General features: G+C 42.7%; 91 protein-coding genes and 2 tRNA genes (2 of these 93 only partly in view). 44 read left to right on the top strand and 49 right to left on the bottom strand.

Features of this window, described 5'->3' with window-relative positions; all coding sequences use genetic code 11:
- A protein-coding gene (locus ACFS6H_RS19095) for a S9 family peptidase (RefSeq protein WP_386102910.1) crosses the window boundary here: on the top strand, positions 1 to 624 show its 3' portion. Its footprint begins 1,653 nt before the window's first position; only the last 624 of its 2,277 coding nucleotides appear in the window; the start codon falls outside the window, past its left edge; its stop codon occupies positions 622 to 624.
- A gap of 289 nt (positions 625 to 913) precedes the next feature.
- The gene (locus tag ACFS6H_RS19090) at positions 914 to 4,522 is read left to right on the top strand and encodes a family 43 glycosylhydrolase (RefSeq protein ID WP_386102907.1); all 3,609 of its coding nucleotides are present in this window, start codon (positions 914 to 916) and stop codon (positions 4,520 to 4,522) included.
- Between the two features lie 122 nt (positions 4,523 to 4,644).
- Here ACFS6H_RS19090 and ACFS6H_RS19085 read toward each other — a convergent pair whose 3' ends face one another.
- Positions 4,645 to 5,646, bottom strand: coding sequence for a cytochrome d ubiquinol oxidase subunit II (locus ACFS6H_RS19085; protein ID WP_386102904.1), 1,002 nt, complete (start codon positions 5,644 to 5,646; stop codon positions 4,645 to 4,647).
- Positions 5,643 to 6,986, bottom strand: a complete 1,344-nt coding sequence (locus tag ACFS6H_RS19080; protein WP_386102901.1) for a cytochrome ubiquinol oxidase subunit I — start codon at positions 6,984 to 6,986, stop codon at positions 5,643 to 5,645. The genes ACFS6H_RS19085 and ACFS6H_RS19080 overlap by 4 nt, the downstream gene beginning before the upstream one ends.
- Positions 6,987 to 7,182: 196 nt before the next feature.
- Between ACFS6H_RS19080 and ACFS6H_RS19075 the strand changes: the two genes are divergently transcribed.
- Positions 7,183 to 7,779 carry a TrmH family RNA methyltransferase gene (locus ACFS6H_RS19075; protein WP_386102898.1) on the top strand — a complete coding sequence of 199 codons (597 nt, stop codon included), beginning with the start codon at positions 7,183 to 7,185 and terminating at the stop codon, positions 7,777 to 7,779.
- A 124-nt stretch (positions 7,780 to 7,903) separates the two neighbouring features.
- Positions 7,904 to 8,389: a TlpA family protein disulfide reductase gene (locus ACFS6H_RS19070; protein WP_386102895.1), complete on the top strand. Its 486-nt coding sequence runs from the start codon at positions 7,904 to 7,906 to the stop codon at positions 8,387 to 8,389.
- A gap of 66 nt (positions 8,390 to 8,455) precedes the next feature.
- On the opposite strand, the gene ACFS6H_RS19065 is transcribed toward ACFS6H_RS19070, so the two are convergent.
- The 10 genes from ACFS6H_RS19065 to miaB all read right to left on the bottom strand — a co-directional run bounded on the left by ACFS6H_RS19065 (position 8,456) and on the right by miaB (position 18,015).
- Positions 8,456 to 8,650, bottom strand: coding sequence for a hypothetical protein (locus tag ACFS6H_RS19065; RefSeq protein WP_386102892.1), 195 nt, complete (start codon positions 8,648 to 8,650; stop codon positions 8,456 to 8,458).
- A 176-nt stretch (positions 8,651 to 8,826) separates the two neighbouring features.
- Positions 8,827 to 9,912 (bottom strand): serine hydrolase domain-containing protein, encoded by a 1,086-nt coding sequence (locus ACFS6H_RS19060; RefSeq protein WP_386102889.1) that lies wholly within the window; start codon positions 9,910 to 9,912, stop codon positions 8,827 to 8,829.
- 172 nt (positions 9,913 to 10,084) lie between these two features.
- The gene (locus ACFS6H_RS19055) at positions 10,085 to 10,696 is read right to left on the bottom strand and encodes a thioredoxin family protein (protein WP_386102886.1); all 612 of its coding nucleotides are present in this window, start codon (positions 10,694 to 10,696) and stop codon (positions 10,085 to 10,087) included.
- A gap of 183 nt (positions 10,697 to 10,879) precedes the next feature.
- Positions 10,880 to 11,872: a YihY/virulence factor BrkB family protein gene (locus ACFS6H_RS19050; RefSeq protein WP_386102883.1), complete on the bottom strand. Its 993-nt coding sequence runs from the start codon at positions 11,870 to 11,872 to the stop codon at positions 10,880 to 10,882.
- 21 nt (positions 11,873 to 11,893) lie between these two features.
- Positions 11,894 to 12,934 (bottom strand): endolytic transglycosylase MltG, encoded by a 1,041-nt coding sequence (gene mltG, locus ACFS6H_RS19045; protein WP_386102880.1) that lies wholly within the window; start codon positions 12,932 to 12,934, stop codon positions 11,894 to 11,896.
- A gap of 101 nt (positions 12,935 to 13,035) precedes the next feature.
- The gene (gene secG / locus ACFS6H_RS19040) at positions 13,036 to 13,398 is read right to left on the bottom strand and encodes a preprotein translocase subunit SecG (protein ID WP_386102877.1); all 363 of its coding nucleotides are present in this window, start codon (positions 13,396 to 13,398) and stop codon (positions 13,036 to 13,038) included.
- A gap of 1 nt (position 13,399) precedes the next feature.
- Positions 13,400 to 14,338 carry a hypothetical protein gene (locus ACFS6H_RS19035; RefSeq protein ID WP_386102874.1) on the bottom strand — a complete coding sequence of 313 codons (939 nt, stop codon included), beginning with the start codon at positions 14,336 to 14,338 and terminating at the stop codon, positions 13,400 to 13,402.
- A gap of 158 nt (positions 14,339 to 14,496) precedes the next feature.
- Positions 14,497 to 15,027: an LPS assembly lipoprotein LptE gene (gene lptE / locus ACFS6H_RS19030; protein ID WP_386102871.1), complete on the bottom strand. Its 531-nt coding sequence runs from the start codon at positions 15,025 to 15,027 to the stop codon at positions 14,497 to 14,499.
- A 197-nt stretch (positions 15,028 to 15,224) separates the two neighbouring features.
- Positions 15,225 to 16,481 carry a sigma-54 interaction domain-containing protein gene (locus ACFS6H_RS19025; RefSeq protein WP_386102868.1) on the bottom strand — a complete coding sequence of 419 codons (1,257 nt, stop codon included), beginning with the start codon at positions 16,479 to 16,481 and terminating at the stop codon, positions 15,225 to 15,227.
- Positions 16,482 to 16,584: 103 nt separating this feature from the next.
- Positions 16,585 to 18,015, bottom strand: coding sequence for a tRNA (N6-isopentenyl adenosine(37)-C2)-methylthiotransferase MiaB (miaB, locus tag ACFS6H_RS19020; RefSeq protein ID WP_386102865.1), 1,431 nt, complete (start codon positions 18,013 to 18,015; stop codon positions 16,585 to 16,587).
- Between the two features lie 212 nt (positions 18,016 to 18,227).
- Here miaB and ACFS6H_RS19015 point away from each other — a divergent pair, with 212 nt between their 5' ends.
- Complete coding sequence (locus tag ACFS6H_RS19015) at positions 18,228 to 20,642, top strand: TonB-dependent receptor domain-containing protein (RefSeq protein ID WP_386102862.1); 2,415 nt, start codon at positions 18,228 to 18,230, stop codon at positions 20,640 to 20,642.
- Positions 20,643 to 20,962: 320 nt separating this feature from the next.
- Here ACFS6H_RS19015 and ACFS6H_RS19010 read toward each other — a convergent pair whose 3' ends face one another.
- The 5 genes from ACFS6H_RS19010 to ACFS6H_RS18990 form a co-directional block, all read right to left on the bottom strand.
- Positions 20,963 to 22,141: a glycosyltransferase family 2 protein gene (locus tag ACFS6H_RS19010; RefSeq protein WP_386102859.1), complete on the bottom strand. Its 1,179-nt coding sequence runs from the start codon at positions 22,139 to 22,141 to the stop codon at positions 20,963 to 20,965.
- 138 nt (positions 22,142 to 22,279) lie between these two features.
- Complete coding sequence (locus tag ACFS6H_RS19005) at positions 22,280 to 22,627, bottom strand: VOC family protein (protein WP_386102856.1); 348 nt, start codon at positions 22,625 to 22,627, stop codon at positions 22,280 to 22,282.
- 186 nt (positions 22,628 to 22,813) lie between these two features.
- A complete protein-coding gene (gene plsX / locus ACFS6H_RS19000; protein WP_386102853.1) occupies positions 22,814 to 23,755 on the bottom strand; it encodes a phosphate acyltransferase PlsX in 942 nt (313 codons plus the stop codon).
- 103 nt (positions 23,756 to 23,858) lie between these two features.
- Complete coding sequence (gene rpmF / locus ACFS6H_RS18995; RefSeq protein WP_386102850.1) at positions 23,859 to 24,053, bottom strand: 50S ribosomal protein L32; 195 nt, start codon at positions 24,051 to 24,053, stop codon at positions 23,859 to 23,861.
- A gap of 33 nt (positions 24,054 to 24,086) precedes the next feature.
- On the bottom strand, positions 24,087 to 24,644 hold the full coding sequence (locus ACFS6H_RS18990; protein WP_386102847.1) for a YceD family protein: 558 nt from the start codon (positions 24,642 to 24,644) through the stop codon (positions 24,087 to 24,089).
- Positions 24,645 to 24,933: 289 nt separating this feature from the next.
- On the opposite strand from ACFS6H_RS18990, the gene ACFS6H_RS18985 reads away from it, so the two are divergent.
- A complete protein-coding gene (locus tag ACFS6H_RS18985) occupies positions 24,934 to 26,046 on the top strand; it encodes a DUF3810 domain-containing protein (protein ID WP_386102845.1) in 1,113 nt (370 codons plus the stop codon).
- Between the two features lie 21 nt (positions 26,047 to 26,067).
- Here ACFS6H_RS18985 and ACFS6H_RS18980 read toward each other — a convergent pair whose 3' ends face one another.
- Entirely contained in the window at positions 26,068 to 28,026 is a 1,959-nt protein-coding gene (locus ACFS6H_RS18980) for a tetratricopeptide repeat protein (RefSeq protein ID WP_386102842.1), read from the bottom strand.
- A gap of 55 nt (positions 28,027 to 28,081) precedes the next feature.
- On the bottom strand, positions 28,082 to 28,801 hold the full coding sequence (locus ACFS6H_RS18975; protein WP_386102839.1) for a LytR/AlgR family response regulator transcription factor: 720 nt from the start codon (positions 28,799 to 28,801) through the stop codon (positions 28,082 to 28,084).
- A 207-nt stretch (positions 28,802 to 29,008) separates the two neighbouring features.
- Here ACFS6H_RS18975 and ACFS6H_RS18970 point away from each other — a divergent pair, with 207 nt between their 5' ends.
- A complete protein-coding gene (locus ACFS6H_RS18970; RefSeq protein ID WP_386102836.1) occupies positions 29,009 to 29,491 on the top strand; it encodes an SMI1/KNR4 family protein in 483 nt (160 codons plus the stop codon).
- Here ACFS6H_RS18970 and ACFS6H_RS18965 read toward each other — a convergent pair.
- Positions 29,488 to 30,000 carry a hypothetical protein gene (locus tag ACFS6H_RS18965; RefSeq protein ID WP_386102833.1) on the bottom strand — a complete coding sequence of 171 codons (513 nt, stop codon included), beginning with the start codon at positions 29,998 to 30,000 and terminating at the stop codon, positions 29,488 to 29,490. The two genes, ACFS6H_RS18970 and ACFS6H_RS18965, sit on opposite strands and share 4 nt — an antisense overlap.
- A gap of 37 nt (positions 30,001 to 30,037) precedes the next feature.
- Positions 30,038 to 30,574 (bottom strand): dCTP deaminase, encoded by a 537-nt coding sequence (gene dcd, locus ACFS6H_RS18960; protein ID WP_386102830.1) that lies wholly within the window; start codon positions 30,572 to 30,574, stop codon positions 30,038 to 30,040.
- A gap of 238 nt (positions 30,575 to 30,812) precedes the next feature.
- Between dcd and ACFS6H_RS18955 the strand changes: the two genes are divergently transcribed.
- From ACFS6H_RS18955 to ACFS6H_RS18910, 10 genes are all read left to right on the top strand, one after another.
- Positions 30,813 to 31,421 carry a 4'-phosphopantetheinyl transferase family protein gene (locus ACFS6H_RS18955; RefSeq protein ID WP_386102827.1) on the top strand — a complete coding sequence of 203 codons (609 nt, stop codon included), beginning with the start codon at positions 30,813 to 30,815 and terminating at the stop codon, positions 31,419 to 31,421.
- 256 nt (positions 31,422 to 31,677) lie between these two features.
- Positions 31,678 to 32,409, top strand: a complete 732-nt coding sequence (locus tag ACFS6H_RS18950) for a phosphoadenylyl-sulfate reductase (RefSeq protein ID WP_386102824.1) — start codon at positions 31,678 to 31,680, stop codon at positions 32,407 to 32,409.
- The gene (cysD, locus tag ACFS6H_RS18945; RefSeq protein WP_386103591.1) at positions 32,406 to 33,362 is read left to right on the top strand and encodes a sulfate adenylyltransferase subunit CysD; all 957 of its coding nucleotides are present in this window, start codon (positions 32,406 to 32,408) and stop codon (positions 33,360 to 33,362) included. Before ACFS6H_RS18950 ends, cysD begins: the two co-directional genes overlap by 4 nt.
- Positions 33,363 to 33,487: 125 nt before the next feature.
- On the top strand, positions 33,488 to 34,729 hold the full coding sequence (locus tag ACFS6H_RS18940; protein WP_386102821.1) for a sulfate adenylyltransferase subunit 1: 1,242 nt from the start codon (positions 33,488 to 33,490) through the stop codon (positions 34,727 to 34,729).
- Between the two features lie 38 nt (positions 34,730 to 34,767).
- The gene (cobA, locus tag ACFS6H_RS18935) at positions 34,768 to 35,586 is read left to right on the top strand and encodes a uroporphyrinogen-III C-methyltransferase (RefSeq protein WP_386102818.1); all 819 of its coding nucleotides are present in this window, start codon (positions 34,768 to 34,770) and stop codon (positions 35,584 to 35,586) included.
- A 10-nt stretch (positions 35,587 to 35,596) separates the two neighbouring features.
- Positions 35,597 to 37,294 (top strand): diflavin oxidoreductase, encoded by a 1,698-nt coding sequence (locus ACFS6H_RS18930; protein WP_386102815.1) that lies wholly within the window; start codon positions 35,597 to 35,599, stop codon positions 37,292 to 37,294.
- Between the two features lie 186 nt (positions 37,295 to 37,480).
- Entirely contained in the window at positions 37,481 to 39,157 is a 1,677-nt protein-coding gene (locus ACFS6H_RS18925) for an NADPH-dependent assimilatory sulfite reductase hemoprotein subunit (RefSeq protein WP_386102812.1), read from the top strand.
- A gap of 58 nt (positions 39,158 to 39,215) precedes the next feature.
- Positions 39,216 to 40,724 (top strand): TSUP family transporter, encoded by a 1,509-nt coding sequence (locus ACFS6H_RS18920; RefSeq protein WP_386102809.1) that lies wholly within the window; start codon positions 39,216 to 39,218, stop codon positions 40,722 to 40,724.
- Between the two features lie 288 nt (positions 40,725 to 41,012).
- Entirely contained in the window at positions 41,013 to 43,583 is a 2,571-nt protein-coding gene (locus tag ACFS6H_RS18915) for a TonB-dependent receptor (RefSeq protein WP_386102806.1), read from the top strand.
- 39 nt (positions 43,584 to 43,622) lie between these two features.
- Positions 43,623 to 43,693, top strand: a tRNA-Cys gene (locus ACFS6H_RS18910).
- Positions 43,694 to 44,013: 320 nt separating this feature from the next.
- Here ACFS6H_RS18910 and ACFS6H_RS18905 read toward each other — a convergent pair.
- A complete protein-coding gene (locus ACFS6H_RS18905) occupies positions 44,014 to 45,255 on the bottom strand; it encodes a peroxiredoxin family protein (protein WP_386102804.1) in 1,242 nt (413 codons plus the stop codon).
- Positions 45,256 to 45,409: 154 nt separating this feature from the next.
- Between ACFS6H_RS18905 and ACFS6H_RS18900 the strand changes: the two genes are divergently transcribed.
- Positions 45,410 to 46,315 (top strand): aldo/keto reductase, encoded by a 906-nt coding sequence (locus ACFS6H_RS18900; RefSeq protein WP_386102801.1) that lies wholly within the window; start codon positions 45,410 to 45,412, stop codon positions 46,313 to 46,315.
- 41 nt (positions 46,316 to 46,356) lie between these two features.
- On the opposite strand, the gene ACFS6H_RS18895 is transcribed toward ACFS6H_RS18900, so the two are convergent.
- Positions 46,357 to 47,577, bottom strand: coding sequence for a DUF2130 domain-containing protein (locus ACFS6H_RS18895; protein ID WP_386102798.1), 1,221 nt, complete (start codon positions 47,575 to 47,577; stop codon positions 46,357 to 46,359).
- Between the two features lie 209 nt (positions 47,578 to 47,786).
- Between ACFS6H_RS18895 and ACFS6H_RS18890 the strand changes: the two genes are divergently transcribed.
- Positions 47,787 to 48,137, top strand: coding sequence for a hypothetical protein (locus tag ACFS6H_RS18890; RefSeq protein WP_386102795.1), 351 nt, complete (start codon positions 47,787 to 47,789; stop codon positions 48,135 to 48,137).
- A 106-nt stretch (positions 48,138 to 48,243) separates the two neighbouring features.
- On the opposite strand, the gene ACFS6H_RS18885 is transcribed toward ACFS6H_RS18890, so the two are convergent.
- From ACFS6H_RS18885 to ACFS6H_RS18875, 3 genes are all read right to left on the bottom strand, one after another.
- Positions 48,244 to 49,185 (bottom strand): glycosyltransferase family 2 protein, encoded by a 942-nt coding sequence (locus tag ACFS6H_RS18885; RefSeq protein ID WP_386102792.1) that lies wholly within the window; start codon positions 49,183 to 49,185, stop codon positions 48,244 to 48,246.
- Positions 49,186 to 49,188: 3 nt separating this feature from the next.
- Positions 49,189 to 49,683 carry a DUF4199 family protein gene (locus ACFS6H_RS18880; protein WP_386102790.1) on the bottom strand — a complete coding sequence of 165 codons (495 nt, stop codon included), beginning with the start codon at positions 49,681 to 49,683 and terminating at the stop codon, positions 49,189 to 49,191.
- Positions 49,684 to 49,753: 70 nt separating this feature from the next.
- The gene (locus ACFS6H_RS18875) at positions 49,754 to 51,022 is read right to left on the bottom strand and encodes a dihydroorotase (protein WP_386102787.1); all 1,269 of its coding nucleotides are present in this window, start codon (positions 51,020 to 51,022) and stop codon (positions 49,754 to 49,756) included.
- A 177-nt stretch (positions 51,023 to 51,199) separates the two neighbouring features.
- On the opposite strand from ACFS6H_RS18875, the gene ACFS6H_RS18870 reads away from it, so the two are divergent.
- The 3 genes from ACFS6H_RS18870 to ACFS6H_RS18860 all read left to right on the top strand — a co-directional run bounded on the left by ACFS6H_RS18870 (position 51,200) and on the right by ACFS6H_RS18860 (position 56,823).
- The gene (locus ACFS6H_RS18870; RefSeq protein ID WP_386102784.1) at positions 51,200 to 54,403 is read left to right on the top strand and encodes a S41 family peptidase; all 3,204 of its coding nucleotides are present in this window, start codon (positions 51,200 to 51,202) and stop codon (positions 54,401 to 54,403) included.
- A gap of 298 nt (positions 54,404 to 54,701) precedes the next feature.
- Complete coding sequence (locus ACFS6H_RS18865) at positions 54,702 to 55,943, top strand: cation:proton antiporter (protein WP_386102781.1); 1,242 nt, start codon at positions 54,702 to 54,704, stop codon at positions 55,941 to 55,943.
- A 442-nt stretch (positions 55,944 to 56,385) separates the two neighbouring features.
- Positions 56,386 to 56,823, top strand: coding sequence for a RidA family protein (locus tag ACFS6H_RS18860; RefSeq protein WP_386102779.1), 438 nt, complete (start codon positions 56,386 to 56,388; stop codon positions 56,821 to 56,823).
- A 73-nt stretch (positions 56,824 to 56,896) separates the two neighbouring features.
- Here the strand turns inward: ACFS6H_RS18860 and ACFS6H_RS18855 are convergent, their stop codons facing one another.
- Positions 56,897 to 57,622: a helix-turn-helix domain-containing protein gene (locus ACFS6H_RS18855; protein ID WP_386102776.1), complete on the bottom strand. Its 726-nt coding sequence runs from the start codon at positions 57,620 to 57,622 to the stop codon at positions 56,897 to 56,899.
- Positions 57,623 to 57,991: 369 nt separating this feature from the next.
- A complete protein-coding gene (locus ACFS6H_RS18850; RefSeq protein WP_386102773.1) occupies positions 57,992 to 58,807 on the bottom strand; it encodes an oxidoreductase in 816 nt (271 codons plus the stop codon).
- Positions 58,808 to 59,708: 901 nt separating this feature from the next.
- On the opposite strand from ACFS6H_RS18850, the gene ACFS6H_RS18845 reads away from it, so the two are divergent.
- The 4 genes from ACFS6H_RS18845 to ACFS6H_RS18830 all read left to right on the top strand — a co-directional run bounded on the left by ACFS6H_RS18845 (position 59,709) and on the right by ACFS6H_RS18830 (position 61,861).
- Entirely contained in the window at positions 59,709 to 60,191 is a 483-nt protein-coding gene (locus ACFS6H_RS18845) for a toll/interleukin-1 receptor domain-containing protein (RefSeq protein ID WP_386102770.1), read from the top strand.
- Positions 60,192 to 60,377: 186 nt separating this feature from the next.
- Positions 60,378 to 60,758 (top strand): hypothetical protein, encoded by a 381-nt coding sequence (locus ACFS6H_RS18840; protein WP_386102767.1) that lies wholly within the window; start codon positions 60,378 to 60,380, stop codon positions 60,756 to 60,758.
- A complete protein-coding gene (locus tag ACFS6H_RS18835) occupies positions 60,692 to 61,210 on the top strand; it encodes a hypothetical protein (protein ID WP_386102765.1) in 519 nt (172 codons plus the stop codon). The genes ACFS6H_RS18840 and ACFS6H_RS18835 overlap by 67 nt, the downstream gene beginning before the upstream one ends.
- Positions 61,211 to 61,222: 12 nt before the next feature.
- Entirely contained in the window at positions 61,223 to 61,861 is a 639-nt protein-coding gene (locus ACFS6H_RS18830; protein WP_386102762.1) for a hypothetical protein, read from the top strand.
- A 171-nt stretch (positions 61,862 to 62,032) separates the two neighbouring features.
- Here the strand turns inward: ACFS6H_RS18830 and ACFS6H_RS18825 are convergent, their stop codons facing one another.
- The 4 genes from ACFS6H_RS18825 to ACFS6H_RS18810 all read right to left on the bottom strand — a co-directional run bounded on the left by ACFS6H_RS18825 (position 62,033) and on the right by ACFS6H_RS18810 (position 65,030).
- Positions 62,033 to 63,049 (bottom strand): hypothetical protein, encoded by a 1,017-nt coding sequence (locus ACFS6H_RS18825; protein ID WP_386102759.1) that lies wholly within the window; start codon positions 63,047 to 63,049, stop codon positions 62,033 to 62,035.
- 131 nt (positions 63,050 to 63,180) lie between these two features.
- Entirely contained in the window at positions 63,181 to 64,167 is a 987-nt protein-coding gene (locus tag ACFS6H_RS18820) for a hypothetical protein (protein ID WP_386102756.1), read from the bottom strand.
- 22 nt (positions 64,168 to 64,189) lie between these two features.
- On the bottom strand, positions 64,190 to 64,666 hold the full coding sequence (locus ACFS6H_RS18815) for a hypothetical protein (RefSeq protein ID WP_386102753.1): 477 nt from the start codon (positions 64,664 to 64,666) through the stop codon (positions 64,190 to 64,192).
- Positions 64,667 to 64,956: 290 nt separating this feature from the next.
- Positions 64,957 to 65,030 (bottom strand) — tRNA-Pro (locus tag ACFS6H_RS18810).
- 228 nt (positions 65,031 to 65,258) lie between these two features.
- Here ACFS6H_RS18810 and ACFS6H_RS18805 point away from each other — a divergent pair.
- A complete protein-coding gene (locus ACFS6H_RS18805) occupies positions 65,259 to 66,131 on the top strand; it encodes an alpha/beta hydrolase fold domain-containing protein (protein ID WP_386102750.1) in 873 nt (290 codons plus the stop codon).
- Positions 66,132 to 66,343: 212 nt separating this feature from the next.
- Here the strand turns inward: ACFS6H_RS18805 and ACFS6H_RS18800 are convergent, their stop codons facing one another.
- The 5 genes from ACFS6H_RS18800 to ACFS6H_RS18780 all read right to left on the bottom strand — a co-directional run bounded on the left by ACFS6H_RS18800 (position 66,344) and on the right by ACFS6H_RS18780 (position 74,438).
- Positions 66,344 to 68,065: a ribonucleoside-diphosphate reductase subunit alpha gene (locus ACFS6H_RS18800; RefSeq protein WP_386102747.1), complete on the bottom strand. Its 1,722-nt coding sequence runs from the start codon at positions 68,063 to 68,065 to the stop codon at positions 66,344 to 66,346.
- A 51-nt stretch (positions 68,066 to 68,116) separates the two neighbouring features.
- Positions 68,117 to 69,091 carry a ribonucleotide-diphosphate reductase subunit beta gene (locus tag ACFS6H_RS18795; protein ID WP_386102744.1) on the bottom strand — a complete coding sequence of 325 codons (975 nt, stop codon included), beginning with the start codon at positions 69,089 to 69,091 and terminating at the stop codon, positions 68,117 to 68,119.
- A 424-nt stretch (positions 69,092 to 69,515) separates the two neighbouring features.
- Positions 69,516 to 71,585: a TonB-dependent receptor gene (locus tag ACFS6H_RS18790; protein ID WP_386102741.1), complete on the bottom strand. Its 2,070-nt coding sequence runs from the start codon at positions 71,583 to 71,585 to the stop codon at positions 69,516 to 69,518.
- An 80-nt stretch (positions 71,586 to 71,665) separates the two neighbouring features.
- Complete coding sequence (locus ACFS6H_RS18785) at positions 71,666 to 73,441, bottom strand: S41 family peptidase (protein ID WP_386102738.1); 1,776 nt, start codon at positions 73,439 to 73,441, stop codon at positions 71,666 to 71,668.
- Between the two features lie 163 nt (positions 73,442 to 73,604).
- Entirely contained in the window at positions 73,605 to 74,438 is an 834-nt protein-coding gene (locus ACFS6H_RS18780; RefSeq protein ID WP_386102735.1) for a helix-turn-helix domain-containing protein, read from the bottom strand.
- A gap of 320 nt (positions 74,439 to 74,758) precedes the next feature.
- Between ACFS6H_RS18780 and ACFS6H_RS18775 the strand changes: the two genes are divergently transcribed.
- From ACFS6H_RS18775 to ACFS6H_RS18760, 4 genes are all read left to right on the top strand, one after another.
- A complete protein-coding gene (locus ACFS6H_RS18775; RefSeq protein WP_386102732.1) occupies positions 74,759 to 74,923 on the top strand; it encodes a DUF1328 domain-containing protein in 165 nt (54 codons plus the stop codon).
- Positions 74,924 to 75,114: 191 nt separating this feature from the next.
- Positions 75,115 to 76,041 (top strand): aspartate carbamoyltransferase catalytic subunit, encoded by a 927-nt coding sequence (locus ACFS6H_RS18770; RefSeq protein WP_386102729.1) that lies wholly within the window; start codon positions 75,115 to 75,117, stop codon positions 76,039 to 76,041.
- A 200-nt stretch (positions 76,042 to 76,241) separates the two neighbouring features.
- Positions 76,242 to 76,721 carry a pantetheine-phosphate adenylyltransferase gene (gene coaD / locus ACFS6H_RS18765; RefSeq protein ID WP_386102727.1) on the top strand — a complete coding sequence of 160 codons (480 nt, stop codon included), beginning with the start codon at positions 76,242 to 76,244 and terminating at the stop codon, positions 76,719 to 76,721.
- A gap of 3 nt (positions 76,722 to 76,724) precedes the next feature.
- Positions 76,725 to 77,162: a hotdog fold thioesterase gene (locus ACFS6H_RS18760; RefSeq protein WP_386102724.1), complete on the top strand. Its 438-nt coding sequence runs from the start codon at positions 76,725 to 76,727 to the stop codon at positions 77,160 to 77,162.
- Positions 77,163 to 77,414: 252 nt separating this feature from the next.
- Here the strand turns inward: ACFS6H_RS18760 and ACFS6H_RS18755 are convergent, their stop codons facing one another.
- The gene (locus ACFS6H_RS18755) at positions 77,415 to 77,885 is read right to left on the bottom strand and encodes a hypothetical protein (RefSeq protein ID WP_386102721.1); all 471 of its coding nucleotides are present in this window, start codon (positions 77,883 to 77,885) and stop codon (positions 77,415 to 77,417) included.
- A 628-nt stretch (positions 77,886 to 78,513) separates the two neighbouring features.
- On the opposite strand from ACFS6H_RS18755, the gene ACFS6H_RS18750 reads away from it, so the two are divergent.
- Together ACFS6H_RS18750 and ACFS6H_RS18745 are read left to right on the top strand one after the other, a co-directional pair.
- Complete coding sequence (locus ACFS6H_RS18750; protein WP_386102718.1) at positions 78,514 to 82,077, top strand: PKD domain-containing protein; 3,564 nt, start codon at positions 78,514 to 78,516, stop codon at positions 82,075 to 82,077.
- 84 nt (positions 82,078 to 82,161) lie between these two features.
- Positions 82,162 to 83,220, top strand: coding sequence for a PorP/SprF family type IX secretion system membrane protein (locus ACFS6H_RS18745; protein ID WP_386102715.1), 1,059 nt, complete (start codon positions 82,162 to 82,164; stop codon positions 83,218 to 83,220).
- An 8-nt stretch (positions 83,221 to 83,228) separates the two neighbouring features.
- Here ACFS6H_RS18745 and ACFS6H_RS18740 read toward each other — a convergent pair whose 3' ends face one another.
- The 4 genes from ACFS6H_RS18740 to ACFS6H_RS18725 form a co-directional block, all read right to left on the bottom strand.
- Positions 83,229 to 84,056, bottom strand: coding sequence for a universal stress protein (locus tag ACFS6H_RS18740; protein ID WP_386102713.1), 828 nt, complete (start codon positions 84,054 to 84,056; stop codon positions 83,229 to 83,231).
- A gap of 331 nt (positions 84,057 to 84,387) precedes the next feature.
- Positions 84,388 to 87,069 carry a TonB-dependent receptor domain-containing protein gene (locus tag ACFS6H_RS18735; protein WP_386102710.1) on the bottom strand — a complete coding sequence of 894 codons (2,682 nt, stop codon included), beginning with the start codon at positions 87,067 to 87,069 and terminating at the stop codon, positions 84,388 to 84,390.
- A 371-nt stretch (positions 87,070 to 87,440) separates the two neighbouring features.
- Positions 87,441 to 88,850 carry an ATP-binding protein gene (locus ACFS6H_RS18730; RefSeq protein ID WP_386102707.1) on the bottom strand — a complete coding sequence of 470 codons (1,410 nt, stop codon included), beginning with the start codon at positions 88,848 to 88,850 and terminating at the stop codon, positions 87,441 to 87,443.
- A 137-nt stretch (positions 88,851 to 88,987) separates the two neighbouring features.
- On the bottom strand, positions 88,988 to 90,124 hold the full coding sequence (locus ACFS6H_RS18725) for a tetratricopeptide repeat protein (protein ID WP_386102704.1): 1,137 nt from the start codon (positions 90,122 to 90,124) through the stop codon (positions 88,988 to 88,990).
- 318 nt (positions 90,125 to 90,442) lie between these two features.
- Between ACFS6H_RS18725 and rimO the strand changes: the two genes are divergently transcribed.
- Entirely contained in the window at positions 90,443 to 91,750 is a 1,308-nt protein-coding gene (rimO, locus tag ACFS6H_RS18720; protein WP_386102701.1) for a 30S ribosomal protein S12 methylthiotransferase RimO, read from the top strand.
- Positions 91,751 to 91,822: 72 nt separating this feature from the next.
- Here the strand turns inward: rimO and ACFS6H_RS18715 are convergent, their stop codons facing one another.
- The 4 genes from ACFS6H_RS18715 to ACFS6H_RS18700 form a co-directional block, all read right to left on the bottom strand.
- Positions 91,823 to 92,866: a bestrophin family protein gene (locus tag ACFS6H_RS18715; RefSeq protein WP_386102698.1), complete on the bottom strand. Its 1,044-nt coding sequence runs from the start codon at positions 92,864 to 92,866 to the stop codon at positions 91,823 to 91,825.
- A gap of 64 nt (positions 92,867 to 92,930) precedes the next feature.
- Positions 92,931 to 93,452, bottom strand: coding sequence for a hypothetical protein (locus ACFS6H_RS18710; RefSeq protein WP_386102695.1), 522 nt, complete (start codon positions 93,450 to 93,452; stop codon positions 92,931 to 92,933).
- A gap of 107 nt (positions 93,453 to 93,559) precedes the next feature.
- Positions 93,560 to 94,948 carry a sensor histidine kinase gene (locus ACFS6H_RS18705; protein ID WP_386102692.1) on the bottom strand — a complete coding sequence of 463 codons (1,389 nt, stop codon included), beginning with the start codon at positions 94,946 to 94,948 and terminating at the stop codon, positions 93,560 to 93,562.
- A gap of 12 nt (positions 94,949 to 94,960) precedes the next feature.
- Positions 94,961 to 95,635, bottom strand: a complete 675-nt coding sequence (locus ACFS6H_RS18700) for a response regulator transcription factor (RefSeq protein ID WP_386102689.1) — start codon at positions 95,633 to 95,635, stop codon at positions 94,961 to 94,963.
- 167 nt (positions 95,636 to 95,802) lie between these two features.
- Between ACFS6H_RS18700 and ACFS6H_RS18695 the strand changes: the two genes are divergently transcribed.
- The gene (locus ACFS6H_RS18695; protein ID WP_386102686.1) at positions 95,803 to 96,858 is read left to right on the top strand and encodes a glycosyltransferase family 9 protein; all 1,056 of its coding nucleotides are present in this window, start codon (positions 95,803 to 95,805) and stop codon (positions 96,856 to 96,858) included.
- Positions 96,859 to 96,887: 29 nt separating this feature from the next.
- On the opposite strand, the gene ACFS6H_RS18690 is transcribed toward ACFS6H_RS18695, so the two are convergent.
- On the bottom strand, positions 96,888 to 97,745 hold the full coding sequence (locus ACFS6H_RS18690; protein WP_386102683.1) for an alpha/beta hydrolase: 858 nt from the start codon (positions 97,743 to 97,745) through the stop codon (positions 96,888 to 96,890).
- Between the two features lie 107 nt (positions 97,746 to 97,852).
- Positions 97,853 to 98,767 carry a DUF2279 domain-containing protein gene (locus ACFS6H_RS18685; RefSeq protein ID WP_386102680.1) on the bottom strand — a complete coding sequence of 305 codons (915 nt, stop codon included), beginning with the start codon at positions 98,765 to 98,767 and terminating at the stop codon, positions 97,853 to 97,855.
- A 221-nt stretch (positions 98,768 to 98,988) separates the two neighbouring features.
- On the opposite strand from ACFS6H_RS18685, the gene ACFS6H_RS18680 reads away from it, so the two are divergent.
- The 9 genes from ACFS6H_RS18680 (at position 98,989) to ACFS6H_RS18640 (ending at position 113,813) form a co-directional block, all read left to right on the top strand.
- On the top strand, positions 98,989 to 100,710 hold the full coding sequence (locus ACFS6H_RS18680; RefSeq protein ID WP_386102677.1) for a phospho-sugar mutase: 1,722 nt from the start codon (positions 98,989 to 98,991) through the stop codon (positions 100,708 to 100,710).
- A gap of 234 nt (positions 100,711 to 100,944) precedes the next feature.
- Entirely contained in the window at positions 100,945 to 101,541 is a 597-nt protein-coding gene (locus ACFS6H_RS18675) for an RNA polymerase sigma factor (RefSeq protein WP_386102674.1), read from the top strand.
- A gap of 65 nt (positions 101,542 to 101,606) precedes the next feature.
- Complete coding sequence (locus tag ACFS6H_RS18670; protein WP_386102671.1) at positions 101,607 to 102,686, top strand: FecR family protein; 1,080 nt, start codon at positions 101,607 to 101,609, stop codon at positions 102,684 to 102,686.
- 149 nt (positions 102,687 to 102,835) lie between these two features.
- Positions 102,836 to 106,273: a SusC/RagA family TonB-linked outer membrane protein gene (locus ACFS6H_RS18665; RefSeq protein WP_386102668.1), complete on the top strand. Its 3,438-nt coding sequence runs from the start codon at positions 102,836 to 102,838 to the stop codon at positions 106,271 to 106,273.
- A 40-nt stretch (positions 106,274 to 106,313) separates the two neighbouring features.
- Positions 106,314 to 107,930, top strand: a complete 1,617-nt coding sequence (locus ACFS6H_RS18660) for a SusD/RagB family nutrient-binding outer membrane lipoprotein (RefSeq protein ID WP_386102665.1) — start codon at positions 106,314 to 106,316, stop codon at positions 107,928 to 107,930.
- 53 nt (positions 107,931 to 107,983) lie between these two features.
- Positions 107,984 to 109,036 carry a hypothetical protein gene (locus ACFS6H_RS18655; RefSeq protein WP_386102662.1) on the top strand — a complete coding sequence of 351 codons (1,053 nt, stop codon included), beginning with the start codon at positions 107,984 to 107,986 and terminating at the stop codon, positions 109,034 to 109,036.
- Positions 109,037 to 109,090: 54 nt separating this feature from the next.
- On the top strand, positions 109,091 to 112,036 hold the full coding sequence (locus tag ACFS6H_RS18650; protein ID WP_386102660.1) for a T9SS type B sorting domain-containing protein: 2,946 nt from the start codon (positions 109,091 to 109,093) through the stop codon (positions 112,034 to 112,036).
- Positions 112,037 to 112,076: 40 nt separating this feature from the next.
- A complete protein-coding gene (locus tag ACFS6H_RS18645; protein ID WP_386102657.1) occupies positions 112,077 to 112,976 on the top strand; it encodes a PorP/SprF family type IX secretion system membrane protein in 900 nt (299 codons plus the stop codon).
- Positions 112,977 to 113,207: 231 nt separating this feature from the next.
- On the top strand, positions 113,208 to 113,813 hold the full coding sequence (locus ACFS6H_RS18640; RefSeq protein ID WP_386102654.1) for an RNA polymerase sigma factor: 606 nt from the start codon (positions 113,208 to 113,210) through the stop codon (positions 113,811 to 113,813).
- A 117-nt stretch (positions 113,814 to 113,930) separates the two neighbouring features.
- On the opposite strand, the gene ACFS6H_RS18635 is transcribed toward ACFS6H_RS18640, so the two are convergent.
- Positions 113,931 to 115,343: the 3' portion of a sodium-translocating pyrophosphatase gene (locus tag ACFS6H_RS18635; protein ID WP_386102651.1), read on the bottom strand. It continues 855 nt past the right edge of the window; only the last 1,413 of its 2,268 coding nucleotides appear in the window; the start codon falls outside the window, past its right edge; it ends in the stop codon at positions 113,931 to 113,933.

The following is a 115,343-nucleotide window of genomic DNA, read 5'->3' as shown; positions in this document are numbered from 1 at the left end:
GGATTGAATACGGTAGCAGAGTTGGGCTTTATTGTGGTACAAATAGACGGCATGGGTACATCCAACCGTTCCAAAGCCTTTCACGATGTTGCCTGGAAAAATTTAAAAGATGCGGGTTTTCCTGACCGGATATTATGGATGAAGGAAGCCGCCAAAAAATATCCCTATATGGATATCAGCCGGGTGGGCATATTCGGTACATCTGCTGGTGGACAAAATGCGGCCGGGGCTGTATTATTTCATCCCGAGTTTTATAAGGTAGCGGTGGCTGCCTGTGGTTGTCATGATAACCGCATGGATAAAATGTGGTGGAATGAACAGTGGATGGGTTACCCGATCGGTGAACATTATGCCGAATGCTCCAATATTGTGAATGCCCATAAACTGGAAGGTAAATTAATGCTGATCGTTGGTGAGATGGATGATAATGTGGATCCTTCCTCTACCTATCAGTTTGTAAATGCCCTGATCAAGGCAAAAAAGGATCATGAATTTATTATGGTACCCGGCATGGGCCATTCCAATGGCGGTCCTTATGGTATACGTAAAACCCATGATTTCTTTGTAAAACATTTACTGGGAGTAAACCCGCCGGTATGGGAAGGGCAGAAGGAAGTGTTTTAATGTGCTGATGAGCTAATGTGTTTATTTGCTAATAAAGGCGCTACTTCGTGTCTCACGAACCGCAAATGCACTTCGGTGTCATGGTTCGTGTCACACGAACCAGCAAATATTATTCTTGAATTTTTAATAGATGGGTTGTACTTTAAAACGTTTTTCTTTTTTGCGTTTTTGTTCTGACAATGTCTTTTGCCCAGGCAAAGGACATTGTTCTTTTATTACCTGATAAAAAACAGGTGGATATGGCCATTATCATTCTTTATTCATCCCGGTTTCTAAAAGCAGAATATTCATGCGTAGTGTAATACTTTTTTGTTGTGGCATATGCTCGTTAATAACAAGTGCACAAACTTTACCGGATCATCAGCAACCAGGCAAAGGCAATCCTGTTATACCCGGTTATTTTGCCGATCCTACGATCAAACAGATTGGTGATACCTACTACCTGTATGCTACTACGGATGGTAATGGCGGCGGACTGGGGCCTTCGCAGGTATGGACCTCCAAAGATTTTGTGAACTGGAAAATACAACCCATGAACTGGCCCAATACACACTGGTACTGGGCGCCTGATATGACCAAAGGTTATGATGGCCGTTACTATTTATATTACAGCCAGCCGGTAGAACTATATGGAGCGGTAGCCAATTCTCCGGTGGGGCCCTGGACACCATTATTGCCAGGAGGCAAGGCCATGGTGCCCAATTATATGATACCCGGTGTAATTACACTGGATGGACAAACATTCACCGATGATGACGGGAAGATATACATGTACTGGGGTACCTGGGGTATTTATCCCGACCATGGCTGTGCAGTGGGTTTGCTGAATAAAGACATGACCACTTTTGAAAAGACAGCACTTATTCCCAATACGGTTGCAAAGGATTTTTTTGAAGCACCCTATATGTTCAAGCGTAAAGGGGTTTATTATATGATGTATTCTTCGGGGCATTGCGAGGACCATACCTACCGCGTACAATATGTAAAAAGTACCAAAGGGCCGATGGGGCCGTTTGAATATCCCAAACATAATCCCATACTGGTAACCAATGATGATGGTACCATACATGGGCCCGGCCATCATAGTATTTTACAGAAAGGGGAGGATTATTATATCGTGTACCACCGGCATAATAACCCGCATTCAGGTGGTGGCTTTCACCGGCAGGTTGCTATTGATAAAATTGAATTTGATGCCAATGGCGACATAAAAAATATCGTACCTACGCATGAAGGTGCCGGATGGCTGGGTACCAATACCATTCCGCAAAAAGACATAGCTTTTGGTAAGCCCGTCATTGCTTCTTCTTATTACAATGATGATTTCAGGCCTTCCTTTGCCGTGGATAACAACAATGGTACTTTATGGCGTGCGGCTGATAACGGCAAAGCCGCATGGCTGCAGATTGATTTAGGAAATACTATGCCGGTTCAAACCATTCATACCCAGTTTGAATATCCTACTTACTATTACCAGTACAAAATTGAATATTCAGTTGATAGTATAAACTGGAGCTTATTTGCAGACAGATCTGCTAACCTGCAGTGGGGCAGTCCTTTTATTGATAAAGGAAAGGCTACCGCCAGGTATATACGCCTGCATATTAACCATACACAATTAGCCGGGCTTGCACCTGCTGTATGGAATATAAAAGTGTTCAGTGAAGCGAATGTGGGCGGTGAGGAAATATTATCGGAGCCACAAAAAGCAACAGCGCCGGTTATGCCACAAGGCCTGTTGGTAGATATTAATGCCAATGAGCCGGACAATGAGACAGCGGTTACCAAACTGGTGAATAAGGGGAAACTGCAGGGGGCATTTAATTTGCAGCAGGGTAAAGCCTATACAGGCATGATCGACGGGAAACAGGGTATATGGGTGAACGGTGCAACAACTTTTTTATCTGATTTTAAAGTGCCGGCTTCTTTATCCGGTAACAGCAGCTTTACGGTGGCCGCCTGGTTGTATAACCCTGATATCAGTCGCTATGAACCTTTTTTAAGCTGGTCGCAGGGCAACCAGGACCTGACAAGGGCCGTGTTTGGATATGGGGCTGACAAAGGCCAGGGAGCTATAGCACATGGCGCATGGCCTGATGTAGCGTATAAAAACCTCCCGGCTGCCGGGCAATGGCAACAGATCACTTATACATTTGATGGTTATTGGGAAAGAATATATGTAAATGGAAAAGAAGTGCAGGCCGCGCAAAAAATGTTATTTGTAAAAGCCGGAGAATATTTTTCATTAGGTGGCTTGGTACAGGCGGGCCAATTCTTCAGCGGCGCGCTGCACCGGCTGCAGGTATATGACCAATCACTAACGGCAGTTGAAGTACAAAATTTATTCCAGCAGCCAACTGCCAATAACATTGCAGTAGATTACCACACGGCATCCTTACCTTATGGCAATTTAACACAATGGAAAAACAATGGTTTTACAGCCGGTGAAATTATCTTAAAAGGTGATCACCAGGTAAAGGAGCATCATTCCAGGCTGGCATTGGTGAGTGCAGCCATACCTGAAATTATTAGCACTACAGCAGGCCGGCAATTACAAAACTATGATGCACTTACCATAGAAATGGAGCTTAGCCCTATCAGTAAAAAATCGGCCTGGTTAAAATTACTACCGAAGGATGCTGTACCGGGTAAATGGTACCATTTAACAGCGGTACAGGATAAAACACATACCCGTTTTTTTGTAAACGGAGAGTTTCAACTGGTAACAGGTGAAACCATTGCAGCAAAATTCAATGAACTATTCTCCAAAGAAAAATTAACGGAAGTTGCCGTCATAAATATTGGCCTGGGTACGCCGCAGCGCTATAGTTTCAATACCAAAAATAAAGCTACTGACAATACGGTGGCGATTACCCGGCTAACAGTGTATAATGAAACCTTATCCCCGGCAACTATAAAGCAGCATTACCAGAACCGGGTACAAACAACCAATGAGGCATTAACGCGTAGTAAGGCTGTTTTTGATGTGAAGCCTGTAAACGTGAATGGTAATACCGTTTTTATGCGTGCGGCAATGCCTGCTGTACCTGTTGAAGGACTTAGTTATTTATTTATGGAGCCCAACAGTAACTGGCAAAGTGGCTGGCAAAGCCAACCCTATGTTTTCTTTGAGCAGGAAGGGCATAGTGTTAACGCCTTTACGGTAATGACCAAAGACCGTTATGGCAATATCAGCCAGGCCTCTTTACCGGTGGCCGTTTCAGCTCATGGGTTAAAAATAAAACCAACCAGTTTTACAACAGCTCAGCCAGCAGATTGGTCGAAGTCGTTTACCAGCAATGATTTTTGGAGTGGTTTGATACATGCTCCTGCAGATAGTATTTTGTTAAAAGCTTACGCCGGTAATGACTCCGTGTTTTTAGGCTCTGCAGCCAGTAAATGGGACGGATCAGCACCTATCGGTCCGTTTATATACAAAGAGGTAAAAGGGGATTTTTTATTACAGGCAGAGATCGCTGACCTTAGTGGCTTACAAGATAAAAAAGCCAGTGCCAATGAAGTGGGCTTGATGGTACGTTCCTCAACAGGTAAGGGCAGGAGAACGGAACAGTTATTACAAAATACTGTTCTCACCGGCTGGAATATCGGGAATATCAGTACCGATCTGAAACAGGGACAACGTTTACAGGAGAATAGGGGTAATGGCTGGAGCTTTCACCGTTATTTACAAATACTGAAACAAGGCGATTATTTTTATATGCGCAGCAGCGCCGATGGAAAAACATGGTCTGATATGCCCGGCTCACCGTTTTTAAGAAAAGATATGGCAGCGCAGGAAAGCCTGCAGGTGGGCCTGTTCCAGGCCAGTAATAATAATTTAAATGGGTATGGCTATGGTGTGTTCAAAAATATACAACTCATACAACTGTCCCGGTAATATTCTTTAAAAGCGGGGCGTTGCATGATGTTGCCCGATGAACGGAACGATGAAAGGATTGCGACGCAACAGGTGATGCCATGAAAAACAGCAGATGGTATTAAAACTATCAGTTGTTCCCGTTAATCCTTTTTCTTGAACGAATACATTAAATAAAACAAGGCGGGTAATATAAATACACTGCCTATAAGTAAGGCCCAGCCCAGGCTGTCCATGGTTTTTTCGCTACCGGTATGCTCGGTCAACGATAAATACCCCCCGTCTTTAAACAACACAATATTGGGATAGTGCTGGTAAGTAACAGCTACCAGTATCATGACGATCTGGAAGGCTGCCAGCACCCGTAAACGGTTCGGTTTATTTTTATTAAAGGAGAAGAATAACCATACAAGCGACACGGAAGCCAGCAGGATGGCTACCTGGCCAATGGTTCCGCTGAATATCCATTGCATTAAAGGAATGCCTTCTATTACCGCAGTGATAAATACCAATACACCAGCCAGCACTACCGCAATGATGGTGTGTTTTGCCTTACGGGTAAGATAACTGATCTCCTGCTGTTCCCTGGTTTCGCCAATAACATAAATAGCAGCCAGGTAAGCACAGATAGTTACGGTGAAAACACCTACAGCTATACAAAAAGGATTGAGCCAGCTGAAAATATAAGTGGATACAAAATCAGTTCCGCTGCGGTCAATACTGCCGGCAACCGTGCTGCCTGCAATAATGCCGAGGAATAAAGGGGTGATCAGGCTGCTCCATAAAAATATCTTCGTGTACAATTTTTCCCAGTCGTCCTGTACGGCATCGTAATGACGGAAAGTAAAAGCCGTGCCACGGGCAATAATGCCCAGTAGCATTACCACTAAAGGTATATGCAGGCTTACCGATATGGAGGAGTATATTTCTGGAAAGCCCACAAATAGAATTACAATGGCAATGATCAGCCACATATGATTGGCTTCCCATATAGGCCCGATGGCATTGTACATGATACGTTTTACCTTACGTTCATTCTCCTTGCCGGAAAACAATTCAATAATACCGGCGCCAAAATCAGCCCCGCCCAGTAACAGGTACAAACAAATAGAAGCCCATAAAAAGCCGATTACTACCAGTGTCATGCTTTTTTCTTTTTAGGTTGATAAGAAGGGTCGGTTACATCGTACAGGCGTCCCACCATCTTCATCTGGCGGTGCAGTAAAAAAATCACAATGGCTGATAAGGAAACGAAGACGGCGGTAAAGATGTAAAACGAAACAGCGATGCCCGGCATTGGGGTTACGGCATCTTTGGTACGCATGATATTATAAATGATCCAGGGTTGCCGGCCTACTTCGGTCACGGTCCAGCCGGCTTCCAGCGCTATATAACCAAGCGGTATGGACCATACAAATAATTTGAGCAGCCAGGTTTTGGTTAACCAGCTTTTCTTTTTAATTAAAGCCAGCATATATAAGGCTGATACCAGGAACAGGATCATACCCAGGCCTATCATTACCTGGAAGGCGTAATGCGTGATAGTTACGGGTGGCCTGTCGGCTTCAGGTATATCATTCAGGCCGGTAACAGGCTTGCTGGCATCGCCATGTGCCAGGAAACTTAACAGTCCGGGGATTTTAATGCCATACTTAACGGTCTGGTTCTTTTCATCGGGTATGCCCCCGATAACAAAAGGTGCATAGGCTTCGGTGTGGTAATGCGCTTCCATGGCCGCTAATTTAGCCGGTTGTCTTTTGGCTACATCCTTGGCAGAAAAATCGCCGCTTAAAGGTTGCAGTAAGGCGGCAATGGTGGCGCATAGTGCAGCTATCTTAAAAGCTTTGGTGTGAAACTCAATATTTTTTTTACGTAATATCATTACCGAATGCACACCGGCTACGGCAAAACCTGTGGCGGTAAAGGCGGCAATGATCATATGAATGGACTGTGATAACCATGCATCATTGAACATGGCTTTAATGGGGTCGATATTGGAATAAACACCATCGGCATAATCAAAGCCGGCAGGACTGTTCATCCACGCATTGGCAGCTACTACCAGTATGCCCGATGCCAGGCCGCTGATGCCTACAATAAGGCCGGTGAGCCAGTGAAACCATTTATTGAACTTGTCCCAGCCATATAAAAAATAACCCAGGGCAATGGCTTCAATAAAAAATGCCGTTCCTTCTAACGAAAACGGCATTCCAAAAATAGGTCCGGCATGCTGCATGAAACGCGGCCATAAAAGCCCGAGCTCAAACGACAGCATGGTGCCCGAAACAGCGCCGGTAGCAAACAAAATAGCCACCCCCTTGCTCCAGGCCCTGGTAAGGCCCTTGTATAATTCATTGCCGGTTTTTAAATACTTATAGTGGGCTATGGCCATAAAAAAAGGCATTACCATGCCTACACAAGCAAAAATGATATGAAACCCTAAAGACATGGCCATCTGCGAGCGGGCTGCTAAAAAATCGTCCATGGTTGGTTGGTTAGAGGTTTATAACAGGTGTAACACTATCACCGTTATATAACAATGTTCATGCTGCAAAGTTTGCGAATTATTACCAATAAACAGGGTATTTATTAAAATATATATGGTGTTTTTCATGGGCCGGTTTCACTGGCTATTGCAGGGTGTATAAGGCATAATAAACAAGTTTAGTAACTTTGTATTTATGACGCCTGAAAGAACAGCTGCCTTGTCTAAAGCATTAGCCAAAAGGCAACAGGATATTACCATTGTTTTAGAAAATGTTTTTGATCCGCATAATATATCTGCCGTAATGCGCACCTGTGACGCCGTGGGCATACAGGAAATTTTTATCCTCAATTCTAAAATTCCCCGGCATAAAAAATGGGGCTTTAAAAGTTCATCCGGTGCCAAAAAGTGGTTAACGGTTCATGAATTTGAACAATTTGAATCCTGTATGGAGACGTTACGAAAACGGTATGACCGGATTTTAACAACCCACTTAAGCGATGATGCCGTAAATTTATACCAGGTAGATTTTACCCAAAGTATTGCATTGGTATTTGGTAACGAACATGGTGGTGTATCACAGGAGATGGTAGCAGCGGCCGATGGCAATTTTATTATTCCGCAGGTGGGTATTATTAAATCGCTGAACATTAGTGTGGCCTGTGCGGTTACCTTATATGAAGCGTACAGGCAAAAAACACTGGCGGGTCATTATGACCGCAATAATATACCGGAAGCCCAACAGCAGGCGTTAATGCAGCAATGGGCTTTGGCCAACCGGCAGGAGAAATAAGGTATAGCCGGCTACAGTGCCCTGATCGGGCTGTAGTTGCGACGCTCCGTTCAACAGTATATCGCTTTTCAACAAAACTGAAGGAATGATCTTTATCTTGTAAGGAAGCTGTAAATATAAAAGCATGAAATTATTATTATCTATAGCCATTATATTTTCCTGCATAGCTGGAAAGGCGCAGTCGCCGATCGCAAAAATAAAGATCACCGACCTGGAAAAAACAATAGCAGAAACTAAAACACCCCTGGTGATTAATTTCTGGGCTACCTTCTGTATTCCCTGTATTGAGGAACTGCCTTATTTCCTGGAAGCAGCCAATACATACAAGAAAGACAGTTTAACCCTCTTGCTTGTTTCACTTGACCTGGAAGATGAATATCCTGCAGGCATACAAAAATTCATAGGCAAACATAAGATACAGGTACCCGTTGCCTGGCTGGATGAAACCAACGCCGATTATTTCTTACCAAAAATTGATAAGAACTGGGAAGGGGCTATTCCCGCTACCTTATTCATCAATAATGCTACCGGTTATCGCAGCTTTCATGGTGACCAGCTATCCAGGGAAAAACTGATCAGTACTATTCAGCAAATGCTGCAAAAGAAATAACAGGCAATAGTTAACTACTATTACAGCTATTTTTAAGCTTATCCTAAGCTGACGACCGATAGTATATTATTGATCTATCTCGTCCATGGCTTTTCTGTACTGCTGCAGGAAATAAATAAAACACAAAATGGAACTAAAACAAACCAGGGAAAGAATAATAGCCAGGGTGCTGTTGGTTTTTAATGACCAGGCAAACCCATAACCATTAGCTATTAATGCAATAATTACCAGGCCGGTACTCAGGAATTTGTTGGTAAACATACGCGTAGTTTTTGGTGAATGTTTTGGTTTACGGTAACAGGCAGTAAGCCGTTTACAGTGTATGATGCAGGCCCTCCATAAATCCATAAAACGATTATCAACTTTTTTTTAAGTTGATATGCCCTTGAGCCGGTGGGAGTAAATAATATACCGGGGTTATCGTACCCGTCCGGAAATCAATAACCGATCACCTGTTTCAGGTGTCCCCATAATTCATTATCAAAACTGGAAACAGCCAGCTGTACATTGCCGGCGCTCTCACCCATACGAATAACAACTATGTTTTGTGAGGGGACAACGTATATTTTCTGATCGTTCTTACCCAGGGCGGCATACATATCCACCGGTGCATTGGGAAATAACATACCGGGAAATTTAGCCTGCAGGGAGGGGAGCATATAGCTGGACTTACCATTAAGCCAGGTGAGATAACCATAGGAAGGATTTAAGTTTTGTGAACTGTTGATCTGGGCTTCCAGGTAAGCGGCATCGGATAGTATGGCGGCCTGATCCCATTTGCCTTTGGCCAGTAACAGTAAGCCATAGCGGGCCATGCTTCGTGGTGTACTCCAGTACACATTATTATAACCATCTTTTATCCATAAACCGTTCATGCCTGTCCTGTCACGGATCTTTTGCTGGAAATACTGGTTAAAACTTTGGCCTGTGGCATTCTCAATCACTTTATCCAAAAGGGTATAGGGTGCATTATGGTAACTCCACCTGCTGCCCGCATCCGCTTTGTACACCAGGCACTCGGGGCTGGTGCAATAATTATCCGTTACCCCATCATCCAGGCCCGTGGTCATGGTTAACTGGTGGCGTATGGTAATAAGGTCTTCTTTGGCCGGTGAGGCATGGGTCCATCCGGTGCCCAGGTATTTGGATGTTTTATCACCAATACTTAATTTGCCTTCAGCCTGGGCAATGCCCACCAGCATGGCTGTAACCGTTTTGCCCGCCGAAGCCCAATACCAGTTACTGCCGGCACTAAAAGTGTCATAATATTTTTCCAGGACTATTTTCCCGTCTTTTAATACAATAAAAGCTTTTGTATGTTTTTGCTCCAGGTAATCGTATAAGGTATTGATGGCGGCCTGGTTCCACTGCAAAGAAGCGGGGGTGGTAGTTTCCCAGGTATCTCCTGTGAGGGGTGGAAAATAAAGAGCTGCGGAAGCTGGGGTATCCGTTCCGGGTTTATTCTTTTGACAGGAGATAAGCATAACGGACACCAGCAGGATTACAAATACACTTGGTTTCATGCAGCAGGATTTTAAATTGGACGAGCAAAGCTCCGGTAAGTTTAAACCGCTAACGTTTCTTTTACCGGATATATTGCAGCGGCCGGTAACTACCCAAAAAATTAAGGTGTAAGATAAGATCCTTACTGACCTTAAACCTTACACCTTAAGCCATTAAACCTTTAACGGGCAATTATTTTACTCTCTTAATACCGCAACCAACCGATTTGGAGGTTTTAACAGATACTTCTTTACCGGCAACAGCCTCGTCAATAGCTACCTGTAAATGCTTCCGCGAAACATCCTTCGGACTGGAGGGGCTGTCGTCAAAAGCACCATGGTACACCAGTTTGCTGTCTTTATTAAACAGGAAGATCTCCGGTGTTTTGGTAGCACCAAAAGCATCGGCTAATGTTGAGTTTTTATCTACTGCATAATTCCATTTATACCCCTGGTCGGCAGCATATTTTTTCATGGCATCGTAGGAGTCCGCATCATTTCTTTGTGCTTCATTGGAGTTAACGATCACTACACCGATATTGTTTTTTTCCGCATAGGCACACATTTCATTGTTACGTTCCTGGTTTTTTATCACATACGGACAGGTATTACAACTGAAAATAACCAGTAAGCCATTTTTCTTCTTGCTGCCGGCAAGGGTTACTTCCTTACCCGATACATCGGTTAATTTGGTATTGGCTTCCGGTAAACTGGAGCCAATGGCCAGGGGTTCAATAGTGTAATGGGTAAATGCCATAGCACTAAAGGCTGCAATGGCCAAAAGAGGGACAAATAGTTTTTTCATGATCAAAGTTTTTACCGGTTTAAGAATATCCTGTTTGACGTCATTGCCAGCCGGAACATGTTCAGAAGAAAGGGATTTATATGTCCGCAACTTTCCGGCAACAATGGCTGTAACAGGTATTTATTTGATTATGAGAACAAGCTAAACCATGTTATGGTCAGGCTTTACATAAAATTAATACAATTATGCGGGTATTTCCTTACCGCTGGCGGTGGCGGCAGCCCGTTCGTCCGCAATTTTTTTAAGGGCATTAATGCTTACATTCAGCTCAAAACCTATCATTAATACCAGCGAGTTAAAGAAGATCAGCAACATAATGATCAAAATAGCACTGATAGAACCGTATAACTCATTGTAATTGCTGAAATTGGTTACCCACCACGAAAAGGCCAGGGTAAACAGGATCATTAAAAAAGCAGCAAGAATTGAGCCCGGATTAATAAAACGCCATTTTTTATGCACCGCAGGGGCATTGCGGTAGATATAAGAGATGCTGGTGAAGAATAAAATAATGATCAGCACCCAGCGTACCATGTTCAGTACACTACGCACATTGGCATTTTGTATCCCCAGCCATTTTAATACGGTACCCTGCAGTACCAGCAATACAATACATAGAATAATAAAGAAAAACAACACCAGGGTTATTTTTAAAGCATCCCTTCTTTTCTGCAGGCCCTTTCTTTTTCTAAACCCAACATAATTTTTATCAAAGGAGCGCATAATGCCGATCATGGCATTGGAGGAGAAGAATAAGGATAATAAAAAACCAATGGACAATAAGCCGCTGCGGGGTTTGTTAATAAAGTCTTTTAAAAAAGAGATGATGGCCCCGTTATTCTCATCACCGGGTATAATGCTGCGTATAAGGTTATATAATTCAAACTCAAACTGCCGGTTAATGGGGAAGAAGGGTACGAGGGTAAATAAAAAGATCAGGGAAGGAGGAATGGCCATTACAAAATTGAAAGAGACAGCCGCGGCCCGTTCACTCATACCCACCGTTTTTACCTGTTTGAAAAAGAATTCTATTACATCAAACAAGGGAATGCCCTGGAAGCCCGGTGGTTTCCATTTTTTACTGCCACGTATAACAAACTTCACCGGTGGCGAGGTGAGCAGCCACCGTTTAAAAAAAAGAAAGAAGTTTGCTATTTGTGTAAAAAATGATTTCAATGTAAATGACTGCTGTTTAAATTATTGGGCGGCGGTTGAATCTGCTGCAGCCTGTTTGGCTTTAGTCCTGCGGGTTAATTCATCCTGGAAAAGTTTGGCATATTTTAAATGATCGGTATAGTTGGTGGTAAATATATGCGAGCCTTTAAAGTCGCTGTTGGCCACGAAGTAAATATATTCCGTTTCGGGAGCATTTAATACGGCGTCAATACTCTCCAGCGAAGGGGTACAGATAGGCCCCGGTGGTAAACCCTTGTTCTGATAAGTATTGTAAGGTGAAACGGCTTTTAAATGGCCGTGTAAGATCCTGCGTAAACCAAAGTCTTTTAAAGCAAACTTTACCGTAGGATCGGCCTGTAATAACATGTTTTTACGGTAGCGGTTAATATATACGCTGGCAATATTGGGTTTCTCCGCATTGTCGCGGGTTTCTTCTTCCACTATAGATGCCAGGGTAACGATCTGTAAGGGTGTAAAACCTTTTGCACTGGCCTTGGCTTTACGGTCATCGTTCCAGTAGGTTTCATACGCTTTATAAAACTGGTCAAAAATAGTACGGGGTCCTGCGGTCCAGTTAATATCGTAAGTATAGGGCATTACCATGGCCATATAGGTATTACTATCCAGGCCATAGGGCTGTAAGGAGTCGGCAACAAAATGTATAACGGCCAGGGAATCGATCTCAAAATGTTTATTGATACGACTGGCCAGGTTTTCTGTTGTTCTTAGTTTGGTGATCACAAAACTAACGGGGGTCTGGCGGCCGTTCTTTAATAAGCGTACAAGGTTCACTATACTGGTGCCGGAAGGTATTTTATAACGGCCCGGTTTTACCTGTTCATAGCCGGCCATATTGCTTACGGTACTGAACAGGCCGGTACCGTTCAATACCTGTTGCGCAACCAGTTCTTTTTTAACATCGGCCAGGGTGGAGCCCGATTTTACATAGAAAAAGCCATCGGCAGTTGCTTTAGTGGCCGGTCCGAAAAATAAAAAGCCGGTAACTGCCGCTACAACCAATAAAGCCAGCCCGATAATAATGATCACTCTTTTTATGCGCATAGTATAATTTAAAATGTTAGCGTATAACAAAATAAATAAAAAACCCTGTCTATCGACAGGGCTTTTTAAAATATTCTCAACTATTTAATAGTTTATCTTATTTATTTACTGTTGGGGCTATCAGGCGTAGTCGTCAAAGGAACGCTGTTAGCAGGGTTTGGTGTAGCAGGCGTTTGAGCCGGGGCTGTTGGTGCACCACCTACATCATTTAAACGGTTGCTTCCTTTTGTTCCGCTGGAAGTATTGATGAATAAAGAGGCAGTCAAACATAAAACGCCAATTACGCCTGCAAAGATCCAGGTACCTTTTTCCAGTACATCGGTAGTTTGTTTAACACCCATGAACTGGTTGCTGAAGCCGCCGATATTGCTGGCTAAACCACCACCTTTAGGGTTTTGTACTAATACAATCAGGCTCAGCACGATCGAGGCAATAATCACTAAAATTAAAAACAGGGTGGTCATATTAATTACTTTTCTTTAAATTTTCTATTCGGCTGGCAAAGTAAGTACTTTTAGCGGGATCAAGCAAACTTAATTTCTGGTATACTTCTATGGCTTTTGCGGTATCGCCTTGTTTGATCCATACTTCGGCCATGGTTTCTGTAATCACCTTATCATCTTTCAGGGAAAGGCCTGCCATTTCCGCTACTTTTTGATCGGCTTTGGCATCATTTGCTTTATCTGGCTGATTATCAGGAGACTTTTTGATTATTTTTAACCAGTCTGTAAAACTTTTCAGCTGCAGGTCAAATTTGTTCAGGGGTTTATCCTGCTCTTTAAATTTAATACCCAGGGAGGCAAAATAGTCCACGGTATGCAGGTGAACCGGGGTAAGGTTCAGTTCCGCCGTTTTGGGATCAATAGCTTCAATTTTCAGGCCCGGTATCACTATTTCATGGCCGTCATCCACTATTTCGTCATCGGGTAGGGGCTCTTCCTCTTCTCCCGGAAATGCCGGGTCGGGTAGAGTTATTGCGGGGCTGCCTGTAGTAACCGGTGCAGGAACTTCTGTCTGTGGGGTTTCGGCACTTATTGCTTCAGGAGCAGTTGCTTCCGTAAGGGGTTCGGTTTCGGTTTCCGGCCCGGGCACTTCTGTTACCGGTTCAGCGGTAATAACAGCAGCAGGGCTACCGGCAACCACCGGTTGTGTAATGTTTGCTTCACCGCCACCATTCAGTAAATAATCCAGCTGTATGGCATTGGGAAAATGCAGCAGTGTTCTGTTATAAACCGTAGTATCTTTTAATCCCGTATGGTTATCCTTTGCAGCCAGTAAAAAGTGCAAGGGGGAAAAGTAGGGGTATTGTGCTGCCAGTGACTGCAGTTGTTCCTGCGACAACTCATCCAATGTATGAACATTTGAAAACAACAGGTCCGTTACTTTATTGGCAATTACAGTCATTGGCGCAAGTTAAGTGTTTACTGTTTGTTAGCGATATCTTGTTTAATTTTTTGTACCGGAGGCTGTCTATTGCGTATTCTGGTTGCTTATCTCCATAGTACCGGGGTTGGCTTTTATCTTCCTGCATTGACTAATTGTCAAATTCTCTAATTGTCCTCCTACCAGTTTGAGAAGATACGGTTAAACATATCGTCGGTCAGGTCCTTGGTCATTTCTTCCGCACGGTTTTGTTCCACCTGCTGGATGGTTTGGGTGGCAGGGAAATCGTAGGTACGGGTTACGGTATAATCCTTACTCTGCTGTTTGGTATTATCGTACACGGTGATCTTTATGCCAATGGTCAACCGGCTTTGTGAGGCCTGTACGGTGCGTCCGCCGGTGCCGGCGCCTACACCCGCCGTGCTAAAGCTATAATCGGTAATCTCGGCCGAAAACTCCCAGTCCGCTTCGCCGCTGGTGACCAACCGGAGTTTTGTCTGCGAGATCATTTTCTGCCTTAACCTGTCGGTTAACCGCGGGCTTAATTGTGTGTTGACATAACCGGCCCTGTTCTCAATAGGGGCAATACTGATGCTTTTTACCTCGGGGGGTATACTTACATCCACAAACTTATATGCTTTACAACCCCACAAACCTACCATCAGGGTAAGGCTGAAGAGTAATAGTTTGTATGTTTTTTTTATGGTCACTTTTTTTAAATTAAAAAGTAAAAATTAAAAAGTAAAAAACTTCAGCCGTTCATTGCTCACCTGTTCATAGTATACATTCCAAATGCTGAATATGGTTACTGCAGCACAAGTGTGCGACGCAACAGGCGATGATAGCAGTACGGTTGCCGGCGCAACAAATACAGCAAACCCCAATCCTAAATCAAAAATCTGTATTCCTAATCCTCTATATCATACTCCTTCAGCTTCCGATACAAGGTCCTTTCACTGATGCCCAGGTCCAGTGCCGCATCCTTACGTTTGCTTTTATGTTTCTTGAGGGCTTTGATGATCAGCTCTTTCTCCTTGTCCACAATATTCAGGCTTTCCTCAACTTCCTCGTGTTCATAAATATCATTGTTATCCACGAACATGGGCTTGTTCGAAGGCTGCAGTACCGGCTGTACATTCATCTGCTGCGGCAATACCGATAAGTTGTCCTGGCTTTTCAGCTCCTTCAATTCGTTGATAAACCCGGGGTTTTGCGATACCACCGCAGGGTTTTGTAACACGTCCAGGAACATCCGTTTCAGTTCGGTCACATCCTTCTTCATGTCAAAGAAAAGTTTGTACAATATCTCTCTTTCGTTTGAAAAATCCTGTGAGCCGCCACTGCCGCTTGCCGGTTGCGCCAGCATGGGTAAACGGTTGCTGGAATAAGGCTGCAGGTAATGGTTCAGTTCTTTGGCTGTTATTAATTTATCCTTTGATAAAACCGAGATCTGCTCTGCAATATTCTTCAATTCACGCACATTACCGGGCCATGGATAGTTAATTAACACGTTTTTAGCGTCGTCATCCAGTTGTACAGAGGCGGTTTTATATTTATCAGCAAAGTCGGCGGTAAACTTGCGGAATAGTAAATGAATATCCTCGGGGCGGTCGTGCAGGGCCGGCACCCGGATAGGCACCGTGCTTAAACGGTAGTAAAGGTCTTCCCGGAATTTACCTTTCTCTACCAGTTGCAACAGGTCTTTATTGGTGGCAGCAATAACCCTTACATCGGTCTTCTGTACTTTGGAGGAACCTACACGGATATACTCGCCGGCTTCCAGCACCCTTAATAAACGGGCCTGGGTGCCGAGTGGCATTTCACCGATCTCATCTAAGAAAATAGTGCCACCGTTTACGGTTTCAAAATAACCTTTGCGGGAATCCGATGCACCGGTAAAAGCACCTTTTTCGTGACCGAATAACTCGGAATCAATAGTGCCTTCAGGAATGGCGCCGCAGTTAACGGCAATGAAGGAATTATGTTTACGGGCGGATAAAGCATGAATGATCAGGGAAAAAGATTCCTTACCCACACCGCTTTCACCGTTTATAAGAACGGTCAGATCGGTAGGCGCTACCTGTGCCGCAACCTGCAGTGCATAGTTGAGCGAAGGCGCATTGCCTATGATGCCAAACCTGTTTTTTATACTTTGAATGTCCATATTATTTTTAATTAGCTGATGTGCTAATATGCTGATGTGCTAATTGCCTGACGGTCATTTATCGTTTATCATTGGCTAATTAGCCTATTAGCAAATTGGCATATTAGTCCACGATTTCTCCAAACAGCGTACCCTGGGTACAATCCGTTGCCCTTACATTTACATAGGAGCCGGGAGCCAGGTCGTAATTGCCTTTGGGAAACACGAATACCTTGTATTGCGAACTGCGGCCCATCCATTGCTGATCGCTTTTTTTACTTTCGCTTTCAATCAATACCTGGAACACTTTGCCAATATCTCTTTTATTACTTTCCAGTGATAAACGGTTCTGGGTCTCTATTACTTCGGCCAGCCTTCTCTTTTTCACCTCTTCGGGTACATCATCAGCATAACGGCGCTGGGCCAGTGTGCCGGGACGCTCGGAGTAAAAGAACATATAAGAGTAATCGTACTGCGCATATTTCATAATGCTGATGGTATCCTGGTGGTCCTGCTCATCTTCCGTACAGAAGCCGGTAATGATATCGGCACTGATGCTGCAATCGGGCATGATCTGTTTGATCCTGTCCACCTTGGCCATATACCATTCGCGGGTATAGGTACGGTTCATCATTTGTAAAATACGGGTACTGCCGCTTTGTACCGGCAGGTGAATGTATTTACAGATATTATCGTATTTAGCCATGGTGTGCAATACCTCATCCGTTATATCCTTGGGGTGAGAAGTGGAAAAACGTATACGCAGCAGGGGCGATATCTGTGCGATAGATTCCAGCAACATGGCAAAAGTTACAGCGGTTGACTGTTCATTACCATTAGCTGAAGTATAATAATAACTGTCTACGTTCTGGCCTAACAGGGTTACTTCCCGGTAGCCTTGTTCAAACAGGTCTTTACATTCGTTGATAATACTGGCGGCTTCACGGCTGCGTTCGCGGCCACGGGTAAAAGGCACCACACAGAAGGAGCACATATTGTTACAGCCACGCATGATGCTGACAAAAGCACTGATGCCATTGCTGTTCAGCCTGACGGGGGAAATATCAGCATAGGTTTCTTCCCGGCTTAATAAAACGTTGATGGCTTTCTGACCGGTTTCGGCTTCTTCCACCAGGCCGGGCAGGGTACGGTAAGCATCGGGGCCTACTACTATATCCACCAGTTTTTCTTCCTCTAAAAATTTAGATTTTAACCTTTCGGCCATACAGCCCAGTACACCTACCAGGGTGCCGGGGCGGGCACGTTTCAGTTTTTTAAACTCCGTGAGTCTTTTTCTTACTGTCAATTCGGCTTTTTCGCGGATGGAGCAGGTGTTCAGGAAGATCAGGTCGGCCTCCTCCACATTACGGGTAGCACCAAAGCCTTCTTTATTTAAAATGGAAGCCACCACTTCACTATCTGCGAAGTTCATGGCACAACCATAACTCTCAATGTAAAAACGCTTTTTATATGAGTTGGGATCTAATTCAAAGGGCGCATATGCTTCCCCCTGCCTGTTCTCATCATGTACCTTGTTTGTAGCTAAATCCAACATCTTGTCAAAAAAATTAAATAAGACGGCAAAGATAAATAAAAGAACTGAGTTTTGCTGACAGTATGACAGGTGGTTTCAACTTTATTTTTATTAGTCCCCAACTGACCTGCACTTAAAAAAAAGGTCGTCGGCACTTATTTTAAATTTTATGACCGGTGGATGGCGTTTCAGTTAAATTTTTAATTTTGATGATGTTCAAGCCGCTGATAATCATGTTTTTTGTCCTGATTACCACCAATATAGGGGCTCAAAATACTAACCGGGATAAGGTACTCGGCCTGGTAATAGGAAATATTATTGACAGTACCACCGGCAAAGCAGTGGAAGGTGCTAATGTACAAATGCGCTCCCTGGGTGCAACAAAGGCCATTTTATCTACCGTGGCCGGTAAGGGTGGCGCTTTTGAGATCAATAAAATTCCCTTTGGTTATTATTCCATCAGTTTTTCTTTCAGTGGTTACGGAACTATTTTGTTTGACAGTGTTCATATCCGGGAGGATCGTTTTGATTTTAACCTGGGTGATATTAAAATGTATCCTTCGCTGAGTGAAATGGCCGAAGTGGTGATCTATAATGAAAAGCCTTTGATCGAATCCAAAGACGGCGCTATTATTTACAATGTAGGCGAGTCGGCTTTAAGCAGCGGCTCCAGTACTTCCGAACTATTAAAGAACATGCCTCTTGTATCTACCGATGCGGATGGTAAGATATTACTGAAAGGAAAGGAACCTAAGATACTGATAGATGAAAAACCTACGGAACTAACATCACAACAACTGGCCGATCTGCTGGAATCCATGCCCGGTCACCTGATTGAAAAGATAGAACTCATGACCAACCCGCCTGCCGAGTATGCCAATGAAGAGGGCGGGGTGATCAATATTGTTACCAAGAAAGGAAGGGTTGGACTGACGGGCCGTATTAACCTGGTTGCTGGTACCCGGGGTGAAGCCTCCTTAACCGGTAATGTATCCTACCGCACCCAAAAACTGGTCATGAATATAACGGCCGGTACCGGTGCCGGGCGGGTTGTAGGTGACGGTCACTCTACCCGGCAGAATTTTTATGCAGACTCTTCCAATGCTTTATTAACGGCCAATGAATATAATAACAAGAACCTGCGTCCTAACCTGCGGGTGAATATGGATTATGAGTTCAATAAAAGGAATATCCTGAGTTTTACCGGTTTGTTAAATGCTAATCTCTACGATAACCTGGGTGAAACTTCCTACAAAAACATCAACCGTTTTGATGAGTTATACCGTTACAGTACCCGCAGTAATGCTACTGATGGGGGTACGGTCACCGAATCGGCCTCTGTAAGTTATACCCATAAGGGCAGGGATAGCCGGGAGTTGTTACGCATCATCTCTGCGCTTAATTTTGGCCAGTATGATAATACCCGTACATTTTTCCAGCAGTTTTTACAGCCAAATGGTGCACCAACGGGAACGGACAGTACGCAATACCAGAAAACGGATAACCGTAATACCTCCTGGGATATACGGCTTACCTATAACAAACCTTTAAACAAAGCCATTATACTGAATACAGGCGCCACTACTTTAAACAGTTATTTCCACAATACACTTACTACTACGGTACTGCAAAAATCAACCGGGGAACTGATCAACAGGCCGGATATGAGTAATGATTTTAAATTTAACCAGTCCGTACATAGCTTAAGGGCCGGCGTAACCGTTAGCCTGCCGCAACGCTGGCGTATTGTCGCCGGTATGCAGGCCGATTATACCGGCATACAGTTCAATTTTATCGATCATATCAATAACAGCAGCAATCACTACTGGAGTTATTTGCCTAATATACTGGTACGCAAAGAATGGAAAGCTCAGGGATTGAATTCCTCGGTGAGTTACCGTAAAACGGTACGCCGGCCGGGTATTAACCAGTTAAACCCGAGTATTGATTATAGTGATCCGTATAATCTGCGGTTTGGTAATATAGAACTACTGCCACAGCTAGCTGATAATTTTGACTGGACATTCGGCCTGTATAAGGGCAAGTATTATGTAAACTTTTCTGCGGGTTATAACTATGTAAAAGATATTATCCAGTCCATCCGGACATTGATACCCGGCGATAAAACACAGATCACCTATAATAATATCACGGATAGAGAAGAGTATGAAGCTACCATTTTTGGTGGTTATACTTTCTCCCGCAAGCTGCGTATGAATGCCAGTATGGGTTATACCTATAACCAGTATAGTAAGTATGACCGGGAAGTGAACCGTTACCGTAACGGCAGTACCTATTATGCCAGTGTGAACTATAATTACATGTTAAGCGACCGTATTACTTTTGAAGGGAATGTGCGGTATAATTCCATTGCCGATGCGCAGGGCCGTTCCCGCAGCAGTATCAAACAAAATATTGGTGTACAGTCAAAATGGATGAACAAGCAACTGACGGTGGGTTTATTACTGATAGATATATTCTCGCAGCAGCAGTTTAACCGTACAACATACGGGGCTAACTATACTTTACACAGTGTAACGGCTTCGCAAACCCGTAATATCCGTTTATCCGTGGCCTATAATTTATTGAAGAATAAGAAAAAAGTATCTGCACAGCAGCAGAAGGCGATATTAAAGACTTTGCAGTAGAGGAGTAAGTATCACGGATTAACACAGAGGTTTTCACGGAATGGACACAGTGGTGTAATATCTTATTACAGCGTTTATTGAATAAGTTTGTATAACAAGTAGTTTGGAAAACAGTATTTAAAACTCCGTGCAACGCTGTGTATTAACTCCATTAACTCTGTGGCTATATCCTTAAACCGTAATCCATAGATCAGAACCACCGAGTGACACAGAGGGTTTTCACAGAGTAACACAGAGAAGTGCAACGACTTACTACAACATTATTTAGTGGTTATATCTGTAAACCATGAACTATTAACCATGATCTATGAACTATTACCTCACTTCGCCCTTGCCGCTTTTTCCCATAACACAGTCTGCCGCCCTTTTACAAAGCGTACAAAACCCAGGTACAGGCAAACATTAATAAAGAGGAAATAGTAAGGTACATACAAGAGTTTTGATTTGATATTTCTTTTGTGCAGTACCCAGCCGCCTGCTGCCGCTGCATAGAACAATACCTGCAATAACAGTATCAGCTGGTAAATAAAACCCTGTTCATAAATAACCAATACAATATTCAGCAGCAGGATAACCGGTAATAAAAACGGGCAGATAGCCCAGCGTAATACCCGGTGCGATACATATTGAAAGGATAAACGCGGGTATTTAAAAAAGTTAAGCAGGGGTAATAACATCAGCATGGACTGGAAGCCACCGGCGCCGATACGCACTTTTCTTTTCTGTTCATCTTCAAGAGAGGCGGAAGGTGTTTCCGATGCAAAGGCATCCGCAGCATATTTTACCGTATAACCTTTCTGGCAGACTCTTAAAGAAATAACAAAATCATCCAGCAGGGTAGTAGCGCCGGGGTTTTCGTACAGGTCGGTTTTAACGGAAAATAATTCACCTGCCGCACCTACTACGGTATAAAAATCAGAGTCCATCTGTTTCAGGAAAGACTCATATTTCCAATACAATCCTTCACCAGCCCCGGCAGTGCCATCCTGTGTAGTAGCGATCACTTTCTTTTCACCGGCCACACCGCCTACTTTGGGGTCCTGGTAATGGCGGACAATATTAATGAGACTGTCTTTATTCAACAAAGTATTGGCATCGGAGAAAACAACATAGGGAGTGTTGACAAAACCCATGGCCCGGTGCATGGCGGCTACCTTGCCCCTGCGTTCATCACTATGTAAGAGGGTGATACGGGGGTATTGTTTAATAATATCCGGTGTTGCGTCGTTAGAGCCATCGGTGATAAATAATAACTGTAACTGATCTTCGGGATAGTTTAACTGTAAGCTGTTGGCAATCTTCTGTTCAATAAAATCAGCTTCATTATAGGCGGCAATGATCAGGGTTACCGGCGGATGAAAGTCATTAGCCGGCAGCTTTTTTTTACCACTCACCGCATTTTTAATTTTTACCAGTATCCAGATAACGATACCATAGCCGATATAACTATAGAAGATGATGAACAGGGAAATAAAGAATAAGAGTTTAAGGGCCAACATGGGGTAAAAGTAATCAGGAAAGTTTAAAAAGAGAAATGTGGAGGGGATTTAGGATTTAAGATTTTTGATTTGAAAGGGAAGTATTTAGTATACAGTATATGGTATATAGACTTTAAAATGCTTTACCTGATTTTTACACTATTTTTTGTAGAGTTCAATTTTTCTATCGTCCGGGTCGGTAATGATGGCCATAAAACCAAAATCGGTTTGCGTGGGTTCCAGTATAAAGGGAACATGATGTTGTTTTAATGTATCAATGGTGGTATCAAAATTATCAATAGTAAAGCCCAGCCGGAGATTTTTATCTGCCTCTGTTTGATTTTTGGCCAGCGGGTATATTTCCAGGATCGTTGTTCCTATTTGCGTGGTATAATGGTAGGGACTATTACCATGCTTGTGGTAATCAAAAGTTAAATCCAGGAGTTTGTAGAATGCAGCTGTTTTTTCGGGCGAACCTGTGCGTAATACCAGTAAGCGGATGTCCATTTGGTAAAGTTAAAGAAAGTGGTATAGCGTATTAAGTATATTGTACCGGGTATACAGCCTATTGATAAAAATTTACTCAATATCTACATACTATTATCTCCATACTAATATCTCCATACTAATATCTCCATACTAATATCTAAATACTCTTATCTGAATCCTCACATCTGAATGCTGAATACCCAACTACCCCTTCAACGCTTCACCCATCTGCTGCAATACATCGGTCCGGATCATTTTTTCGGCTACCATGATCATGTTTTTAAAAGCCATAGCGCCGGAAATGCCGTGCCCGATGATAACGGGTTTGGCTACACCTAAAACGGGAGTGCCGCCGTATATTTCAAAATTGAAACGGCTGTAATAAGGGTCTTTGGCGGCATTTTGCGGGTTGATATCGTAGAGTGATTCGGCCATTTTCAGGATGACATTGCCGGTGAAGCCTTCGCATACGATCACATCGGCCTTATCAATCAATATATCACGGCCTTCGATATTACCAATGAAGTTTATTTTATTGTTTTCCTTTAATAAAGGATAGGTTGCCTGGGCCAGCAGGTTGCCCTTGCCCTCTTCTTCACCCACGTTTAATAAACCTACACGCGGGCTGTTGATGCCTAATATCTGCTGGGCATAAATACTGCCCATGGTAGCAAACTGGTTCAGTTGTTCAGGTTTGCAATCGGCATTCAGGCCTACATCCAGCAATAAGCCGGTAGCGCCGTTTGTTTTGGGAATAATACTGGAGATGGTGGGGCGGATAACACCTTCCAGTGTTTTGATGCTGAATAAAGCGCCTACCAGCATAGCCCCGGTATTGCCGGCACTGATAAAAGCATCTATTTTACCGCTTGCCAGTAAATGAAAACCAATGGCAATGGAGGATTGCTGTTTTTCTTTTAATGCTTTGGTGGGGTGTTCGTGCATGTCGATAACCTGCTGGGCATGTACCACTTTTACAGGTGTACCGGTTAACTGGTGTTCGGTAAGCAAAGGGTTTACCTGCTCCTCGTTGCCAATAAGCAGGAGGGTAGCGGGCGATTGTACGGCGTTGAAATAATCTTTAATTCCTTTAACTGCTTCCAGGGGGGCATAGTCGCCACCCATCATGTCAATACCAATTACCATAACGAAGGGTTGTTTCCAAAAATTAAAAATTCCAAACCCAATAGCAAACCGTTAATAGCGGTGCTATAGATTTGGAATCAAAATTGAGTAAAAAAAACAGAAGTTAAGCTTTTGCCGGAGCTTTTTCGCTAACAACTTTTCCTTTATAGAATAATTTACCTTCACTTACGTGTGCACGGTGACGAACATGGATCTCGCCGGTAGTGCTATCGGTAGTTAAAGTAGCTGAAGTAGCTTTATAATGTGTTCTGCGTTTTGCGCTTCTTTGCTGACTGTGTCTGCGTTTGGGATTTGGCATGTCTATGCTATTATATCAGTTATCAAATATTATTTAATTGTTACCTAAATTTTTGAACTTTTCAAGGTCCTTCCAGATAGGGTTTGTTTTGTCTTCTTCTTCCTCCTGCTCGGGTTCTAAGTTGTCTAACATTTTCAGCACTTCGGGGTTACAGGTAGTGGCGCCGTTATCAAACTGGCCGCATACTTTTTGCATGGGTAAGCTCAGGTTAATGAACTCGTATATCCAGTTGGCCACATCCAGGTGACTTTCGTTACGGCCAATGTAGTAAACATCGGGGTCACCTTCCTGGTCGTTCATCATTTCGGGCTCTTCTACCAGTTTAACAATAATATTAAACTCGTCCCACAGATCAACTACCAGCGGGTTACCGCAACGGTCACAGTAACTTTCCAGTTTACCGCCCACTTCAAATTTAAGTTGCATGAAGCTGTTCTTTTTGTCCAGCGTCAACTTAATATTTGCATGGCAGTTCTTGAAATCCTGCTGCTGAAATGTCTCAAAGAACTTATCAGTTATCTCGTAGTCAAACTCGTGTGTACCTGGTTTTAAACCAACAAATGCTATTTCAAAGTCTCTGCTATACCCCATGAGCCAACTTTTAAGAGTGGGCAAAGGTAATACTTTTCAGCTAAAAAATACTGTTCCATCTTATATTATTTTTAAAAGACCTGCCTGGCCCCTAAAAAATAGTATAAGTATTGGGTTTTCAATAAATTATCGCTGGTCTGTACTACACCAATACCAATGCAAAGGTAGGTATAAATTGTTTTATACCCTGTTCCGGAAAACCGGCAGGAATTTTTTTAACTAAACCCCGTTTTGCCAAAACCCTTAACAATCTTAACTTTCCCGTTTCAACCACCTATAATTTACGGGTTTGCAACAGTTTATTTCAAGATTATTTAAAAGGCTTTTAAAAAGCTGGAGTTGGATATTATTGATCGTGGGCGCTATTGTGGTTAAATGGGTATCCCTGTACCCCGATTGGATCGAGCGCAATTATACCTATGGCGTTTACCCGGTTATTGCCAAGCTGCAGCGGTTTTTATTGGGCTGGATACCTTTCAGTATCGGTGATATTTTTTACCTCTTTTTAATCCTGGTGCTGGTATTCAGGGTGGTCAAGTTTTTCAGGTTGTTGTTACAGCGTAAACTCAACCGGGTGTATTTTGCCGCAGCCTTGCAACAGTTTATCTTTTTAATATTGTTTGTATATGTGTTCTTCAATGTATTGTGGGGATTAAATTATAACAGGGTAGGTATTGCACAACAGTTGGAATTAAAGGTGCAGAAATATTCTACCGAAGACCTGGACACGCTGGTGAACCTCTTGCATGATCATTTAAATTACCAGGCCGGTTTTATTAACGAACAAAGCCGCGATTCTTTTCACCGTAAATCAGCTTTGTTTTCAGGAGCTGCTCAGGCTTTTGCCAGTGCCACGCCACAATTTACTTTCCTGAAGTATTCTCCCAAATCGGTAAAACCATCCCTGTATAGCTATATCGGGAACTACCTGGGTTTTCAGGGTTACTATAATCCGTTTTCCGGTGAGGCACAGGTAAACACTTATACTCCGGCCTCTTTGCATCCCTTTGTAGCTACGCATGAAATAGCGCATCAGCTGGGTTATGCCAAAGAGAATGAAGCCAACTTTGTAGGCTTCCTGGCCTGCAGAACCCATCCTTCACCGGTATTTAAATATTCTGTTTACTTCGATATGTATAATTATGCCAGCCGTGAACTGGCCCGGAGGGATACCGCCTTATATCGTCACTACCAGCAAGATCTTCATCCACAGGTAATAACCGATATTGAGGAGTACCGCAGCTACCTGCGCAAATACCGTAACCCGCTGGAAACAGTTATGACCTGGGGGTACGGACATTTCCTGAAAGCCAATAACCAGCCTTCCGGCTTTGAAACCTATAGCGAAGTTGTGGCCTGGCTCATTGCCTATTATAAAAAATATGGTAAGGAGGTAATATAAACTGGTAAGGAAAAGCCCGATTTACACTTCCAGCATAAACACAGTTCCTTTACCGGCTTCACTGTTTACACTGATGGTACAGTCAATTGATTTTGCCAGGTCGCGGATAATGTGCAGGCCAAAACCCGTTTTATGGTTGTTATAACTGTCATTGCTGAAAAGTACCTGTTGTTGTGCGGCCGTCATGCCCGGACCATTATCGCTAATGGATAAAATGGTTTTATTATCCTTTATCTCCACCTGCCACACCACCATGGGGCTGGTACTATGCGCTGCTGCTTTCACCGCATTGGCAGTGAGGTTATACATAATGGTCTGCATATAATTAATATCCGTATACAGGCTGGTGTCTTTCCCATCTACAAAATGAAATGTTACATCTTTATTCTGGAAATAACTATCCAGGTAGTGAAACAGGCTGCTTACCATTACCTGTTGTTTATATGGTTTAAAATTTTCCATCTGGCCCTTGCTCCATATTAACAGGGCTTCCATATTGTTCAATAAGGCAGCGGCAGTTTGCTGAATATTTTTTTTGTATGCCTGGCTGGTAGCGGCGTCCATTTCTTCCGGTGCTTCATCCTGTAATTGTAAATAGCTGATGAGGCTGGCCACCGGGCTACGGAGGTCGTGACTCAGTATGGCGAAAAACTTTGCTTTTAATTTATTGGCTTCGTTTAATTCGTTATTTAACTGTAACAGGGTATCGTTATTTCTTTTACGGTTACGGCTCTGGTAAAATAATAATGTCCCTATTATTACCAGGGCTACTATACCTACGATAAGCCCGATGCGTTCAGTCCGTTTTTTATTTATTTCCAGTTTGTTGATGAGTAACTGTTTATCCTTAAGTTCCAATGCCCGCTGGCTTTCAATACCGGCTAATTTGTTTTTACTTTCCTGCGAAAAAAGCGAGTCCTGCAGCTTTACAGATTTTTTGTAATATTCCAGCGAACCTTGATAGTCCTTTGTATCGGCCAGTATATCGGCATAAAATTTATAAAATTGTACCAGCAGGTCACCCATGTTCATTTGTTCACAATCGGTAATAGCCTCCCGTAATAATATTTTAGATTGTTGCAGTAATGTGGCTCGGGGTAGTTTTAAACTATCGGGTAATGCCTGGTAAAGGCTGTCGCTTTTATAAAGCTGGTAATAAATCACTCCCCGGTTACCGGTATTATTAACGGTATAGGTATTTTCTATTTCCAGTTTTTTCCAGATAGCATCCGCTTGTTGTATATAGTGTAATTGCTTGGCAGGATCATCACTGGAGCACTCAACTAACTGGCCATAAATTTTAGCCTTTCCCATTTCGCTATTGCTGGAATCGTAATAAGCCAGGGATTTTAAATAATAATCAGTGGCTTCTTTTCTTTTTTGTTCTTTCACATAAGTATAACCAATGGTTTCCAGTATAGGGCCAGGGTAATAAATATCATCTAGTTCCTCGCATACTTTTAAAGATTCAAAAGCATACTTTCTTGCTTTTTCAAAATCATTTTGTTGTGCAAAGATCACTGAAACATAATATTTACCTGGTGCAACCAGGCTTTTGTCTTTTTTTTCTTCCGCCAGCTTAATGCCTTTAAAGTAGTGTTCCGAGGCCTTAACAAAATCGCTTTTATGTTGCAGCAAGGTACCCATGTTATAGTTTATCATCACTTCACCCAGGTAATCACCTTTTTTTTTGCTGATAACAAGGGCCCGTTCATACAAGGGCAAAGCCTCATCCAGTTTACCCGTTTCTAAAAATAAAGTGGCCTTATAACGGGAAGACGTTGCAATGCCCTGTTCCCATTTTATCTTTTCGGAAAGGGCCAAAGCCTGGTTAACATATTCCAATGACTTTTTCGTATCAAAAGTCATGTACTGGTACATTAATTCGTTCAGCAGGTTTATATGATTACTGTCTTCTTTTTGCGTAGGTAACAGGCGCAGCAGCGAATCCAGTACGGCATTATTATTTTGTGCGGTCATTTTATGACAGCAAAGTAGGAACAGGCATATTGTTATCAGTAATCGCATGATCGGATCAGTGGTGTAATAAAGATTCTACAGCAGTTTTATAACTGCGTCCTACCGGTAAGGTGATCTCGTTAACATACACTTCTGTAGAAGTTATTTTATGGATATAATGTTTTTGTACAGCATAACTGCGGTGGATACGTACAAAGGTTTTAAATGCGGCTTCCTGTAGCAGGTTTCCCAGCAGGTTTAATACACAATATTTTTTGGCGGGGGTAACGATGCGGGTATAATCCCTTAACGCTTCCAGGTATAAAATATCCTGCAGTTGTAATTTTATATGTTCGTGACCATCTTTAATAAAAACCGCATCCTGTCCCAGGCTACACTCAAACAAAGCAGCTTTGTGTTTTATATCCAGGTATTGCTGTAACCTTTCCATCGTCATGTCAAAACGGGCTTTGTTGATGGGTTTTACCAAAAAATCAAGTGCAGCCAGCTCAAAGCTTTCCAAAGCATAATCGGGGTAGGAGGTAATATAGATACAGGCTTGTTGATTACCGAGTTTACGACGTAGTTCCAGTCCGGTCATATCTTCCATATCTATATCCAGGAAAAGTATATCAGGTTTTTGCTCCTCAATAGCGGTATAGGCTTCCAGGGGATTATCGTACACCCCTTTTATCTCGATAAAGGGGTATTTTTTCACCATTACCTGTGTATGCAGGCGGTCCACATCATTGTCGTCCACAATAATAGCCGTGTAAGTATGTGTTGCTTCGTTCATCAGTACCGGATAATTTAAAAGCAGGTCATTGCCCTCATTAAAACTACAAAAACAGTTCCATTTGCCGAACTTAATTAAAGGATGATCATTTTTGTTAAATGTGGTGGTGTTTTGTTTAACTATGGCGGCTTTTTGCCGATCATGGCTGAAGTTATAACTTTAGAGCGAATTGATCAGGTTTAATAACACTACACCCCGGTCTGTAACATGAAAAAGATTATTTTAAATGGCACTGATACAACGGTACGTCTCGAAAGACAAGCCGGTGTATGGCCTTCGCAGCAACAGATCCTGGATTTTGAAACGGCATTAGGTTACCCGTTGCCTGCCGATTACAAAGAATTCCTGCTCACCTATAACGGTGGTGTCTGCGAACTTAAAAATATCATAAAGCCCGTAAGCGGTTATCTCTGCGACCTGTTCGGGCTATTCGATCAAAGTGCCGACCCCGGCATCATGCCATTGAAACTTCCGGCCTGCGATGAATTAACGGAACTGTGGGGGCAGCTTCCCTCCAATTTATTGCCTGTTGGCGCAGTGGATAGCGGGGATATGATCGCTATGCGGTTTTACCCGGCAGGGGTAGAAATAGTTATCGTTGATCATGAAGATGACCAGCTTAACTCCCTTGTGGTTGCAGATAGTTTTACCGCATTTTTAGCGGGTACGGTAAGAGAAAACGAACCTTAATCTTTTAGCGATGCGGCGATCTTTACAAAATCATTCTTTAGTGCCGTTTTATTATCGGCAATGGTCCAGGTTAGTATTTTGTAATAATGTGTTTTGGTTTCTACTGCCGTTACCAGCATATAAAACTTACCGTCTTCGTCCGACCAGGTAAGCTCGGCCTGGGCATGTTTATTATTGTTGGCAGTAAATTCAACCGGTGTGCTTTCTTTCCTGTCGGCTACCTCCGTATTATAGCCTTTTAAAAAATCGGCCAAAAACTCCTTTACACTGGCAAAACTGATCTCTGCTTCTTTTAAATGTTCCTTATCATCATCAATCACTATACAAAATGCCACTTTCTCCTCGTCCATGTACTGCAGTGAGGCCACATCATTCAGCGAATAGGTCTTTTTCAGGTAACCGGGCACATCAAGGGTATAACAATGGCCACCTTTACGGGTAACAAATGGCTGGGCCTGTGCCGCATGCACGAACGTTATGAAACACAGTAAGGCGATGAATGATCTCATAAATAGTAGTTGGTTGATGATAGCAGGGTATACTTATTTAAAACTTATTCTTCCACATCATACTTTCAATGGGCCTGTCCGGCTGGCCGCTGTATTTGGCATTGGCTTTCTGGTTATAGGCCACTTCAATGGTTCCTTCTACCGGGAAATAAATTAACTGGCCTACCGGCATGCCCTTGTACACTTTTACCGGTTGTTTCACCGATATCTCCAGGGTCCAGTGCCCGCAAAACCCCACATCGCCCTTACCGGCGGTAGCATGAATATCAATACCCAGGCGGCCTGTGGATGATTTGCCTTCCAAAAAGGGCACATGGGCATGTGTTTCCGTATACTCCAGTGTTACACCCAGGTAAAAAATATGCGGGTATAATACAAAACCATCGTCCGGAATTTCAAAATACTCTATCTCGTTATGTTTTTTGGCATCCAGTATATGTTCCTTATAAGTGGCCAGCCATTTACCCAGGTGTACATCGTACGAATTACTACCCAGGCAATTACGGTCATAAGGCTTCAGCACAATCGTTTCTTTGGCTATCTCCTCTAAAATGCGGGTATCTGATAAGATCATTTTTTTAAATTTTTGTTGGTCAGCTGCCGTTTTTCATGGCATCGTCCCTTGCGTCGCACACTTCAACTGCAGGAATATTGCCCGGCATTTATGCTTTCCCTATCCGGTACACTATTTTTCTTTACTTTGGCAAATAAACACAAATTTTAAGTATTTATAAAAAACAGGTGTTGAATGGAGCTTTTCGGTATAAAATGCCCCTGTTTAAATGTTTACTTTTACATCCTTAATTTACCCGATGCCTATCTTTTTTCAGCAGCAAATAAACGAATTTACCAGGCTTGGTGTCTGGAAAATTGAAGAAACAGAGGAATTTTTCCAGAGTAACGTGCCCCAGCACCGGGATGTAACCCACCCGCATAAACGCCTGCAACACCTGGCAGGGCGGTATTTACTGCAATACCTTTTCCCGGGCTTCCCTTACGAAATGGTACAGATAGCCGATACCAAAAGACCTTTTTTACCTAACGAAGAATACCATTTTTCTATCTCCCACTGCGGCGATTATGCCGCGGCCATCGTCAGCAGCCGGCAAAGGGTGGGGGTTGATGTGGAGCTGCCCACTGAAAAAGTGGCTGCTATCAAAGAAAAATTCTTATCACCTGCCGAACTGGCCCGGCTGCACGACCCCAACGACCTGTACTGGCTTACCGTATGCTGGAGCGGCAAAGAGGCCGTTTTTAAATGGTATGGTGAGGGCAAGGTCGATTTTAAACAGCATATTCAATTCAGGCAACTGAATGAAGCGGATAATACCATTGACTGCTTTTTTGAAAAAAATACTACAACACTTCAGATCAACTTTCACCAGATCGATAAACTGGTACTCTCCTGGGTGGTGAACTGATCATTTTTTATTACAGGTAGTGGTTTAACAAACGATTGTTATCGTTTTTTATATAATTAATCTATAAAACAAGTAGACTAATAAATTTAAATCCTATATTTGTCCCAGTATAACAACTGACATGTAAATGGATCAAGCTTTTTTGTATAATAAAATGGGTGTGTGGCAGCGAATGTGTATGCCTGAATTTTTGTGTTGCTGCTGATACCTGCAGTAACGGGAACAAAATTTATTGGCTAACACACTTTGCAACATAATGAGCGAGCAACAATCCATAAACATTACATCATTCATCAATTTTTCAGCACAACATGATATAGCTGAAACCCTGGCGTACCTGGCATCCTTATACCCGGATGATATTGTTTTTTCTACCAGTTTCAGTTACGAGGACCAGGTAATTACTGACTACATAGCAAAAGCAGCTCCCGGTATTCAACTCTTTACCCTGGATACAGGCCGCCTGTTCCCGGAAACCTATTCAACCTGGAGCGCCACTTTGGATAAATACCAGCTGCCCGTCACTACCTACTATCCCGACGATATTGCCTTAAAAGAGTACGTTACCAATAATGGTCCCAATGCGTTTTATGCATCACCGGAGTTGCGTAAACAATGTTGTCATATACGTAAGGTAGTGCCTTTACAAAAAGCGCTGGCGGGCAAAAAGATCTGGATCACGGGCCTGCGTGCGGAGCACTCGCCTAACCGCCAGTCATTACAACCATTTGAGTGGGACGATGTAAATAATATCATCAAATACCATCCTTTACTACAATGGTCAACAGATGAGGTAACGGCACATATCCATCAGCATAATATTCCCTACAATGTATTACATACCCGTGGTTTTGTGAGCATTGGTTGCGCACCCTGTACAAGGGCTGTTAAACCAGGTGAGGATTTCAGGGCAGGCCGCTGGTGGTGGGAGGATAACAGTAAAAAAGAATGTGGGCTGCATAGCACCACAACAGCCGTTAAGGCATAAATATTTTAGTAGCACAGGTACTAACCTGTAAAAAGCGTGAAGGAATGAGTAAGTATAATGTAGATTATTTAGAACAGCTGGAGGCCGAGAGCATTCATATTTTCAGGGAAGTGGCGGCCCAGTTTGAGCGTCCGGCTTTATTGTTCAGTGGTGGTAAGGATTCTATAACATTGGTTCACCTGGCAAAAAAAGCATTTGCCCCGGGCAAAATACCTTTTCCGCTGGTACATATTGATACCGGCCATAACTTTCCCGAAGCACTGGCTTACCGCGATAACCTGGCTAAAGAACAGGATGCTACCTTAATTGTAAGACAGGTGGCCGATACTATTAAACAACGTAGCCTTACCGAACCCAAGGGCAAGTTTGCCAGCCGTAACTGGTTACAAACTTATACTTTACTGGATACTATTGAGGAGTTTGGCTTTGACGCCTGCATTGGCGGCGCCCGCCGTGATGAAGAGAAAGCCAGGGCGAAGGAGCGAATATTCTCAGTAAGAGATGAGTTTGGCCAATGGGACCCCAAATTACAAAGGCCCGAATTGTGGAATATTTTTAACGGCCGTATACATAAGGGGGAAAATGTAAGAGTATTCCCCATCAGTAACTGGACAGAACTGGACGTATGGAACTATATCCGCAAGGAAAATATTGCACTGCCTTCTATTTACTTTTCGCACGACCGTGAAGTATTGATACATGAAGGTCAGTATGTAGCTACTTCACCCTTTGTGCAGATTGACGAAACGGATACCGTGGTTACCAAAAAAGTACGTTACCGTACCGTGGGTGATATGACCTGTACAGCAGCAGTGGAAAGCACGGCATCTACTTTGGATGAAGTGATCAACGAGATCATTGCTGCCCGTATCAGTGAACGTGGTGAAACCCGTATCGATGACAGGGTAACGGAAGCTGCGATGGAAGACCGGAAGAAGAATGGATATTTCTAAGTAAAGGAAAATAAAAGTGGAAAGAGGTTTGTGGTTCTTTTGGGAGGAATGATAAATGATGAGTTATGAATGATGAATGACTTGTTATGAACCATTAACTATTAACGATTAACAAATACTAAACAATGGATTTATTAAGATTTATAACCGCAGGCAGTGTAGATGATGGCAAAAGCACATTAATCGGACGTTTGTTATACGATAGCAAAAATATCATGGTAGATCAGCTGGAGGTATTGGAGAAACAAACCAAGAATAAGGCAGCCGGTAATATTGACCTGGCTTTATTGACAGATGGCCTGCGTGCGGAAAGAGAACAGGGCATAACCATTGATGTGGCTTATCGTTATTTCACCACGCCTAAACGTAAATTTATTATAGCCGATGCACCCGGGCATGTACAGTATACCCGTAACATGATCACCGGAGCATCCAATGCTTCTTTAATTATTATTTTAATTGATGCCCGGCAGGGTGTGGTGGAGCAAACCCGCCGTCACTCTATTATAGCATCCTTATTAAATATACCACAGGTAGTGGTGGCCATTAATAAAATGGACCTGGTGGACTATTCCGAAGATGTGTATAATAATATTGTAATTGACTATGCAAATGTGGCTACCCAGTTAGGGCTGAAAAATATAACCTATATACCGATCAGTGCTTTGAATGGTGACAATATTGTAGCACCTTCTGTTAGCATGGATTGGTACGAAGGTCAATCACTGCTTGGCTTTTTGGAAGAAGTAGCAGTGGAAGCGGACAATGATACTGATCAGGCACGCTTCCAGGTGCAATTTGTCATTCGTCCGCAGACGGAAGCCCTGCACGATTACCGTGGATATGCCGGTAAAGTGTTAAGCGGTGTGTATAAAACCGGCGATGCGGTTAAAGTATTACCAGCGGGTATTGACAGTACCATTACGACTATTGAAGTGGGTGGAAAAACAGTGGAGGAAGCATTTGCCGGTCAGCCGGTGGTTCTACAGTTAAAGGATGATATTGATATCAGCCGTGGTGATACGATTGTAAAAAAGGAGCAGGAACCAACGGTGGCTAATGAAATAGAAGTGTTGTTATGCTGGCTGGGCGACAAGCCTTTACAGGTGGGTAATAAATACTACCTGCAACATAACAGCCGGCTGGTAAGGACGGTGGTAAAGGAGATTGAATATAAATTGGATGTAAATACCCTGAGCCGTGAATCGGTAGCGGGTGGGGTAAAACTGAATGAAGTGGTAAAAGCCACTATTAAAACCGCATCGCCGCTGGTATTTGATGCATACAAAACCTTACCGGCGAATGGCAGTGCCATCCTGATAGATGAAACCAGTAACAGCACGGTAGCGGCTGTGCTATTGCAATAAAATTTTTTGAACTAATTCTCTACTAAACGAGTAGACTTATGAATGTACAATACATATCCGGTAAAGTGATACTGGCAGGTGCCGGTCCCGGTGATCCCGAGCTGATCTCAGTAAAAGCGGTTAAATGGCTGCAAAAAGCTGATGTGGTATTAGTGGACAGGCTGGTAAGCCATGAAATTATTAATGAGTACGTGCCTGCAAAAGCACAGGTGATATGCGTGGGTAAACAGGGCCGCTTTGGTTTGTCAACCCCGCAGAAACGTATTAACCAGATGATGATCGATTACAGCCGGGATGGAAAAACAGTGGTGCGCCTGAAAGGGGGCGATGTATCGGTATTTGCCAATGTATTGGATGAGCTGCAAACCCTGGTAGAAAATAATATCCCTTACGAAATTATTCCCGGTATTTCTGCTGCGTTAGGTGCTGCTGCGTATACAGGTATTCCGTTAACGGCCCGCAACTATGCCAATGCCGTACGGTTTTTAACCTATTATAAAACTGATGTATTAACGGATGAGTATTGGACCGAACTGGCCAATACCAATGATACCCTGGTATTTTATATGTCATCGGGTACCCTTAATGATATTGTAGAGCATTTAAAAAAGCAGGGCATTACTTCCGATAAATATATTGCCGTGGTGGAACAGGCCACTACCCGTTTACAGAATGTACATATCAGTAATATCTATCGCCACCGCGAGGAGTTTGGCGATAAGGAATTTGCCTCACCTTCTCTTTTGATAGTAGGTAAAGTGGTGGTATTACATGAACAGTTTAAATGGTTACGTAACAGTAACAGCCAGGAACAATATTTTGAACCGGTAGCTTCTTTACGCAAAGAAGCCGTGTAAAACACCCTATATGTTAAACGAAACGAAACATAGTTTACTTGCTACGCTGGTGAAAGAATCCAGCAGGGAAGAGCTGATCTGGATACAGGGCTACCTGGCTGCGGTTATAGCCGGCAGTGGTGATATTGCCACAGGCGAAACGGCGGCTCCTGTTGTTAGCAAAAAAATTACGCTGGTGTATGGTACCGAAACCGGTAATGCTAAAAAACTGGCCTCACAGTTAGCGGGCATTGGTAAAAAGAAAGGTGTGAATGTAAAACTGGCCGGGCTTGACCAGTATCGTGTAACGGACCTGGCAAAGGAGGAGTTTTTATTTGTGGTGATCAGTACCCAGGGTGAAGGCGAGCCACCGGCATCGGCTAAAAAATTCTACGAATATATACAGGCAAACCAGCTGCAATTACCCAACCTGAAATTTGGTGTATTAGCCCTGGGCGACAGTTCCTATCCGTTGTTTTGCCAAACCGGTATTGATGTGGATGAAAAGCTTGCGCAATTTGGCGCTGCCAGGGTTGTGCCATTACAAAAATGCGATGTGGATTATGAGGAAACAGCACTGGCCTGGTTTAATGAAGTATTAAATACAACAGCTGCAACAGCATCAACGGGGATAACAAAACCTGCTGCCGAACAAAAAACAGCTGGTAAAAAATATTATGAAGGCCGGATCATTGCTTCGGTTAATTTAAATGACAGGGGATCCAAAAAAGAAACCTACCATATTGAAATTGCTACAGATGAAGTGGTGCATTACGAACCGGGTGATGCCATTGGCATTGTACCGCCTAACCGTTTAGCCGTGGTGGAGCGGATCATTGAACTGACCGGTGTGGACGGAGACACTATTGTAGAAACGGGTAAGGTGACTGCGGATACAAAAACCATATTGACACAACATGTAAATGTGTGTTATTTATTGTTGCCTACCATAAAAAAATATGCGGCTATCACCGAACAGGAAATACCGGAAATAAGAATGGACCTGGTTGACCTGTTACGTATTTACCCGGTAAAAAACCCGGCGCAGTTTGAGGAGGTGATCAAAATACTTACCCCTATTGCGCCAAGGTTGTATTCACTGGCATCGGCCCCGGCGGCACATGGTGAAAATGAAGTGCATATCACGGTCTCTAAAAACACTTTTGTTACAGATGATGAACGCCGTTATGGTTTGTGCAGCGAGTTCCTGGGCGATCAGCCTGTAGATACGGCCATCACCTTCTATGTGCATAAAAACAAGGCCTTTAAATTACCCGATGCGGAGAAAGATATTATCATGATAGGCCCCGGTACAGGTGTAGCTCCCTTCCGTTCGTTTTTAGCAGAAAGGGATGCGGCCGGCGCTACGGGTAAAAACTGGTTGTTTTTTGGTGAGCAACATTTTGTGACTGATTTTTTATACCAGGTGGAAATGCAGAAGTATGTGGAGACCGGTGTACTGACCAACCTGGACCTGGCTTTTTCCCGGGATCAGCAGCAGAAAATTTATGTACAGCATAAAATGCAGCAAAAGAGCAGTGAACTGTACAACTGGTTAAACAACGGTGCTGCTTTGTATGTATGCGGGGCCAAAGAACCGATGGCTACTGATGTGGAGCAAACCCTCATTAACATCATCAGCGAGCAGGGCAATAAAACAACAGCTGAAGCGGAGGCCTTTTTACTGCAGTTGCAGGAGGAGGGAAGGTATGAGAAGGATGTGTATTGAGAGGGCTGAAAGCCAAAAGCTTAAAGCTGAAGGCGGAAAGCTGAAAGCAGTAAGCCTGGGTTTGTGTATCACGAACCGCGAAGGTTTAATGATGAATAGTATTACAGAACGATAAACGGAGCGTCGCAACAGCAGTTCAATAGCGTTACTGCAGCCGGCAAACAAAAACAACTGAATTGATATATAATGGCAGATAAAGACAATAAGAAGTTATCACCCGTTGAGCGGATAAAAAAAGAAAGCAAGGGCTTAAGGGGCACTATGAAGGAGAGCCTGACTGATGATATTACCGGGGCCATACGTGAAGATGACCAGACCCTGATCAAGTTTCATGGTATGTACCAGCAGGATGACAGGGACAGGCGTGAAGAGCGCAGTGCCAAGAAACTGGAATGGTTATACTCCTATATGATCCGGTTGCGCCTGCCCGGTGGTTTGTTAAGCCCGCAACAGTGGATCGGCCTGCATCATATAGCAGGGGAGCATTCAACAGGGGTAATTAAGATCACTACCAGGCAGACCGTGCAATTGCATGGCATATTAAAATCGTCCATCAGGCCAACGATACAGGCTTTTAATACCCTGCAGCTGGATTCTATTGCGGCCTGCGGTGATGTGAATAGGAATGTGATGTGCAGCGCCAACCCCGAGGAGTCGCCGGTGCATGCGGAAGTGTTTGCGTATGCGGATAAAATAAGTTTATTAGGTTTACCTAAGACAAGGGCTTATTATGAAATATGGCTGAATGAAGAGCAGATAGCTGACCGGTCCGAAGAAGACCCTTTGTACCAGGACCGTTACCTGCCACGTAAGTTTAAAATAGCTATTGCTATTCCGCCTAATAACGATATTGATGTATTTACTAATGATATTGGCCTGATCGCTATTATTGAGAATGATAAACTGTTAGGATTTAATATAGCGGTAGGCGGTGGTTTAAGTACTACCCATGGAAACCCGAAAACCTATGCCCGTTTGGGAACAGTATTGGGCTTTTTGGATACCGAAGAAAAAGTATTGAAAGCAGTGTATGAGATACTGACCGTGCAGCGTGATTTTGGCAACCGGGAGGACAGGAAACAGGCCAGGTTGAAATATACAGTGGATCGTTTGGGTGTGGACGGGTACAGGAAAGAAGTGGAACAACGCTGTGGCTTTGCCTTTGAACCCGAAAGGCCGTATCATTTTACAGAAAGAAAAGATCATTATGGCTGGCGGAAAAACCATGCCGGCAAATGGTACTATACCATCTTCGTGGAGAATGGCAGGGTGCTGGACAGTGATACTGTTGCTTTGAAAACTGCTCTGTTTGAGGTAGCAGAAACCGGTAAAGCTAATTTCAGGTTCACCGGCAATCAGAATGTGATACTGGGTGATATTGAAGAAGCGGATAAAGAGGCGATAGAGAGCATCTTAGCCAGGTTAGGTGTAAAAGCACATAATGAAAATGCGGGGGCCATCCGCCGTACCGCTATTGCCTGTGTGGCATTTAATACCTGTTCGCTGGCCTTAGCCGAGGCACAACGTTATTTGCCTACGCTTATTTCAAGGATAGAACCTATTGTGGAGAAATATGGATTAAGTGATGAGGAGATCAGTTTACGCATGACCGGTTGTCCGAATGGCTGCGGCCGTTCTGCTGCATCGGAAATAGGTTTTATCGGCACTTCCTACGGGCATTATAACCTGCATATAGGTGGCGACAGGCAGGGCCTGCGGCTGAATACAAAATATAAGGAAAGCCTGAATGAAGAGCAGATACTGGAAACCCTGGATGGCTTGTTTGCCGTATATGCGGCGGAGAAAAAGGAAGGGGAAATATTCGGCGACTTTGCTTATAACAAATGGATCAGGCAACAATAACAGCCTGCTAAAGAAAGCTATCGGACAAGCATAATTAAATCAATAACAGTAATACCGGATGAGTGTAGTAACAAAAGATATAACAGAAAAGAATGAGCAGGTAACCAATGAGTTATTCCCTGTCTTTTTAAAGTTAGATCACTTAAAAGTATTACTGGTAGGCGCCGGGAAAATAGGGCTGGAAAAAGTAACCGCTTTATTACAGAACAGTCCGCGAACAACGATTAAAGTGGTGGCTAAAGAAGTAACACCGGCGTTCAGGGCTTTTACCGAAGGGTATGATAATGTGCGTATTGAAGAGAGAGGGTATGAGGCAACTGACCTGGAAGCCTGTGATGTGGCCATTGTTGCGGCAAATGATAAAATATTGAGCCAGGCTATTTTTACGGCGGCCCGACAGCAGAATAAACTCATTAATGTAGCTGATACCCCTGAGTATTGTGATTTTTACCTGGGCTCTATTGTAAAAAAGGGTAACCTGAAAATTGCTATTTCTACCAATGGTAAATCGCCTACCATGGCCAAGCGCATCAAGGAAGTGCTGAACGATGCCCTGCCGCAAGAGCTCAATGACAGTATTGATAACCTGCATAAAGTGCGTAACAAGCTAAACGGCAATTTTGAGTACAAGGTTAAAAAGCTGAATAAATTAACGAAAGTGCTGCTGGAAGATGATACGGCCTTTAATGAAAAAAAATGGCGACGCATTGCTACCTACTCTTTACTGGCCTTTGGTTTAATGCTGGTGGGACATTTTACCTTTACTTATATTATACCTTTTGAAAGTATTAAGAATGGATTATTGTCCTTATACAGTACCCTTGATGCCAGCTTCCTGGTGATGTTTGCCGCAGGTTTTTTTGCGCAGCTGGTAGATGGTGCTTTAGGTATGGGCTATGGGGTGGTGAGTGCAACGGTGTTGTTATCGGCCGGTGTAAGTCCTGCTGCTATCAGTGGCAGTATACATACAGCCGAAATGTTTGCCAGCGGCGCCAGCGGGTATAGCCATTATAAATTTGGTAATGTAAACAAAAAACTGTTTAAAGCACTGGTGCTGCCGGGTGTAATAGGCGCTGTGGCAGGGGCCTGGTTATTATATTATTTAGGGGAGGAGTACAGCAACCTGGTAAGACCTATACTGGCCTGTTATACTTTATTATTGGGTATAAAAATTTTATATACCGCTTACCAGAACCAGATAAAGAAAAAGAAATTCAAACATTATAAAGCATTGGCCGGTGCCGGTGGTTTTTTTGATTCCTTCGGTGGCGGTGGCTGGGGACCTATTGTTACTACTACACTGATCACGAAAGGCAGAAGTCCCAAATATGTGATCGGCTCTGTAAGTATTACCGAGTTTTTTGTTACCCTGTCAAGTGCCCTTACCTTCTTTTTATTACTGGGTGTTACACACTGGCAAACCATACTGGGATTGATCGTAGGCGGACTGGTAGCAGCACCCATTGCAGCAAGACTGGTAGGTAAATTACCAAGACGCACTGCCCTGATACTGGTGGGTGTATTGGTAATAGTATGGAGTGTACGTATCTTAATAAAAGTTTTATAACTTTTATTATAAATAATTAGTCTACAAAATTGGTAGAGTAATTGTAAACCTATATTTTTGAACTATATTATCAAAAAACTGTATGTTCAACAGGCTCTTGTCTTTCTTCCCGGCTCACCGATGTTGTTGCCGGTATACCCCTAACGGTCGCTTACTTCAATTTGAGAATTCCCATATGTGAACATCGCTGTAATGCAGTGATGAATGATTGAATAATAATTTTGGTTTTATTTAGTCTATAAAAATTATAGACTATTAATAATAAATAAACGTAACAACTAAACAACAATGCTAAAGACCTTATCAACTGCAATTATTTTCTTATTACTGGCCGCACCGGCATTTTCGCAATACAAATTAAGTGGTATTGTGAAGGAAGAGAATGGGATCTCGGTCCCCAACGCTACCATCGTTGTAAAAAATAAGGGCATTACCGTTTTATCTGATAAAGAAGGCGTTTTTGAAATTGAAAATGTAGCACCGCCCTTTACACTGGCGGTTAGTTATGTATCTTTTAAAACCCGTGAAGTACATATAAAAGATGCATCTGTTACTACCGTAAATGTGGTATTGTTTAAAGAAGACCTTTTATTATCGGATGTATCTGTTTCATCCCGCCGCCGGTTGGAGAGAGTACAGAATGTGCCTATCGCCATTTCGGTTATCGGTGGTTCACAGGTAAGGGAAACCGGCTCTTTTAATGTAAACCGTTTAAAAGAACTGGTGCCTTCAGTACAATTATATTCTTCTAATCCGCGTAATACAGGCATCAATATCCGGGGCATAGGTTCGCCGTTCGGGTTAACCAATGATGGCCTTGATCCGGGTGTTGGTTATTATGTGGACGGCGTATATTATGCCCGCCCCGCCGCTACCACACTGGATTTTATTGATATTGCCCAGATCGAAGTATTACGTGGCCCGCAGGGAACCCTGTTCGGTAAAAACACCACATCCGGTGCATTCAATATTACTTCACGTAAAGCCAGCTTCAGACCGGAAGCAGATTTTGAAGTGAGTTATGGTAACTATGGTTATATCCAGGCCAAAGCTTCTTTATCGGGCCCCTTAACAAAAAAATTAGCAGCCAGGGCATCCTTTTCAGGTACGCAGCGTGATGGGGTAATTGAAAATATACGAACCAATAAAGCCACTAATGATATCAATAACCTGGGCTGGAGGGCACAGTTATTATACCAGGCATCGGATAATACAACCATTACCTTAAATGCCGATAATACCAAACAGCGCCCCGATGGCTATGCGCAGGTATTGACCGGTGTGGTAACCACCAAACGCCCGGCATACCGCCAGTTCAATAATATTATAGCGGACCTGGGTTATACGGTGCCCACACTCAATGCCTTTGACCGTATCATAGATCATGATACACCCTGGAAATCGGATAATGATATTGGCGGCGCTTCTTTAAATATTGAAACGCAGCTTGGTCCGGGCACACTGACTTCTACTACGGCCTGGCGCTACTGGGACTGGGGGCCTTCCAACGACCGTGATTTTACCGGCTTACAATCACTGGCTTTATCACAAAACCCTACCAAACATCATAACTGGTCGCAGGAGATACGTTATGCGGGCAATTTTACCAATAAGTTAAGCGGTGTGATCGGCCTGTTTTATATTAACCAGGATGTAAAGACCACCGGTTCGGAAGTAGCGGGTGATGCCCAATGGCGTTTTTCGCAAAGCTCTACCAGCAGTTTATGGAGAACGGACAGCTTATTTGAAGGTTATGGTGTATTCACCAATTCCTCTATCAAATCAACCAGTGCGGCCATATTTGCCAATGCAGACTGGGAGGCGCTTCCGGGCTTTCATGTGCAGCCGGGCTTACGTTTTAACTACGATAAAAAAGACGTGGTGTACGATCGCCAGGCACGCGGCGGAAAAGAATTTACTGATCCCGCCATCATTGCTATCCGCCAGGGTGTGTACAGTAGCCAGTATTATGCAACCGATGCGGAGGAAAATAAATTTACTTATCATTTAACCTTATCCTACCGTCCGGAGGAGAAAAATTACAATGCTTACGTAACCTACTCCACCAGTTTTAAACCGGTAGGCGTGAATGTGGCAGGCTTACCAACGGTGAACGGGGCACCGGCCCTGGACCTGGCCGTTATTAAGCCGGAATACGTGACCCATTATGAAGCCGGTATAAAGAGTACACCATTCCAGAACTTTAACCTGAACCTGACTTTATTCAATACTGATATTAAAGATTATCAGGCCAATGTTCAATCCCCTCAATTAGGTGTGAACAGGGGCTATATCGCCAATGCGGAGAAGGTTAGGGTAAGAGGGGCGGAGCTGGACCTGAATTACCGTATTAACAAGAACTTTAACTTTTTTGCTGCGCTTACCTATACCGATGGTAAGTACCTGAAATTCCTGAATGCGCCATTGCCGCTGGAAGAAACCGGTGCTACCAATGATGCTAACCAGCAGGTGGCGTTTAAAGATATATCCAAAACCAAACTACCGGGTATTTCGAGGTTTGCAGGATCGGTGGGTGCTGAGTTCTCCACACCGGCAACTTTCTTCAAACAGCATGGCAGTTTCTTTATTGCTGCAGAAACGTTTTACCGTTCTTCTTTCTCCTCCAGCCCTTCGGAATCGGCTTACCTGAATGTGGATGGGTATGCCTTGTTGAACGGCAGGATAGGCTTTAGAACAACCAATAGTTTTAGCGTATACGTGTGGGGCCGTAATATTTTAAACCAGGATTATTACGAGCAATTATTACCGGCAGGTGGTAATGCAGGACACTATGCGGGAGTACTGGGCGATCCGGTTACCTATGGTGTAACCTTACGCTTTGCCTTCAGGGGAAATTAATCATCACCACAGCGGCTCAACCAGGGCCGCTGTAATACCAGCCGTGTGGCCGAGAGGACAGGTACAGGTCTGCAACACCTTTCACGTCGGTTCGAATCCGACCACGGCGTCACAAACACTAACCCAATAAAAAAACTCATCATGCATTTTCATGGTGAGTTTTTTTATGTTGTGATGAATGATTATTAAAATATAAATGACAAATAAACATACGACCCCAGCGGGGTCGTATGTTTATTGCGGCTATGTGCTATAAATATTTTATCCCTACAGGATAATACCGGATATCAAAAACAATGAGGTTCATTAACTTTATGATGAATCTCAAGCTAATCTGGTATCAGGTGTATAGTACCTCTCCTCTTTTTGACAACAGCAAAAAGTTCCTGCCCCTTTTATGTTCTATCAACTATGATCCATGAATTATTAACTATTTCACTAACTTATCCACTTCTGCATTAAACTCCTTCACAAACGCATCATAAAACCTGCCCGTAGCAGGGCCTGAATAACCAGTGTGTATTTTGGATACTTTTCCCTGCTTATCAATAAAGATGGTAGTAGGGAAGGCCAGGAAGGTATTTAAAGCCGGTAAGGATAATGCCACCTGTTGTTTATCGGCTATGCCGGCAAACAGCTGGGTATAGGTAATGCCTAGTTTTTTGCGGAAGCCGTTCAGTGCTTTTTTTACATAAGCGCTGTCGTTCTGGCGTTCATAGTGCAGGGCAATTATTTCTACTCCTCTTTGTTTGTTCTGCTTATACCATTCCGATAAAAAACTGGCTTCATCATAACAATTGGGGCACCAGCTGCCGGTAATGGATAGGATCACCACTTTGTTTTTAAACTGCGGGTCGTTTAAAGATACGGGGATGCCATTGGCGTCGGGAAAAATAAAATTAAGCGCATCATAACCTTCTTTTAAGGTGGTCAGGGTATAGGCATCGGGTAAGGCGGCTTCTTCGTTCTCCCTAGCAGTGAAGGCCGTGTTACCGCGGGCACCTACGATCTCACCGTTTATGGTTCCGTCCGGATTAACCTTACCGGTATAATAACTTACGCCCGACCCGATAAAGGATGACAGGTAGAATGTATTTCCATTGATCACACCATCTAAAAAACGGGAATCACCGGTTACCCGTAAAAAACTGGCCTGGAGCCGGTTGCCATCCTGTGTAAATAAGCCTACCGCTTTTTCTTCGGTACCGCCTGCCTGTTGTATGGCCACATCATAAGTGCCGGAAATATCTTTTAACGGAGCTATTTTTGGGTGGGTGAAACGTTGCGATATGCCTGCAGCAGCCGTTACAGGGTATACTGTTTTTTTATTGTTTTGTTTGCGGAAACTGCCGGTAAGTGTATTGTTACCGGTAATACCAAATGCCAGTTCATTTTCAAACTGGTCAATATAGATAAAAAGAGAATCCTTCGTCCAGCTGATACGGCCTGCATTAAAACGTTCCTGTCCGTTAATAAAAAAGACCTGGGCATTGCCGGCATTGGTACCGGTGATCTCAAAGTTAAAGGGTACATCCACTCCCGGTTTAACAGCAAATACACCCCGCCACTTTTTAAAGGGACTAAATGTTTGCTCAACCGGGGCAGCCTGTAAATTAGCAGTAAGCGACAATGGAACGGCACTAAAAAATAAGGCCTTTTGCAGGAGATTCATTTGTGAAATTTGTTTAAGTCTACTAAATTTGTAGACAAATATAACCATCCGCCGGGAAATTTGTTTGCGCTGTGGGTAAAAAAACAGCGGATACACCGGTTTAACAACTGATAATTAACATATTCATAAACGATAAAGTAAACAAGGTTAACTTATGGAAAAGATCTATTTAAGTGATTCGGGGCCAAAGGTTTCCCCGGCAGTGTATGGTTTTTACCGGTGGGGCGGGAAAGATGCATTGGACACCAAAAAACTGGATAATATTATCAGCCTTTGCCTAGAGCTGGGCATCAATACTTTTGATCATGCCGATCGTTACGGCGATTATGAAATAGAAAAACTATTCGGGGATGCCATCATTGCCAAAAAAATAAAGCGGGAAGATATTGTCCTGTTTACCAAGGCTGGTTTGCGCCGCCCGCATGCCAAACAAAAGGGGGTAGAAGTTTCACATTATGATTCCTCTGCCAAATACATTACTGAAAGTGTGGAACAGTCATTAAGAAATTTACGCACGGATTATATTGATATTTTTTTACTGGAAAGAATTGACCCTGTTTCCAATGTAGAAGAAACGGCTTATACGCTGGAGAAGTTACGCTCGAGTGGTAAGATCAGGAATATCGGCATCACCAATTTTACGGTATTCCAGCACCAGCTACTGGCTTCTGTATTAAGAGTGCCTATCGTAACCAACCATATTGAATTGAACCTGCTGGAAACAGAAGCTTTGGATAATGGCCAACTGGATTATATCAAACAAAAATTCATGAGGCCATTGGTTACTTCGCCATTAGCCAACGGGAGGATAGAGAACGGAACGGACGAACTGGCTTCAAGGGTGCATTACCAGTTGAACCTGCTGGCCGAAAAGTACAATGCCAATATTGAGTCGCTGGCTGTTGCCTGGCTGGTGAAGTTAGGGGCTTTACCTTTGATCGGTACCCTGAACGAGGAAAGAATTAAAAATATTGCCAACTCCTTTACCATCAAATTAGATCACCAGGATTGGTATAAATTATACAATGCCAGTAAAGGGCATACCATTGAATACAGTTAAATAAAAGGCGCACTGCGCCTTTTTATTTTATATACATCAGATCAATCATCATCATCACTGTCTTCCAGCAGGTTCAGGTCAACATCGCTGCCCGAAATACCTTCAATGGAGCCACGGATATGGGCTGCATTCAGCAATACTTTTTCCAGTTGTTTTTCGCGGGCCTTCCACAGTTTTTCCATGGCATCCCTTTCTTTTTGTATGGATAGTTTCATGCTCATAAAACCCTCCCTTACGGCCTTCCATTGTTCGGCAAATTCACGGCTGGTGAGGTAGTCATACAACAGGTGCATTTTATCGCCGCTGTTCTCCTGTTTTTTTACTGCATTGAATATTTTAATAATACTGTCACGCAACATATGGGTAATGGCTTTTACCTCGGCAAAACTGCATATCCATACCCCGTCCTTTTCACCAAAACGTTCCAGGTCCTTGGGTAAGGCCTGGGTAACGATCACTGCTATATCAGCGCCCTGGCTGCGCATATCGGCCTTTAATTTTTCTATCCAGTCGTTGGCAAAATCTTTGGTCCGTTTACTTTCAAAAATAATCTTGCCGCATTCCTGGCCAAACTGGTTGCGTACGGTTTGTATGCAATCGGCTCCGCGAACGCCTTTGCCTACTTCACTGATCACATCAAAAGGGAAACTGTTACGTAACAACTCTTCCAGCGCCAGCTCCTGTACCTCGCCCTGTAACTGCATAGATCCCTGATCGGCCTTGCGTTTCATCTCTTCCACCAATTTCTTCTGGTCTTCCAGTTGTTTTTCCAGCTCTCTTTGTCTTAACTGGAATTCTGTTTCTTTGGCCGCTACTTTCTGTTCTTCAATTTTCCTGATCTCTTCGGATAATTTTTCCCTTTGTTCCTGGAGGGTTTTCTGAACGGTGATCTCTATCTCGGCTTCTTTATTTTTTAAAGCCTGTTCCTTTTGTAAAAACTCCAGCTCTTTCTGGCGGGCCTGTTTTATTTTTTCTTCGTTCTCTTTATTGTTCTGCTGTAATAACTGGATCTGGTTTTGAAAATCGGCCGTGATGGATCTGCGCAGCGATTCCTCTAACTGCTGCTGCAGTTTGTTCTTTTCGCTTTGTAATTGCTGGGCATGTTCCGCTTCTTTTTTGCTCAGTTGTTTTTCAAACTCCTCGGTTTTCTTTTTCTGCCATTCACTTACCTTGGAACGTAATTCTTTCTCTACCTGGTCCCGGATAGCTTCATTCGGTTCAAACTCGTGACCACAGTTGGGACATTTTATATCAGCCGGCATAATACGATACTTTGGTTCAAATATATGAAAAGAGAACTGACTATCCGAAGCCTGCTGTTTTACCCGCCAGGCTTATAAAATACCCGGGCCGGCAGTTCATCGATTGTAATGGTCGTTCATCGATTACTCATTGTGGTTCAATGAAATGGATAATACATTTGATCCTGTAACCATACAGGCATTAACAATACTGATAACAAAACAGGATTATGCATTACAATAAAAAAGTAACAGGTTATTATTATGGCATCAACCCTGTTTTCCCGGGTTATTCCACCATCTTCTTATATGGAGAAGCCGGTAATGGTAACCTGGTCGGACGTTTATATTTTGAACCAGACAATAAGCACACTCTAACACCACACCGGTTTGAGAACGGCTGCCCTGTGCTTTATTTCCGTCGCAGTGATATGCCCCTGCTCATTGATATGTTGCGGAATGAAGGCCCTGTCTGGCTATGGGCATATGTCAGTGATGGCATCAACATAGCGAATGCCGTGTTAAGTACCGATTACACAGAACCGGTAGGCGAAGGGGAAAATATTTTACCCGGGGCCTGATCATATTTGGCTTGCCTGTGTAAACACAACCTTAACCATTATCTTTCCTTGAAAATGAAAAAGAGTGCCCTGTGAGCACTCTTTTCTTTTATAGAGAAGTTGTAATTTATAATCCTTCTTTTTCTTCGATCAGGTAATTGTTACGGCCGGTGGAATTACGGGATATCAGTTCGCCTAAAAAACCCGCCAGGAATAGCTGTACACCGATAATAATGGCTGTAAGGGCTATAAAAAAGCCGGGCCGGTTGGTGATGCCGTATTCAAAATTGATCAGTTTACTGATGATCAGGTATAGTGAAAAAGCAAAGCCTATTAAAAAAAAGATGGTGCCCCATAGGCCAAAGAAATGCATAGGTCTTTTGCCAAACTTGCCCATGAAGAATATACTCAGCAGGTCCAGGAAGCCGTTAACAAAACGTTCCCAGCCAAACTTGCTCACACCGTATTTACGGGCACGGTGTTCCACCACTTTTTCACCTATCTTATTAAAGCCGGCCCATTTGGATAAAACGGGTATATAACGGTGCATCTCACCATATACTTCAATACTTTTTACTACTTTTTTATCGTATGATTTAAGCCCGCAGTTAAAATCATGCAGGTTGATCTTGCTCATTCTGCGGGCGGCCGCATTGAATAATTTACTGGGCAGGTTCTTGGTCAGTCTATTATCATACCGTTTCCTCTTCCAGCCGCTTACCAGGTGGTAGCCGTCCTCTACAATTAAACGGCGCAGTTCCGGTATTTCATCGGGACTATCCTGCAGGTCGGCATCCATGGTGATCACCACATCGCCCTGGGCAGCAGCAAAGCCTACATTCAGGCCGGCGGACTTGCCATAATTCCGTTGAAATTTAATGCCCTTGATATGGGGGTTTTTAGCCCTTAACTGCTGGATGACTTTCCAGGAATTATCGGTACTACCATCGTCTACAAATATTACTTCATAGCTGTAGCTGTGTTCGGCCATTACCTTCTCTATCCAGGAGGTTAGTTCCGGTAAGGATTCATCTTCGTTCAACAATGGTATTACAAGCGATATATCCATAAATTATTTCTTCTTCAGTAAAGTTAATAAGCCGGTACCAATGGTGGTAAATATGGCGCCGGTTATCAAATATCCGAAAATTGAGGATGAAACCACCGCCGTTAAATACCCTTTTTTAGCACTGGCTACCATGGTGTCAATTTCGGCAGGCGTTTTATTCTTTTCCTTGATCAGCGCTTCCTTATAGGCAGCGGCGCTTTGCTCCGCAAATTCAGGGTGTAACTGGTTAAATACTCCTGTGAAAATAACCATTACCAGGGTAACAATAATAAAACAGCGGAATCCCTGCGAAAAAGTATCACCAAACCTGCCGGTGTATTGTTCCGATGCGGCAAATGTCATCAGGGTCCAGGCGATACCTGCTGCGTACAAAAAATAAATAATGTAAGGCAGGGGAGAATTGGCCGGTACTTTTTGTTGGTAAATGATCAATGTAGCAATGATCATCAGCACACCAGTAATACCACCTTTTATTAAGGGCGTAATTTTTATATTCATTTGTTTAGTTCAGCTTTATTCAAATATCAACTGGTTCATTAGCACATCAGCATATTGGCTGATCAGCTCATTAATTCAGCACTACCTGTCCTTTATTAACAATGCCCACTACTTTGCCGGTCAGTTCTTTACCGATAAAGGGCGAGTTTTTAGATTTAGAGCGGATGTCCTTCTCCGTTACCGTCCATTTGGTTGCAGGGTTGAACAGGGTGAGGGAAGCTGTTGCTCCTTCCGTTATATGTATATCCGAACCAGCCCGGTTAAATAAACGGCGGGGTTGTTTGCTTAACAAATTTACCCATGTTTCCTGCGTTACCCCAGGTAATACGGTATTCAATACGGCATAAGCGGTTTCCAGTCCTATCATACCGTATTTGGCATATTCAAACTCCAGTACCTTACTGTCGTACTCGTGTGGCAGGTGATGGGTGGCTATACAATCCACCAATCCGTTGGCAATAGCGTCCTGTATGGCCTGCTGGTCTTCCCTGGTACGTATGGGCGGGTTCACTTTTAAATTAGTATCGTAACTAACAATATCGTTGTCGTTAAAATAAGCATGGTAGGGGGTTACCGAGCAGGTAACGGCCAGTCCTTCTTTTTTGGCGGCAGCTATCAGCGCCAGCGACCGGGCCGATGCCACACCGGTAAAATGTAATTTGGAGTCGGTGTATTTGGCCAGTTCAATATCACGGGCTACCATCAGCTCCTCTGCAATGGCAGGTTTGCCGGGCAGGCCAAGTTGGGTAGAAATAATGCCTTCGTGTACCAGGCCATGCGGCTGGATATTTTTATCATCCGGAACCTGGATCACCGTGCCATCAAATGCTTTTACATATTGTAAGGCCTTTAACAATAGGCCGGATGATTGTATGGACCTGGTGCCGTCGCCAAAAGCAATGGCACCGCTGGCATGCATATCGTACATTTCGGCCAGTTCCTTGCCTTCGGCCTGGCGGGTAACAGCGCCAATGGGATGCACGTTCACCGGCAGTTGTTTACTTTTTTGTACAATGTATTCAATATTGGCCTTATTATGCAGGGCCGGGTTGGTATTGGGTATCACCATTACATCGGTATAACCACCGGCTGCAGCGGCTGCTGCGCCTGTCTCCAGGGTTTCCTTAAACTCGTAACCGGGGTCACCAAAGCCGGCAAAAATATCCATCCAGCCGGCCGATACATGCAGGCCATCCTGTTCAATTACCTGGTCGGCTTCCAGGGCAAGATCGTCGCCAATGGCAGTAATACTGTTGTTCTCAATAAATAAATCGGTAATCCGGCCGTTGAGGGGCGAGGAGGGGTCAACAATTGTCGCCTTTTTAATGAGTATTTTCATTAAGGCGCAAAGTTAATGGTTGTTCGCCTTTTTAAAAAATATGAGTCCAATATGTCCGATCAAATATCTCAGATCTAAGATATTAGATATTGAATCTGAGATTTCTATAAATGGTAAACAACATAGGTGTAAAAAACTTATCTTGTCAGCTTTATTTACAATTCAAGCGTCCTTCATATGAAATCGAGAGTATTATTGTTTTTTGCGGCAATAATTGCCACCATTAACGTTATGGCGCAGTCCAACCCGGCCTGGTTACGTTATCCTGCCATCTCTCCCGATGGAAAAACCATTGTATTTACTTATAAAGGCGACCTGTATACGGTTAGCAGCAGCGGGGGGAACGCCATACCGCTGACCCTGCATGAAGCGCATGATTTTATGCCCGTATGGAGTCACGACAGTAAGAGTATCGCTTTTGCCAGCGACCGCTACGGCAATTTTGATGTGTTTGTGATTCCGGCCACGGGTGGCGAAGCCAAAAGAGTGACCTATCATTCGGCCCAGGAGTATCCCTATGAATTTACACAGGATAACAAGCATATTATTTTTGGCGGCACCAGGCTGGACATTGCCGGTAACCGGACTTATCCCACCGGATCGCAACCCGAATTATACAGTGTATCCGTGAATGGTGGCCGTGTAACCATGTTCCTGCCAACACCGGCTGAAAATATTAAATTCAGCAGCAACGGTAGTTTTATTTTATACCACGATAAAAAGGGTGGTGAGAATCCATGGCGTAAACACCATACATCGGCCATTACCCGTGATATATGGAGTTATGATATTAAAAGCGGTAAACATACCCGTATCACCAGCTTTAACGGTGAAGACCGTAACCCCGTGTTTGCAGGAGATGATAAAACATTTTATTATTTGAGCGAGCAGAGCGGCACATTCAATATCCATAAACAAAGTATGGATGGCGGGAAAATGGAGCAGCTTACAAGTTATAAGAAACACCCGGTACGCTTTTTAAGCAGCAGTAATGCCGGGCTGTTATGTTACAGCTGGAACGGTGAGCTATATACCTGGCAAAACGGGACTTCGAAAAAAGTGAGTATTACAATTACAACTGATGGCCGTAAAAACAATGAGGAGCTGGTGCGTGTGACCAGCGGCAGCGGTATGAGTGTGGCAGGTAACGGGAAAGAGCTGGCTTTTGTTTACCGCGGGGAAGTGTTTGTGAATAGTGTGGAGGGTGGGGTGACCAAACAGATCACCAACTCGGCCGCTATAGAAACATCCGTTGGTTTTTCGCCGGATAATAAAGCTATTATCTATGCTTCGGAACGTGATGGCAGGTGGCGCATTTTTGAAACCCGTAAAGTACGGGATGAAGAACCATATTTTTATGCTTCCACTTTACTGAAAGAAACGGCCATTATTGATAACCAGCATGAGAACACCCAGCCCCTGTACTCTCCCGATGGGAAAGAGATCGCTTATATTGAGAACCGTAATATTTTAAAAATCTATAATATTTCCAGCAAACAAACCCGCAGTTTATTAGGCGCGGAACAATTGTTTGCATCAGGGGAAGGCAATAAATATTTCCAATGGAGCCCTGACAGTAAATGGATCCTGTTTAACTATGATGTTCCCGGTAACGCCGCCGGTGAAATTGGTCTTATTGCTGCCGATGGTAAATCAAAGGCAGTGAACCTTACCCAAAGCGGGTATAATGACAGCCGGGCCAAATGGATATTGAATGGCGATGGCATGATCTGGTTCAGTAACCGTGATGGTTTAAGAGGCGCTGCCATGAGTGGCGGCTCACAGAGCGACGTGTACGCCATGTTCTTTAATAAAGAAGCCTGGGAGAAGTTTAATTTAAACAAGGCAGATGCTGCATTGCTGAAAGAAAAGGAAGATGCCAAACCCAAAGGTGACAGCACGAAAAAGAAAGAAGTAAAAAAAGATAATATCAATATTGACCTGGATGATATTGTTATACGTAAAGCAAGATTGACCATTCACTCTTCGGCCCTGGGTGATGCACTGGTGAGTAAGGACGGTGAAACCTTGTATTACCTGGCAAGGTTTGAAAAAGGATTTAATTTATGGAGTACGAACTTACGTACAAAAGAAACAAAAATGATGATCCCGCTGGCCGGTAATGGTGGCAGTATGATGTGGGATAAAGAGCAGAAAAATATTTTCCTGAACAGCGGCGGCAGTATTATAAAAATTGAACCCGGCAGCGGTAAACAGGAAAGGGTAAGTATTAATGGTGATATGGTGGTTGATACCCGTGCTGAACGAAACTTTTTATTTGACCATGTATGGCGCAAAACCAAAAGAACATTCTATACGGCCAGTTTCCATGGAGTAGACTGGGATAGTTATAAACCGGATTATGAACGGTACCTGCCCTATATAGGTAATAACTATGAGTTCTCTGAAATGTTAAGTGAATTATTAGGCGAATTGAATGTATCACATAGCGGATCAACGTATAACGCTTATAATGCCAATGGAGATGAGACCGCTTCTTTGGGTGTTTTTTATGATTATGCGTATACGGGCAACGGCATCAAAATTACCGAACTGATAAAAGGCGGCCCTTTGGATAAAGCCGCGATCACGATCAAACCGGGATACATTATTGAAGCGATTGATGGTGAGGCCATCACTGCAGGTAAAGACCTGCCACAATATTTAAACCGCAAAGCCGGTAAAAACACTTTAATTACCATTGTGAACGGTAATAAAAAAGAGGATGTTATTATTAAACCTGTTTCACCTGAAGAAGAAAGCGACTTATTATACAGGCGCTGGGTACGTAATAACCAGGAGGATGTGGAAAAGCTGAGTAATGGTAAACTGGGGTACGTACATATTCCCGGTATGAACGATGGTGCTTACCGTACTACTTATGAAGAAGTAATGGGTAAATACTTTGATAAGGAAGGATTAGTGGTAGATACCCGTTTTAACGGAGGTGGTGACCTGGTAGGTGACCTGGACATGTTCTTAAGTGGTAAGAAATTTATGGATTACGGCACCGATAAACATAACAGGGGATATGAACCTAATTTCCGCTGGACTAAACCCAGCATCTCTATTGTGAACGAAGCCAATTACAGCGATGGCCATTGTTATGCCTACATGGCCTCCCGGCAGAATATCAATAAGCTGGTAGGTATGCCTGTACCAGGTACCTGCACTTTTGCCGGCTGGGAAGGATTAATGGATACCGGTATTCGCTGGGGTGCGCCACCGGTTGGTGTAAAAAACACGGAAGGGAAGTTTTTGGAGAATATGCAAACCGATCCCGATATCAGGATCATGAACGATTATGATAAAGTGATCAAAGGTGTTGACCAGCAGTTACAAACTGCCGTGCAGGCCTTGTTAAAAGACCTCAAAAAATAGTACTCATCCTTATACGGATAAAAAGCATACCCCGGGTATGCTTTTTTTATGTGTGCACATTTCATTTAAAGATGCTGCTATGTAAAATATAGCTGTTATACTATTCAGTACACCAATAATATGCGTGTATTGTTAAAAGTGTTCATTGGTGATACCGACTGTCGGCCGGTGTAAAGCTCCTGAACCCTTTATTTTCCTTATCTTCGCCGCTTTGCAGGCTGCACATACATTTGTAGCCATATATATGCATCAGGCCATTGTGGTCTATTTTTTCTTAATTAAAACCTGAATGCTGTAGATGGAACTGTATTATTCCTTTTCTGCCTTAATTGTATTAGCTGCTATTTTTTCTTATGTCAATGTCCGGTTCTTAAAATTACCTTCTACTATCGGGGTCATGTTAATTGCCATGGCGGCTTCGGTGATGCTGGTAATTACCGGTAATATGTTCCCCAAAATGTTTTATGCCTTTTCCAAGTTGTTAGAAGGCATCGACTTTACGGAAATATTAATGGGGGGAATGCTTAATTTTTTACTTTTTGCGGGTGCTATACATATTCATATGTCTGACCTGAAGGAACAACGTATGCCGGTGGTGGTGTTTTCTACCTTGAGTGTATTATTATCTACCGCTATTGTCGGTGGTATCCTTTATTTTGTATTCCCGCTTATTTATAAAGAAATTCCGCTTATTTATTGTTTACTCTTTGGTGCTTTGATATCGCCTACTGACCCGATAGCAGTACTGGGCATTTTAAAAACGGCCAATGTACCCAGGAGCCTGGAAACCAAGGTGGCCGGTGAATCATTATTCAATGATGGGGTAGCGGTAGTGGTATTTGCGGTATTGCTGCAGATCGCCCAGAATACCGAAGCCGAGGTTTCTGCCTCCGGTATTTCCTGGTTACTGGTAAAAGAAGCAGTGGGTGGCTTATTGGGCGGTATACTCATCGGCTGGCTGGTGTCAAAAGCCATGCAGAAGGTGGATGATTATAAAGTATCGGTACTGCTGACCTTAGCGGCTGTAATGGGCGGTTATTTACTGGCCAGGGCCATTCATATCTCCGGTCCGCTGACCATGGTGGCTGCCGGTCTGGTAATTGGTAACTACGGTAAAAAAACGGCCATGTCCGAAACCACGAAAGATTACCTGGAAAAATTCTGGGAACTGGTGGATGAAATATTGAATGCAATTTTGTTCCTGTTCATAGGTTTTGAATTATTGCTGATCGCCGACCTGACTGATTACTGGCTGGTTGGTTTAGTGGGCATTATAGTGGTATTACTGGCCCGTTTTATTTCTATATGGATACCCACAAAACTGATACCTTTTAAAACAAAATTCAATGGAGGTACGATCAAGCTGCTCGTGTGGGGTGGATTACGTGGTGGTGTATCCATTGCGCTGGCCTTATCGGTGGAACAAGGGCCATACAAAAATTTTATTCTCGCTATCACTTATATCGTAGTAATATTCTCCATCGTAGTACAGGGGCTTACCATTGGCAGGGTAGCGAAACGTGTATTACCCACCGGGTAAACATTCGCCAACTTCTAATAAAAAAGCTCCTGTATACCAGGAGCTTTTTTATTAATGATACATGAATGGTTAGTATTGATGTTGTGTTTATAATATATTCGTGTTGATTAAGGAAAAATGTTCCGGTTAAAGTTTTCATCCGGCATGGCATTACCTTCTGCAGTAGCCTGTGTATTGAATAAATAATCATGCACATCAGTTGACCTGCTTAGGCAGGGTATTGAGTATATGGGTCATTATGGGTTCTCTTTATGATTGAATATTTTGGTGCAAATGCGGCAGAAAAGAAGACGTGGATCAATCAGATAAAAAGGGGATTTTTAGAGAAGGGCTGTAATTCTTTTTAACTTTAAAACTATTAGATGGATAGGGACGGGGCAACTGGTGGAGGTAAGACCTTGTTCAGTAAACTTTATTTAGCAATATTTAAAATAAATTACTCATGAAATACATGGTTTTGATTTTACTGCTGTCCATAAATACAGCTGTATTGGCACAGAAGAATGAGATCGTTAAAGAAAAATGGCATTGGGGTAACCCGGTGAAACAGGATACTACTGCCGGTTATGTGCAGGTAATAAAAGTGGATAATATACTGTATATCTCCGGGGCTGTAAGTACAGCGGTTACACCAGAAGGTATTACACAGGTGTATCTTGCCCTGGAAAGATCATTAAAGAGCTTTGGGGCAGGATTTCAGAACGTGGTGAAAGAGAACCTCTATACCACCGATATAGAGGCCATGAAGAAGTATAACGATTCCCGAAAAGCATTTTACAAAAAAGACTTTCCGGCCGCCACCTGGATACAGGTAGAAAGATTGTATATGTCTGATGCTAAATTAGAGGTGGAGCTGGTAGCACATCTTCCCAAGTACTAATCAGGTATAAATAAGTTTACAATACCAGGCTATTACAGATGACCAGGCGGGAAACTTACAAGTATTGCATTTATTAATGTAAAGACCTGAACTGCTGCGGCGTGTTACCTGTTTTTTGTTTAAATAACTTACTGAAATATTGTGGGTATTCAAATCCTAATGCGTAAGCTATTTCACTGATACTTTTGTTACTTCCTAATAAAATATTTTTTGCTTCTTCAATCAGAAAATGATGTATCTGGTCCTTGGTGTTCATGCCGGTTTCTTTTTTTAATAAATCACTCAGGTAATTGGGTGATAAATTTACTTTACCCGCCACGTAAGCCACTGTGGGAAGCCCTTTTTCTTTTAATATATCTGAATTAAAGTATTCTTGTAATATGCTTTCTACTTGTGTTACAATATTACTGTTTGAATGTTTTCTGGTAATAAATTGTCTTCCATAATAACGGGAACAATAATTTAGGAGCAATTCTATATTAGATACAATCAGGTTTTGACTGTAGTTGTCAATGTTCTCATTTAATTCGCTTTGTATCTTTACAATACAGTCATATAATACTTTCTTTTCCTTATCCGATAAATGCAGTGCTTCGGATGTTTCGTATGAGAAAAACGTATATTCTTTCATTCTTGCCCCAAGCGTTGTGCCTCTTATCAAATCCGGATGAAAAAATAATCCCCAACCCATCATGTCGTCTCTTTTTTGTATTTCAGTATCCAGCTCAACAACCTGTTTTGGTGCAATACATATCAAACTTCCTTCCTGGAAATCATATTGCTGCCTGCCGTATTTCATATTATTGGCACAATAATTTTTGAACATGATAGAGTAGAAATTGCAGGAAATCCTGGTGCCGGCCGGAATATACTCATCTACTTTCCCAAAGTCTATAACGGCCACCAATGGATGTTTAATTCCGCCCTGTTCTACAAACCTGCTGATGTCGGATATGTTATTGATGTTTATAACTGGCGTCATTTAGTTTAATCTTTTGTACTAAAAATAGCGTGTTAACGGGTTGTTTGAACAGGCCTGTTTTTACATGGTGCTGGCGGCAACATGTTTATACAAATTACTTAAATATTATTGGTTAACCGTCACTGGACCGTGTTTATGATCAGCTTTATCACATAAAATAGTGTTGAAGCTTGCATGGTACATTCATTACATCTGGCTCATTACTATTTTATCAAAGAGCTTATCACCCAAATAGGTTCTCATCCAAACCATAGGTTTAGCAAATTTTCCAACCCTGTAGCGTGTTTTTGGCTTTTTGCTGTTAACTATTTTACTAATGGTATCAGCAATGACTTCGGGTTTGGAGGAGCCATTACCTTTAGCTGATTTTTTGGTGCCCTCCTCAATTTTATTCATTAAGTCTTTATAGGCACTGTCTTTCCTGATTTTAGCAAAACCTTCTAATAATACAGTTCCGAATTCAGTAGCGATAAACCCCGGCTCTATAACCACCACATTGATATTAAATTGTTTTAGCTCTAAACGCAAACAGTCGCTTAACCCCTCCAGAGCATGTTTACTGGCATGATACCAGGCTCCCATGGGAAAGTACATTTTTCCACCCATAGAAGACGTGTTAATAATGGTGCCGGACTTTACTTTACGCATGTGGGGTACTACTTTCTGAGTCATAGCGGCAATGCCAAAAACATTTACTTCAAACTGTTTTCTTGCTTCATCCAGCGGTACATCTTCTACAGCACCGTACAACCCATAGCCCGCATTGTTCCAAAGCACATCAACCCTGCCTTGTTCTTTAACGATAGTGTTGACTACGTTGTCGATGTCAGCTTCGATGGTGACATCCATCTTGATCGGATGCCCGCCGATTGCCTTGATATCTTCCATTTGATCGATACGACGTGCTGCTGTATAAACAGTATGGCCTTCCCGGATGAGTCTCATAGCGGTTTCTTTACCCATGCCTGAACTTGCGCCGGTGATTAAGATTACTTTTCCCATTTTTTGATCATTTAATTTGTTACTGCAAAGGTGGGAAGGGAGTACCTCGGGACTTGTAAACAAATCTCTGATTATTGTATACTTTTTACGGAAAAGGGCCATGTTGAACACTCCTGGCAGCAAATGGGTGGCGTGGTGGTACCGGGTATGAGACGTGTAAGAGGATATAAATAAGGCAGCATTGCTGCTGCCTTATTTTGTTTGGTCGGGACGACTAGACAATTGTCGAACCGTTTTATTTAGGATCTAAAGGAAATTTCAAGCTTTTTCAGCCAGTTTGAAGCATTATAAAAGTCTCGAAAACTCAATGACCACGAGCCTCAACCAAAAAGAGTAAATCAATCAGTTCATCGATTAAATGACTAAATATCATTTAATTAAAGCGATTTTCGCAAATCGGTTCTACATGGTTGTATTTATGAAGGTTTTTTGGGATTTTGTAAATACAAGAGTTAGCGGTAATGGTTACGGGCCAGGATACTCCAAAGTGTATAAAAATTAAAACAATTACACGTCTGAATTATCGCACAGTCAAGATTTACTTTATTCTAAAACACACTAAAGTGGAAAAAATGCTTAAAACAAATAATAATATTTTTAGTATTTAATTACTAAATTACTTAGATTTGTTTGTAAAAAAATAAACAGCAATATGGCAAGATGTACAGCACCAAGATACGGACATCGTACAGCAAGTGGCGCAGCAGCTTGCCCTGTATGTGGTAGTCGATATAATGGCTATAGTAGCTACAATTCATATTCATCCTACCAACCATATTCTTCTCCATACTCCTCAACTGGGAGTAATTCGAGTAGTAAAAGTAGTAGTGGGGGTAGTAGCAGAAGTGTAAAACCCCGTTGGTCGAGAGGTAGCTCTTCTGTATTCTATACTCCATCAGAGGTGCGAACCTTGACACCAGTACGGGAAAACATTGAAAAGAGAATATCTATTCCAGACCTTCGAGACGTTTTTCTTTGCCATGCTTGGGACGATCGAAAGGGTGCTGCTAAAGAATTACACGACTTACTTGAGGCAAAAGGTGTTTCTGTTTGGTTTAGTGAGAAAGACGTTCTTCTTGGCTCTCCCTTACTCCGAGAAATCGACAAAGGGCTCGCAAAGTCTCGAGTTGGTATTGTGCTTGTGACGCCGGCCTTTCTGAAACGACTTGCAGGAGCAGGTATTGCTGAAAAAGAACTTTCTGCACTTTTAGCTCGTGATTTACTTGTTCCTATCCTACATGACACAACATATGAAGAACTGCGTGACATAAGTCCATTGCTTGGCTCAAGAAGTGGACTGAGTACAGCAGAAGAGCCAATGGCAGAATTGGCTGCGAAACTCGCCGAGTTAGTCGCTCCTGAAGTTAATGAATGTGGGATATAGAAGCCAAGTAATAAGCGAAATGCCACATACCTCTAAAACAGCATTGGCGAGTTCTTCAATCAATCCATCGATTAACTGACTAAATTAAGTTGAATTAAAGCAACTTTCGCAAATGGGTTCTATATAGCTGTATTTACGAAAGTTTTTAGTGAAATTTTCGTAAATACAAAAGTTAGCAGCCTTGTTATGACGACCAAAAAAGTACAAGAAGCAATTCACATATTACAGTCAGTAGATCCTGCTGACCCTGCAGCTTATGATAAAGCTGTTGAAGGTTACAAGCATATAGGGCAACTTCCATTTCTTATACTTGACTTTCCCGATTTACCTAAAACAGTTTTTCATACAAGGACGCATGACACAGACAATTTCTTTGAAGATTTTTCTGATATAAGTTTACCACCTGGAGCAGTCGTTAAATCATTTGCAAGATGCAACGTCCCACATCAACCAGTTTTTTATTGCTCTGACTTCAGACTAACATCTTATTTAAATATTGGGTGGAAGAAAAAAAGGAAGAATTTTTACATGCTACAATTGGTAAATGGACAATTGAAAGTTCCTTAAAGGTATTAATCGTAACAAGTCCTCATGAACAGGACAGACTTTCACCATATGATAAAATGCATGGCATTAAATTAGAACATTTTATAAATCAGCAAAACGGGGATATGAAAGCAGCTATGATTTTATTGTATAAATTTCTATTTGACAAATTTAGAAAGTCAGCAAAAAAAGACCCACAGACTTATATGATTACTTCTGCGTATTGTAATATGGCTTTTAATCAAAACAAATACACAGTAGATGTAATTCTATATCCAAGCGTACCTTATGACGGAAAAGGAATCAATCTTGCCATTAAAGCAACTTATCCTTTTAAAAAAAACATGAAATTAATTTTAGCTGCAAGGGACACATTTAAAAGAATTGATAACGGCCCAATACCAACCTTTCAACAAGCTGCGTTCAAACAGGCTCAAAACATTGACCATGCAAATATGAAAATTGTTTGGTAAACTCAAAATAATATGCCAGATACAACATTAGAAACCCAACTAATTGAACTAGAAAAATTTGAAAGAAAATTCTTTGACTTAGGAAAGCAAATGTTTGAGCCTGGCAAAGTTTATCTGTATCCATTAGACCTGCTTGCTACTGCTGTTATGGATAGAGGGCTTTCCTTAATTTATGGTTTTACTTCTCAAATTAGAGCGAATAATTTTACTTGTGCTGCCCCACTCGTTAGAATGCACCTTGACAATGTTTTGAGATTTTATGCAGCTTATATTTCGGATGATTGTCATGGATTTACAATGAAAGTTTTTGAAGGCTCACACATTAGAAACCTGAAAGACAAAGACGGAAACAAAATGACTGATAAATATTTGGTTGACAAACTTTCAAAGGAACACTCGTGGATGACTGAGGTTTATGAGAAAACTTCAGGTTATGTGCATTTAAGTAATACTCATATTTATAATTCTTCAAGACTTAAAGATTTTAAGGAAAGGACAATAGCGTTTTCAATAAGTAAACAAGATAGATGGCTGACAGTAGAAGAAAAATTGGAAGCAACAAATTGCATGCTTGAAATATCACAAATTCTTTTTGACTATTTATCTGGTTGGAACCTTACAAAAAGGCAAACAAAAGTTGAGGCTAAGTAACTCAGAAATATGACTGTATTGGCATTCCCAATAATGGCCTTGATGAATAAAGCCCAGATTTAGTTCTTAATACTTAACTTAATTGTTGAAACAGCAATTGCAAGTTGAAGCCATGATTCATTATTTACTTTTATAAGGCTATTTGTTTAGATCAAAAATGTCATCTATTTATTAAATATATCTTCCGATTGACTGTGAGGAATGAGACAAAAGTTTTATAAACCAACTATCTATTAACTCTTCTGTCCTCAATGGGCTTACCAAGTCGTAATATTGTAAATTACGTCTATCCCTGAATAAAACTTGAAGTTCCTTATTGGTTGCTTGCTCGTATAAATGAGGCAAAGCCCATCCCTGAAATTCCGGAGTATAATAAAACAATCTTTGTTCTTCCTCAATCGTTTGTTTTGTAACACCATTCTCATATACCTTGGATAAATCGAATGTAACAGCAACATCCTGGGTAGTTACTATGCCATCGTATATCATACCAGGCAAACTCAATTCACATCCAAGTAAATATTCTCCTAAGCCAATATGCGCTTTGTGGATAGCGTAATTAAAGGGATAATATTCATATCTCTCGATTATATTTTTTTCCAGAAGCTTAATTCTTTCGTTAAAATAATATTTAAAATTTGCCGTTTCTGCTATTACCCTTTCAATAGCGACTGGCTCATGCTGCAAATTGATAATAGTTTTTTTATTTGCTATTCTATCCAACAGGTTTTGATACTGATCCTCGAGCGTAAGCGGTTTTACTATTCCGCCCTCATCGGCTACTTTGAACTCAATAAACTTTGCAAGCTCCTCTATGGTAGATCTGAAAGGGCTGGCATAAATATGGGTCTCTGGATACCAGGCTGGTATTTCCTCCTGTCCCTGCTTCATTGGAATGACCATGAGAAAATGAAAGCCTGTTTTTATTCTATCCACAATTGCGCTGCGTTCAATATCAGTGTAGAATGTCTCGCCCCACTCTTTTCTTGTCAGGATGATAACAACTCTGCTTTCATCCTTGAATACTCTTGCAAATGCCTCTGGTCCTGACTTCGATATTAGTTCATCCTGTTTATGTGCATAAAAGAAGACTTTCAGGTTAGGATTAATTGCTTTTACAAGTTTATCTGCAAAGTCAACATCTTCTTTACAGAGGGAAATTGCAATATCAAATTTGAATTGTTGCATTATAGTGTATTAATTTTCTATATACAAGCCCTTTTCTTCAGTTTAGTGTAGGTGTTTAATTCACATAATACTAACCCAATCAATTAACTATTTTGTATAAATACTGCTTGGATGCCATCTAACACTTAGATTTAAGCCCTATTAATGGTCAATTCTGGCAATGATTTTGACCCTTCGATTAAAACTGAATTGACGTAATCTTCTATGTTCTTAGATTCTTCAAAGAATAATTTTGAAAAATCCATAACCCATTTTTTCCCAATAAATGAGAACAATATGTCAGTCAGCCTGAAAGCGTCCTTTACTATCTTTTTAGAATCAATGGTAATCTTTTGCTTAATATTTCCTTCTAACGTCTTCACCAGGCAGTCTACAATATAGGATATCCGAATAATTGGATGTGGATGCGTAGAGGCTTTATAGTAAATTTTTTTGTAATCTTTCATTAAGAAAATAAAATATGATATGACTGAAGCCAAACCAATAGACGCAATCAAGCTTAGAGTTTCTTCATCTCTTAGTTTTTCATCCTGTTTCTTCCAATACTCCAACAGATGAAATGCAATAAATGTCGAAGCATGAAGATCTGCATCAAATTCGTAAATATGGCGCTTCAAAGAAAACGGCTCATCTTCCGGATTGTCATTCTCATAGATTTCCTCGAGCCATGTATCCCGAACAGGGCTTAGCTGAATTAAATGGGCTTTCTCATGATAAAAAGTAAACTGCGTGCTTATTTGAAATAATAAATAGTCAATCGTGTCATTTAGCTGTGTATTAAGTTTGTTGAAATCACTGAGATCTTTCTTTTTAAATATTTCGTGGTGGTCTGTATACAAACGAAACATAGTAAGAATGGTTCCGAAATTGACACGCATTACATAATATTCTTTACTTTTTGTTGCAGCAGCGTTAACATCCATTCTTCGGCGTATGTATATCCTGGCTGGTAGAATACCATATTCATTACCTGCATCATTCAAATTAGTTTGACAAAATTGAAAATAGTTATCTACGACCTCATACGGATCATTGTTTGTATAGTCATACGTATCATGTTCATCAATTATTCCTAATGCTACTAGCTCATCAATATTGCTTTTATGACTGTGTTTCATAAATAATAGTTATTCGCATAAATTATAAACTCTCTTCTATCAACTTAACGATCCCGTTGATTCTAGTATTCCATTCAGGTGTTTCCATGAAATTATCGCCTTGAATTCTATGAATCCTTTCCTCCAAAATAATATTGCTTTTTAACCGAAGTTCTGCGGGCGTATCAAAACCTTCTCTTTTTTCAAATGAACGCATGGCGACAAGTGCAAAGAAAATATCAATTTTTAACGTAATGCAAATCTCAATCAAAATTGTTATCCTTATATTTTGCTCAGTAGGAGCACCTGCACATACTAGAATTAATTTCCCGGCAACTTCTATTATAAAGGTGTTATTAAAAATTGCATCTGTACTAGAAGGCTCAATCTTACTATTAGTGTGGTTTTTAGGATCGGGCCATAGTTGAAAAACCTTTTGAGGGTTCAATTTCTTACAGACATTCTGAATGGTTGAAGATTTTCCAGCATTACTTGCCCCAACTAGTAAAATGGAGATCATGAACGTTTAGGATTAAGGTTAAAAAATAATACTTAAAAGAAGTATATATATATATACTAATATAATAATAAGTTTACTACCTCTCCATCGAAATGTTCATTTCTTTTCAAAAATATCTATTTCTCCACCTTGATTAAACCTTCCCATTTGTACCGCTTTCCCTTCTTCCGGTACTTCGATTACCACGTCCACATTATGCTAGTGGTTTGAGGTAATGCTGCTACTGGCAAGGGTTTTAGAGGAAGATATAAATAAACAAGGCAGCATTTCTGCTGCCTTGTCCAGTTTAGTCGGGACGACTAGATTCGAACTAGCGACCCCTTGCACCCCATGCAAGTGCGCTACCGGGCTGCGCTACGTCCCGAACATGTTAATTGGGGATGCAAATGTAGGGTTAATTGTCAAAAAAACGACAGGCTTTTCCTAAAAAATATCCGTATAAAACCTCAATAATTCATTACCGCCAGCGTTTTAAGCTGCAGAAAGGCCCCGTAACGGCCTTTTTATCATAATTGGCATTATTATTCGTTTATGGACTTAAGTGCCCGGGAATAGCGGTATTTGTAGCCCGGCAAACATTAAATTTTACCTTATGCAAAGAATTACCTTTTTTATCGGCATCTGCCTGCTGGTATTTACCGGGTGCACCAAAACGGGTGATAATACTTCCGGTGACCTCCCTGCTTCCAGTGCGGCCAAAATCTACAATGTAAAATATGGTACCGAAAGCCGCCAGGCCATGGATATATACCTGCCGGCAAACCGGGATGCCGGTACTCCTTTTGTGATGTTGATACATGGGGGTGGGTGGACAGCCGGCAATAAGAGCGATTTTAATGGAGTGCAGCAGGCATTGTCGGATAGCGGTATCGCCTCAGTTTCCATCAATTACCGTTATGTAAGTACCACTGTTCATTACCAGCAATTAATGGAGGACGTGCACAAGGCTTTACAATATTGTGTAGATAAAGCAGGCGCCTGGAGCATACGGAATACAAAAATTATTATGGTGGGCGCCAGTGCGGGAGCGCATATGTCCCTGTTATATGGTTATGGGTTTGATACGGATAACCGGGTAAGCGGGATCATATCTTTAGCCGGTCCGACAGATTTTACGATCCTGGAGTTTCATGCTTATGCCGCCCTCATCGGCCTGGGAACCAATATTTATAATATGGTTGGCGTTACGTATACACCGGGACAACCCCTGGATGAAAAGTTCTCTAAAGCCAGTCCGGTCTATTATGATAAAAATGTACCTACACTCATCGTTCACGGCGATGCCGACCTGGTGGTACCTTACAGCCAGGCCATTATCCTCAGGGATAAACTGCAAAGCAAAGGGTATACTTATAAAATGGAAACCATTGCGGGCGGAGGCCATGATCTTGGAATGGGGAACCCGGTGAATGCGTTAAGGGTATATACAGAACTGATCAGGTGGACAAGAACATACAGCAAGTAGTTAATGGTTCATCGTTAATAGTATGAACACCGGTTTTATTATGCTGGGCAGTTTCCTGTTGTTGAACTGTGTGACCCGCAACAATACTGCGATACCATTAGTAACGCAGCCGGTAACAAAGAAATAAATCCTCCCGGAAATTTGAAGATGAATAGTTTTTACAGGTAACGGGCTTAATAAAAAAAGTCCCTCGTGAGAGGGACTTTGATTTTTTATGCTTCGCAGCTTTTACAATTTACCAGGTTGGTGATCATTTCTTTTGATACGCTCTGGCTGCGCTGATAGTATAATGTTTTAATACCTAAACGCCATGCTTCGATCATTAATTTGTTCACCTCTTTAATAGGCAGATCGGCAGGTATATTTAAGTTTAAGCTCTGGGCCTGGTCAACATATTGCTGACGGATAGAGGCCTGCTGAATGATCTCCAGCTGGCTGATCTCTTTAAAGGTTTTGAACACTTCTTTCTCTTCAGTGGTCAATTCTTTTAAATGCTGTACGCTACCGTGGTTCAGCATAATGCCGCGCCATGTTTCTTCATTGTCAATACCTTTTTCTTCTAAAAGTTTTTTCAGGTATTTGTTTTTACGCATGAAATTACCTTTAGACAGACCGGCTTTATAGTAGTTACTGCTGAATGGTTCAATACCAGGAGAGGTTTGTCCCAGGATAGCAGATGAAGAAGTGGTTGGTGCAATGGCCATTTGCGTGGTATTGCGTAAACCATAACCTTTTAACAGTTCAGGCTCACCATAGATCCAGGCAAGGTCTTTGGAAGCTTTATGGGCTTTTTCGCTGATATCTTTAAAGATACTGGCGGTAAGTTGCTTAGCTCTTAAACCTTCAAACGGTATCATGTTTTTTTGCAGGTAAGAATGCCATCCTAATACACCTAAACCTAAAGCACGGTGACGTTTGGCAAACGCATTGGCTTCGGCCAGGTAATAGTTACCCTCAGATTTTGCAATGAACTCCTGTAATACGGCATCCAGGAAGTATACGGCCATTTTAACGGCATTGGTATCTTTCCACTCATCGTATAACTCTAAGTTCATAGAAGAAAGACAGCAAATGAATGATTCTTTCTCCGAAGAAGGTAACATGATCTCCGAGCAAAGGTTACTGCCGTTAATAGGCAGGTTCAGGTCTTTATATACCTGTGGTTTATTGCGGTTTACATTATCAGTAAAGAAAATGTAGGGTAATCCTTTTTGCTGGCGGCTTTCCAGTACTTTAGCCCAGATCTCTCTTTTTTTCATATCACCGTCGATCATATCCTGCATCCAGTAGTCAGGTACACATACGGCGTAGAAAAGATTCTGGATCGGGTGACCGATATCTTTAATAGATAAGAACTCTTCAATATCACCATGGTCAATATCGAGGTAAGCGGCAAAAGCGCCACGGCGTACACCGCCCTGTGAAATGGTATCCATGGCCGTGTCAAACAAACGCATAAAGCTTACGGCACCGCTACTTTTACCATTATCGGTTACAGCAGTACCACGTCCGCGAAGTGTTCCGAAATAAGCCGATGTACCACCACCGATCTTTGTCTGCATGATCACTTCACCCAGCTTATGCGTGATACCTTCAATATAGTCAGGTATGTGTACATTGAAACAGGAAATAGGTAAGCCTCTTTCTGTACCCATATTGGCCCAGATAGGAGAGCTCAGGCTCATCCAGCCGCGTTCAATCATTTCCTTGAACGCATCTTTTAACTCGGGTTTATATAAACGTTGTGCAGCCGCTGCGCAGATACGCTCCAGGGCTCCTTCTAAAGTTTCGCCTTTCAACAGGTAACCCCTGTTTAAAATCTGTTCACTTTCTTCATTCTTCCACCATAACTTTTCATGTTCATATTGTGGAAGTAATTCGCCTTGTTTCAATTCAGGCGCGGGGGTAGCAGCTGTTTCAAAAAGTGTATTCATAATTTAATGGGGGTATATATTTGGTAACAAATAGGGGATTCAATTGTTCTGTTAAAATAAGTCATGCGCTGAAATACTTTTGTCATGTTTGGTATACTCTACAGGACGTTTGGCAAAAAAGTCATCCAAACTGTTGGAGAAAACCTCTTCTTCAAACCATAACATGGCACTGCTGTCCTGCGTACTTACATTGAACACAGGTTTTATGCCAATTTGTGTTAAACTTTCATCGGCACGTCTTTTCATAAAATTGATCAGGTCTTTCTTATGAATAATTTCCAGGTGTCCTTCGCTGAATATCCAGTCTAATATCTGGCTTTCGGCTTCAATTGACTGCTCAACAATATCAGTGATGCTTTTGATGGTCTCTTCAGTAAAGATCTCAGGATATTCTTCCCGGATTTTGTTCACCAGGTAAATACCGGCATTGGCATGTATCTGTTCATCTACCGAGGTCCAGGCAATAATATTGCTTACATTTTTCATTAACCCTTTAAAACGGGTAAAGGATAATATAATGGCAAACTGGCTGAACAGGCTCACATTCTCAATCAGGATACTGAACAGTATCAAAGAAGTAGTGTACTCTTTTTTATCATTAGATTTCGCACTGCCTAAAGCGGCTGTCAGGTAATCGATACGTTGCTTGATAGCAGGCACCTGGATCAGTTTATCAAACTGGCTGTTATAACCTAATACTTCCAGCAAACGGGAATAGGCTTCAGAATGCCTGAACTCACATTCCGCGAAAGTGGAACCTAAACCATTCATCTCCGGCTTGGGAAAATGCTGGTACAGGTTACCCCAGAACGATTTTACCGCCACCTCTATCTGGGCGATAGATAACAAACTGTTTTTTACGGCATTTTGTTCGGCAGGTGTCAGATGAGAGTGAAAATCCTGTACATCTGCTGTGAAATCTACTTCGGAATGCACCCAAAATGATTTGTTGATAGCAGCAGTAAATTGTAATACCTCCGGATATTCGAAAGGTTTATACTGAATTCTTTTGTCAAAAATGCCCATACCGTTCTTAAGTTTGTCAGCATTCCCACTACCTATAATTTATATCTTACAGATTTAAGGGAATAAATAATAAAAAAAGGGATTATTTTATGCAGGATTGGATAGTACCGCTCTGCAGTTTTTCAAAGTTCGCCAATAAAAAAATTAGTTAGCAATAAACAAATTCACAATATGTGGAAAGAAAATTCAAACAAATTCAAACGGCTTTTGAACAGCCGGTTCCGGGCGGTTTTGGGTGGGAATGGATTTTTTTATAACCAGCACAATTTTAAAGGCTTAGCAATTGTTTTTCCGGGCGGGGGCAGCTGTGCCAACATGCCAGACTTTACCCCTTCCGGCAGCTAATGATAATTTAATAACCGGTGTGTATAAAATATATTTTGAAATCTGATTCTTAAATGGTATTATCAATAAAACGGACTGTTTAACGTTCAGCCGGTTTTTTGTCCCAGCTCCAGGCTATCCCTATATAAAAATTACGTCCCGGCGCTGCATTAAAATACCTGCCGGCGGCAGCATTAATATCATTACCCAGGCTATACTTTTCATTTAATATATTATCAATACCAGCATATATATTTAACTGGTGTGTTGTTAGCGGTAATGTATAACCTGAACGTGCACCTATTAAATGATAGGCAGGAGCAATAGCAGTATTGGCATCATTTAAAAATATATTGTCTGCATAGTACCAGCTGCCATGCAAATAAATACCCCCCAGGGTTTGTACAATAACTGTTGCAGCAATACTGTGTTTGGGCACAGAGGGCAAAGTATGGCTTTTGTAATTCACATTATTATTTACATAATTACCATAGGTAAAATCATGAAAAGTATAGGCAATACTGGTTTGCACTTTTTTAATAAACTGATTGTTGGCTGTATATAAATAATTTACCTGCGTTTCTATACCTTTTTGTTGTATGGCCCCTGCGTTCTCAAAATAATCAGCGCCGCTGATATCCCTTTTCTGTACCAGTGCATTCTGCATATCAAAATAAAAGCCGGTAATACTTACCTGCAGTTTTTGCAGCAGAAAAGCATAACGGGTTGTCAGTTCATAATTCCAGCCTTTTTCGGCCTGCAAAGCAGTATTCAAAATACTGGTAGAAGGTAATAACTCCGCAGTCGTAGGTGCTGAAAATCCCCTGGATATATTTAACAGGATAGCACCCTTTGAATTGAGCTCCCGCCATACCGCGAAACGCGGCATCAGCGTTGCAGGGTAGGTGAGTGTGATGGTTTTAACAGGATAATTATTTACCCGGGTAAAATCGTTACTGTTCTTATTCAATCCTAATCCGGCAGTCAGCATCCATTTTTTTTGAAGGATAGTATGTGCCTGTACAAAAATGGTATAAGCGGTCTGCCGCACATCATCATCGGTCTGCAGGGTATCGGGGTTGCCATTTTTATTTTGTGATACCCGTATATTATTATAGCCCCGTTGCCATTCTGCGCCGGCACTTATTATACTTTGGGCAAATGAATTATTTAAATGAATATCAATGGTGCTGCGTACACCGGCATGTGGCTCCTGCCGCCTTTCATAATTGCGCACCGCGGCATTCCGCAGGTCAGTATAACTGCCGTATAAAGTAGTGCTACCGCTGATAAACCGGTTGAATATATATGTATTAGTAATGCCTAAAGTAATGTTTTTTTGAAAAATGGCAGCCTTGGCCTGCACCGCGCCGGGAAAACCACCGGCTGCGGGCCTTGCCGCTTTGGGGTTGGTATTGTATTCGGCCTGGGTTAGCGCACCGGGCGTCTGGTAATACATATCATTATATAATATACCGGTACTGATACTGTATTTTTCATGCACTTTATACCGGCTGCTCCATGAAAAATTATCCCTTCTTAATTTACTCTGTTCCCGGTAACCATCACTTTGGTTATGGGCAAAGGTAATTTCGTGCCGGGCCCCGTCGCTGCCGAAACGTAAGGAAGTAAGTGCGTTTTGCAGGTTATAACTACCGGTAATATATTCGGCATCTGCTCCTGGCTTCCAGTTGTATAAGCTGCTCAGCAATACCAGGCCACCCGTGCCGGCGCCGTACATACTGGATGGCGGTCCTTTTACTACTTCGATCTTCGAAAAATTATTAAAAGCCAGCTGGTTAAAATAAGTATTACCACCCGGGTCGGTTAACGGAATATTATTCCAGTATACTTTTACATTACGCACACCAAATGGTGATCTTAAGGAGCTGCCCCTGATATTTAAGCGGTAACTTCCGGGCGAACGTTCTTCCATACGTACCCCGCTGATGGTATTCATACCACTGAGCAGCGACAATTTATTATAACCGTCAGCTGTTTGCCGGTTTAAAATATGCACAGTCGCGGTACCCTTATTGGCGGTCTGGTGAGTACGGAAAGCTTCCACCGTTACTTCTTCCAATAAAAGCGAATCTCCCCCCGATTGCTGTGCGGTAATAAATGGTAAATAAAAAAACAGGCCGGTGATAATAAGTATACTTCTTTTCATTCAGATGATTATGCCTGTATAAAGGTAGGGCTTTCATTTTTCAGGCTGTACAACACGCATCCACTTGCCGGAAGTATATATTATTTATTGGCTTCTTCCAGCGCTTTTTCCAGGTACTCATCCCTGCCTTCCCGTATACCTTTAATCGTTTGTTCAACATATATATTGGGTAATATGCCCACACCATGATGCCGGCTGCCGTCATGTTTATATACTTTCATATTCGTGAACATGATAACCGTACCGCCCGGCAAAACAAGGTAATTTACATTACCGTTTGTACCTGCTGTAGGCTGACCAATGATCGTAGCCAGTTTATAATGTTCAATATAACTCATATAACTTTCGCCCTTGCTGATCACCTGGCCATCTACCAGGAAGTAAATCTTAGCCGTCAGGTGTGGCTGGGCCGGCACTAATGGCCAGTTCTCATAATGATAAGTAATTTTTTTCTCCTGGTCGGGGTAAATGATCTGCGGTACCTGCATCCAGTTACTCTCTGCAGCTTTGTCTGTCATTAAATACTGGATAAAATCAGTATTATCGGTGGGGTAACCCCGCAGGTCACAAATAATTGCCTTTGCTTTTTGTAATTGGGGTAATGCCTTATTAATAACGTCCATCTCCGCCACCCCGATATTAATATACATGATATTACCGGGTAGCTGTTTAACGGTGTCGGGCAAAGGGAATTTTTTATCATATACAGCCCTTATTAACTTTCTTTCCAGGGTTAAAGACCTTGCAGGAGCGTTGGGTGATTCATAGGTGATTTGTAACTGCGATCCTTTGCGGCCGGCTAAGGATTCGGTCTCGGCGCGGTAATGCAACCATCCCGGTGTAGCGGCTGATATATATTGATAAATACTGTCCAGGTAATGACTGGTACTTGCGCCGTTTACCCGGGTAACAATATCACCTTTTTGTATGGACAAGGTAGAATCAAAAACATGGGTAACCACCAGTTTGTTTTCTATCCATTTCCAGGCCAGCGGCGGCATGTAATTATCGGTATTAACCACCTGGCTTACACTGATATGCCCATCTTTTAGTTTAGCGGTTAACCTTCTCAGTGTATTCAGGAAATCGGCCTGGGTATGGTTCCGGTAGGTTTCCCTTAAAGCCATGTCCAGGTCAGCATACCAATCAGTCTTTGCTTCGGTAAAGTAGGGGAAGAAATGCTGGAAAACATTCCAGGTATTAATGATATTACCGCAACGGGCAAAAAGTTTATCCGCTTTCAGTGAATCCCTGCTCAGGTTATTGATGATAGCAAGGTAAGACTTACCGGCAATGGTATCAGCCGCCGGGTAGGTACTTGTTTTGTTACCATACAGTGCGATAGGCACAAATATTTTCAGGTCATTACCAATAGGCTTCTCTATATACTCTCCCACAGCCGGCTTGGTATCAAACAGGTTTTTATCGGTTAACCTCAGCCGGCTGGTCCGCTCACTTTTATAAGGCATCCGTTCATCCTTCAGTGTACCCACGCCCAGGTGCTGCCAGGCTACTACTTCATAACCTTTGAGATCGGGTGGGGTAAACGCCTTTTTATTCCAGTTGATCCTGGTATGGGCAGGTACAATTTTTGCCCCCGGCATCAACGGTCCCAATAAGGCCGTTAAAGTATCTTTTAATTGTTGCGAATTGGTGCATCCGGCTACTTTTGCGGCACCATAAACAGCAAACTTATCCCAATCCAGTTTAGCCGCTTCATCACCGGGGTAAAAATATTTCAGGTACCCGTATACTTTGGCAAAGCTTTTTTGATTTTCTATCTCCCGGGTATTTTGCGCAATGATAGTCGTTATCGAATAATAAAACAGGATGCAAAAAGACAGCAAGGTTTTCATGTATTACAAATTTTCGGTACAAGGTTTTAGATAAAAAGGTTCTCCATAGAAAGATGGGCTATATCCGGTCTTCCAAAAACAGTCAGGTTGGTTGCTATATAATTATATATAGTATATAACAAAACTAGCCACCGTAAAACAGGAAAAATTGTAAAAATGTAAACTAGCTTTTAAAAAGCCAGTTACCCACGCCGTCCGTATTTAAATGGATCATTTTAAAAAAAACTTTCGGACTCAGGCCGGTTAGTTGTTTAAACTCCTTGATCATGTGGGATTGATCGTAAAACAAACAGGCGTAGCTTAACGCGGTAAGTGTTTCTTCCCGGGTACCGGGAATTGTTTTTTGGGCAAGCACTTCCCTGAAGCGGTGTATTTTCTTAAATGCCCCCGGGCTTTTGCCCATATGTTGTATGAACTGTTTATTGATCGTTTGCCGGCTGGTATGGTATTTCCGGGCAAGTTCCAGTATACTGATCTCCTCGTCCGTTCTCGAAAGATCTTTGATCACATCAAACAAGAAATCGTGTTTAAAACCAGTCAGTTTCGAGAGCCAGTAATTTTCAATCATACCCCGCCTGGTGTTTGTATCCTTCTCCGATAAAATAGCCAGCATGGCTGGTTTATAATCAGGGTAAGGCAAAAAGGTTGAGGTATGCAGGGGGTACTGGGAAAGGGGGGCAGTTAAAAAAGCGTTTAACCCCAGCGGCTTAAAATAAAAGGTTACTTCTTCAACAGCTCCTTTGTAAACCGCTTCAATGGGTTTTATATAGTGACAGATCAATGCAGAATAAAAGCCGTTTTTTTTCTTTTCCTGTACAACACCGCTATACGCTGTTAATTCCAGGCTGGCATTTTGGGCTACCGATATAATACTGAAGTTGTTGGGAAAAGTCAGGTAGCGGATATCACCTTCTTCCCGTTTTTTGGTTAAAAAGTAATAACCGTCCATATACCGGCGCAGTAAAACACTTTTCGGTTTAAAAAATGTAACCTCCATCTTCCTTCTTTTCTGAGGGTAAAGAAAAGAAGGAAGATTAAATAATCATCTTTTTTGTGATAACCGGTATAAAGAATGGCGATGGGTGCCAGCTGTCAGTTGCAGAGAAAGCATAAAAAAAGGGCTTGCATAGAAATGCTGCCCCGTTTTAAAATCCAATATCCTATGAAAAACCAGTACAAGGATATAAACAAATTCGCATTTATGCAATACTACAAAAGTGGTATTTTTCATTTTTGGCACGAATTTTCATTTTATTAACTATTCAGCGTCAGAAACGGAGTGAGGAAAGTTATTTTTTAAGCTAAAAATTATATATTATGTTACGTTGGGCAGTCATTTTTCTGGTAATTGCATTGGTGGCAGGTATTTTTGGCTTCGGCGGTATTGCCGCAAGCTCGGCATCCTTTGCAAAAATTTTATTCTTTGTGTTTATCGTACTTTTTTTGATCAGCCTTATTTTCGGGCGGTCAGCAAAAAGTTAGTACGTATTTTATCTTAAACACCTGTTTTAGCAGGAACAGATAAAAATTACAACACCCCCTATTGGCGTAGCCGGTACGGGGTGTTATTTTTTAACTGGTTTTCCACAAAACAGTATGTCTGCAATACAGCATCCCTATTTTTCAAAGCCCATTTTGCACAGTATTTCCAATCCGCCTATCTTTGCTCTTTAATGGGCCTTACTACTAAACATTTATTAGGAATCAGGGATCTTAGTAAAGATGATATCTCGCTTTTTTTAAGCACAGCCGGTCAGTTTAAGGAAGTTTTACAACGTCCGGTTAAAAAAGTTCCCTCGTTACGTGACATTACTATTGTCAATTTATTTTACGAAAACTCTACCCGCACCCGTATTTCATTTGAGTTAGCCGAAAAAAGATTATCGGCCGATACGATCAATTTTACCGCTTCGGGATCTTCGGTGTCAAAAGGTGAAACCCTTTTGGATACGGTGAATAATATATTATCCATGAAGGTGGATATGGTGGTAATGAGGCATAGTGCCAGCGGAGCCCCGCATTTTTTATCGCAGCATATACCTGCGGCCATTATCAATGCAGGCGATGGTATCAACGAACATCCTACCCAGGCTTTATTGGACGCCCTGTCCATCCAGGAAAAAATGGGCCGTTTAGAGGGGGTGAAAGTGGCCATCATCGGCGATATCATGCATAGCCGGGTGGCATTGAGCAATATTTACCTGCTTACTAAAATGGGCGCAAAGGTTACCGTTTGCGGACCGCCCACTTTAATTCCTAAATATATTGCCCAGTCGCTGGGGGTGGAGGTAAGTTATAACCTCAAAGAAACCCTGCAGTGGTGCGATGTGGCCAATGTGCTGCGTATTCAGCTGGAAAGACAAAATCAGGTTTTGTTCTCCTCTTTAAGGGAGTATAACCTGGCTTACGGCGTGTCCCGCAAATTACTGGAAGAAATAAAAAAGGATATAGTCGTGATGCACCCGGGCCCCATTAACCGTGGTGTGGAGCTGGACAGTGATGTGGCGGATAGCGGCCAATCGATCATTTTACAACAGGTGGAGAACGGTGTAGCGGTACGTATGGCGGCTTTATACCTCCTGTCAAACAGGAATAATTAGGAGGCCGGCACCGGTAACGCTTATCAGCACTCCTTGCGACGCTCCGTTCAACTGTAGTAATCCTGCCGGTCAGGGGTATTTTACTCCTGTTTATAAATAGGCAACTGCTCAAAAAATCCGGTTTTTGAGAACCCGGAAAGCGAACATTTGTTTATTATTGCAATTCTCTAAACACGAAACTTCAATCCTGGTACTTGCCCATGGCTAAAATTGTACTATTCCCCGGAACATTTGACCCCGTAACGCTCGGGCATGTGGATATTATCAACCGTGCCCTGCCTTTATTTGACAAAATAGTAGTGGGTATTGGCTTAAATGCCGCTAAAACCCCCATGTTTTCTGCCGATCAGCGCCTGCTCTGGATAAAAGAGATTTTTGAGAACAATGACAAGGTAGAAGGCATGGTATATGAAGGGCTGACCATTGATTTTTGCCGTAAAATAGATGCAAAATTCATCCTCAGAGGTATCCGTTACGTGAGCGATTTTGAATACGAAAAGACCATTGCCGATGCCAACCGGGCTTTGGATGCTACTATTGAGACCGTTTTCTTAACCGGCGAGCCTAAATATACTTCCGTAGCGTCTACCATTGTACGCGATATTATCCGTAACGGGGGCAATGCAGCACCTTTTTTACCCCAGGCTGTTATCCATAGTTTACCCAAAAAAGGTCATTAATATATGTCTATCTGGTTTAAAAAAGACCTGACAATTGACCAGCTCAATGCGCTGAACCAGCAAAATATGGCGCAACATGTGGGTATTGTGTGGACCGAACTGGGCGATGATCACCTGGCCGCAACCATGCCGGTGGATGAAAGAACCAAACAGCCTTATGGGTTATTACATGGTGGCGCATCCTGTGTACTGGCCGAAACCATCGGTAGTGTGGCATCAGCCATGGTAGTGGATACCACTAAATTTTACTGTGTAGGACTGGAAATTAACGCCAATCACGTGCGTAGTGCCCGTGAAGGACTGCTTACCGGCATTGCCAAACCCCTGCATCTGGGCCGGCAAACCCATGTGTGGGACATTAAAATTTACGACACTCAGCAAAAACTGGTTTGTGTAAGCCGGTTGACCGTAGCGGTACTTCCTGTAGTTCATGGTTCATAGGTAATAGTTCATAGTGTGTCCGGTCTCAACTTTCAGGGACATATTGAGTGCTTCCTGCATCATTTAATTTACAGCTCCACATTCAAAGGATTTTCGCTGTCTCAATTCCTGGTTCATCAGTCCTCTCCATATGATTTTGTGCCCGCAAATACCCATGCCGGATACTCATTTCACCACCCCGGATTTAGATATTTCCGCTACCCAATTCCCCATTCACATCATTTATAATTCATCATTCTTCATGCAAACCGACTACTTTTTCAACCCCTCTAACCAGGGTGCCAGGTCCTGTTTTCCTTTATAATGGAAGGGGTAAGTTTTATAAAAACCCTTTCTGCCCACCCGTGCATTACCGTCAATTTTAAAAGAAACACTGTCCGACATGAATGCTACGAGGGCCTGTTTGGCCAGTGTTTTTATATCCAGGTGCAGGTAAACCGGTACCGAAAAAAACTCGTTTGCCGGGATGGTAATAGTGCTGTCCAGCAAAAAATCACCCATTTTATCCTCCGCCATCCAGATGCTCCCGTCCGCTTTTTTGATGCTCGCCGACTTGTTATTGGGGTTAAAAAACTGCAGGTCCAGGCGTACAGTTGACTGTTGCACACTCGCATTTTGAATGGTTACATTCTCCACTTTAACAAATTCCGGGTCTTTTAAATTACCGGTTCCACAGGAAAATAACAGAGGCAACAGTAAAAAAAGAAGGGCTGTTTTTTTCATAATCATACCTGCAATTTAACAGGGCAGGAGCAAATTTCTTCATAGCAGGGTGTTAAAGCAATAAAAAATATTCAGGACTAAATGACAGTACAACTGTGTGCTCATCTTACCCGTTTTTTCAGGAAAAACAGGGTGGAGCGGGAGCTAATAACAAATTAATATTTTTTATAAGATAATTTATTTAGTAAATCTGAAAAATTTGTCGATAAACTGTATACTATTTTTATTAGTCATATCTTTTTATGTAAATATTTATTTATTAGTTTTTAATGTTATTTTATTATAATTTATAAGTAATTAAATATTGTATATTTTGTATAAAATATTGTCTTTTTAGGACTTGTTTAAAATAATTATAATTATTAGTTATAAATAAATGATAATCAATTTATAATTTTGTTTTGTTATAATTAAATAAATGTATTCATTAATAATTATTAAATATATTAATATGTTTACTCAAAAAATAAGGGTTCGAAAATATTTTGCAGACTTTTTGGATGCTGCACCATTTTGGAGATTGAAATTTTTATGACTAAATGTCACTTTTTTTGAAAAATTATTTTTCCTGATTTTATGACCTTATTAAGTTAAATTGCGATACGTCATGAACGACTAGTAGCGGCTTATGAGAAAATTTGTATTATGCTTACTGACAGCAGTTTTACTGACAAGTGTTAGCACCATTTTATCTGCCCAGGATTTTTCCAACAAGGGAAAAGAATTCTGGCTATGCTTTCCCTCACATACCCCTTCCAGTAATCTGGGCCAGATGGCACTTTTTATTACCTCCGACAAAAACTCTTCGGGTACTATTTCGGTAGGTTCCTATTCCATTAATTTTTCGGTAACGGCAAACCAGGTTTCCGGTCCGTTCAATATTCCTTACACCGAAGCGCACCTGTCTTTCAATAATGTGAACCCACCCCTAAAACCAAATAAGGGTATTCATGTGCAGGTTGATGCAGGTAAACCGGCGGTGGTGGTCTTTGCCCATATTTATGCCGGCTTCCGGTCACAGGCGTCTTTAATATTACCGGTGGCTACCCTTGGCCGTAAATATTATGCAACCAGTTTCTGGCAAAACAGTACGGCCAACTCTAAGTCCCAATTCCAGGTAATTGCCACAGCCCCCAATACCCAGATAAAATACCGGTTAAGAAGGGATGGGGTATTGGACCCTGCCGAACAAACCGCCACTTTGCCCAATGCCGGCGATGTATTACAGATCCAGGACGATGCCGACCTTACCGGCTCCGTCATTGAATCAGTGGCCTTACCCGGTGGCGGCTGTAATAAAATTGCAGTATTCTCCGGCAGCTCTTCCTTATCTATCAGCTCGGCCTGGTGTACCGGTACTTCTTTCGACCCCCTGTTCCAGCAATGTTATCCCGTTAATACCTGGGGAAAGGAATTTGGGGTAGTGCCGCTGGCTAATAATCCTTCCGGTTTTCATATCAGGGTAACGGCTTCGGAGGATAATACCACGATTAATATTGACGGGCAAAATGTAACGCTGAATGCCGGTGAGTTTTATCCCAACAGCCGTACGGCCCCGGTGTATGCAAAACCTTTTACTATCAGTGCCGATAAACCGGTTTCGGTGGCGCAGTTCATGTTAAGCTCCAACTGTATCGGCGCCCCCCGGCCCGGAGGTGCCAGCAATGAGCAGGGCGATCCCGATATGATCATCCTTAACCCGGTGGAACAGAATATCAATGACATTAATATCTTCTCCTCCAACCTGCAGGTGATCCGTTCCAAATACCTGAATGTATTTTTAAAGACCACCGATGCGGCGAGTTTCAAAATAAATGGGGTGGCCCCAACGGCTAATTTCATTCCCATGCCGTCCAATAATGCCTATTCCTACCTTACCATGCAGTTACCGGATAACCAGCAATCGTTCCGGCTGACCTCGGATGAAGGTTTTAACGCCATTACCTATGGTATGGGGGATGCGGAATCTTATGGTTACTCGGCCGGCACCAATATCAAGGATCTTTACCAGTTCCCTTCTGTGGATAATGAATTTGCCAGTGTGAACTTCCCCGCGGCCTGTATAAATGCCGATTTTAAATTATCCATGACCTTCCCTTACGAGCCGGATGAAATTACCTGGCAATTCAATGGCCTGTTTCCTGATATTACGTTAACCAACCCGGTTTATACTTCCACCAGTGTGGTCAATAACCGCACCTTATATAAGTATACACTTCCGGACGATTATAATGTAGCGGCAGCCGGAACTTACCCTATCAAAATCCTGGCAATAAACCCCACTGCGGACGGATGCAGCGGTACCCAGGAAATAGATGTGGAACTGGAGATCTACGGTAAGCCCACCGCACCTTTTACCATTACCTCAACCGGGTGCCTGGAAAGTTCGGCCAGTTTTGCCGCCACGGCCAATACCGCCAACCGGCCGGTGACACATTGGTACTGGAACCTGGGCGATAACACGGAGGTAACAGATGTAAGCACATTGAACCATACTTACCTGGCTCCGGGAACCTATACCATAAAACAAACCCTGATCACAGATATCGGGTGTTTAGCCGATACTTTAGAAAAAAGTATCACTATCCATGAAAAGCCGGTAGCCAACTTTAATGTTAACGGAGCGGTTTGTATTGAACAGCCGGTGAATTTTGAAGACCTCTCAACGGTCGGTAGTGGCAATACCATCACTAAATGGTCCTGGTTAAGTAACGGCTCACCGGTTACTATGGGCAATGAGACAGGCTCCAATATTTATACCTATAAGTTTACCCAGGAAACCGGTTTCGAGATAGGCCTGGCAGTAGAGTCCGATAAAGGGTGTAAAAGTGATACCATCCGGAAACAGATCACCGTAAAAGGTTTACCATCCATTGGCTTTATACTGCCGGTTGCGTGTGTGAACGATGTAGCGGCACAGTTTACCGATACCTCATCCTATGAGGGAGGAAGCATTACCAGCTGGAATTGGAATTTTGGTGATGCCAATGCAACAGCCGCTAACCCGAACACGGCTGACATAAAAACACCTACGCATCACTTTACAGTACCGGGCGAATACACTGTTGCCTTAACTGCCACCAATAATGATGGCTGCTCCGCCAGCCTGCAAAAAAATATCAGCATTGCCGGTAACGCCATTGTGCCGGTCTATACCATTACCAGTAATGCGCCTTACTGCAGCAGCAATGCCATAACCCTTAAAAATGAAGCAACAGTAGATGTGGGAAAAATTCTGAAAATAGTTGTTTACTGGGATTATCTCGGTGATCCGGCCAATGTTATAACGGATAATGCACCTGAGACGGGTAAACTATATACATATAAATATCCTGAATTTGGTACGCCTGCCAGTAAAACCTATCGTATCCGCTACGAAGCTTATTCGGGTACAACCTGTGTACAGGTAAATGAACAGGACATTACCATATTGGCTACACCCATGCTGAATTTTAACACGGTAAATGCCATGTGCAGCAATGAACCGGCCTTCCAGTTAACCCAGGCCAGTCAAATAAATGCGGCCGATATTTCCGGTACACCAACTTTTAGCGGGAATGGTGTAAGTGCTGCCGGCTTGTTCTCTCCCAGAGATGCGGGCGCCGGTGAACATACCATTACCTATACCTTGCTGGCGGACAATGGTTGCAGTAACAGCGTGCAGCAAATAATAACGGTACATCCGACCCCCGTAGCTGATGCCGGAGCGGATAAATTCGTCATGGAAGGAGGGCAGGCCATTTTAACGCCGGCTATTATTAATAATATACCCGTTACCTATAACTGGGCTCCGGTTACTTTCTTAAATAACCCCCGGATAGCAGGCGCCATAGTGGTAAAACCTACGGAAGATATAGTGTACACTCTGACCGTTACATCGGATAAAAGCTGTACCACATCGGATGAGGTAAAAGTTACCCTGATGAAAAACCTGGTCATCCCCAATATATTCAGCCCCAATGGCGATGGTATTAATGACCGTTGGGAAATACCTTACCTGGACACCTACCCGGGTGTTACCATCCAGTTATTTAACAGGTATGGTCAGCAGGTACACCAGATCGTTAATTACAGCAGTCCATGGGACGGCCGTATCAACGGGCGTGATGCACCGATAGGAACATATTATTATATTATCGATCCTAAAAACGGGCGGCCACCGGTCAAAGGATTTGTGGATATTATACGATAGGGGAAATAGTGGAGTAAAGTAAATAATACCCGGAAGCAATAAAACATTATTCAGTGTTAGTAATAACAACCATGTTCAGGAACAATGCATAAAAACTATATAGGATATAAAAAAATATGCCTGCTGTTAGCATGTGTTGCCTGTATGCAGATAAGCAGAGCGCAACAAAAATCGCACTATACGCAGTATATCTTAAACAATTATATACTTAACCCGGCTTTAAGCGGTATTGAAAACTATACCGATGTTAAACTGAGTATCCGCGATCAATGGGTGGGCATCAATGGTGCACCCCGTACCATTTATGCAACCGTGCATGGTCCGCTGGGGAAAAAGGATTATAAAACAAGTGCCACTTCCTACCAGGTACCCGGGCAAAACCCGAGGGGCCAGGCCTACTGGGAAAATTATACAGCCTCCGAGCCGCATCATGGGGTAGGTATGAGCATTTTAAATGACAAGACCGGCAATTTTAACCGGTTCACGGCCAATCTTTCCTATGCCTATCATTTGGGGTTATCGCCCACTACCAATTTATCGGCCGGTGTGGCCGCCGGTATTACCAGCACCAGTTTAAATGCCGATGGCAAGGCCTTTTTCGGAGTCAACCCTGCCGACCCGGCAGCCGGTAATAATGCCATGGGTGAGCTGCGAAAAATAAAGCCTGATCTGAATGTTGGCCTGTGGTTATACAGCGCCAGTTATTTTGTTGGACTATCGGCCCAGCAGGTGATACCGCAAAAATTAAGTTTTGTGAACGACCAGAGCTTTCAAACAACCGGTAAACTGGTGCCACATATATTTTTAACGGCGGGTTATCGTCATCTGCTCACAGATGATATTAATGCCACGCCTTCGGTAATGGTGAAATATATCAGCGGTGCTTTTAAAGATAATTACCAGGTAGAGGGCAATTTAAAACTACAGTTCCGCGACCTGTTATGGGTAGGAGGGAGCTATCGCCAGTTTGATGGTTTTGCGGCCATGCTGGGGCTGAATATAGCCAATGCCGTTAACGTTGGATATGCTTACGATTTTACACGCACCAGCTTAAACACTTATTCCCGTGGTACACACGAAATAATGCTGGGCTTTTTAATTGGTAATAAATATGGAGACACCTGTCCCCGGAATGTCTGGTAACAGATCGCTTATTTTTTAAGGCTCAATAAAGGAACCGGTAGGGCATTGGCCATACTCTCGGTTTTGCTGCCCCCTAATAACTTGCTCCAGAATCCTCTTTCTTTGGTAACCATAACCACCCAGTCTGTAGGATGGGTAGTAACGTAATGGCGTATCTGCGTTAATAAGGTAACGCCAATTTGTAAGGGTAGTACCACTACCTGTAAGTTAATGCCCGTATCAGCAGGTATATGTGCAGCAACCTTTTCTTCGGTTGCCTGCAGGTCTTTGGTCGTAAAGTGTAATAAGGTAACCGATGCCTGTAATGCACTCGCGAAAACGTTTATCCGTTGCAGTTCGCCGGGTATATGTTCCAGGTCAGAAGCATAAACAATATGTTTGGGTAAGGCAGTAGCGGTACCCGGCGGTATGGCCAGTACCGGTACCGGTGATTTGGAGATCATGGTAGAGGTATTGGAACCAAATAAGAACTGCGAAATACCGGATGCACCATGGGTACCCATGATGATGACATCGGCCTTAATAGCCAGGGCAAGTTCCAGTGTTTTTTCTACCATCAGCTGGCTGAACGCAACCCGGGTTTGAACACCATGATGAACATTGCCAAACAACAGGGCGATCTTTTCCTGTAAAGCCGCCAGTTTATTGGCCTCCTCTTTTTCAATAATGGCTTCTTTGGCCGCATCATCCGCAGCATGTACCAATATATTGGCGGGAATATTCACAATATGAAACACCGTGATACCCGCACCGGCTTTTTCGGCAACGCCTTTAGCATACAATAAGGCCGTTTCAGCATTTTGCGAAAAATCGAATGGTACAAGTATCTGTTTCATGCAGGAACTGTTTGGGTTACTTTTTAGATAAACAAAAATAATGAATAGTTAGAAGGAGAAATAATAAGTTTTAGAGCATAGTTCATAGGTCATAGTTTATAGTTGAGGATGTAAAACCACAGAGTTGTAGGAGTTATTTTCACAAAGTATCGCAGAGGATGAAGGAGAAGTTTATGATTGATTATAGTTTTCGGGGTTGTAAGTGTAGAATAGGCAGTGCTATTAATATATTTACTATACTCCGTGTATCTATGTGAAAACCCTCTGTGTTACGCTGGTAAGAACAACGCTATTAAAATAAAAACCCCTCCGGAGAGGGGTGCTGAATTTTTTATTGTGCGCCTTGCATACTGTTCTGCATATTCTCCTGTTCGCCACGGATATTTTTCCGTTTAAATAAGGAAGCATCAAACTTACCAAAACGGTAGTTAAAGTTTAAGCGGAAGAACTGCTGGTCGCGGGTACGTACTGCATGCTGGTAAAAGCTGGCCGACTGTGTGTACACATCATTAATACGGGTACGGAAAATATCGCTCACGTTTAATGTGATACTGGCAGCTTTATTTTTCATGAACTCGAAACGTAAAGCGGCATCAATACTATAACTGGGTTTGGTATAACCCTGTGAGTTACCACTTACAGTAGGTCCCCAGCCACCGCCGCCGCCGCCCTGGCCCGATGAGCCGCCGGGTGATAACACGGTTTTAGAAGTATAATCGCCTGTTACCTGTAAGCTAAAGTTTTTCGGCAGTTTAAAGCTGTTATTTATTTTGGCAAACCAGCTATACAACTGATCGGTCGTTTCAATGGCCGGGTCATCAATGGTAATTTTAGAGGTATACAGGTTTAAATTGCTGGTAATATCCCACCACTTTGTGATCCGGTTTTTAGCTACAAATTCAATACCCCCTACAAAGCTGGAATTAGCATTAATAAAGGTATTTACAAACACTGCCGAATCATTGATCGGGTTCGTTTCCTGTGCCTGGTAACGGGTGATCAGGTCTGTTGTGTGTTTATAATAAGCCGATATCAACAGGCTGTTGTTTTTAGGGAATGTTTTCTGGTAAGATAACTCGATAGAGTTGGTGAACTCAGGTTTTAAACCGGGGTTACCACGGCTTAAGTTAAGCGAGTCGGAATAGTCGGTAAAAGGGAATAACTGGAAAAAATTAGGCCTGTTGATCCTGCGGCTATAGTTCAGCTGCAGGTCCTGGTTCGCCTTCAGTTTTTTAGATAAAAACACGCTGGGAAAAAAACTGACAGGGTAGGAAATGCTGTATGAATTGGAAGTGTCTTTAAACGAAGCACCATCCTTCACACTGCTGTGTACACGGCCCGAATAGTTGGAACCCTCAACCCTTAAACCTACCATATAACCAAAGGTCTCAGAAAAACGGCCGGTATAACTGGAGTAGGCAGCATAAATACGGTCAGTATACTTGAATTTGGAACTTAAAGGAGCCAATACCGATACATTACCGTTATCATCCATTACACCAAAAGTGTTACGGCTGTCGTTATTCCGTTGGTTATAACGGATACCGGCTTCTAATTTCGAGTTATCGGTCAAAGGATTGGTATAATCCGTTTGAAAAGTGATCTGCTGGTTGGTACCATCGCCTACCTGTTGCTGGCGGTAACGGTACATATAAGAGCCGGCGGGAAAGTTAGGGAAGATATTATTACTTACCAGGCTCACGTTATCATTCTTACTGGTATTATAATTTACATCGGCAGTAAGCTGGTGCCCCGATTTCTGGAAATTACGTACATAACCCAGGGCGCCGCCATAGTTCCTGAAATTGCCTTCACCGTCAGAATAACGCTGGGTGTAGGAACGTTTCGGGTCCACGGCAAACAGTGTATCTACATAAATATGACTGGTCGTGTTATTTTTAAACTGTCCGCGTACCGCACTACCCGATACGGTAATGGTATTACGGTTATTAATAAAATAGTCAAACCCTGCACGTCCAAAAGCAAAATACCCGTCACGGATGCTTTCATCCACCTGGTGCATATTGGTATTGGGGGCTTTAATAGTGGTTAAGCGGTCTGTTGTACCGTCCGAAATACTTTTACGCTGCCCATAGTTACCATTGGCAAAAAAGTTAACCTTGCCCTGGCGTACATTAATATCGCCACCAATATTAAACTTGCCACGCATATCAATACCGGCACGTACATTACCACTGTAACCTACGCGACGGGCTTTTTTCAGTACAATATTCAAAATACCACCGGTACCACCCGAGGCATCAAACTTGGCCGATGGGTTGGTAATTACTTCCACACTGGCTATCTGGTCGGCAGGTATCTGGTCCAGGGTGAGGGTAGTAGGGCGGCCGTCTACAAATATTTGCGGACTGCTGTTACGTAAGGTAACATTACCGTCAATATCCACATTTAAGGATGGAACATTCTTCATTACATCGGCTGCGGTACCGCCGCCGGTAGCTGCCAGGTCTTTTTCCACATTATACACTTTACGGTCAATGGCCAGCTGTACCAGGGGTTTGGTACTTTCCACCGTAACATTGCCCAGTATCTGCTGGTCAATACCCAGTTTAATATTACCCAGGTCTTTATCCAGGGCGCCCATCATGGCATTCATATCCTGCGCGCCGCTGCGCATTTTTTCCATCATGGCCCTGTCAATTAAAGCAACGGGCATGCTTACTTCTTTAAAACCAATAGCCGTAATCACCAGTTTATACTGGCCCATGGCGGCAATATTTTCCAGCCTGAAATCACCGTTGGCTTTTGTCAGCATACCGCTGGCCAGCACTTGTTTCATACTTTTAGTGGCACTGTCAAACTTATTGGTATATAATTGTACCGATGCGGCCTCCAGGCCTTTTCCTGTAATTGAATCAATTATTTTCCCATAAAATGCACCTGTCATACTACTTCCAGCACCCGCGCCGCGGTTAGCTCCGCCGGGTTGTTGAGCTACCAGGGCGGTAGCGGTTAGCAAAATTGCAGTCAATACGCCCAAAAATCTTTTCATTAGTGTGTGTTTTAAGCCTGTTAAGGCATCCATTAGACGTGCAATTAGCTACAAACCTGCTGACAATTTTATGACAAGTTAAAAAAGGGCTTTAAATGGGATAAATGGTCATTAAAGCGGATGAGTAATTTGCGGGTTAATTTCATTAAGGGGCTGCCGGCTGCACCGCTCCGGTGGGCTGCATAACCGGCTGTTCGCTGCTACTCCGGCACAGCCCCCGAAAGGGGCGGCCCGGCACAGGGCCTCACCGGGGTATACGCTTCCATCCGGCAGCCTTTGACCGGCAGGAACAGGAGTTAAAACAAAAAAAAGATATTTTTTATACTTCGCCAAAACTGTAAAAAAAAGTGAGTTTTGGCGACTTATAATTTTTACGATAAAAACAAATCGTCAATGGTAATGGTATTTTGTACCAGTTCTTTGCTATAGGCATTCTCCGTTATACCAAAGGCTGTTACCATGGTTAAAAAAATATTTTTTCTTGTTCCCGTTTCCTGTTGCAGTGCGGTTATTTTATTTTTCAGGTTAAGATAATATTGTTTGTTAATGGTGAAAGGGGCATTATAAAACTTCATTTCACACAGGTTCATAATATTGTCGTCACGGTCAATCAGCAGGTCAACCTGTGCCTGTTTATTAAACCAGCTGCTGTTGGTAGAAAAAATAGCATCTATGCGCAGGCTGCGTTTTATCTGGTCAATATGTTTTAAACAGAGGGTTTCAAAGCTAAAGCCTGCCCAGGCATTATAACCGGCGCTTTTATGTAAACGCTGCCAGGTACCGGCCCCGCTGTTTTTATGGTTGCGGATAAATTTTATATAAAACTTTGAGTATTCATCGGAGAGCCTGTAAAGGGTAAGTTGTTTTTTATTACCATAGTAAACATATTCGCTTACAAAGCCCGATTCCGTAAGCTCTTCCAGCTTTAGGGAAAAATCGCCGCCGCTGCTGATCTTACTCCTGTCAATCAGTTCCTGCCGGGTAATGCCTTTATTGCTATCGGCCAGTGTTTTAATAATGGCCAGGTGTTTGTCAGAGTCATCAAATAAAGAAGCGTATAGTTGGGTAAATTCGGTTTTTAATACCCCGTCTTTCCCAAAACAAAGCCGGTCAATATTCTGTGCCACACTTTTTCCTTTCTGCAGTTTTTCCAGGTAGTGCGGAATGCCGCCCATGGCCATATACAGCTGTATAATATCGTAGGGAGTATAACTAATGCCCCTGCTTTTAAGGAATAAACGGGTTTCGTGCAGGTTAAAGGGCAGTAACCTGATCTGCTGGGTAATACGGTTATGTAAGCCTCCTTTATTTTTAATGATCTTTTGTATCATGTAGGAGGCGGCCGAGCCACATATTACTACAATAAGGTCGTTGCGGGTAGTGCAGTAACGGTTCCAGAAGTTTTCAAAGGCCATTAAAAACTTTGATTTGGCCGTGGCCATCCAGGGAAATTCATCAATAAAAATAACCTTCTTCCTGGTCGATTGTAGTTTGGAGAGGTATTGTTCCAGCAGCCCGAATGCTTCCAGCCAGTTGGCGGGGGCTGCCTTTTTTTTCGTTTTTCGTGCCAGCTCTTTAGTAAAGTTCGCCAGCTGGTCTTTCATATTGCCTTTATATAAACCGGTTACTTCAAATATTATCTGGCTGGCAAAGAATTCGCGGATCAAAAAAGTTTTACCAATACGCCTTCGCCCGTAAATGGCTATCAGTTCGGATTTATTATTATGCAACGCATCTTTCAGTAAGGCTGTTTCATGCACCCGGCCAATGAGTTTGGGCATAACTATTAATTTTATACTTCGCCAAAACTATTAAAAAAATAGAGTTTTGGCGAAATATAATTTTTTGCCCGGTTAAACAAAAAGCCCGCTTAATATCATTAAGCGGGCTTTTATATATCAGCAGTACAGGGCGTGTGTTATAGTTTATCAATACGTTCTTTTAACCTGGTTGCCGTTGCCGGAGCAAGGGTATATAGTTTTTCATATACCGATAAAGCATTTTGTTTTTCCTGTTTGGCAATATACACCAGCCCTTTATAGTACAGCGCATTGATACTGCCGGCGTTTAAATCCAGTGCCTTGTTTAATTGCACCAGGGCTTCTGTATAATTGTTTAACATATACTCGCAGTAACCCAGGTCAACATAAGCTGCTGTATAAGTAGGCTCAACTGCAATGGCCGCTTTAAGATAGGTTCTGGCTTCGGTATAATTGCCTTTACTGTTTAAACAGTAACCTATACCAAAATTAGCTTTACGCTCATTGGCCTTTATTTTTAAGGTTTTATTGTACCATTCTATTGCTTTATCGCAGTCTTTAATATTATCGCGGTATACTTCGGCAATGCCATTGTACGCTACATGGTCACCGGCATTTATATCAATCGCCTTCTGAAACCAGGCAATGGCTTCATCAGAACGTTTTAGTTTGGTGCAGGCATACCCCAGCTCCAGGTAGGTGGACAGGTAATCTTTTTTAATGGCCAGGCTTTTTTCCAGCGATACAATGGCTTTTTCGTATTCCTTTTGGGCATTGTAGCTAAACCCCCGCCGGTACCAGTACTGGTAATCTTTTCCCAGCATTTCAGCGGTACTTACCGATTCATGTTTTTCAAAGTAGAGGATGGCGTTGGGGTAGTCCTCGGACTGGTAATATACTTCGCCTATTTTTTTATGAATATTGGTATAATCAGGTTTTAGTTCCCTGGCCCTGAAATAATCGTCCAGTGCGTCTTTGTACTTATACAGCATCTGGTTGGCATAACCCCGTTCAAAGAACACTTTAGGCATGGTACTCCAGGTGATGGCTGCTTTATTGAGGTTGGTAAGGGCATTGTTATACTCCTTCATATCGTTGTAACACCAGCCGCTTTCGTATAAAGCTTCCGTGTAATCGGGCTTTAGTTTGATGGCCTCTTTAAATTTGCCCAGGGCCTCCACTATTTTTTTATCTTTTTTCAGTTTCACACCTTCCTCGTAAAGGGCTTCGGCCGTTTGAGCCCCTGCTATACTATGCAGCAGCAGTATACTGATAAGCGTTAGTATCTGTTTCATAAAGTTAATTGTTGCAACAAATTAACCTAAAAGCAGGGGCACAGTCAATACCGTTAAGTGGGTATACGCGGGGTGGCGAATAACAGCCGGCCAGGGTGATGGTGCTGAAAGGCTGCGCCGCTTAGGCGGAAACCCTTTATACGAAGCGGGGCTGGCGGGAGGCAGTATAAAGGTTGCAGACGGGCGGCGGACTGCAGCCCGGGGTTGTTACTGCAGCCGACAGCCCCAAACCTTTACCTGGCTGATAAACAGCAGGTTTACAACTGTTTAAAACCATTGCGTGACCTAAAGTGGTAATGCATTAACTTTGCAGCGTTTATGAAAACAAAAACGTTAAAAAAGAACAAGGTAAATATCATTACGCTGGGTTGCAGCAAGAATATGGTGGACAGCGAAGTGCTCAGCGGCCAGTTGCTGGCCAATGATATTGCGGTGGTGCATGAAAATAAGAAGGTGGACCATAATATTGTGGTGGTGAATACCTGTGGCTTTATTGATAAGGCAAAGGAAGAGAGTATTAATACCATTCTTGACCAGGTAGAACTGAAAAGAAAGGGAAAGCTGGAGAAAGTGTATGTAACCGGGTGTTTGAGCCAGCGTTATAAAGATAATTTAGAGGATGAGATACCCGAAGTGGATGCTTTTTTTGGTACCATGGAGTTGCCCTTAATGCTGAAACAACTGGAAGCGGATTATAAAGCCGAGCTGATCGGCGAACGTTTACTGGCTACACCAAAACATTATGCCTATTTAAAAATTTCGGAAGGGTGTAACCGTACCTGCTCGTTTTGTGCCATACCCCTGATGCGTGGTAACCATGTAAGCAAGAGTATAGAGGACGTAGTGAGAGAGGCGGAAGGCCTGGTGAGGATGGGCGTAAAAGAGGTAATGTTAATTGCCCAGGAGCTGACCTATTACGGCCTGGATATTTATAAAAAACGGATGTTGCCTGAGCTGTTGAACAGGCTGGCGGATGTGAAGGGACTGGAGTGGATCAGGTTACATTATGCCTATCCTTCAAAATTCCCGATGGAAATATTACCGGTAATGCGGGAGCGGGAGAATATTTGTAATTACCTGGATATGCCTTTACAGCATGCGGCCAATAATATGCTGAAAGCCATGAAACGCCAGATAACCTGTGAAGAGATGGAAGAGCTGGTGGCGGCCATACGGGCAGAAGTGCCGGGTATTTGTTTACGCACTACTTTAATTACCGGCTTTCCGGGCGAAACCCAGGACGATGTGGAAGAGTTAAAGGCATTTTTGGAGAAAATGCGTTTTGACAGGGTGGGTATCTTTACTTATTCGCATGAAGAGAATACATCGGCCTATGACCTGGCAGATGATGTACCGGCGGAAGAAAAAGAACGCAGGGCGCAGGAGATAATGGAAGTGCAGCAGGAGATATCGTACGAAAAGAACCAGGAAAAAATTGGTAAAGTATTTAAGGTACTGATCGATAAAAAAGAATCGGGCCGTTACCTGGGGCGTACCGAGTTTGATAGTGTGGAAGTGGATAATGAAGTGGTGATCACCGGCGATAAGAAATTAAAAACAGGTGAGTTTTATAATGTAAAAATTACCAAAGCATACGATTACGACCTGGAAGGGGAAGTGATTTAGTGGTAATAAAAATATAAGCAAAGCGGGTTCCATACAGAACCCGCTTTTTTGTTTCAGACGGCTATGATGAGATTATAATAGGTAGTATGCTTTTTTACCTTGCTGCTGGTACCTGGGTGCTACATCATCATGCATCCAGTCGTCCAGGTCAACCACCTGCGCGGCTTTACGCAGTTTGGTTTTTGTTACCCCATTCTCGTCCTGGCCGGTGGTTACTACTTCGGCATAGGTTACATTTTTATGCTCGTAAGTAAGGTCGTACAACTGGGTCAGGTTTTTTTCAATATTATTGGTAATGGTGGTCATGGGCGTATCCGTAGGTTTGTTTTCAAACGGATCCTGCAAATGAATAGCCATTTTTTCAATTAATAAGAAACAGGCCGATATAGCTACTACCAGCGGCACTTCAAATAAACCGAAGTATTCGATAAGGCCGAACGGTAATAAGGAGATGAACAGTAACAAGGCCAGGTGTATGTATAAACTATAGGTGCTGGGGAAGATGGTATTTTTAATACGTTCACACTTACCCATGGCATCGCATAACCTGGACAGGGTACGGTCAATTTCTACCTGTTGAAAACGGTTGATCATACCTTCTTCCAGTGCCATTTTCAGGTCCTTACCCATCATATCGATCAAAGCGGAAGGTACATTATCAACGTTTTTAACATAGGCCAGTTCCTGTTTGGATAAATACTTTTCCAAACCCTTTGTGGGGTTTTGTCCACGTAAATGCCTTGTCAGGCTCCGGCACCAGGCTATCTGCCTTTTGATCATACGTTGCTGAAAAGCCATGATATGTTCATCGGGCTCATGGGTAAGCACGGTAAAGTGCATTATCTGGCGGCCCAGTGTACGGGAGTCGTTTACAATAGCCCCCCATATGTGTCTTGCTTCCCACCAGCGGTCATAAGCCTGGTTACTTCTAAAGCCTAACAGCAGGGATATAACAGTACCTAAAATGGCCGGTACGGCAATGGGGATGGAAATACGTGTAAAGTGATAGGCATCATACAATACGGCTATAGTAGTTGCATATAGAGCGATAAACAGTATTTCATATTTCACTTTTCCAAACACATATTTGAATGGAATATTCTTTTTTAATAACATAAATTATCGTTGTTTTAATGCAAGCAGTGGTTGTACATACCTGTTAAAGTGTATGTTTGGGTAATTACTTATCAATAGAAACGGTAGCTAATTCAGGCTGAGCCTCATAGCTAAGTGCTGTTTCCCTGGTTTCTTCCACCACTTCTCTTGTAATGGTTTCAAATACCGGTAATTTATAAAAGGGTATACCACATTTGTTAAAGAATGATAAAGGGTTGATGCTGCGTTCATGAATTTTTACATAAGTGTAAGCTTCGGGAACATAGATCATATCAATATCATTGGCATCAGCAAAATTTCTGAAAAGGCCCAGGGTATCGCCCAGCATATATTTAAAATTAATACGCTGAATATTTTGCGGATAACGGTCTTTTAATTGTTTGCAGGCCTGGCGGAAGCTTTCGTTCATTACTTCGTTATAAGGGTGTTTATGCGCACCGGTGATCAGGTCCAACGACGAAGTAGGGAGGTTAAAAGCATGAAACAGTACTATGTTAACTTTACGTCCGCCGAGGCTTTTTACCACCTGTTCTACATTTTTTACGGAGTTTACACTACAGTCGGTTGGAATAAGTAAGTTGGTCATAATATTATTTTTTTATAACACAAAACTGCGGCACGGGCATTAAAAAGGCCTAAACGTAAGATTAGGCCTTAATTAAAATGTTATTAAAATAAGATTAGAATTTGCGGTCAGCCATTTTCTTCCGAACAAATGGGCAGGTTAACTGTTACCTGCGTGCCGATATTTACTTTTGATTGTATATCAATACTGCCGCGATGCAGGCGTATAATATTGTTAGACAGGGGCATACCAATACCATACCCTTCATAATCCTTCACATTGGAGGCCCTGAAGAAGGGGATATATACCTGTTTGATATCTTTTTCCGGAATGCCGATACCATTATCTTTTACCACTATTTTCGCCAGTTCGGCTTCAATGATCATATCCACTTCCACCGTTTGATTATTGGAATATTTACAGGCGTTCATTACAATATTGCCGATGGCAATTTTTAAAAGATCATAATTACCCATCACGTTCATACTGGCATTATCATGGGGCAGGGCATGCATATTTATTTTAATGCTGCTGTCGGGGAAAATAGCGTCCACACTGTCTTTTACATCAAATATCAGCTGGTCCAGCCTTACTGCCTCATGTTTTTGTTTTTTACCGTCAAAGCCTGTTTGTGCCAGCGACAGCAGGCCCTTGGTCAAATGCTGTAATTTTTCGGCCTGGCTGGTAATGTTTTCCAGCGATTGCTGGTAATGCTCCGGTGTTCTTTCACGCTGTAAAGCATAATCGGCCTCGCCTACAATAGCGGTGAGCGGGGTTCTTAATTCATGCGAGGCATTGCTGATAAAATTGTTCTGGGCTTCAAAGGATGTTTCCAGCCGGTCCAGCATTTCATTAAAGGTCCTGATGAGGGTAGCAATCTCATCCGATCCTTTTTGCTCCTGCAGGCGCAGGTGCAGGTTGCCCTGGCTTATCTGGTTCACCTTGGCTGTAATATCCCTGAAGGGTTGAAAAGTGCGGCGGGAGAAGTATTTACCTACGGTAAAGATCAATAACACGGCACAAATAAAAGTAACGATCTTAATAATGAGCAGGTGCTGCATCATTTCACGGCCATACACGTTTACGGCCGATTTGATCACAATATGATCGTCGCCGGTGTTTTCCTTATATAAAAGGCCGGCATAGTGGCGGTAACCTTTTTTATAAAAAACGGTAGCACCATCGGCATTGATGATTTTTTCCAGGTAGGTAGCAGGCAATTCAGGGGCAAGCGGTGTTTTGGAAACCTTGGAACCTTTGGCCACTTCCAGGATAAATGCTTTTTCCTCCGGTAGCTTTTCCATGTACTGGCGCTGCAGTTCGCGGAATGATTCCGTGGATTCGGCATCATGTTCAAAACGATATTTGGCCGAAATTTTTGCCCTTAATTCCACCCGTTTATTAAAGTCGTTATGGGCCGATTCATTGAGGAAAAAATATACCGTGATATTGAGGATAAAAAAAACGGTTGCTGTAAGTGCTGTGAACAGCAAGGTTGTTTTTGTTTGTATTTTCATATAGCAATGCCCTTATACTTTTAACATGTAACCCATGCCTACAATGGTTTGTATAAATTTCTGATCCGGAATTTTATCTATTTTTTTGCGTAAATAATTTACATACACATCCACCACGTTGGTGCCCATATTAAAATCAATGCCCCATACATTTTCCAGTATTTCCAGCCTGGACAATACCTTGTTCTTGTTTTTTATAAAGTATTCCAGTAACCTGTATTCGGTAGACGTAAGGTTGATAGGCGTATTATTCAGCTGAACCAGTTTGGCATCGAGGTTAACGGCAATATCACCGATGTAAAAAACATCTTCATCCTGTAAGGCCAGTGTCCGGCGCCTGTTTAATGAACGTAGCCGGGCTTCCAGCTCGGCAAATTTGAAAGGTTTTACCAGGTAATCGTCGCCGCCGCTGTTTAAGCCGGTTACAATATTTTCAGTGGTACCCAGGGCCGTTAAAAAAAGAATAGGAGTGATTATTTTTTCCTGGCGCAGGCGTTTACATACCTCAATACCATTCATACCGGGTACCATAATATCCAGGATAATAATATCAAATTCATGTTCTTTGGCAATGGTATACCCGATATAACCATCGGGTGCTACCGTAATACTGTAGCCGTTTTCTGTTAAGCCCTTATTGATAAGGGTAGCCACACTGGGCTCATCTTCCACTAACAATATCTTCATGCTTACAAATTAACGGTTTGAGTGACTGGTTTACTGGTGAAATAGTGACAAATGTACATCATCGTTTTTTAATGCTTTGTTATAAGCGTTTACACGCTTTAAAAATAAAGGCTGCAATATTTGTTCAGCACTATTAGCCTGTTACTTTTGTGCTTAATTTATTGGGCATGAAAATTTTGGTGATCCAGCAAAAAATGATCGGGGATGTATTGGTCAGTTCCATTTTATGCAATAACCTGCGTAAAATGTACCCGCATGCCACTATTGATTACATGGTTTACGAGCATACGCTGGCGGTAGTGTATAATAATCCCAATATTGATAACCTGCTGCTGGTAACGGCTAAAGATAAAAAACTGCCGCAGCTGATCAAACGGATAGGCCAGTTGCGTAAAACCAGGTATGATATTATCATTGATGCTTATTGTAAACTGGGAACCAGTATCATGTGTTTGTTTTCCGGGGCAGGCATCACCATCAGTTTTAAAAAATGGTATACGGCCTTTTGTTATACCCATACCTGGAAAAGAAAGGAAAAAGCGACGACTGTTGCCGGGTTGGCAATTGAACACCGGGTGGCCCTGCTTAGTTTTTTACAACCTGCTGTTCCGATGGACCTGATGCCCCGCATATACCTGACGGAGGAAGAATTAAAAACGGCACAAGCTACTTTACAGGAGCATCAACTGCAAGGGAAGGCATTGATCATGATCGGTTTGCTGGGCAGTGACAGGCGAAAATCCTATCCGGCGGCCTATATGGCACAGGTGCTGGATACCGTGGCCGCTAATGCACATGCAACCTTACTGGTGAATTATATGCCTTCGCAGCAGGAAGAAGCTGCAGCGATACTGCGTTTATGTAAAGAGGAAACGCTTGCAAAGATTGTTACGGCTTTACAGCCAAAAGGGTTGAGAAGTTTCCTGGCCATTCTTCATTATTGTAAGGCGATTATTGGTAACGAGGGTGGGGCGGTAAATATGGCCAAAGCACTGGACCTGCCTACTTTCAGCATCTTTTCTCCCATGGTGGCAAAAGAGGGCTGGGATCTTTTTGCTGATGGCCATAAACATGTATCAGTACACCTGAATGATTTTATTGCAGAACCATTACGCTTAAATAAAAAACAGGCGAAAGAACAGGTGTTTGATCTATACCAGCAGTTTTCTCCCGCAATGGTTGAACCTAAGCTGCTTCACTTTATCCAGGTAAACGGGTTGTAAAATGCTACATCGGCAGTTTGCAATTGGGTTTATTCAAAACCGGCTAACCAGTCCTTCAGGTTTTTCAGAAAAGCCTCTTTGTATTTAAATGCATCCCTGAATCCCCAGCCATGTCCGCCGCTGGGATAAATATGCAGGGAAGCGGCCACGCCGGCCTTGTGCAAAGCGTTATAATAATTGGTGCCATTAGTGGGTAGTACCACTTTATCATCATCCGAAAAAGCAATAAAGGCCCTGGGAGTAGCTGCATTTACCTGTTTTTCGTTACTGTAGGCAATGCTCACCGCTTCAGGCGGGTTAGCACCCAGTAAGTTTTTTCTTGAGCCTTTATGCGTATAGGTTGAATCCATAGTGATAACAGGATATAATAAGATCTGGAAAGCCGGTTTAATAGCTGCATCACTCTTAGTGGCTACCGTGGCCGCTAAATGCCCGCCTGCAGAGGAACCCATAATGCCAATTTTATTTTCGTTGATATGCCACTTGCCTGCATTGCTTTTGGTTATTCTTATAGCTTCGGCAACATCACTGAAAGGCACTTCTTTATTACCAAAGGGCATGCGGTATTTTAAAACAATAAAAGCAATACCCTGTTCCAGGAAAAAGGGTGCAAAATCATACCCCTCGTGGTTATAGGCTAAATGACTGTAACCACCGCCGGGTAAAGCTATTACGGCACGACCGGTACTTTTGGCCGCTTCAGGCAGGTATACCCTTATCTGTGGTTTGTAAATGCCTTTCTTCTCATCCTCCGGCTGGCTTTCGGTACCATTACTGGTTGGCGCACCGTTAGGCCACAGGTATATATCGGTATAAGCAGGCGTTTGTGCTGATACAGTCTTAAAAGTTAGGGTACTCATCATTATACAAAACAGCAAATAGCGCATATTTTTTATTTTTTGTTACCGGCTGCACCAATACTATCATCAGTTGTTGCGTCGCACACTTGTACGGTTTACACGCTGTTCAGCAGTTGGCAGCAACCGGTTTATGATCAAAAATACAAAGGATAAAACTTCATTTTTCCTTTACTGTCCAGCATTAAAGCCGGTGCCGGGATTTTAATGGCATTCAGCATAAAAAAGCAGGTGCGTAAAAACTTGCTTTTTGTCTTAATTTTTGTCAGGTCAATATCCGGGCTTAAAAAAAACTGTCTTTTACGGGGGATATCGTAACGGGTGATGGTATTGCCATCCTTATCTTCCCATTTATTTTCATAACCACCCCACATGCCATCGGCGCCATAGCCCACGGCAATATTCAGCCATTTGGGAAAATTACTTTCTTTGAAGAAGGAATGTATATTGGCGCTTAACCAATAGGTTTGGGCATTATAATCTTTTAACGTGCGTTCATACAGGCCTTTTCCAAAAAGTTCATCGGCCCTGGTATCCAGCATGGGATCGGAGTATTTATTGGCATGAAAAGAAAATTTTAATTGTACCCGCTGTTCTTTCCAGGCCAGTTCCTGGCCAATATATAACAGGGAGCCGCTTAAATTGGCTGCCATATCGCCCCAGCTGAATCCCCATTTGGCCGAATAGGCATCCAGGAATTCGATAACCGTAAGATAGGCTGTACCGCTTAAGCCACCCAGCCATACCGCTTTTTTATGCTCCATGCCGGCCCATTGCCATATTTGTGATGATAAACGGCCTGTTGTGTAGGCTGTCCAGGCATGCCCCGTTTTATCCATCTGTAACCATTCCTTATTATCGTCGTAAGTATGAAATTTACTGCGTGGTTCGTTTTTATACCAGGCTTCATTTAATAAAACCAGTGAGCCGCCATAAGCCGCTACATTGGCACTGCCAACCCACCATTGGCGGCGTTTTTTCTGAATGGCCGGTAAGCCGGTACCACCATCCCAAAAGCCGGCCCCGGTGGCAGTATCTGTTGGTAAAGCCAACGTATCATTTTGTGCTGTAAGAGTGGTTGAACAGGCACAACAGGTGACGAAAAAAAGGACCAGGAATCGAACGCTTTTATTCCACATATTACAGGGTAAAGAGGGGGCAGGTTTGATAAATATTAAAATATTTTTCGCAAAAATACATTTACTTTATCTTTTGGGTGGTAAAACATAAAATTTATAACTTACAACCCTTATAATCATTTAAATAGCAAACTATGGACGCTGCCATTCAAGACAAGGTAAACGTGTGGTTAAACGGGAATTTTGACCAGGATACAAAGGACCAGATCAAACAACTGCAGGCAGGTAACGAAGCCGATATTGCCGATGCCTTTTATAAAAATTTAGAGTTTGGTACAGGCGGTTTACGTGGTATTATGGGCGTGGGTACCAACCGCATGAATAAGTATACGGTAGGTATGGCTACCCAGGGGTATGCCAATTATTTAAAACAAAGCTTTGGTAATGATGTAAAAGTGGCCATTGCACATGACAGCCGGAATAACAGCCGTTTTTTTGCTGAGACCACAGCCAATGTTTTTGCCGCCAATGGTATTAAAGTGTATTTATTTGAGGCGTTAAGACCTACTCCCGAATTATCATTTGCTATCCGTCACCTGGGTTGCCAGGGCGGGGTGGTGTGTACGGCCTCCCATAATCCGAAAGAGTATAATGGTTACAAAGCCTACTGGAATGACGGCGGACAACTGGTGCCACCGCATGATAAAAATGTAATTAAAGAGGTAGAGAAGATAGCCTCTGTGGATGATGTAAAATGGAGCGGGGGCGAAGCCAATATTACCTTAATAGGTAAGGAAATAGATGCAGCTTATATTGAAATGGTGAAAAGCCTGAGCGTATATCCCGAAGTGATTGCGCAGCAGCACGACCTGAAAATTGTGTACACACCTATTCATGGCACTGGTATAAAATTGGTTCCTGATGTGTTAAAAGCATTTGGTTTTACCAATGTTACCATTGTAAAAGAGCAGGAAGAACCCAATGGCAATTTCCCTACGGTAAGTTATCCAAACCCGGAGGAGAAAGAAACCATGAGCATTGGCCTGGCAAAAGCCAAAGAACTGGATGCCGATATATTATTAGGTACTGACCCTGATGCGGATCGTGTAGGGATTGGCGTAAAAGATAACAAAGGGGAGTGGGTGCTGATGAACGGTAACCAGACCGCTGTGCTGGCGTTTAACTATTTACTGGAAGCGAGGCGGACCAAAGGTATTGCCCGCCCCAACGATATGATCATTACCACCATTGTTACCACAGGCATGGCCGATGCTTTAGCCAAAGGAAATAATGTGGCCTGCTACCGGGTGCTGACCGGCTTTAAATGGATCGCCGAAATGATCCGCGAAAAAGAAGGTAAAGAAAATTATATCATTGGCGGGGAGGAAAGTTTTGGTTTAATGATCGGTGACCAGATCCGTGATAAGGATGCCGTAAGCGCCGTAGCCTTGTTATGTGAGATGGCTGCTTATGAAAAAGCACAGGGACGTACCTTGTTTGATAAATTAATTGAGCTGTATATCCAGTATGGTTTTTATAAAGAGGATTTAATTTCCATTACCCAAAAAGGTATGGACGGGCAACAGCAGATCGCGGCCATGATGGAAGCTTACCGGAAAAATCCGCCAACCGTTATCAATGGCGTGGCGGTAGCGCAATTACTGGATTACGAATTGCAGAAAGGGACCAATATCCAGGACGGCAGCCAGTGGGATATTCAACTGCCGAAATCAAATGTGCTGCAGTTTATCTTAGCGGATGGCAGTATTATTTCTGCCCGCCCGAGTGGCACTGAGCCGAAAATTAAATTTTATTTTAGTGTGAAGGAAGCCCTGACCAGCGCCGCTGATTTTGATAAGGTAAACCTGCAATTGGATGAAAAAATAAAAGCCATTATTGCAGATATGAAGTTGTAGATAGCGGATTAGTTTTCAGTTTTTTATCATAAACTGGGAATATAAAAGAATACATCTTTTTTATATACCTGACCGGGCTGCATAGCCCGGTTTTTTTATTAGCCCGTCTTTACAAATAGTAAAATTGTTATCGGTTGCATGAGCTTACCGCTCATGTGAATATATTTTTTTAATTAGCATTAAATAATATATTTGATTCGTTATACCAAATGATTGCCCCTAATTTTTTGCTTAATGAGTACTGACAACCTATATGAGGAAAGACGCCTGTTACTGATGCTGGGTAATGATAGTGCTTATGCTTTTCAGCAAATCTTCGACAAGTATAAAGACCATATTTATAAAGTGGCCATGAGCTACGTAAAAGATAAACACCTGGCGGAGGAGATCATCCAGGATGTTTTTACCAAGGTATGGACACACCGCCACTCCTTATTGGAACTACGCTCCTTTGAAGCCTGGTTATATACGGTGAGCAAGAACCGGATATTTGATTATAACAAAAAGAAAATTGCCGACTGGAAGGCGCACCTGGGTTATCATTCCCAGAAAAGTGAAACGGTGAATGATTCGGAAAGACTACTCCAGTCAAAGGAATACAAAGAGTTACTGCATATTGCGCAACAGCAACTTACTGATCAGCAATTATTAGTATTTAAACTGGCCAAAGAGGAGCATATGAGCTATAAACAGATAGCTGCGCAGTTAAACCTTTCGCCCTTAACGGTTAAAACACATTTAGCCAGGGCAATGAATACCCTTAAAAACCACCTGCTCAAAAACGGGGAGATCAATATCTTCATTTTACTGGCCATTCAAAATTTTTTTTAATTCCCTGTACTCCATTTTTTTATTGGCGCAGTCTTTATTAGTAGCCGTTATATTTTACCAACCCAATGGATGTAAGAAACAGGATACTTTTTTTGCTGGATAAGTTTGTTATCAATCAGTGTACCCAGGCTGAAACGGATGAGCTATTCGGCTACCTGGGTTCACCGGCATACGATGAACTGTTAAAGGAGCATATAGCTACTTCCCTGGAAAACGGGGCGGAGGGGCTTAACCTTCCTTTGGACCGGTCAGAGACCTTGGTAAATAATATCATGAACGGCAGTAATGGCAGCCAGTTTATTTTAAAGAGTATACACAAAAAGCAAAGAATAAGAAGAATGATAGCCATAGCGGCTGTTATTATACTGGTAGCGGTAATGTCGGTTTTTTCGGTTAACCGTTTTTTTCAGCGTAATACCGATGACCTGGTTACCATACCTGATGAGCATGAAACATTAACCGTAAATCATAATAAAACCAATAAGGCTTTATCGGTTGCTTTGGAAGACGGAAGCGTGGTTATCCTGCAACCCAATGCCAGTTTATATTACCCCGCAAAATTTGGTGCGCAGAACAGGTCTGTAAAACTGGTAGGAGATGCTTTTTTCGAGATCGCGAAAGACCCGAATAAACCTTTCCTGGTGCATCATGATAACCTGGTAACAAGAGTATTGGGCACCAGCTTTTATATCAAACATAATGATAACGATGACCTGGTAGAGGTGGAAGTGAGAACAGGCAGAGTGGAAGTATACAAACCAACGAAAAAAAATACGGAAGGAAAGGGTAAACTGGACAATGGCGTGATCATAACACCCAACCAAAAAGTACGGTATGATGACAGAACACAGCTGTTCAGTACTTCACTGGTAGATATCCCGGTGCCGATCAGCCAGCCATCGAACGCAACAACAAGGTCTTATTCATTTGATAAGGAAAAACTGTCGGTTATACTGGATATTATTCAAAAGGATTACGGTATAAAAATAGAACTGGAACAACACCATGTGGCAGAATGTTTGTTCAGTGGAAATATTGATGGATTAAGTTTATATACCAAGCTCGATATTATGGTAACTGCTTTGGGATTGCACTATGAATTGAAAGGAACTACGATCTTGATTACAGGTAAAGGCTGTTTATAAAAATATTTTGAACGATTGATATGCTTATGAAGATCTAATACTTCTTCAGGCTCGACCATATTCTAAACTTTATTGACCTGGCATTTTATTATACCTGTAGGTGATACGGGTGCTTGTATAGCTGTTTTTATTAAAACTATTACTTCGTTATGCTTAATTTTTACGGAACCTGTAAACGGAATAAGTTCCTGCGAACTGTATTTGCGCCGGTAATGTGTATCCTGTTTATTACCATTACCGTTTCTGCGGGCAATACCAATGCTCAGAATTTACTGGATAAAAGAATAACCCTTAAAGTATCGGGCGAACCCCTGCAGAAGGTGATCGATATGCTGCAATCGCAGACCAAAATAAATATCGTCTATAGTCCCAGTACCATCAATACCCGGCAGGAGATATCTTTTAGCGGGGTTGATGTTAAATTAAAAGACTTTTTTGATAAAGTGTTCCTGCCGCTGCATATCCGCTACAGGATCATTGAAAATAAAATTGTACTGTTCACCGATGCGAACAATGAGCGCACCCCGGTAACAGGTTTGCAATACGATGAAATTATAAAGGGCAAGGTTACTGATAATAAAGGCGACGCTTTAAGCGGTGTATCTATCAGGGTGGTAGGTACATCGCAGGGCGTTTATTCGGATGAGAACGGCAATTTTACCATTGCCGTATCTGCCATCCCGGTGCAGCTGGAGTTTAGTCATATCAGTTACGAAGCAAAGGTTGTATCCGTTACTTCCAATACGGTTTCTGTTTCCCTGGACAATCCCATTGTTAAAATGGATGAAGAGGTAGTTGTAACGGCGCTTGGTATATCAAGGGCCAACAGGAAAATTGGTTATGCTACTACAAAAGTAGACGGGAGTCTTTTAAGCCAGGCCAAGGAGCCCAACGTGGCCAATAGTTTACAGGGCCGTGTACCCGGTTTAAATATCAGCGGTGTGAACAGTGGTCCCGGCGGATCTGCCAGAATACTGATCCGCGGTATCAGTAATTTCACTTCCACCACCGGCCCCCTGATCGTTATTGATGGCGTACCGATGGATAATACACAGAAAGGCTCACCCGGTGTGTATGGCGGCCAGGATATGGGTGATGGCATTTCCAGTATCAATCCTGATGATATAGAAAACATAGTAGTATTAAAAGGTTCTACAGCCTCCGCTTTATACGGCACCAGGGCCTCTAATGGTGTGTTACAGATCACTACCAAAAGCGGTAAAGGCGCCAATGGTTTTGGGGTTGAGTTCAACTCTAATTTTAGTGTTAACAGTATAATTGATAACAGCGATTTTCAGCAGGTATATGGTCATGGTTTAAACGGGCAGCGACCCACAACACTGGCCGAGTTAACAGCGGCCAATATCAACAGCTGGGGCGAAAAACTGGACAGGCAACCCAGTATTGCCATGGATGGTAATTTATATCCTTATGCGGCCGTTGAAAACCAGAAACAAAAATTTTATCGTGTAGCGCCGGTTGCTACCAATACCATTTCTTTTGTAAACGGGGGACCAAACGGCAATCTCCGTTTCTCGCTTTCACATATGAATAACGAATCAGTATTGCCGAACAGCAGCCTGCGACGTTATTCAGGTAATTTAAACCTGAACCAGAATATTACCCAAAAGCTAAAATTAATGCTGGTGGCAACTTATACGGATGAAGCGGTGAAATTAAGACCACTGCTGAACGATATGAGCCGTAACGCCAACTTTGCCGTAAACCTGTTACCGGCCAATATCAGTCCCGAATACCTGAAGCCGGGTTATAACCTGTCAAACGGTTATGAGAACGCCATGAACTCTGATGGGTATATGGCTAACCCGTGGTTTGTGGTGGAAAGAACTATCTCCAATACCTGGAGAAAAAGATTCATTACTTCTGCCGCCCTGAAATATGACCTGCTGAAAAACCTGTATGTACAATTACGTACCGGTTATGATTTAATTAATGATGATGTATTTAGCGTGGAGCCTACCGGACAGGGCTACCTGAGAAGTGGTAAACTGGGTGAAAAATCAAAAGCCACCAATACGGAATTGAACGTGGATGCGATGGCAGGATATAATACCAAATTGGGTAATGATTTTAACCTGGATGTAGGGTTAGGTGGCAATATCCGTAAATATGCGTATGAAAAAATGGGTATTGAAGGCGGAACAGGCTGGAAACAACCTTTCCTGTATACGCCATCCAATTTATTAACCACGCCTAACCCCATTTATCCTTCGCCTTTAAGAGGACAAACCAATTCAGCCTATTATACGGCGGATATCAGTTACAGGAACTTTTTAACCCTTAACACTACCGGCCGCTATGATGAGTTCAGTACTGTTAATGAGGGCATTTTCACCCCTTCGGTTTCGGGTAGTTTTATTTTTACCGATCTGGTAGACCTGAAAAATATTAATTATGGTAAACTGCGGGTATCTTATGCACAAACCAGTGGTGAAGCAACACCATTCAGCAACCGCACTTATTATGTAATTGAGAACGGAACCAATGCCAACAGGCCCTTTGGCAGCATGGCCAATGAGACCATCTCCGAAAATATAAAGCCTTACCGGATGCAGGAATATGAGATCGGGTTAGAGCTGCAGGCCTTTAAAAGAAGAGTAGGGTTGGACATCACCTATTTTGCCCGCAAAACAAAAAATGAGTTAATACGTAAGCAGCTGTCGGTAGCATCCGGTTACCAGTTCAGTTACGAACCATTGGGTATTACCCAGAATAATGGTATTGAGCTTAACCTGACCGGCGATATTGTAAAAGGCCGCGACTTTAACTGGAAAAGCTCCTTTAATATCACCTGGGTAAAAAACAAGCTGGTGAAGATTGATAACAATGAAGACCCCGGACCATTGAGAAAAGATGGTGAAGGGCAATACAGGGCCGCTGTTGGTCCATATAGTAATGGTGCTTTTATTGCCAGTGTACAAGGGCTGCCCATTGCCCAGATCATGGCTTATGATTTCAGGTACGATGATAAGGGACAGATAGTAGTAGGTGCAGATGGTATTCCGCTGCGTGGTGAGTTAAAAGCCATGGGATCAGGCCTGCCTAAATTTTATGGTGGCTTTAATAATGATTTTACATACAAGAAATTTAATTTCTCTGTATTGTTTGATTACAAGTTTGGGAACAAGGTATTATCCGGCACTGATTTTATGAGCTATTACTACGGCTTAAATAAAAAGACACTGGAAGGCCGTGAAACCGGTGTGGTAGCCAAAGGTGTATATACAGATGGTACACCTAATGCTTCCCTTGTAAATGCACAGGACTATTACAAAGGCCTGGTGACCAATGTATCGACCATTTCGGTTTTTGACGGCAGTTTTATCAAGTTAAGACAAATAGGGTTGGGGTATCTGTTTACACCTGATTTCCTGGGCAAAACACCTTTCCAGGCGATCAATGTTTCCCTGGTAGCCCGTAACCTGTTAACACTGCTTAAATACACGGACAACTTTGATCCGGAAGATACTTTTTCATCGTTACCGGGGAATGCCGGCCTGGAAGGTGGCGGTTTACCACAGACAAGAACCTATGGTATTAACGTAAACTTCAAATTCCGTAAGTGATAACAACCCATTATTAATGGTTGATTAAAAATGAACATGTATGAAGCGCAACAGTAAAATAATTATACTTCTTTCAGTTATCATCATCTCTGTTACGGGTTGTATTAAGGATAGCCTGAACATTGATCCTACCAGGTCCAATGAAGAGAACTTTGATCCCAACTATTTACTCACCACGGCACAGATGGATTACGGCAATGCTACGGAATTCCAGTTATACGAGATGGGAGGCATGGTGCAGATAATAGCGTCTACGCTGGATTATTACAGTGGCGGTGATAAATATTCTATTTCCTTAACTTCTTACAATGACCGTTTTTTCACCAATGGTCTGCAGGGCGCGGCCCGTTTACTGGAAGCCCAGAAGCTGGCAGAGAAGAAGGATGCGGTAAACAATGTGAACCTTATACAGATTGCCCGTATCATGTGGGTAATGACCATGCAAAGGGTAACAGATATTTATGGGGATATACCTTACGCAGAAGCAGGCATGGCCAAATATGGCATCCAGTATCCTAAGTATGATAAACAGGAAGATATCTATAAGGATATGCTGACCAGGCTGGAAGATGCGATCAATAAATTAGATGCTACCAAGCCTGGCCCTGCAGGCGATATTATTTACAACGGCAATATAACACAGTGGAAAAAACTGGGTTATTCTTTAATGTTAAGAATTGCCATGCGTTTAGTAAAAGTGGATGCTGCATTGGCTAAAACCTATGCAGAAAAAGCAGCCGGCAAAACTTTTACCGATATCAACGATAATGCCATCCTGCCCCTGGATGGCGGCTCTAACGAAGCAACGCAAAACAGGATATCGAATGCTTTGTTGAACGATCTGCCACAGGTTAGATGGGCCTCAACTTTTATCAACTACCTCAAAGAAAATGATGACCCGCGGTTATATACACTTACGGAGAAAGCAGATACCGGTCTGGCCAATAATAACCAGATAGGGAAGGGCGGTTTGCAATATACCAAACAGGCAAACCCTCCTGCAGGATCGGTGAACGAAGTGCCGGTGGGCATGCCTAACGGGTATACCATTGGCGGAGTAAGGGATATTGCCACTGCTCCGGGTTATCCGGGTGTTACCGGTACGGGTGCCAATGCATCTCCTTTGGGTAATTATGCCAGGCCCCGTTTAGCCGTATTTGTTACCAAACGTAGTTTGTCAAAATACCTTATTACCTATGCACAAACAGAATTACTGATAGCCGAAGCAAAACTAAGAGGCTGGAATATGGGCGCTGAAACTGCCGCACAACATTATAAAAACGGCTTAACAGCTTCCTTACAATCAATGCAGCAACTGGATGGTATGTTAGCGATCAGCATACCCGATATCACCGCCTATGTAGCAACCCGTCCATTAGATATCAGCACCAATGAAAAGGCGTTGAACATGATCAACACCGAATACTGGGCTTCTACCTTATTTGACCTGCCGGAAGTATGGGCCAATTACAGGAGGAGTGGTTACCCGGCATTGGTGCCGGTTAATTTTCCCGGTAATATCACCGGTGCTACCATTCCCAGGCGCCTGACCTATCCTTTGGGTGAGAACGCCAATAACAGGGATAATTACCAGTCTGCCTTACAACGCATGGGCGGCAGCGATTTAACTACTACCAGGATATGGTGGGATAAATAAACCTAAGCTTACCTGTTTTAAAATAAATGATGAAAAGATCAAACCAACATAAAATGAAAAAAAATATTTTCCTTTTCCCCTTACTGGCCTTACTGATGGTAGCCTGTTCAAAAGTAAGGGTGGCGAAAGATCTGCCCGATTTAACCACACCCGAATACAGGGACTCTGTAAGATCGGCCATAGCCTGGATAGAACAGGTGGCCAAGGAGAAAGCGGATTCTATCCGTAAGGTTGACTCGCTGCGTAATGCAACGGGTGGTGGACCTGATCCGGATGACCTGCGGTTTAAAAAAGACCTGTTAATAGGTTACGTGGAAGTAAATAACCGGGCCTTTAAAAATGTGACCTGCTTTTTGGATGAAGAAGGAAAGCCTGTGATAGACCTGGCGCTGATGTTTGCACCCAATATCAATATCAACGCTGCCACGGGTAAACCTATCATCACCTACAACAGGCAGGTAACCGCTACCATCAATAATGGGTATTTAAGGTATGTACAAAGTAAGGGTATAAAAGTAGGTATGACCTTATTAGGTAATCACGATAATGCCGGCTTCAGGAATTTCAGAACCCTTGCGGAAGCAACTGATTTTGCCCAGCATGTGGCTATGGAAGTGAGAAGATTAGGTATTGATGCCATTGACTTTGATGATGAATACTCTGCCAATCCTTCCTGGGCAAATAGCGAATCCTTTACCATGGTGGTATCGGAGATAAAAAGGCTGTTACCGGACAAATTTGTGATGTGTTATATTTTTGGCGGAGCCTCTGCCTCCAGCTGGAACGGTACCCGTATAGGGGACTACGCCGATGTTGGCTGCTCTGCTTTTTACCCGCAAACTCCTTCCCCGGGTGTTGCCGGTTTTCCTGTCAATAAATTAATTGCAAGTGCTTCTTATACCTATGGTGGTTTTTCCAATGTGGAGCAATCCATGGCATCGTTAAAATCCGGTGGTTACAGGGGCGTGATGATATTTGATGTAAGAGGGGTAGCAGGCTTTACTAATTTCTTTGCACCCTATGTTAAAGGTATGAAGGGTAAAACACTCACCGTTGTTCCGGGTTGTCTTAATGCAACAGAGAATGACGATGTAAACGTTAATTGACACGATCCTATACTGACACCAACGATAACGGACTAATATCAATAACTAATGATTATGAAAATATTTACCAGGATTATACTTTTTCATGTACTGTTTCTGAGTTTTTATACTGGTATCAATGCCCAGCAAAATCACTTTCAACAGAGTAATATAACTGCAATAACCAGCACGGCAACTTTTACTGGTAACATTAATAATATTATAGATGGTAATACGGGCACCTATATTATCTTTTCAAGGCCCAGTTCAGATATTGCTGAGTTAAAATTTGAATTGGTGACTGCCGCTGCGATCAGGGCATTTACCTTATCTTATTACAGTACTACCTATTCAGCCCGCAACTTAACTTTCAGTGGTTCTGCTAATGGTACTACCTGGACACCGCTTTACAGCGGATCGGGCCAGGGCGCCGGTATCAGCCAGGCCTTTGCCAACACCACCAGCTATAAATATTACCGTTTTGTTTTCCAGGGCATTTTAAGTAGTACCGGGTTAGTAGTAACCGAAGTAGCGGCTTTTGGAGGACAATTGGTCAAACCTGAATTAACTGCAACAGCCGGAGCGCTAAGTAGTGAAGCAGTGCTTTCGTGGCCGGCCTATTCTTTATTCGGGAATGGAGGTTTTGTGCTAGAACGTTCTACTGATGGTCAGAATTTTACATTGGCAGATACAGTTGCTAAAACTGCTGTTGGATACACAGACAAGGGATTAAGCCGCAGTACCCAATACTGGTACCGGGTAAAAAGTTTTTCCGAGTTAGGTACTTCGGCTTATTCTGATATTAAAACCGTTACTACATCCGATGATATACTTAGAACGGCACCTGTATTAACCTCTGTTCCTTTAACCGGTACACAGGTTTCACATGCGTGGACATTGAACATACCAACTCCCGGTGGATTTGAATTGGAGAAATCACTGGATGGAACAAACTTTTCACTTTTGGCCAGTTTTGATAAAACCAGGACCAGTTTTACGGAAGAATCGCTTACGCCTTTAACTACCTATTGGTACAGGGTAAGAGGGTTTAATGAGTTATCCAAATCCCCTTACTCTAATATAGTACAGGTAACCACTACTGATGTTACGGCCAGCCCCGCCGATATTACCAACGATGGCGGCCGTTTATTTGTTAGTGCCGATAATTCAGGCGGAGCGAATGCAGGGGAAGGATCCAGTAAATTTATAGATAACGACTATGTTACAAAATGGCTGGTGTTTACGGGACAGGCTTCCGGAAATTTATCAGCCGTGTACAGGCCAACAGGCTCCTATGTGGTAACCAGTTACACGCTTACCACTGCCAATGATGCGCCGGGACGTGATCCCAAAAACTGGCAGTTCTTTGGCTCTAATGATAGTACCAACTGGGTTACCTTGGATACAAGGACAGATCAGTTAGGAAACGCCGCGGACAGGTTTACTACTTATGCTTATACATTGGCTAACCCGGGCACCGTTGCCTACAAATTCTATCGCATATTGTTTACTGCTAATAATGGCGCTACAGATGGGGTAAGGTTCCAGATAGGCGAATGGGAGATCATGGGCCTGGATATGAACTCACCGGCATTACCTGCCGGTTTAACGGTTACAAATACTACTACTACCTCCGTAAGCTTGCAATGGCAGGGTGGTGGTGCCATACCGGCAGCCAGTTATACCCTGCAACGTTCTGTAGATGGTATTAATTTTACCACCATAGCAGCCAACCTCCCTGTTACACCATTAACTTATACCGATACAAACCTGGCAGATAGTATGGTATACTATTACCGGGTACAGGCCAAAGGGGTCACACCTACTGCTGTTACCGGTTGGTCCAATGTGGCCAAAGCCCTTACAAAATTTGAAGCCGGTAAACCTATTGCGCCCATCAATTTTGCTGTAACCAATGCGGTGGATAGTATTATTTCTGTTAAATGGACAGACCGGTCTTACAATGAAACAGGCTATACACTGCAACGGTCGGTTGATAAGGTAAACTTTACTGCTATTGCTACCTTAGCCGCAAACACTACTACCTATAACGATTCAACCGTATGGCCAGCTGTGAAATATTATTACAGGGTACAGGGTTTCAACGCCGGCCAGCAATCTATATTCTCTAATATCGATTCGGCCATGACACCCGGCTATAACCGCCCGCCGTTTGTATCGGTTCCTAATGTGGAACGTATAGTTTGTAACCCTTCAGGAGAGTACAATTTTACCATCTCCAATATTACAGGAGGACCGGGTAATGAAAAAACACAAACCTTAAAAGTGGTTGGTATCACTGCGGATAGTGCACATTTCTTTACCAATATGGTCTTTAATGCCAATGTGGTAAATGGTGTGGCCCAGTTTGGTTTTAAAGGAACCGGCCTGGCAAAATATGGTGATACGGCTGTTGTAAAACTAATGGTGCGGGACGATGGCGGCGTTAATGCATTTGGTATTGATAGTGGTATGGTGGAATTAAAGATCGTTTACCAGCCGCTGGTGGTTACCATCACAGCAAATACCAGTGATATTGATAATGTTCCTTTATACCGGTTAGTACAGCTTACAGCGGCAACAAACCTGCCTTCCCAGACAAGAAATTATAACTGGACCAGTGCCGACGGAATAGTGGGTAGTACAAATAATATGGTATTAATGGCCCAGCCCTCACGTCCTACTACTTATACCGTAAAAGCAACAAACCAGGCAGGTTGTGAAGCTACTGCCAGTATTACGCTTACACCGGTGAACAACAGGAATATTGCCAATGTACTTACACCTAACGGGGATGGTAAAAATGACCGCTGGATCATATCGGGCATTACCGCCAACCAGAATAATAATGTGAAAGTATATGACAGGGCAGGCAGACTGGTATACAACAAAAACAACTATGATAATACCTGGGACGGTACCTATAACGGCAAAAAACTGGAAGAAGGAGCATATATATACTATGTAAACTTCGGCGATGGCAGTAAAGTGGTATCAGGTACCTTAACCATCATTCATTAACCCTAAACGATTGCTCACCGCGACTTAAAATAAAATGAGGATGAAAAAAAATATATTCAGTTTACCCGCCATCATGCTTCTTTTACTGGCATGTGGCATTACGGTCAATAGCTTTGCCCAGGTAAAAGTATTTGGCTCCGGGTATTTTCAAAACCGTTATTTATTTAACCCGGCTTATGCAGGTCAAAAACCTAAGCTGGCCAATATCGGGGCAGGGTATAATAAACAGGGCGATGGCGATAAAGCGCCTGTGACCATGTACCTGAATGGTGATTACGGTTTTAACAACATGGGCGTGGGTGTAAATATCATGAACGATAAAGCAGGCCTGTTAAATACATTTAAAGCCATGGCAACCTATGCCTACCATTTAAAATTTAATGATAATGAAGAGGCGGATCATGGACTAAGCCTGGGTATTTCGGCAGGAGGGGTACAGCGCAGGATTGATTTTACGGCCATCACAGGCGATCCTGATGACCAGACGCTTTACCTGTACAATAACCAGGATATGAAGTTTGAAGCCGATTTTGGTGCTACCTATTACAATAAAGGACTAACCGTACAGGCAGCACTGCCCAACATGGTAGCAACTTTTAAAAATGATGCGGCTGATATCGTGAACCGGCCCACTTTATTCCTGTCCGCTTCCTACAAATACCAGCCGGCCGGCATGGAAGGCTTTGCGTTTGAACCATTGGTAGCTTACAGGGGGTTACGTAATATGGATGATATAATTGATGCGGGTATCAATATATCTGCCCTGAATGAGCGGGTGAATGTTTATGGTCTCTATCATTCCTCAAAAAATATAAGTGTAGGTGCCGGTGTTAAACTGTCTTCCTTCGCACATATTTTATTATCCTATGCTACCCAGCCCTCGGCTTTAAAAGCCTATACTTCCGGTAACATGGAGGCGGCTGTACGATTTAGCTTTTGATCTTGAACATAAGCAGTTAGTATTAGTATTTTTCTAATTCCCCGCCGTTATTTCCATAACAGGCGGGTTTTTTTTTAGTACTTAATGCAAAACCGGTGAGCATTTGTCTCAACTCATTCTGGCAGGTGTTATTCAAGCACAGGGTAAGCGTTAAACAGTTGGTTAAGTTATACTGGTGCTTATGGGAAGTAAGCGATAATATTTAATTCAATCACCCTAAAATGTACATAATTGATTGCAGAGAAAAAGAATGTGGTTACAATGCCGGAGCGGGGGGCTAATGTATCCGCATTGTTTATATCAATAGCGGCCGGGTGCCAACCGTCTTTTACCACCCTGTACAAGCAATATTATAACCAGATATTATCCAGGGCCATGTTTTACTGTAAGGAAAAAAGCATAGCGGAAGATATTACCCAGCATGTGTTTTTAGTTGTCTGGAACAAACGGATTACACTGACCGGCATTGAAAAAGCAGAGTCATGGTTATGGACGGTTACCCGTAATCATGCACTCAGTATTTTAAGGAAAGAAGCGTACAACAGGGCTTATATTAATTATGTAAAAGAAGGGGCCGGGTTAAAAGAACAAACTCCTTTACAGGTTTTATTAAATAAACAAAAAGCAGAGCGGATAGAAAAGATCATCAGTACATTGACCTTACGGCAACAACAGGTATACCGGCTTAACAGGAATCACGGAATGACCTATGCCGCAATTGCAAAAGTATTACAGCTAAGTCCCGATACGGTGAAAGAATACATGTCCAATGCGCTCAAAACGGTACGGGAAAGGCTTTTACGGCATAAGGATGAAATATTGGTCAATCTTGCGTAACCCTCCGGCAATACCTTAACACGGTAAAAAATATAAGAAGGGTACCCCCTCTAAAAAAATAAGCCCCCCTGTAGAAACAGCGGGACTTAATTTAATGGTTCTGATTAAGAACTTTAGTTATTGATAGTTAACTGTATTTGTTTTTTGAGAGTGCAAAGCTATAACATCTTTCTCAATTTTCAAGTTGTTTTTTGACTCCGGCATAGGCGCTGACATTGGCGGTGGTGGCGGAGGAATAACTTCTTTATGGTCTTTGTTGGCAATCTGGGCCAGGGTAGGCGCAATTACCAGCGAAACAATCGACATTAATTTGATCAGGATATTCATAGAAGGACCTGAAGTATCTTTAAACGGATCACCCACCGTATCACCGGTAACCGAAGCTTTGTGCGGCTCCGATTTTTTGTAATAGGTCTCACCATTGATCTCCACACCTTTCTCAAACGATTTTTTAGCATTATCCCAGGCACCACCGGCATTATTCTGGAACATACCCATTAATACACCGCTAACGGTAGCACCGGCTAAAAAGCCGCCTAATGCTTCTGCACCCAAGCCTGGCATAAAACCAATGATCAATGGAGATATAATCGCAATAGCGCCGGGTAACATCATTTTTTTAATAGAAGCCTGCGTAGAAATGGCCACACATTTATCATACTCAGGTTTGCCTGTACCTTCCATAATACCGGGAATACTTTTAAACTGGCGGCGTACTTCCTCTACCATCGCCATAGCAGCTTCACCCACGGCACGGATAGCCAGGGCCGAGAAGATGAACGGCACCATCGCGCCTACAAATAAACAGGCCAGTACATTCGCTTTGTAAATATCAATGCCGGTAATACCTGCAACACCTACGAAGGCGGCAAATAAAGCCAGGGCAGTTAATGCTGCAGATGCAATGGCAAAACCTTTACCACTGGCGGCAGTAGTATTACCTACGGCATCCAATACGTCAGTTTTTTCACGTACATCAGGCGGTAATTCACTCATCTCGGCAATACCACCCGCATTGTCGGCAATCGGACCAAAAGCGTCAATCGCCAGCTGCATAGCTGTAGTGGCCATCATACCGGCAGCCGCAATGGCCACACCGTATAAACCGGCACACTCATACGAACCCCAGATACCACCTGCTAATACCAGGATAGGTAAAAAGGTAGATTCCATACCAATAGCCAGACCACCAATTACGTTGGTAGCATGACCGGTAGAAGATTGTTTAATAATGCTCAATACCGGGCGTTTACCCATAGCGGTGTAATACTCGGTAATAATGCTCATTAAAGCACCCACCAGTAAACCTACACCAATAGCACCTAATACGCCCCATTTGGTAAAGTAAACACCACGCAGTTCCATCAGGTCAGGTAATAACCAGTATACCAGGCCGGCAGCTGCAATGGCTGTTAATATCATCGAGCCCCAGTTACCCATATTCAGGGCTTTTTGTACTGTACCGGTATTAATGCCGGCTGCATCACTGATGCGTACAAACAGGGTACCTACAATAGAGAATAAAATACC

This window comes from Terrimonas rubra (genome assembly GCF_042686025.1).
GTDB lineage: Bacteria > Bacteroidota > Bacteroidia > Chitinophagales > Chitinophagaceae > Terrimonas > Terrimonas rubra.
This window is presented reverse-complemented; position numbering and strand designations above follow the sequence as displayed.

Coding starts and splice junctions, on each gene's coding strand:
- ACFS6H_RS18780 (WP_386102735.1), bottom strand. CDS start 74,438: ATGGAGGTTACATTTTTTAAACCGAAAAGTGTTTTACTGCGCCGGTAT.
- ACFS6H_RS18830 (WP_386102762.1), top strand. CDS start 61,223: ATGCCAGATACAACATTAGAAACCCAACTAATTGAACTAGAAAAATTT.
- ACFS6H_RS18670 (WP_386102671.1), top strand. CDS start 101,607: ATGGATGTAAGAAACAGGATACTTTTTTTGCTGGATAAGTTTGTTATC.
- ACFS6H_RS19010 (WP_386102859.1), bottom strand. CDS start 22,141: ATGTTGGCCCTTAAACTCTTATTCTTTATTTCCCTGTTCATCATCTTC.
- ACFS6H_RS18880 (WP_386102790.1), bottom strand. CDS start 49,683: ATGAATATAAAAATTACGCCCTTAATAAAAGGTGGTATTACTGGTGTG.
- ACFS6H_RS18815 (WP_386102753.1), bottom strand. CDS start 64,666: ATGATCTCCATTTTACTAGTTGGGGCAAGTAATGCTGGAAAATCTTCA.
- ACFS6H_RS18740 (WP_386102713.1), bottom strand. CDS start 84,056: ATGAAACAGATACTTGTACCATTCGATTTTTCGCAAAATGCTGAAACG.
- ACFS6H_RS19005 (WP_386102856.1), bottom strand. CDS start 22,627: ATGGACATCCGCTTACTGGTATTACGCACAGGTTCGCCCGAAAAAACA.
- ACFS6H_RS18645 (WP_386102657.1), top strand. CDS start 112,077: ATGAAAAAAAATATATTCAGTTTACCCGCCATCATGCTTCTTTTACTG.
- ACFS6H_RS19065 (WP_386102892.1), bottom strand. CDS start 8,650: ATGTTTACCAACAAATTCCTGAGTACCGGCCTGGTAATTATTGCATTA.
- ACFS6H_RS18760 (WP_386102724.1), top strand. CDS start 76,725: ATGTCTATCTGGTTTAAAAAAGACCTGACAATTGACCAGCTCAATGCG.
- ACFS6H_RS19025 (WP_386102868.1), bottom strand. CDS start 16,481: ATGGACATTCAAAGTATAAAAAACAGGTTTGGCATCATAGGCAATGCG.
- ACFS6H_RS18655 (WP_386102662.1), top strand. CDS start 107,984: ATGAAAAAAAATATTTTCCTTTTCCCCTTACTGGCCTTACTGATGGTA.
- ACFS6H_RS18770 (WP_386102729.1), top strand. CDS start 75,115: ATGGGCCTTACTACTAAACATTTATTAGGAATCAGGGATCTTAGTAAA.
- ACFS6H_RS18650 (WP_386102660.1), top strand. CDS start 109,091: ATGAAAATATTTACCAGGATTATACTTTTTCATGTACTGTTTCTGAGT.
- plsX (WP_386102853.1), bottom strand. CDS start 23,755: ATGGTAATTGGTATTGACATGATGGGTGGCGACTATGCCCCCCTGGAA.
- ACFS6H_RS18920 (WP_386102809.1), top strand. CDS start 39,216: ATGAGTGTAGTAACAAAAGATATAACAGAAAAGAATGAGCAGGTAACC.
- ACFS6H_RS18735 (WP_386102710.1), bottom strand. CDS start 87,069: ATGAAAAGATTTTTGGGCGTATTGACTGCAATTTTGCTAACCGCTACC.
- ACFS6H_RS18825 (WP_386102759.1), bottom strand. CDS start 63,049: ATGCAACAATTCAAATTTGATATTGCAATTTCCCTCTGTAAAGAAGAT.
- ACFS6H_RS18855 (WP_386102776.1), bottom strand. CDS start 57,622: ATGAAATACGGCAGGCAGCAATATGATTTCCAGGAAGGAAGTTTGATA.
- dcd (WP_386102830.1), bottom strand. CDS start 30,574: ATGATCTTATCAGATACCCGCATTTTAGAGGAGATAGCCAAAGAAACG.
- coaD (WP_386102727.1), top strand. CDS start 76,242: ATGGCTAAAATTGTACTATTCCCCGGAACATTTGACCCCGTAACGCTC.
- ACFS6H_RS19015 (WP_386102862.1), top strand. CDS start 18,228: ATGTTTTTTGTCCTGATTACCACCAATATAGGGGCTCAAAATACTAAC.
- ACFS6H_RS19080 (WP_386102901.1), bottom strand. CDS start 6,986: ATGGACGATTTTTTAGCAGCCCGCTCGCAGATGGCCATGTCTTTAGGG.
- ACFS6H_RS18860 (WP_386102779.1), top strand. CDS start 56,386: ATGAAATACATGGTTTTGATTTTACTGCTGTCCATAAATACAGCTGTA.
- ACFS6H_RS19035 (WP_386102874.1), bottom strand. CDS start 14,338: ATGACTGTAATTGCCAATAAAGTAACGGACCTGTTGTTTTCAAATGTT.
- ACFS6H_RS18840 (WP_386102767.1), top strand. CDS start 60,378: ATGACGACCAAAAAAGTACAAGAAGCAATTCACATATTACAGTCAGTA.
- ACFS6H_RS18695 (WP_386102686.1), top strand. CDS start 95,803: ATGAAAATTTTGGTGATCCAGCAAAAAATGATCGGGGATGTATTGGTC.
- ACFS6H_RS18950 (WP_386102824.1), top strand. CDS start 31,678: ATGAGCGAGCAACAATCCATAAACATTACATCATTCATCAATTTTTCA.
- ACFS6H_RS18885 (WP_386102792.1), bottom strand. CDS start 49,185: ATGGATATATCGCTTGTAATACCATTGTTGAACGAAGATGAATCCTTA.
- ACFS6H_RS18710 (WP_386102695.1), bottom strand. CDS start 93,452: ATGACCAACTTACTTATTCCAACCGACTGTAGTGTAAACTCCGTAAAA.
- ACFS6H_RS18940 (WP_386102821.1), top strand. CDS start 33,488: ATGGATTTATTAAGATTTATAACCGCAGGCAGTGTAGATGATGGCAAA.
- ACFS6H_RS18725 (WP_386102704.1), bottom strand. CDS start 90,124: ATGAAACAGATACTAACGCTTATCAGTATACTGCTGCTGCATAGTATA.
- ACFS6H_RS18665 (WP_386102668.1), top strand. CDS start 102,836: ATGCTTAATTTTTACGGAACCTGTAAACGGAATAAGTTCCTGCGAACT.
- ACFS6H_RS18895 (WP_386102798.1), bottom strand. CDS start 47,577: ATGCCGGCTGATATAAAATGTCCCAACTGTGGTCACGAGTTTGAACCG.
- ACFS6H_RS18680 (WP_386102677.1), top strand. CDS start 98,989: ATGGACGCTGCCATTCAAGACAAGGTAAACGTGTGGTTAAACGGGAAT.
- mltG (WP_386102880.1), bottom strand. CDS start 12,934: ATGCGCATAAAAAGAGTGATCATTATTATCGGGCTGGCTTTATTGGTT.
- ACFS6H_RS18745 (WP_386102715.1), top strand. CDS start 82,162: ATGCATAAAAACTATATAGGATATAAAAAAATATGCCTGCTGTTAGCA.
- ACFS6H_RS18800 (WP_386102747.1), bottom strand. CDS start 68,065: ATGAATACACTTTTTGAAACAGCTGCTACCCCCGCGCCTGAATTGAAA.
- ACFS6H_RS18805 (WP_386102750.1), top strand. CDS start 65,259: ATGCAAAGAATTACCTTTTTTATCGGCATCTGCCTGCTGGTATTTACC.
- ACFS6H_RS19090 (WP_386102907.1), top strand. CDS start 914: ATGCGTAGTGTAATACTTTTTTGTTGTGGCATATGCTCGTTAATAACA.
- ACFS6H_RS18705 (WP_386102692.1), bottom strand. CDS start 94,948: ATGAAAATACAAACAAAAACAACCTTGCTGTTCACAGCACTTACAGCA.
- ACFS6H_RS18750 (WP_386102718.1), top strand. CDS start 78,514: ATGAGAAAATTTGTATTATGCTTACTGACAGCAGTTTTACTGACAAGT.
- ACFS6H_RS18955 (WP_386102827.1), top strand. CDS start 30,813: ATGCCTATCTTTTTTCAGCAGCAAATAAACGAATTTACCAGGCTTGGT.
- ACFS6H_RS18790 (WP_386102741.1), bottom strand. CDS start 71,585: ATGAAAAGAAGTATACTTATTATCACCGGCCTGTTTTTTTATTTACCA.
- ACFS6H_RS18755 (WP_386102721.1), bottom strand. CDS start 77,885: ATGAAAAAAACAGCCCTTCTTTTTTTACTGTTGCCTCTGTTATTTTCC.
- ACFS6H_RS18820 (WP_386102756.1), bottom strand. CDS start 64,167: ATGAAACACAGTCATAAAAGCAATATTGATGAGCTAGTAGCATTAGGA.
- ACFS6H_RS18690 (WP_386102683.1), bottom strand. CDS start 97,745: ATGCGCTATTTGCTGTTTTGTATAATGATGAGTACCCTAACTTTTAAG.
- ACFS6H_RS18915 (WP_386102806.1), top strand. CDS start 41,013: ATGCTAAAGACCTTATCAACTGCAATTATTTTCTTATTACTGGCCGCA.
- ACFS6H_RS18660 (WP_386102665.1), top strand. CDS start 106,314: ATGAAGCGCAACAGTAAAATAATTATACTTCTTTCAGTTATCATCATC.
- ACFS6H_RS18715 (WP_386102698.1), bottom strand. CDS start 92,866: ATGTTATTAAAAAAGAATATTCCATTCAAATATGTGTTTGGAAAAGTG.
- ACFS6H_RS19055 (WP_386102886.1), bottom strand. CDS start 10,696: ATGAAAAAACTATTTGTCCCTCTTTTGGCCATTGCAGCCTTTAGTGCT.
- ACFS6H_RS19075 (WP_386102898.1), top strand. CDS start 7,183: ATGACGCCTGAAAGAACAGCTGCCTTGTCTAAAGCATTAGCCAAAAGG.
- ACFS6H_RS18865 (WP_386102781.1), top strand. CDS start 54,702: ATGGAACTGTATTATTCCTTTTCTGCCTTAATTGTATTAGCTGCTATT.
- miaB (WP_386102865.1), bottom strand. CDS start 18,015: ATGTTGGATTTAGCTACAAACAAGGTACATGATGAGAACAGGCAGGGG.
- ACFS6H_RS18875 (WP_386102787.1), bottom strand. CDS start 51,022: ATGAAAATACTCATTAAAAAGGCGACAATTGTTGACCCCTCCTCGCCC.
- ACFS6H_RS18795 (WP_386102744.1), bottom strand. CDS start 69,091: ATGGGCATTTTTGACAAAAGAATTCAGTATAAACCTTTCGAATATCCG.
- ACFS6H_RS18700 (WP_386102689.1), bottom strand. CDS start 95,635: ATGAAGATATTGTTAGTGGAAGATGAGCCCAGTGTGGCTACCCTTATC.
- ACFS6H_RS18990 (WP_386102847.1), bottom strand. CDS start 24,644: ATGGGGTATAGCAGAGACTTTGAAATAGCATTTGTTGGTTTAAAACCA.
- ACFS6H_RS18905 (WP_386102804.1), bottom strand. CDS start 45,255: ATGAATCTCCTGCAAAAGGCCTTATTTTTTAGTGCCGTTCCATTGTCG.
- ACFS6H_RS18785 (WP_386102738.1), bottom strand. CDS start 73,441: ATGAAAACCTTGCTGTCTTTTTGCATCCTGTTTTATTATTCGATAACG.
- ACFS6H_RS18900 (WP_386102801.1), top strand. CDS start 45,410: ATGGAAAAGATCTATTTAAGTGATTCGGGGCCAAAGGTTTCCCCGGCA.
- ACFS6H_RS18775 (WP_386102732.1), top strand. CDS start 74,759: ATGTTACGTTGGGCAGTCATTTTTCTGGTAATTGCATTGGTGGCAGGT.
- secG (WP_386102877.1), bottom strand. CDS start 13,398: ATGACCACCCTGTTTTTAATTTTAGTGATTATTGCCTCGATCGTGCTG.
- ACFS6H_RS18925 (WP_386102812.1), top strand. CDS start 37,481: ATGGCAGATAAAGACAATAAGAAGTTATCACCCGTTGAGCGGATAAAA.
- ACFS6H_RS18890 (WP_386102795.1), top strand. CDS start 47,787: ATGCATTACAATAAAAAAGTAACAGGTTATTATTATGGCATCAACCCT.
- rimO (WP_386102701.1), top strand. CDS start 90,443: ATGAAAACAAAAACGTTAAAAAAGAACAAGGTAAATATCATTACGCTG.
- cobA (WP_386102818.1), top strand. CDS start 34,768: ATGAATGTACAATACATATCCGGTAAAGTGATACTGGCAGGTGCCGGT.
- ACFS6H_RS18930 (WP_386102815.1), top strand. CDS start 35,597: ATGTTAAACGAAACGAAACATAGTTTACTTGCTACGCTGGTGAAAGAA.
- ACFS6H_RS19085 (WP_386102904.1), bottom strand. CDS start 5,646: ATGACACTGGTAGTAATCGGCTTTTTATGGGCTTCTATTTGTTTGTAC.
- ACFS6H_RS18965 (WP_386102833.1), bottom strand. CDS start 30,000: ATGAGATCATTCATCGCCTTACTGTGTTTCATAACGTTCGTGCATGCG.
- ACFS6H_RS18970 (WP_386102836.1), top strand. CDS start 29,009: ATGAAAAAGATTATTTTAAATGGCACTGATACAACGGTACGTCTCGAA.
- ACFS6H_RS18730 (WP_386102707.1), bottom strand. CDS start 88,850: ATGCCCAAACTCATTGGCCGGGTGCATGAAACAGCCTTACTGAAAGAT.
- ACFS6H_RS18980 (WP_386102842.1), bottom strand. CDS start 28,026: ATGACCGCACAAAATAATAATGCCGTACTGGATTCGCTGCTGCGCCTG.
- ACFS6H_RS18850 (WP_386102773.1), bottom strand. CDS start 58,807: ATGGGAAAAGTAATCTTAATCACCGGCGCAAGTTCAGGCATGGGTAAA.
- ACFS6H_RS18975 (WP_386102839.1), bottom strand. CDS start 28,801: ATGAACGAAGCAACACATACTTACACGGCTATTATTGTGGACGACAAT.
- rpmF (WP_386102850.1), bottom strand. CDS start 24,053: ATGCCAAATCCCAAACGCAGACACAGTCAGCAAAGAAGCGCAAAACGC.
- ACFS6H_RS19060 (WP_386102889.1), bottom strand. CDS start 9,912: ATGAAACCAAGTGTATTTGTAATCCTGCTGGTGTCCGTTATGCTTATC.
- ACFS6H_RS18675 (WP_386102674.1), top strand. CDS start 100,945: ATGAGTACTGACAACCTATATGAGGAAAGACGCCTGTTACTGATGCTG.
- ACFS6H_RS18870 (WP_386102784.1), top strand. CDS start 51,200: ATGAAATCGAGAGTATTATTGTTTTTTGCGGCAATAATTGCCACCATT.
- ACFS6H_RS19070 (WP_386102895.1), top strand. CDS start 7,904: ATGAAATTATTATTATCTATAGCCATTATATTTTCCTGCATAGCTGGA.